General features: G+C 51.6%; 96 protein-coding genes (2 of these 96 cut by a window edge). 34 read left to right on the top strand and 62 right to left on the bottom strand.

The window, feature by feature from the left end; all coding sequences use genetic code 11:
* The 14 genes from ACYVI1_RS15130 to ACYVI1_RS15065 all read right to left on the bottom strand — a co-directional run.
* Positions 1–2,003 carry the 5' portion of a hypothetical protein gene (locus ACYVI1_RS15130; protein WP_460911448.1) on the bottom strand. Its footprint begins 1,297 nt before the window's first position, so the window shows 2,003 of its 3,300 coding nt (coding positions 1–2,003); its start codon is at positions 2,001–2,003; its stop codon lies off the left edge, out of view.
* The gene (locus ACYVI1_RS15125) at positions 2,003–6,061 is read right to left on the bottom strand and encodes a hypothetical protein (RefSeq protein ID WP_460911447.1); all 4,059 of its coding nucleotides are present in this window, start codon (positions 6,059–6,061) and stop codon (positions 2,003–2,005) included. Before ACYVI1_RS15125 ends, ACYVI1_RS15130 begins: the two co-directional genes overlap by 1 nt.
* Complete coding sequence (locus ACYVI1_RS15120) at positions 6,061–6,498, bottom strand: GPW/gp25 family protein (RefSeq protein ID WP_460911446.1); 438 nt, start codon at positions 6,496–6,498, stop codon at positions 6,061–6,063. The genes ACYVI1_RS15125 and ACYVI1_RS15120 overlap by 1 nt, the downstream gene beginning before the upstream one ends.
* A 44-nt stretch (positions 6,499–6,542) precedes the next feature.
* On the bottom strand, positions 6,543–6,848 hold the full coding sequence (locus ACYVI1_RS15115; protein WP_460911444.1) for a PAAR domain-containing protein: 306 nt from the start codon (positions 6,846–6,848) through the stop codon (positions 6,543–6,545).
* Positions 6,849–6,855: 7 nt separating this feature from the next.
* The gene (gene vgrG, locus ACYVI1_RS15110; RefSeq protein ID WP_460911443.1) at positions 6,856–8,550 is read right to left on the bottom strand and encodes a type VI secretion system tip protein VgrG; all 1,695 of its coding nucleotides are present in this window, start codon (positions 8,548–8,550) and stop codon (positions 6,856–6,858) included.
* The gene (locus tag ACYVI1_RS15105) at positions 8,547–9,338 is read right to left on the bottom strand and encodes a CIS tube protein (RefSeq protein WP_460911442.1); all 792 of its coding nucleotides are present in this window, start codon (positions 9,336–9,338) and stop codon (positions 8,547–8,549) included. The genes vgrG and ACYVI1_RS15105 overlap by 4 nt, the downstream gene beginning before the upstream one ends.
* A 1-nt stretch (position 9,339) precedes the next feature.
* Positions 9,340–9,522 (bottom strand): DUF5908 family protein, encoded by a 183-nt coding sequence (locus ACYVI1_RS15100; protein ID WP_460911441.1) that lies wholly within the window; start codon positions 9,520–9,522, stop codon positions 9,340–9,342.
* A 78-nt stretch (positions 9,523–9,600) separates the two neighbouring features.
* Positions 9,601–10,062 (bottom strand): phage tail protein, encoded by a 462-nt coding sequence (locus ACYVI1_RS15095; RefSeq protein ID WP_460911440.1) that lies wholly within the window; start codon positions 10,060–10,062, stop codon positions 9,601–9,603.
* 2 nt (positions 10,063–10,064) lie between these two features.
* Positions 10,065–10,538, bottom strand: coding sequence for a phage tail protein (locus tag ACYVI1_RS15090; RefSeq protein WP_460911439.1), 474 nt, complete (start codon positions 10,536–10,538; stop codon positions 10,065–10,067).
* 33 nt (positions 10,539–10,571) lie between these two features.
* Complete coding sequence (locus tag ACYVI1_RS15085; protein ID WP_460911438.1) at positions 10,572–12,206, bottom strand: phage tail sheath family protein; 1,635 nt, start codon at positions 12,204–12,206, stop codon at positions 10,572–10,574.
* A gap of 13 nt (positions 12,207–12,219) precedes the next feature.
* Positions 12,220–13,305, bottom strand: coding sequence for a hypothetical protein (locus ACYVI1_RS15080; protein WP_460911437.1), 1,086 nt, complete (start codon positions 13,303–13,305; stop codon positions 12,220–12,222).
* A 1-nt stretch (position 13,306) separates the two neighbouring features.
* Positions 13,307–13,876, bottom strand: a complete 570-nt coding sequence (locus ACYVI1_RS15075; protein ID WP_460911436.1) for a Pvc16 family protein — start codon at positions 13,874–13,876, stop codon at positions 13,307–13,309.
* A 227-nt stretch (positions 13,877–14,103) separates the two neighbouring features.
* Positions 14,104–16,914, bottom strand: coding sequence for a hybrid sensor histidine kinase/response regulator transcription factor (locus tag ACYVI1_RS15070; RefSeq protein ID WP_460911435.1), 2,811 nt, complete (start codon positions 16,912–16,914; stop codon positions 14,104–14,106).
* Positions 16,915–17,025: 111 nt separating this feature from the next.
* Positions 17,026–20,142 carry a PAS domain-containing protein gene (locus ACYVI1_RS15065; RefSeq protein ID WP_460911434.1) on the bottom strand — a complete coding sequence of 1,039 codons (3,117 nt, stop codon included), beginning with the start codon at positions 20,140–20,142 and terminating at the stop codon, positions 17,026–17,028.
* A 231-nt stretch (positions 20,143–20,373) separates the two neighbouring features.
* On the opposite strand from ACYVI1_RS15065, the gene ACYVI1_RS15060 reads away from it, so the two are divergent.
* The 4 genes from ACYVI1_RS15060 to ACYVI1_RS15045 all read left to right on the top strand — a co-directional run bounded on the left by ACYVI1_RS15060 (position 20,374) and on the right by ACYVI1_RS15045 (position 24,172).
* Complete coding sequence (locus ACYVI1_RS15060) at positions 20,374–22,659, top strand: NADP-dependent malic enzyme (RefSeq protein ID WP_460911433.1); 2,286 nt, start codon at positions 20,374–20,376, stop codon at positions 22,657–22,659.
* 236 nt (positions 22,660–22,895) lie between these two features.
* Positions 22,896–23,066: a DUF1059 domain-containing protein gene (locus ACYVI1_RS15055; RefSeq protein ID WP_460911432.1), complete on the top strand. Its 171-nt coding sequence runs from the start codon at positions 22,896–22,898 to the stop codon at positions 23,064–23,066.
* Positions 23,067–23,080: 14 nt separating this feature from the next.
* Positions 23,081–23,548, top strand: a complete 468-nt coding sequence (locus tag ACYVI1_RS15050) for a DsrE family protein (RefSeq protein WP_460911431.1) — start codon at positions 23,081–23,083, stop codon at positions 23,546–23,548.
* Between the two features lie 33 nt (positions 23,549–23,581).
* Positions 23,582–24,172: a DinB family protein gene (locus ACYVI1_RS15045; RefSeq protein WP_460911430.1), complete on the top strand. Its 591-nt coding sequence runs from the start codon at positions 23,582–23,584 to the stop codon at positions 24,170–24,172.
* 8 nt (positions 24,173–24,180) lie between these two features.
* Here ACYVI1_RS15045 and ACYVI1_RS15040 read toward each other — a convergent pair whose 3' ends face one another.
* Entirely contained in the window at positions 24,181–24,384 is a 204-nt protein-coding gene (locus ACYVI1_RS15040) for a hypothetical protein (protein WP_460911429.1), read from the bottom strand.
* A gap of 111 nt (positions 24,385–24,495) precedes the next feature.
* Between ACYVI1_RS15040 and ACYVI1_RS15035 the strand changes: the two genes are divergently transcribed.
* Positions 24,496–25,362 carry a DUF2911 domain-containing protein gene (locus ACYVI1_RS15035; protein ID WP_460911428.1) on the top strand — a complete coding sequence of 289 codons (867 nt, stop codon included), beginning with the start codon at positions 24,496–24,498 and terminating at the stop codon, positions 25,360–25,362.
* A 76-nt stretch (positions 25,363–25,438) separates the two neighbouring features.
* A complete protein-coding gene (locus ACYVI1_RS15030; protein WP_460911427.1) occupies positions 25,439–25,900 on the top strand; it encodes a lipocalin family protein in 462 nt (153 codons plus the stop codon).
* A 52-nt stretch (positions 25,901–25,952) separates the two neighbouring features.
* On the opposite strand, the gene ACYVI1_RS15025 is transcribed toward ACYVI1_RS15030, so the two are convergent.
* The 6 genes from ACYVI1_RS15025 to ACYVI1_RS15000 form a co-directional block, all read right to left on the bottom strand.
* Positions 25,953–28,661, bottom strand: a complete 2,709-nt coding sequence (locus tag ACYVI1_RS15025) for an ABC transporter permease (RefSeq protein ID WP_460911426.1) — start codon at positions 28,659–28,661, stop codon at positions 25,953–25,955.
* Between the two features lie 26 nt (positions 28,662–28,687).
* Positions 28,688–31,288 carry an ABC transporter permease gene (locus ACYVI1_RS15020; RefSeq protein ID WP_460911425.1) on the bottom strand — a complete coding sequence of 867 codons (2,601 nt, stop codon included), beginning with the start codon at positions 31,286–31,288 and terminating at the stop codon, positions 28,688–28,690.
* A 38-nt stretch (positions 31,289–31,326) separates the two neighbouring features.
* Positions 31,327–31,662: a PadR family transcriptional regulator gene (locus ACYVI1_RS15015; protein ID WP_460911424.1), complete on the bottom strand. Its 336-nt coding sequence runs from the start codon at positions 31,660–31,662 to the stop codon at positions 31,327–31,329.
* A gap of 254 nt (positions 31,663–31,916) precedes the next feature.
* Positions 31,917–32,768, bottom strand: coding sequence for an NHL repeat-containing protein (locus tag ACYVI1_RS15010; RefSeq protein ID WP_460911423.1), 852 nt, complete (start codon positions 32,766–32,768; stop codon positions 31,917–31,919).
* A gap of 13 nt (positions 32,769–32,781) precedes the next feature.
* Complete coding sequence (locus ACYVI1_RS15005; protein WP_460911422.1) at positions 32,782–33,474, bottom strand: intradiol ring-cleavage dioxygenase; 693 nt, start codon at positions 33,472–33,474, stop codon at positions 32,782–32,784.
* A 50-nt stretch (positions 33,475–33,524) separates the two neighbouring features.
* Positions 33,525–33,659, bottom strand: coding sequence for a hypothetical protein (locus ACYVI1_RS15000; protein ID WP_460911421.1), 135 nt, complete (start codon positions 33,657–33,659; stop codon positions 33,525–33,527).
* Between the two features lie 53 nt (positions 33,660–33,712).
* On the opposite strand from ACYVI1_RS15000, the gene ACYVI1_RS14995 reads away from it, so the two are divergent.
* Positions 33,713–34,048: a PadR family transcriptional regulator gene (locus ACYVI1_RS14995; RefSeq protein WP_460911420.1), complete on the top strand. Its 336-nt coding sequence runs from the start codon at positions 33,713–33,715 to the stop codon at positions 34,046–34,048.
* A complete protein-coding gene (locus ACYVI1_RS14990; protein WP_460911419.1) occupies positions 34,045–36,702 on the top strand; it encodes an ABC transporter permease in 2,658 nt (885 codons plus the stop codon). Before ACYVI1_RS14995 ends, ACYVI1_RS14990 begins: the two co-directional genes overlap by 4 nt.
* Before the next feature lie 39 nt (positions 36,703–36,741).
* Here the strand turns inward: ACYVI1_RS14990 and ACYVI1_RS14985 are convergent, their stop codons facing one another.
* From ACYVI1_RS14985 to ACYVI1_RS14950, 8 genes are all read right to left on the bottom strand, one after another.
* Entirely contained in the window at positions 36,742–36,954 is a 213-nt protein-coding gene (locus tag ACYVI1_RS14985) for a hypothetical protein (RefSeq protein WP_460911418.1), read from the bottom strand.
* Positions 36,955–37,296: 342 nt separating this feature from the next.
* A complete protein-coding gene (locus ACYVI1_RS14980; RefSeq protein WP_460911417.1) occupies positions 37,297–37,512 on the bottom strand; it encodes a hypothetical protein in 216 nt (71 codons plus the stop codon).
* Positions 37,513–37,713: 201 nt separating this feature from the next.
* Positions 37,714–38,478 carry a LytR/AlgR family response regulator transcription factor gene (locus ACYVI1_RS14975; RefSeq protein WP_460911416.1) on the bottom strand — a complete coding sequence of 255 codons (765 nt, stop codon included), beginning with the start codon at positions 38,476–38,478 and terminating at the stop codon, positions 37,714–37,716.
* Positions 38,471–39,544 (bottom strand): sensor histidine kinase, encoded by a 1,074-nt coding sequence (locus ACYVI1_RS14970; RefSeq protein WP_460911415.1) that lies wholly within the window; start codon positions 39,542–39,544, stop codon positions 38,471–38,473. Before ACYVI1_RS14970 ends, ACYVI1_RS14975 begins: the two co-directional genes overlap by 8 nt.
* A gap of 63 nt (positions 39,545–39,607) precedes the next feature.
* Positions 39,608–41,977, bottom strand: a complete 2,370-nt coding sequence (locus ACYVI1_RS14965; protein ID WP_460911414.1) for an ABC transporter permease — start codon at positions 41,975–41,977, stop codon at positions 39,608–39,610.
* A 106-nt stretch (positions 41,978–42,083) separates the two neighbouring features.
* Positions 42,084–44,468, bottom strand: a complete 2,385-nt coding sequence (locus tag ACYVI1_RS14960) for an ABC transporter permease (protein WP_460911413.1) — start codon at positions 44,466–44,468, stop codon at positions 42,084–42,086.
* Positions 44,469–44,827: 359 nt separating this feature from the next.
* Positions 44,828–46,849, bottom strand: coding sequence for an ATP-binding protein (locus ACYVI1_RS14955; protein ID WP_460911412.1), 2,022 nt, complete (start codon positions 46,847–46,849; stop codon positions 44,828–44,830).
* A 130-nt stretch (positions 46,850–46,979) separates the two neighbouring features.
* Positions 46,980–47,714 (bottom strand): LytR/AlgR family response regulator transcription factor, encoded by a 735-nt coding sequence (locus ACYVI1_RS14950; RefSeq protein ID WP_460911411.1) that lies wholly within the window; start codon positions 47,712–47,714, stop codon positions 46,980–46,982.
* A 162-nt stretch (positions 47,715–47,876) separates the two neighbouring features.
* On the opposite strand from ACYVI1_RS14950, the gene ACYVI1_RS14945 reads away from it, so the two are divergent.
* From ACYVI1_RS14945 to ACYVI1_RS14910, 8 genes are all read left to right on the top strand, one after another.
* A complete protein-coding gene (locus ACYVI1_RS14945) occupies positions 47,877–48,734 on the top strand; it encodes a hypothetical protein (RefSeq protein ID WP_460911410.1) in 858 nt (285 codons plus the stop codon).
* A gap of 200 nt (positions 48,735–48,934) precedes the next feature.
* Positions 48,935–49,555 (top strand): cupin domain-containing protein, encoded by a 621-nt coding sequence (locus ACYVI1_RS14940; protein WP_460911409.1) that lies wholly within the window; start codon positions 48,935–48,937, stop codon positions 49,553–49,555.
* 14 nt (positions 49,556–49,569) lie between these two features.
* Entirely contained in the window at positions 49,570–50,181 is a 612-nt protein-coding gene (locus ACYVI1_RS14935; protein WP_460911408.1) for a hypothetical protein, read from the top strand.
* Complete coding sequence (locus tag ACYVI1_RS14930) at positions 50,178–50,705, top strand: hypothetical protein (RefSeq protein WP_460911407.1); 528 nt, start codon at positions 50,178–50,180, stop codon at positions 50,703–50,705. The genes ACYVI1_RS14935 and ACYVI1_RS14930 overlap by 4 nt, the downstream gene beginning before the upstream one ends.
* 6 nt (positions 50,706–50,711) lie before the next feature.
* Entirely contained in the window at positions 50,712–51,167 is a 456-nt protein-coding gene (locus ACYVI1_RS14925; RefSeq protein WP_460911406.1) for a lipocalin-like domain-containing protein, read from the top strand.
* A gap of 154 nt (positions 51,168–51,321) precedes the next feature.
* Positions 51,322–52,530, top strand: coding sequence for a right-handed parallel beta-helix repeat-containing protein (locus ACYVI1_RS14920; protein WP_460911405.1), 1,209 nt, complete (start codon positions 51,322–51,324; stop codon positions 52,528–52,530).
* A 150-nt stretch (positions 52,531–52,680) separates the two neighbouring features.
* Entirely contained in the window at positions 52,681–52,851 is a 171-nt protein-coding gene (locus ACYVI1_RS14915) for a choice-of-anchor Q domain-containing protein (protein ID WP_460911404.1), read from the top strand.
* 234 nt (positions 52,852–53,085) lie between these two features.
* Positions 53,086–54,591: an IPT/TIG domain-containing protein gene (locus ACYVI1_RS14910; protein WP_460911403.1), complete on the top strand. Its 1,506-nt coding sequence runs from the start codon at positions 53,086–53,088 to the stop codon at positions 54,589–54,591.
* 48 nt (positions 54,592–54,639) lie between these two features.
* On the opposite strand, the gene ACYVI1_RS14905 is transcribed toward ACYVI1_RS14910, so the two are convergent.
* From ACYVI1_RS14905 to ACYVI1_RS14890, 4 genes are all read right to left on the bottom strand, one after another.
* Positions 54,640–55,980 carry a DUF418 domain-containing protein gene (locus ACYVI1_RS14905; protein ID WP_460911402.1) on the bottom strand — a complete coding sequence of 447 codons (1,341 nt, stop codon included), beginning with the start codon at positions 55,978–55,980 and terminating at the stop codon, positions 54,640–54,642.
* A 169-nt stretch (positions 55,981–56,149) separates the two neighbouring features.
* A complete protein-coding gene (gene rodA, locus ACYVI1_RS14900) occupies positions 56,150–57,430 on the bottom strand; it encodes a rod shape-determining protein RodA (protein ID WP_460911401.1) in 1,281 nt (426 codons plus the stop codon).
* A 1-nt stretch (position 57,431) separates the two neighbouring features.
* Positions 57,432–59,384 (bottom strand): penicillin-binding transpeptidase domain-containing protein, encoded by a 1,953-nt coding sequence (locus tag ACYVI1_RS14895; protein WP_460911400.1) that lies wholly within the window; start codon positions 59,382–59,384, stop codon positions 57,432–57,434.
* A 121-nt stretch (positions 59,385–59,505) separates the two neighbouring features.
* On the bottom strand, positions 59,506–60,534 hold the full coding sequence (locus ACYVI1_RS14890; protein ID WP_460911399.1) for an SMP-30/gluconolactonase/LRE family protein: 1,029 nt from the start codon (positions 60,532–60,534) through the stop codon (positions 59,506–59,508).
* A gap of 183 nt (positions 60,535–60,717) precedes the next feature.
* Between ACYVI1_RS14890 and ACYVI1_RS14885 the strand changes: the two genes are divergently transcribed.
* The 3 genes from ACYVI1_RS14885 to ACYVI1_RS14875 all read left to right on the top strand — a co-directional run bounded on the left by ACYVI1_RS14885 (position 60,718) and on the right by ACYVI1_RS14875 (position 62,878).
* Positions 60,718–61,071, top strand: a complete 354-nt coding sequence (locus ACYVI1_RS14885; RefSeq protein ID WP_460911398.1) for a type II toxin-antitoxin system RelE/ParE family toxin — start codon at positions 60,718–60,720, stop codon at positions 61,069–61,071.
* Positions 61,043–61,345 carry a helix-turn-helix domain-containing protein gene (locus ACYVI1_RS14880; RefSeq protein WP_460911397.1) on the top strand — a complete coding sequence of 101 codons (303 nt, stop codon included), beginning with the start codon at positions 61,043–61,045 and terminating at the stop codon, positions 61,343–61,345. The genes ACYVI1_RS14885 and ACYVI1_RS14880 overlap by 29 nt, the downstream gene beginning before the upstream one ends.
* Positions 61,346–61,456: 111 nt before the next feature.
* Positions 61,457–62,878, top strand: coding sequence for a Gfo/Idh/MocA family protein (locus ACYVI1_RS14875; RefSeq protein WP_460911396.1), 1,422 nt, complete (start codon positions 61,457–61,459; stop codon positions 62,876–62,878).
* A gap of 71 nt (positions 62,879–62,949) precedes the next feature.
* Here ACYVI1_RS14875 and ACYVI1_RS14870 read toward each other — a convergent pair whose 3' ends face one another.
* Positions 62,950–65,439 (bottom strand): TonB-dependent receptor plug domain-containing protein, encoded by a 2,490-nt coding sequence (locus tag ACYVI1_RS14870; RefSeq protein ID WP_460911395.1) that lies wholly within the window; start codon positions 65,437–65,439, stop codon positions 62,950–62,952.
* Between the two features lie 72 nt (positions 65,440–65,511).
* Here ACYVI1_RS14870 and ACYVI1_RS14865 point away from each other — a divergent pair, with 72 nt between their 5' ends.
* Complete coding sequence (locus tag ACYVI1_RS14865) at positions 65,512–66,162, top strand: oxidoreductase (RefSeq protein WP_460911394.1); 651 nt, start codon at positions 65,512–65,514, stop codon at positions 66,160–66,162.
* Here ACYVI1_RS14865 and ACYVI1_RS14860 read toward each other — a convergent pair.
* Positions 66,159–67,391, bottom strand: coding sequence for a DUF6786 family protein (locus tag ACYVI1_RS14860; protein ID WP_460911393.1), 1,233 nt, complete (start codon positions 67,389–67,391; stop codon positions 66,159–66,161). The genes ACYVI1_RS14865 and ACYVI1_RS14860 overlap by 4 nt on opposite strands.
* Before the next feature lie 81 nt (positions 67,392–67,472).
* Between ACYVI1_RS14860 and ACYVI1_RS14855 the strand changes: the two genes are divergently transcribed.
* Positions 67,473–67,934: a GNAT family N-acetyltransferase gene (locus ACYVI1_RS14855; RefSeq protein WP_460911392.1), complete on the top strand. Its 462-nt coding sequence runs from the start codon at positions 67,473–67,475 to the stop codon at positions 67,932–67,934.
* Positions 67,934–68,848: a serine hydrolase gene (locus ACYVI1_RS14850; protein WP_460911391.1), complete on the top strand. Its 915-nt coding sequence runs from the start codon at positions 67,934–67,936 to the stop codon at positions 68,846–68,848. The genes ACYVI1_RS14855 and ACYVI1_RS14850 overlap by 1 nt, the downstream gene beginning before the upstream one ends.
* A 102-nt stretch (positions 68,849–68,950) precedes the next feature.
* Here the strand turns inward: ACYVI1_RS14850 and atpH are convergent, their stop codons facing one another.
* The 9 genes from atpH to ACYVI1_RS14805 all read right to left on the bottom strand — a co-directional run bounded on the left by atpH (position 68,951) and on the right by ACYVI1_RS14805 (position 75,864).
* Complete coding sequence (atpH, locus tag ACYVI1_RS14845) at positions 68,951–69,490, bottom strand: ATP synthase F1 subunit delta (protein WP_460911390.1); 540 nt, start codon at positions 69,488–69,490, stop codon at positions 68,951–68,953.
* Between the two features lie 6 nt (positions 69,491–69,496).
* Complete coding sequence (atpF, locus tag ACYVI1_RS14840; RefSeq protein WP_460911389.1) at positions 69,497–69,991, bottom strand: F0F1 ATP synthase subunit B; 495 nt, start codon at positions 69,989–69,991, stop codon at positions 69,497–69,499.
* Between the two features lie 203 nt (positions 69,992–70,194).
* Positions 70,195–70,464: an ATP synthase F0 subunit C gene (gene atpE / locus ACYVI1_RS14835; protein WP_460911388.1), complete on the bottom strand. Its 270-nt coding sequence runs from the start codon at positions 70,462–70,464 to the stop codon at positions 70,195–70,197.
* Positions 70,465–70,586: 122 nt separating this feature from the next.
* The gene (gene atpB, locus ACYVI1_RS14830; RefSeq protein WP_460911387.1) at positions 70,587–71,696 is read right to left on the bottom strand and encodes a F0F1 ATP synthase subunit A; all 1,110 of its coding nucleotides are present in this window, start codon (positions 71,694–71,696) and stop codon (positions 70,587–70,589) included.
* Between the two features lie 19 nt (positions 71,697–71,715).
* Positions 71,716–72,078, bottom strand: a complete 363-nt coding sequence (locus ACYVI1_RS14825; protein WP_460911386.1) for a hypothetical protein — start codon at positions 72,076–72,078, stop codon at positions 71,716–71,718.
* A 54-nt stretch (positions 72,079–72,132) separates the two neighbouring features.
* The gene (locus tag ACYVI1_RS14820) at positions 72,133–72,333 is read right to left on the bottom strand and encodes a hypothetical protein (RefSeq protein ID WP_460911385.1); all 201 of its coding nucleotides are present in this window, start codon (positions 72,331–72,333) and stop codon (positions 72,133–72,135) included.
* A 194-nt stretch (positions 72,334–72,527) separates the two neighbouring features.
* Complete coding sequence (locus ACYVI1_RS14815; protein WP_460911384.1) at positions 72,528–73,280, bottom strand: hypothetical protein; 753 nt, start codon at positions 73,278–73,280, stop codon at positions 72,528–72,530.
* Between the two features lie 7 nt (positions 73,281–73,287).
* Positions 73,288–74,337, bottom strand: a complete 1,050-nt coding sequence (locus tag ACYVI1_RS14810) for a reverse transcriptase domain-containing protein (RefSeq protein ID WP_460911383.1) — start codon at positions 74,335–74,337, stop codon at positions 73,288–73,290.
* Positions 74,338–74,508: 171 nt separating this feature from the next.
* A complete protein-coding gene (locus tag ACYVI1_RS14805; RefSeq protein WP_460911382.1) occupies positions 74,509–75,864 on the bottom strand; it encodes an ATP-dependent DNA helicase in 1,356 nt (451 codons plus the stop codon).
* A 105-nt stretch (positions 75,865–75,969) separates the two neighbouring features.
* Here ACYVI1_RS14805 and ACYVI1_RS14800 point away from each other — a divergent pair, with 105 nt between their 5' ends.
* Positions 75,970–76,947: a helix-turn-helix transcriptional regulator gene (locus ACYVI1_RS14800; protein WP_460911381.1), complete on the top strand. Its 978-nt coding sequence runs from the start codon at positions 75,970–75,972 to the stop codon at positions 76,945–76,947.
* 3 nt (positions 76,948–76,950) lie between these two features.
* Here ACYVI1_RS14800 and ACYVI1_RS14795 read toward each other — a convergent pair whose 3' ends face one another.
* A complete protein-coding gene (locus ACYVI1_RS14795) occupies positions 76,951–77,226 on the bottom strand; it encodes an AtpZ/AtpI family protein (RefSeq protein ID WP_460911380.1) in 276 nt (91 codons plus the stop codon).
* 116 nt (positions 77,227–77,342) lie between these two features.
* Between ACYVI1_RS14795 and porW the strand changes: the two genes are divergently transcribed.
* From porW to uvrC, 3 genes are all read left to right on the top strand, one after another.
* Positions 77,343–79,595, top strand: a complete 2,253-nt coding sequence (gene porW, locus ACYVI1_RS14790) for a type IX secretion system periplasmic lipoprotein PorW/SprE (protein ID WP_460911379.1) — start codon at positions 77,343–77,345, stop codon at positions 79,593–79,595.
* A 135-nt stretch (positions 79,596–79,730) separates the two neighbouring features.
* The gene (locus ACYVI1_RS14785) at positions 79,731–82,088 is read left to right on the top strand and encodes a penicillin-binding protein 1A (RefSeq protein ID WP_460911378.1); all 2,358 of its coding nucleotides are present in this window, start codon (positions 79,731–79,733) and stop codon (positions 82,086–82,088) included.
* A 105-nt stretch (positions 82,089–82,193) separates the two neighbouring features.
* Positions 82,194–84,002, top strand: a complete 1,809-nt coding sequence (uvrC, locus tag ACYVI1_RS14780; protein WP_460911377.1) for an excinuclease ABC subunit UvrC — start codon at positions 82,194–82,196, stop codon at positions 84,000–84,002.
* A 100-nt stretch (positions 84,003–84,102) separates the two neighbouring features.
* Here the strand turns inward: uvrC and porN are convergent, their stop codons facing one another.
* The 8 genes from porN to sucD all read right to left on the bottom strand — a co-directional run bounded on the left by porN (position 84,103) and on the right by sucD (position 93,377).
* Positions 84,103–85,167: a type IX secretion system ring subunit PorN/GldN gene (gene porN / locus ACYVI1_RS14775; protein WP_460911376.1), complete on the bottom strand. Its 1,065-nt coding sequence runs from the start codon at positions 85,165–85,167 to the stop codon at positions 84,103–84,105.
* A 56-nt stretch (positions 85,168–85,223) separates the two neighbouring features.
* Positions 85,224–86,816 (bottom strand): type IX secretion system motor protein PorM/GldM, encoded by a 1,593-nt coding sequence (gene porM, locus ACYVI1_RS14770; protein ID WP_460911375.1) that lies wholly within the window; start codon positions 86,814–86,816, stop codon positions 85,224–85,226.
* Positions 86,817–86,927: 111 nt separating this feature from the next.
* Positions 86,928–87,740 carry a type IX secretion system motor protein PorL/GldL gene (gene porL, locus ACYVI1_RS14765; protein WP_460911374.1) on the bottom strand — a complete coding sequence of 271 codons (813 nt, stop codon included), beginning with the start codon at positions 87,738–87,740 and terminating at the stop codon, positions 86,928–86,930.
* 39 nt (positions 87,741–87,779) lie between these two features.
* Positions 87,780–88,913 carry a T9SS ring complex lipoprotein PorK/GldK gene (gene porK / locus ACYVI1_RS14760; protein ID WP_460911373.1) on the bottom strand — a complete coding sequence of 378 codons (1,134 nt, stop codon included), beginning with the start codon at positions 88,911–88,913 and terminating at the stop codon, positions 87,780–87,782.
* A gap of 266 nt (positions 88,914–89,179) precedes the next feature.
* Positions 89,180–90,154 (bottom strand): PorP/SprF family type IX secretion system membrane protein, encoded by a 975-nt coding sequence (locus ACYVI1_RS14755; protein WP_460911372.1) that lies wholly within the window; start codon positions 90,152–90,154, stop codon positions 89,180–89,182.
* Positions 90,155–90,336: 182 nt separating this feature from the next.
* Positions 90,337–91,122 (bottom strand): uroporphyrinogen-III synthase, encoded by a 786-nt coding sequence (locus tag ACYVI1_RS14750; protein WP_460911371.1) that lies wholly within the window; start codon positions 91,120–91,122, stop codon positions 90,337–90,339.
* A gap of 125 nt (positions 91,123–91,247) precedes the next feature.
* Complete coding sequence (locus ACYVI1_RS14745; protein WP_460911370.1) at positions 91,248–92,429, bottom strand: DUF4271 domain-containing protein; 1,182 nt, start codon at positions 92,427–92,429, stop codon at positions 91,248–91,250.
* A 72-nt stretch (positions 92,430–92,501) separates the two neighbouring features.
* Complete coding sequence (sucD, locus tag ACYVI1_RS14740; RefSeq protein WP_460911369.1) at positions 92,502–93,377, bottom strand: succinate--CoA ligase subunit alpha; 876 nt, start codon at positions 93,375–93,377, stop codon at positions 92,502–92,504.
* 164 nt (positions 93,378–93,541) lie between these two features.
* Here sucD and ACYVI1_RS14735 point away from each other — a divergent pair, with 164 nt between their 5' ends.
* Positions 93,542–94,132, top strand: a complete 591-nt coding sequence (locus ACYVI1_RS14735; RefSeq protein ID WP_460911368.1) for a DUF6962 family protein — start codon at positions 93,542–93,544, stop codon at positions 94,130–94,132.
* A gap of 136 nt (positions 94,133–94,268) precedes the next feature.
* Positions 94,269–95,336 carry a DNA topoisomerase IB gene (locus tag ACYVI1_RS14730; protein WP_460911367.1) on the top strand — a complete coding sequence of 356 codons (1,068 nt, stop codon included), beginning with the start codon at positions 94,269–94,271 and terminating at the stop codon, positions 95,334–95,336.
* Here ACYVI1_RS14730 and ACYVI1_RS14725 read toward each other — a convergent pair.
* From ACYVI1_RS14725 to ACYVI1_RS14715, 3 genes are all read right to left on the bottom strand, one after another.
* A complete protein-coding gene (locus ACYVI1_RS14725; protein WP_460911366.1) occupies positions 95,329–96,021 on the bottom strand; it encodes a DUF421 domain-containing protein in 693 nt (230 codons plus the stop codon). The genes ACYVI1_RS14730 and ACYVI1_RS14725 overlap by 8 nt on opposite strands.
* Before the next feature lie 97 nt (positions 96,022–96,118).
* On the bottom strand, positions 96,119–96,328 hold the full coding sequence (locus ACYVI1_RS14720; protein ID WP_460911365.1) for a DUF2188 domain-containing protein: 210 nt from the start codon (positions 96,326–96,328) through the stop codon (positions 96,119–96,121).
* 82 nt (positions 96,329–96,410) lie between these two features.
* A complete protein-coding gene (locus ACYVI1_RS14715; RefSeq protein WP_460911364.1) occupies positions 96,411–97,799 on the bottom strand; it encodes a TolC family protein in 1,389 nt (462 codons plus the stop codon).
* A gap of 108 nt (positions 97,800–97,907) precedes the next feature.
* Between ACYVI1_RS14715 and ACYVI1_RS14710 the strand changes: the two genes are divergently transcribed.
* From ACYVI1_RS14710 to ACYVI1_RS14695, 4 genes are all read left to right on the top strand, one after another.
* On the top strand, positions 97,908–99,566 hold the full coding sequence (locus tag ACYVI1_RS14710) for an amidohydrolase (RefSeq protein WP_460911363.1): 1,659 nt from the start codon (positions 97,908–97,910) through the stop codon (positions 99,564–99,566).
* A gap of 95 nt (positions 99,567–99,661) precedes the next feature.
* On the top strand, positions 99,662–100,066 hold the full coding sequence (locus tag ACYVI1_RS14705) for a hypothetical protein (RefSeq protein ID WP_460911362.1): 405 nt from the start codon (positions 99,662–99,664) through the stop codon (positions 100,064–100,066).
* Positions 100,067–100,207: 141 nt separating this feature from the next.
* Positions 100,208–101,575: a glycoside hydrolase family 88/105 protein gene (locus ACYVI1_RS14700; protein ID WP_460911361.1), complete on the top strand. Its 1,368-nt coding sequence runs from the start codon at positions 100,208–100,210 to the stop codon at positions 101,573–101,575.
* A 372-nt stretch (positions 101,576–101,947) separates the two neighbouring features.
* Positions 101,948–103,843, top strand: a complete 1,896-nt coding sequence (locus ACYVI1_RS14695; protein ID WP_460911360.1) for a YgiQ family radical SAM protein — start codon at positions 101,948–101,950, stop codon at positions 103,841–103,843.
* A gap of 151 nt (positions 103,844–103,994) precedes the next feature.
* On the opposite strand, the gene ACYVI1_RS14690 is transcribed toward ACYVI1_RS14695, so the two are convergent.
* Entirely contained in the window at positions 103,995–104,429 is a 435-nt protein-coding gene (locus tag ACYVI1_RS14690) for a nuclear transport factor 2 family protein (protein WP_460911359.1), read from the bottom strand.
* Positions 104,430–104,836: 407 nt separating this feature from the next.
* On the opposite strand from ACYVI1_RS14690, the gene ACYVI1_RS14685 reads away from it, so the two are divergent.
* Positions 104,837–108,037: a TonB-dependent receptor gene (locus ACYVI1_RS14685; protein WP_460911358.1), complete on the top strand. Its 3,201-nt coding sequence runs from the start codon at positions 104,837–104,839 to the stop codon at positions 108,035–108,037.
* A 155-nt stretch (positions 108,038–108,192) separates the two neighbouring features.
* A complete protein-coding gene (locus ACYVI1_RS14680) occupies positions 108,193–109,056 on the top strand; it encodes a glycerophosphodiester phosphodiesterase family protein (RefSeq protein WP_460911357.1) in 864 nt (287 codons plus the stop codon).
* Between the two features lie 43 nt (positions 109,057–109,099).
* Here the strand turns inward: ACYVI1_RS14680 and ACYVI1_RS14675 are convergent, their stop codons facing one another.
* From ACYVI1_RS14675 to kduI, 5 genes are all read right to left on the bottom strand, one after another.
* Positions 109,100–111,523, bottom strand: coding sequence for a TonB-dependent receptor (locus ACYVI1_RS14675; RefSeq protein ID WP_460911356.1), 2,424 nt, complete (start codon positions 111,521–111,523; stop codon positions 109,100–109,102).
* 244 nt (positions 111,524–111,767) lie between these two features.
* Positions 111,768–112,352: a LutC/YkgG family protein gene (locus ACYVI1_RS14670; RefSeq protein ID WP_460911355.1), complete on the bottom strand. Its 585-nt coding sequence runs from the start codon at positions 112,350–112,352 to the stop codon at positions 111,768–111,770.
* Positions 112,349–113,725 (bottom strand): lactate utilization protein B, encoded by a 1,377-nt coding sequence (locus tag ACYVI1_RS14665; RefSeq protein ID WP_460911354.1) that lies wholly within the window; start codon positions 113,723–113,725, stop codon positions 112,349–112,351. Before ACYVI1_RS14665 ends, ACYVI1_RS14670 begins: the two co-directional genes overlap by 4 nt.
* 122 nt (positions 113,726–113,847) lie before the next feature.
* A complete protein-coding gene (locus ACYVI1_RS14660) occupies positions 113,848–114,582 on the bottom strand; it encodes a (Fe-S)-binding protein (RefSeq protein ID WP_460911353.1) in 735 nt (244 codons plus the stop codon).
* A 224-nt stretch (positions 114,583–114,806) separates the two neighbouring features.
* Positions 114,807–115,343: the 3' portion of a 5-dehydro-4-deoxy-D-glucuronate isomerase gene (kduI, locus tag ACYVI1_RS14655; protein WP_460911352.1), read on the bottom strand. It continues 309 nt past the right edge of the window; the window shows 537 of its 846 coding nt (coding positions 310–846); its start codon lies beyond the right edge, outside the window; its stop codon occupies positions 114,807–114,809.

Below are 115,343 nucleotides of genomic sequence, written 5' to 3'. Positions count from 1 at the left end.
GGCACGTTGGGCAGTTGATGGAGCCGGTTGGGCGTTTTGCCGGGGTCGTTGTCTATCGCCAGCAGGTTACGAACCTCGGCCAGATGGGCGAGGTAATTGGCCAGCAACTGGTCGTAGAACAGCAGATACGCTTTGAGTTGCTTCGCCTGGGCCTGCCGCTGGGGCGATTCCGTGCGGGCAATACCCTCCCGTCCAACGTGGTAGGTAACCGGAAAATCTTCCTGAACACTGGTAAAATCGGTCAGGTCGGGGCGAAAGTGTCCCGTGGGCGGGGTCAAATCCAGACTACCCTGCCGGTCGACAGCGGTGTGCTTCATCCGCAGGAGTTCATACCGTTCGCGGGCCATCTGCACGTCGGGCTGCACGTAGCCGATGCCTTTGGTAAAGGAAAACGTGGAGCAGTCGACATCGAGCTGAGGCAGGCAGTTGCAGCCACACGACAAACACCAATTGTCATGCTGCATCCCCCGTCGCCCATCAACGCCTTCCTCGTGGTAGCATTTATCCAGCACTAAGTTCTCAATCGAAACCACCCCCGGCACGGTCAGGATTAGCTGGTACAGGTCTGATTTGTAAATTGTTTGCCGCAGTTGAGCTGCCTCGAGTTCGGCATCGTCCAGAAAGCCGTGTGTGAGCAGCGGCCCCTGATACACCGGGTGGGAGTCGTACCGTTTTTCGGCGTGGTAAAACAACAGGGCTTCGTAGTCGGCGAAACTATCAGTGCCAACGGCCAGCCGCAGGGCATTCATAAACGCCGAACGACCGGCGAATTCGGTACCCAGCAACGGCGTCAGAGCTAATTGGTCGGCTACGGGCAGTTGAGCATCGGTCAGCCGCTCCAGCGACGAGTCGCTGAGATAAAAAACGCCGTTTTTATCCATCATCTCCTGCAGCGTGTAAAACCGCAGGGTTGGCGACAGGTATTCGCCAATGGTTTCGTAGATCAAAGGCAGCACTTCATCGGCGTGGGCGTCGGTAGCGATTTCGATGTTGGCACAGATCGCAATCGGCTGACGCTCCACGATGCTGAACTCCGGGTAGAAATCCTCGCCGAGGTTGCGGTGAGCATGGAGTTGGGCTAAAGCGGCCTGCGTGATTTCGCTTTCATCGCAGTCGTCGTCGAGCAGCAGATAAATCTGGTAAATTCCCTGCGGTATGTAGAGGGAGTAGTTTGGCGTGGCAGGGTTTCCATCTTCGTCTTTAGGCGGCTTAAAAGTCTCCAGACTACCCAGCAGCAACCGGCCAATCAGGTCGCGGATGGCCGGTTGCTCACCAACGGTCGCCAGTGCTTTTTTAAACGCTTTCTCCTGCTCTTTTGTGGGCGTTATTAGCGGCTTGAACAGTTGCCGGATTAATCCCTCAAAAAACGCATTGCCGTATAATTTGACCAGGGTTGGCTTACAATCCCGCTGATTTTTATACCAGCGAAGCAGCACTTCAGTTAGGGGAATAAGTTCATCGGGAGAATCGGTTGTCTCCCTGACAGTTATTGTGAGTGTATCAAGTTTGAATGCGGGCAGATCAGCGACCAACAGCGCCTGTAGGGTAGCGTCCGCCTGGCTGACAAACGTTTTATAAAGCGTTTTCTCCTCGTCTCCAACTGTCAGGGTGGTTGTCAGCCTGACCAACACCTCAGGCTCCTGCCAGGACGCTACCCAGGCATTATGAATGCCGGGCAGGTCGATCAGGATTTTCCGCAGGTCGCGGGCCGTAACGGGTTCGTTGGGCAGTATCTCGGCGGCTGTGAAATACGGCTTCCGGTTCGGCTCGTCGGGGTCAGCGGCAAAGAGGTCGCTGGGGGGCAGGTTGGCCCGGTAACCCAAATCGGTGAGGGCATAGCACAATACTTCCAGGATGGTGATGCCGGGGTCGTGGGTGTTGTAGTCGGTCCAGATGGCCGAACCCATCCGCTCGATGTGCCGGATGCCTTCGCGCCGGAGCCGCGAAAAATCCATGCTCGGCGGATATACCGGATTTTTAGGAATAGTCAGCGTGGTTTCCATCAGGGCAGAATGGGTGGTTTGATGACATCGCGTTTCACAAAGGGCGCATGTGGGTGAGTGGCCAGGGCCAACGAGATCGTGGTCGGATTTGTCTCAGCATCCAGTTTAAACCAGTAGGCCGCCCCATTGAATTCTTTAGCCAGCTCATCGGCCACTTTAGTGGCAAGGGTAGCTGGGTCAAAATCAACTTTCTGGCCCACCAACTCACCACTATCCACCAGTTTGTCGAGGAAGGCTTTAAGTGGGGTGGCTGAACTATCCACCGGGCCTTTTATCCAGGCAATCAGGGCTTCTTCCACGCAGGCGGAGCAATGGCAGGGATCGCCGATGTCCAGCACGTTGATTTCGTGGTCGAGGGCATTGGGGTTGGCTTCGTCGAGGATATTTACGTAGGTTGTCAGCACCGAGCGGGCCGTAAACGGCTGGAGCGAATCGGCCACGGCCCAGGGCTTTCCGGGTTCGTCGGTCAGCATTTCTTCTTTGCTGGCAAAGTGCTTCACCTTGATGCTCATGACCACGTCCACATAGTCGAGGTTTTCCAGAAACCGCAGCAGTTGGGTGGTTTTGATGGTGACCCCAAAGGCAACGGGTGGCCCGCCAGTGCGCGTCCAGGGAGCCAGAAACAGCTTCAGCGCGTCGTTGAGGAGTTTTTTATGCAGGGGAATGTCTTTCCCCTTGTAAAACCGGACACACACCTGCAGCCGCACCGGCTCGAAGCGGGCGTTTACGACCTGCAGGCGGCTTTTGGGCGGGCAACCGCAGGGTTTCTCTTCCGTTGCCGGTGTTTCGTCGTCATCGTGGCAGCAACAGGGCACAAACCCCCCAACGCCACTCACAAAAAAGCTATTGTGCCGGTTCAGGTACGCGGCAATGGCTTTCCGGTCGCCCGTGCCCACGCTGGGATAGAACCGCCCTTCGCCGGTGAGCACATCGGGGTTCGGAATCACAGCCAGTGTGACGTAGCCGGGGGCGGTCAGGTCGTCTTTTTCGGTATGGGGCAGGCACTTGACGACGGCTATTTTCGGGAACTCTTCGAGCACTAACCGCTCATAATCCCAGACCGTGATGGCGCGTTGTTTGTGACGCAGCCGCTCGCTGATGCGCCGGTAATAGGCCAACGCATCCGTGCTTTCGGGCAACCGCCCCTCCGCCGAGGCATAGGGCTGAATCACCTTCCGAACGTTCACGTCGCGCGTCCGCAACTGGCTGATGGTGTTGGCCGGTAAGCCATTGACTAAGTGTTCGAGGGTATTTTTATGGTTCTGAAACACGACCGTTGCGGCCTGGGCATGGATGTGGTCGATGAGCGGCAGGGCTTCGATGGCAATATCTTCGGCGGGGGCTTCGGTAGCCGAGGCCATCAGCCAGCACAAATCGAGCCGGTTTTTCTCACCCGGAACGGCCATAATGCCGGTGGTGATGTCGGTCGGGATCTGAAAGCGAATGATACCCGTCCGGCTCAGTCCGTCGGTTTCGTCGATCAGGATATAGTGCTGGGGCAAACGCACAGGCAGGTTCTCCCGGTAGTAGGACCAGACGATTTCGGGCGCAATTTTGTCGGGGTTGCCCGTTCCTTCCTGCATTCTGAACAGCACCGACAGGGTTTGGTTGGGTACGAGGTTCTCGAAGCCCAGCAGCAGGTTTCCATCGGCATCCTCCCCACCGGCAGCCGGGACCGATGTCGTTGCCAGCAGCACATCAAACGACGGAATCAGGTAGTTCGGCGCCATCGACACCGGTCCTTTTTTTACCGTCACCAGCCCGCCAAAGGGGAGATAATAATAAAATCGGTGAATGACGTCGTTGTCATCGGCTGAAAATGCGGCTACGTTTACCGGCACCCCGGTTGATACATACGAGAATAAAATGCTTTCGGGCGCAATTTTAACCGTGTTGACTGGGTCCTTATTGGTAGCTGGCTTCGGAATGACGACCTTAACCCTCAAAAACGTTTGTTCGCTGTTGGGCGAATAATGAAGCGGACCGCCGGTATAGTCATAATTCGGGATGGATTCGGGCGTACCGGTCAGCGGCACCCACGCACCGTTTTTCCACATTTCCGGGCTTTGGAGCACATCCGCTGTGCCAACCTTCAGCGTCGGGAGGGTAAGGTCGGCCGGTTTAACCGGAATGGTCTTCAGCGAAATCTCTGGCGTTGAGAGGTATAAATAGCTGGTGACGACATCTGCCGTTGCGCCCACCAGCGGAATATCGGCGTTGGCCGGGTACTCCGTATCGCCGAGTTGAAGGGTGAGTTTTTTGATGCCCCGCGACGCCGTTTGGAGCCTGACCGAGTTGAATGAGAAATCTTTCAGGTCGCCATAGTCCTGGGGATTTCGGGGCTGGAGGAGCATAAACGGGTGCTGAATCCGGGTCAGCAATGAATCCGGGTTATCCCGATAGGGTTTAAGCGCGGGGAACGAGGCAGGCAGGTAAATAAATACACTTTTTCCGCTTTTCAAGAAGGCCGGTTCCTGGCCGGCTAATGTATTGGGCGCTTCATGCGAATCGTCATTATCGATGACTTGTTTTTCGATGAACTGATCAAATCCCTGCGCCGTAGCCTCATCTACCTCATTGTCAATCGTATGGAGTGAATCTGCCGTGCTCAGTTGAATTGACAGTGGCAGGGCGCTGATATCTTCATCAAAAGTCAGCGTAATCCGACGCCCCTCACTTTGCTCCATCCACAATTCCGGCGACGCGATTAGCAGGCCGGGCCGGGCTTCGTAGGTTTCTTTTTCTGTTTCCCAGCGGGCTAACTGCTCCGTTGCCGGACTCAACTTGCTGTTGGTATCAGACACAGCACCAGCTACAATGGGTTGCGCTGTCGTCAGGTCTGTCTGTGCGTTCTCAAGCCGCTTCATCTTTCCTGTCAGCTTCTCATACACCCCTCTGGCGCTCAGGCCAGTGGCGTTCTTCGCCTGCACAATGGGCGTGACGGGGCTGTTTTTGAGGAAGTAGATGCTCTTTTGCTCCACCAGTTTGGCTTTGCTGATGACCGTCTCCGTTTCGAGGGCGTAGAGCCGTTCCTGACTTAGCCGGTCGGTGCCGCCCCGAAACAGGGTACCGGCCAGCAGGCGGTAGCGTTCGAGGTTCTGGGCCATCTCGAACACCACATGGGTTCGGTCGGGAATGGCGCCCCGTTGCTGAAGCCGCAGCACATCCTGATAGTAAAACAGCAGGTGTTTTTCGGGCAGCGCGTTGAGGTCGCTTTGCACATACCGAAACAGGTGCAAAAACGACAGCAGGAGGGTAACGTGGGGCGGGTGATCGCTGCGGGACTGGAGCGCATACTGAAAGGATTTGCCTGTTTTGGCAACCATCACCGACAACACCCCGTAAAACGTCAGAAATAACCGCCAGAGGGGTTCGCGGTCAGTATTGTTGGGCCGCTGTAGCTGAATCCCGTTCCTGAATTCATTGGCGCTGGCCAGTCCCCAGGGTTGTTTATTTTTATCGTCATCAATGAACTTCTCATTCGTATATTGCTTTAGCAAATCGGCGGTGGCAACGCCTTTGTGGTAGGCAATAAGCTGGCGAAGCGGTTCGCGCAGTTTTTCGCCAATCAGCCGGCCAAATTCAGCCTTGAGCGGATGAGTAGCCGGTAGTTTTTTGTAGACATCGGAGGTCAGCCGGGCAGCATCGTAAATCTGCTGAACCAGCCGGGCCAGCAAGTCGTCGGGTTTAACGGCATCGGGCTTGGCGGTGTTGGTGGCGGTGTCTTCTTCGGCACGGAGGTAGGCCAGTTCCTGACTGCGGTAGCGGCTGCGGAGGTCAACCAGATCGGTGGCGGCCAGCACGGCCAGCAGCGGGGTGGCGTCGGTCTGCCAGAATTTTTCCCAGGTCGGCTCGGGGTTCTCCGGGTCATTTGGAGGGGGCAGGGTGTTGCTGTCGGGCCAATAGCGGATGTGGGTGGCTAACTGACCCACCAGTGCAATCAGGTCGGCCAGGGTACGGTCGTCGAGCTTGAGGTTGGCCGGAATGAGCGCCTGCAGCAACCGTTCGCGCTGGTGGGTACCCTGCCGGACGAGGGGGTGGATCGGAGTCGGGTTCATCAGAGCGAAAGGTTAGTGCCTTCCTGAATGTAGAAGGGGTAGACACGGTTGAAACGGGTGTTGGTGCTGCGAATCAGATACGACACTGTGATGTCTAAGCGACCCTCCAGTTCGGCAGGGATAATGGTCAGGTTCAGGAGCTTGATGCGCGGTTCATGCTGGATGATGGCCTGCCGGATAAGGTCTTCCAGATACGACAGGAGGGTAACGTTGAGGGGGGCGAACAGGTAATCGCGGAGGTTGCAGCCATAGTCGGGCAGCATGACCCGCTCGCCCAGGCTGGTATTGAACAGAATCTGTAAACTCTGCCAGATGTCTTCCTCGTCGGAAACCATCACGGCTTCGTAGCGCACCGTCGAAAAAGCGGGCGGAAAAGCCCAGCCCGTACCGAGAAAGGATTTGCGTTCGGGTGTATCGAAAAAGCCAGATGGTTCCATGAGTATTGCCGGGAGAAAGGGTCGGAAAAATTGATTTTTAGAAGCTAATCGCCGATGCTGACGTTGGGCGACCCGGAACTAACCTGCCCGCCAGGGTGAGCGGTGAGGTCTCCGCTGCGGGCCGCCGGAAGTCCGTTGATATGCACCCGCACCGACCCGCCCGCAATAAAGTTCGGACTATCGGGGCAAACGCAGGTGTCGTTCTGGGCTGCGGCCTGCATGTTGTTGATAAATACGGTTCGCACACCGGCAACGCTGATGAGGCCACCTACGTGCGTGCCGGTTCCACTGGAGAGCGGGGCAGTGCAGGTGTGCATATCGCCGTTGCGGGCGGCTGGTCCTTTGGGCATGGCCGGTTTAGTTTAAGTCGATTTTAGTACCTTCAATTTTGACAAAGCCGGAGGACGCTTTGAGGCTGATATTTTTGGCACTGTCCAACGTGATGCCGTCGCTATTGAGCAGGATGGAATGACCCGCCTTGTGCCTGATTTCAATTTTTTCGCCCTGTTGGCTCAGCAGAATGGAAAACCCGCTGTCATCTTCTTTGGTGTTGATGAGCAGGCTTTTCTCCTGCTCGTTAAACACCACCCGCATCCCTTCTTTGGTTACGATTCCTTTCTGGAAATTATCATTCGAGGGGTCGAATGGGGCAGCCCGCTGGTTGCTGTGAACCGCGCCGAGGATGATGGCATCGTTGGGGTCATCATTGATGAAGCCCAGAATCACCTCGTCGCCCACTTCGGGCCGGAACACAAACCCCCGGCTGGCACCGGCGTAGAGCGTGCTGAGCCGCGCCCAGATTCCCTCGGCCTGCTGCCCGGACTGGCCTGATTGCCCCGATTCCTGAACGGCGAGGTACGGAATCCGGACCTGAATCCGGTGGTTTCCTTCGCGGGTGTCGCCCTCAATATTCGAGACCACCCCCACATGCAGCCCCCGAACGCCCGGAAAAAGTCCTGCCGCTGCCGGCGTTTGAACAGATCGGGATGTATCGGCATATTCCTGCGTCGACATGCCCAACTGAATATCGGTTTGCCAGGTCCCGCCAAATACCTGGTGCATCACCCCCGACACCCAGTAGCGGCCATCATATCGATCCCCCGTGTGGGCCAGTTCGAGCGTATCGCCGGGAACCACTGGCAATCCCCGCATCCTGACCCGCCCCCGCCGACGCGACAAATCGCTCTTCGTTTGTTGGGCGGTGGCCCAGGCCCGGAGCTGCTCGCTAGCCATGTCGCCCCCGTGAAAAAGTGCGACTTTATCGGACCCGTAGAGTACCGACGAAAAATCGGCGTTGCTGCCGCCAGCGGCCTGGGCGTCCTCCTGGCTCAGTTGCTGCTGGGTATAGTCCCAGGTATTAGCCTCCACCGCTGGCCAGTGCGTGCGGGCATCCATCTCGGTTTCCAACTCGATGACGTTGCTCCCGTTGGTGGCGGTGTGGGTGGCGCGGCTGGCCACCTGGGGCCGTACCAGCTTCACCTGCCCGTTTTGCACAGCGACCAGCAACCCGTTGGCGTCGGCCCGCATCACCAGAAAATCCCAGTCGGTGCAATGGTGTTGAACCAGTTCCGGGTGCTGCGGTTGCGTGGTGGGCAGGTCGCCAACGGTCAGATTGGTGTAGTTACCGATTAACTGCCGGACGATTTCGGCATCGGTTTTGTCGTAGAAGTAGCGGCTGTGGCGAATCAGGGTGGTTTTTACGGCCACATCTTTGCACTCGATATCGAGCACCGAGGGCTTGCCGGGCCGGATTTTTACGCCGTGCCGGACAATGATGCCCTGAAAGATGGATTCCTCCTGACTTCGGTACCCCACCTGAATGTCGATCCGTTTTCCGGGCACAAACTGCGGGGAATTGCTTTTGGGAAACGGGTTCGTTCCCTGGGCAGCATCTTCAAACAGCAGCCGGGCCGTCGGAATTTTATTGAATTCCCGATAAACGGATAACGACAAAACGCCCCCGACCTGCTGCGACACGTTGGTGCCATCGATCAGGATACTGACCGTTACGTTGTCGGTGGCGGGGGGGGCGGTTGAGGACGTTGGATTCATGGTTTGGTGCGCTTGTCGATGGGCGGCAGCAGCAGGTCGGACAGCGCTGTTCCGGCCGTGATGGAGCCACTCAGAGGTTTCCGGCGAAAGTTGGTCAGGTTGTTGGCTTTGGCTATTTCTAAGTAGTAGACCGGGCTTTCATACACCTCCTGGCAAACCGTGAGCAGGGTATCGCTCTGCCGCAATTGCCGCCGACGGGTTAGGTCGGGCGAGAGCAGCGACAGGGCCGCAGCTGCCGATGCCGAGGGTTTATGCTCTTTTACTTTCAGCGTCACTTCAGCCCGCAGCGGCACTCCCGACGGATGGAACAGGTTGTAGGTGTAACTCAACTCCTCCATCACCCCATGAAAAACCAGCGTTCCCCAGTTGACGATGATGAACGGAGGACGGTGCGTTTCATCCAGAAAATTATAGACCACAGCCTGTAATTCCTTGATGCGGGCCGGTACGTAGGCCGCGTCGGGCAGCAAGCTTGTCAGGCTGGTGGTCAGCGTGCCGGTGGGGGGCACCGTGCCTGTCCCATCGAGCATAAACTTGATTTCCAGCGTTTCCGGCTCTGTTTTTTCAAACTGAAGTTCAGACCCCTCCCGGCCCGGTTCGCCGGGGTCGTGGTTTTTGATTTTCAGGCTCCGGGCAATCTGCTCCGGGTTGATCTGCACTTCAAAAACCCGCCCCAGCAGCGTTTCGGCGGCCGATGCGGCTGCCTGACCCAGACTCATACCCCCACCCGACTGGCTCTGTGGTTCTTTGAGCGAAATGATCCTGAGTTTATTGAGTTGATTTTGCATGTCAGGGTTGGGTTTGTCGTTCCAGAATGGCCAGCACCTGCCGCACACAGTCTTCGATGAGCGCGGCCCGGTCTTCGTCGGTCAACGGGGTGGTCACGGTCGGCCCGCCCCCCATCGTGGCGCCCCGGCGGGTGGTATCGTTGGCTTCCACCACCCGCACCACCAAATTTTTGATCTCGATCATGCGTGTTTGCGTTTCCCTCACCCCCGGCCCCTCTCCCACTGGGCGGTCCGCCGTTGCGAGAGGGGCCGGGGGCGAGGGTTAAACTGGGAACGACTTGGTAAAATAATTGTACTGGATTTCGATGCTTTCAACGGCTAAGCTGTTTTCTTCGGCATTGAAGGCCGACACCGACCACTTCACCGGGTAAGCATTGACGAGGTGCCAGGCCGCCAGCGGAGTGCCGGGGGCGGTGGCATTCGACGGGTCGAGCAGAAACACGTGAATGGTGCGCGGACTGAACGAGAACTCTTCCACCGCCCGGCGGCACCACGTCAGCAGCGACGAACTCACGGTAAGGCCCCGCTTGAGCACCAGCCGCTCGGCTTTTGCCCGCAGCGGCAACTGATGCACGAACCGGTTTTCGCCCCCCTCGGCCACCGACTGCGTTTCCACCGAGACCGACAGGCCCGTTACTTCCTGAAAAGCCGAGTCGTCGGGCATTCCGTCGATGCTCACGGAAAAATAGAACCCGACCGGCGGATAAAACGAACCCGTTGCCATGCTTAGATGTAGTTGACGACGAGGCCTTCGTGGGCCAGTTCGATGGTATCCACCGCCACCTCGTTGGCATCTGCTTTCATGTCGCTGAACTGAACCTTCACGGGGAAGGCGTTGGTGAGCGTCCAACTAACAATGGCGGTGTTGGTCTCGTCCATGAGTGTGATGATGACCGTTCGGCGGTAGTCGTTGCGGCTGCGGATGGAGTTGGGGGCGGTGCCGCCGTCTACCCAGCCGTAAAAATCTTTGATGCCTTTGAACACACCCCGTTTCAGGGTTACGTTGCTAAACTTACGCATACCGGGCATTTTGCGTTTGGAGAGCGTTGGGTCGATGCCGTCGCGGTATTCGACCACGTCGATCTGATAATCGAGGCCGGTCACTTCGGTGAAGCCGATGTTTTCCTCCTGGTCGATTTTTTGTTTGTCCCACGAAACCTTAAACCGGAATTTGGGGATGGGATAAAATAAGTCTGCCATCTTCGTAACTGATTAAGAGCTGGTTAAGGGTGGTTAGTTGCTGTTGGTCTGGAACTTGTGTTCGTAGCGCAGAATGATGAATTCGGCGGGCCGCGCTACGCGCAGTTTGATGTCGACAATCATTCGTCCTTCCAGAATGTCGATGTCGTTCATGGTTTCGGGTTGGCCCACAACCACCTGAAAGGCTTCGTCGGGGGTGTTGCCGAAGAGGCCACCCGCTTTCCAGATTTGAATCAGGAAATTGCTGATCATGGCTTTCACCTTAATCCAGGTGTCGCGGGTGTTGGGCACAAAGACGAAATCCTGCATAGCCTGCCCTACGGCATCTTCGATGAAGCAGAACGTCCGCCGAACTGAGATGTAGCGCCATTCGAGGTCGTTACCGGCCAGCGTCCGGGCGCCAAAAATCAGAATTCCCTTACCGGTGTAAGGCCGAATGGCGTTCACCGATTTGCCCGTTGCGGCATGAACGTTGAGGTCGGCATGGAAATCATCGTCGATCTCGATGGTGGTGCCCACGACGCCCGCCAGGCTGACGTTAGCAGGGGCTTTCCAGACGCCCTGCGAAAAATCAGTAGCGACGTATACCCCCGCTACGGCTGCGCTCGGCGGCATAATGACCGGATTTTGGCGAATAGCTTCTTTAATTTTGGAATAGATAAGGTTATTGTCGGTTTCCAGTTTGTCGAGTTTTGGGGTTGATTCAACAAACTCCAGCGTAGGATCATTCGGGTCAGGTTTAGCTGCCCCTGCGGCTGCGGCCGCTCCTGCACCGCCACCGGCTGCTGCTGCTCCTGCACCGCCAGCGGCTGCACCGGCACCGGCACCGGCTGCTGCACCACCAGCCGCAGCGGCTGCACCGCCTGCCCCCCCGTCACCAGCAGCAGCCGCTTTCTTTTGGTAGGTATTTAGGCCCACTACGATGGCGCTGTCATCATACGCATAACTCATCGTCGTTTTCAAAAACGGGAAGTAGGCCGCACCGTATTTTTTCTGGTTAATATCTGATGGCATTTTATCCCGGAAATTAGCCGTAACCTTCTCATTATCATCAATCAGGTTGTCGGGTTTTCCGGCAACGGCCTCTGCGTCTTTTACGTCAATAATTGTGACCCGATTGATGTACTTCTGGCAGTGAGCAAGAGCCGCTTTAATCACGACACCATATTTGTCAGCCGGTAGGGCTACAGCGTCGGGAAACACCAGAATTGTAATTTCCTTTGCCTTTCTGGCAACCGCCAGCCCACCGCTTAAACCATCATTACCCACAAAATCAACCTCACTTACCGCCTTTGCATAGTCGCCAATGGAGATGATGTAGCAAGGCCCGCCCCCATTGATGAAATAGAGTTGCAGCGCATAATAGAGCCGATATTTGACTTCGCCAACCGAGGTGATTTTTACGTCGACCCCTCCCCCAACGCCACTTCGGTCATTGGCCGTGGCCGTAATTACTTGTGGAGCCGCCCCACCAAACCAGTCTTCGTAGTCGCGCATGGATTTGATTCGCACGGGCTTATTGAGAACGACCTCGCCATCTTTGAGCGCAGTTTGGGTGTAGCCGATGAACACCGGCACAGCCGAGGGCACCAGCGCTACCGAAGGGGGCAGGGTTGGCACTTCTATCGTAAGTACACCCGGCATTCGGGTATCAGGTAATGCTGCCATTGGAACAAAGGGTTTAGATGGTGAAAAATAAGGTTGCGTTTTGCGTTTGGGGCGTTGGCACAGGCAGGGCATTGGAGCCACCTGTATAGGTAAGGCGCATTTTAGGAGCCAGATGCTCGACAATGGGCAGGGCAGCCGCCGACTGAAAGAGGTACACCGCCTTCACCCGATCATCTTTTTTGATGGTTTCGATCAGTTCGGTATCGGCGGCATCGGGTAGGGCAATGGGCGCAAACGCCATCGCGCCCGGAAAAGGAGCGCCGGGACCGGGCGTCGAATACGTTACGGTCAGATCGGGGGTGCCATCGTCGTCGGGTGGGCCGAGTTTACTTTTTACGTCAATCAGCACATACCGCCACACCCGTTCGCGGAGTTGCGAGGCTATGCCATACTGGAGAGGAGCAGCCGGGGTCTGGTCAAGGAATAAGTCGATAAGGCCGAAAAACACCGGACTGGCAGCCACTTCGTCGCTCAGGTACGCAGTTTCGATAACGGGTGCACTCCCATCGGTTTTTGCCCAGATCAGGCTATAGGAGCCGGGGACGGGCTGGCTTATTTTCAGCGTTTCGAGGTCGGTCGTAATGGGTTCTGTATGCACGGGTTTCTGGCCGGAACCGGGCACCATCCGGCTTAGGGTGAGCGACTTATACACGCCCTTCTCGAGCGGGAGGCTGAGTTGCTGCTTCCGCACAGGGGGCAGTTTGTCGGCGGGGGCAACAAACGCACCAGCTGTCAGGGCGATTTCTCCGGTAGCGGCATCGGCGGCTTTGGGTTTCCCATCGGCGGGGTTCAGGTTCGTGAAATAGAATGGCCCATTAGCGCCCCAGTTGCTCACGTTGGGCAGCAACGGATTTTTCAGCGATACCAGAAACGTGAGCACTATCGGCTCGTCGAGGGGCATTGTCGGCACGGCAGGCTCGTCTTCCCGGCCCATCAGCATAAACTGCCGGTCGTCCTGCCGCGCTACCCAATTGTAGGTATCGAGCAGGGCCTGGGTTGCCCGCGTGGGCGTCAGCACAAAGTCGGGGCTGAGGCTGTCCTGATAAAACGGGTGCCTGAACTGCACCGATGCGAGGGGAGCGTAGCGAAGTCGGAGCATATCAGTTGACGCGTTCGGTCGTTTGAATATCCACGATGACCCTGCCGCCAGCGGGTGGCGTTTCCTGTACCGCCACCAGCCGGGCTTTATACAGCACCGATGGCATGTATTTGCCGCCCAGCACGGTCCAGAGGTTATTGAGGTTCTCAAAACCAATGTTGTGCATGGTGAAGTAGACATCGTAGGGCAGGCCCGCTGCGGGGTCGTTCATGGCGATTCGCTTGTTTACCTGAAAAAACTGAATCACGTAACCGATGCGCTTCAGGGCTTCTTTGTACTGAACGAAGTTGGCCGAAAACAGCAGGTACAGATTCAGGAACAGCGTTGGCGACTGCGTAACGAACGACGACCCGATTTGCTGCACCGGGTAGTTGTTTCGGAGGGTGTTCTCCTCTTCGACGTTGATGAGGGTCAGAATGATATGGTCTTCCAGTGAATCGACACCGGGGGCATCGGCCTGTCGCTCATGCCTGGCAACATCGGCGGGCAGCACCAGGCCGAAATTGTCGCCGAAAGACGCCAGATAGTCATTCATCTGAGCGGTTATCTGATCAATTGCAACATCTATCATACCGGCAGGGAGTGAATTACAGAGCCAGCCACCACGGGCTGCGTGGGGGCACGGTTAATCAACAAACTGATTCAGGAATGACGAGCGGGGATAGCAGACAACAATTTGTTGCTCAGCTTGATGGATGAAAGGTATTCGTTGACTTAGCCCAGGCAATGAACTATTGAGTAAACGGCAAATAGCTTGAGGGAACGTGAGCGGAGGAGTGGTCGCCGGCACCTACATACTCAGACGTTTACCGGCGACTTTCGATACTCGGACGGGGTTTTCCTGGTATGCTGCTTGAAGAAGGTAGTGAAATAAGCAGGTGAGTTGAAACCGGTTTCATCGGCAATTTCGGCCATTGATTTATTGGTTTCCCGGAGCAGATACTTTGCTTTTTTCACCCGAATTTCGGCAACATAATCGCTGACGTTCATATCCAGCAACGCCTGCACTTTGCGGTAGAGCTGCACCCGCGAGAGGCCCATATCCCGGCTTAGTTTCTCAACGCCAAAGTCGGTATCGGTCAGGTTTTGTTCGATCAGCGCGGTGAGTTCGTTCAGGAATTTTTTATCCTGCCGATTGCCCGAACCCGACTGCGACAGGAAATCCGACGCGTAGCGCCGTTGCCATTTTTCGCGGTTGGCCAGCGTGGTGCGGAGGGTTTCGAGCAGATACAGCGTATTGAACGGCTTGGTGATGTAGGCATCGGCTCCGGCGCGGGTGCCTTCGATGCGCTGCTCCATCTGGCCTTTGGCGGTTAGCAAAACCACCGGAATGTGTGATGTTCGCAGGTCAGCTTTCACCCGCTGAGTCAGTTGCAGCCCGTCCATCGGTCCGTCGCCACGGCCGGGCGAATCCACGCGGGGCGAATCCACGCCGGGCGAATCCACGCCGGGCAGCATGATGTCGCTGATGATCAGGTCGGGAATTAGTTCTAATATCCGCTCCCACCCCTGCTCAGCGGTGCTTTCGGCCACAATATCGAATTCCTGGCCTAAGCGGGCAGTTAGAAACATTCGGAGTTCGTCGTTGTCTTCGATAACGAGCAGTGTGCCAGCCCGTTTTGCCGGCAGGCTACCTATGTCATTCGCCGATTCTTCGTCATTATCCAGCAAATGCTGTCGATTTACCGGGGTGCCCAAATCCGCCCCCCCAGGCGTAGGCCCGTCCATTTCTTCGGGGGTTAGGTGTTGGTTTCCTAATGGCAGCCGAATGGTGAATGTGGTACCTTTGTTTGGTTCGGACTGTACGGAAATGTCACCCTGGTGCAGTTGAATAAACTCCATGGATAGGGCCAGGCCCAATCCTTTCGACAGGTTGAAGGGCCTGGCTCCGCTGTAGAACAAATCAAAGGCGTGGGCCTGCTCGTCGGCGGTCATGCCTGCGCCATTATCCTGCATCTGAATGCGTACCTGCTGGTCAGCTACGTCCAGCCGAACGTGAATCAGCCCACCTTTTGGTGTGTATTTGAAGGCATTCGCGAGCAGGTTCACGATAACCTTGTCTAACTTCTCCCCGTCGAACCAAACCGGCAAGGCAGGTAAGGCCGACATAAACTGCAGATCGATGCGTTGCTTTTCGGCCTTGCGTTTGAAGTCCTGAACGATGTCCTGAATAAAGGCAATCAGGTCTTGTTCGGACGTGCGTAATCGTTGTTTGCCCGCATCCGTTTTGCGGAGGTCGAGCATCTGATCAATCAGGCGCAGCAGCCGATACGCATTCTTCTGCACCAGGGACAGATTACTTTTGAGGTCGTGGGGGCTAACCGTTTTTTTGCTCAGCAAATCTTCGGTTGGGGTCAGAATCAGGCTCAGGGGCGTGTTGAACTCGTGGGAGATGTAGGAGTAAAACCGGAGTTTTTCCTCGGTGGCGAGTCGGGCCTGAGCAGATACGGCTTCAATTTTATCCTTCTGCTCGCGGATTTCCTCATTCTGTTTTTCGAGCGTCTGGTAGGCGGCCTGTTTCGACCGAAACAGGTACAACGCCCAGGCACCCAGCAGAATAACGATGATCAGACTGGCCAGCATCAGGTAAAGCGTATTCTTTTGCGAGGCATAGGTTCGGGTGAGCTGGTCGATGCGCTGGATTTGTCGCTCAATATCCTGTTGCTGCTCAATCACCTTCTCGTTCTGGAATTTCATAATCCGCACGTTTGTCGAGTCGATGAGGGTAATCGGCAGGCGATTTTCGCGTTTGAAGGGTTGCTTTTGCAGGATGGCCACCGCCGTGCGAATGGCTTCTTTGCCGCCAGTCGGGTAAAGCACCGTAGCGCTTAAAATTCCCCGCTCCACCAGGTCGATGCCTTCGTTTTTACCCGGCAACCCATCCACCCCGATGATTTTTACCCGCTTTGCGAGGCCCAATTTTTGGCATACAGCATACGCTTTAAGGGCGGTGCGGTCGTTTTGGGCAAAAATAAGATCGACGGCGGGCTGGGCAGCCAACAACTGGGTCAGTTTTCCGGCAAACGACCGCTTGTCCCAGTCGCCTTCCAGTTTGCTAACGACCCGGATGCCGGGATGCGGGTTGATGGCTTCCATAAACCCCCGATGCCGGTCGATGTCGGCCGACGACCCCGGCGACTCGCCAATCTCCACCACATTACCCGTGCCATGCAGCAGCGCGCTGGCATAGGTACCGGCGGTTCGGCCCACCTCCACGTTGTCGGCTCCAACATAGGCCGTGTACTGGTCGGAGGCTGTTCGCCGGTCCACCACAATCACCGGAATGCCCTGTTGATAGACTTTTTCGGCGATGGGCGTAATGGGCAGGGCCGCATTGGGCGACACGATCAGCAAATCGACGCGCTGATTGATAAGCTCCTGAATTTGCCCGGCCTGCTTCTCGCTTTGCCCGCCAGCCTCTTTCACAATGAACTCAATTTCGGGATTGAACGACAACTCCCGGTTCATGTTCTCCCGCATGGTTTTGCGCCATGTATCCGCTTCAGTACGCTGCGAAAAACCAACCCGAAACGTTTTATCGCTGGTGGATGAGGAGGTACACGCCACCAGTAAGAGCCAGAGGCTTAGCAGCGAATAACCCGTTTTCATTCTCATAAACCGGTTGACTGAAGCACGCATAAGAGAAAATCAGTTTTTTCGGTAGTGTCCAGCGTTGACACCCCTCTGGCTAAAGCGCGGGGAATGCTTCCGCTACCCGGCTCAAAGGGGCAGATAAACGGTAAAGGCAGCGCCTTCGCCCTCCCGGCTCTGAACCCGGATGCCCCCGCTATGATTCTCAACTACCCGTCTGGCAATGGCCAGCCCAATGCCTGTGCCGGCATAGTTGCCCGTGCGCCCGTGCAGCCGCTGAAAGGCACCGAATATGGTTTCACCATGTTTCTGGGCGTCGAACCCGATGCCATCATCGCTGACCGTCAGTGCATAATAAGACCGGCTGGCAGACGCCGGCCCGACGCTGGCTTTGTCCGCCTGCGTTGTTGTGGCCGGAGCCAACAAACCCGGTGGTAATTCCTGCGCCGACAGGCGCTGGCAGCTCACCCGCACACGGGGCGACTGCTTAGGGTGGGTAAATTTAAGCGCATTGGCGAGCAGGTTCTGGAACAGTTGCCGTAACTGCAGCGCATCGCCAGGTACCGTGGGCAGATCAGCTATCTCCACGATGGCCCCTTTTTCGGCCACCATCGTTTCCAGGTCGGTCAGCACCTCGGTTATCAACCGGCTAAGGTCCACGCTGGCAAAGGCCTGTTTCTGCGTGGTTAGCCTCGACAGGGCCAGAATGTCCCGGATCAGTATGCTCATGCGCTCAGCAGCCAGTTGCATCCTGCGTAACATATCCTGGCCGTTCTCCGGCAGTTGAGGGCCAAATTCGGCCATCACCATGTCGCCAAACGACCTGATTTTTCGCAGGGGCTCCTGCAGGTCATGGCTGGCTACGTAGGCGAACGATTGCAGGTTATTGTTTGATCGCTGAAGTTCTGCATTGGCCTGCTCCACCAACTGCCGGGCGCGTCGCTCGGCGGTTTTGTCATGAACCGTCATCACGATACCATCCCCCCGTTTCACAACGGAATAATCGAACCAGCCGGGTATATCCTGGTACGTATATTCCAGTTCAAAACGCAGCATCTCTCCCGTCTCGACTACCTGAGCGTATTGGTCCAGCAGCCCGTTGGTTGCCACGTCGGGGAAGAACTCCAGCATCGTGCGGCCCAGCAGTACCGCGTCGGAGCGGCCAACCCGCTGCCGGTTCGCTTCGTTTTGCAAGACGTACCGGAAATCGGTGATCCGGCCGGGCTGGTCATCGGCTGGCCCGGCACGCACGGCCTCAAACGCAATAATGGCATTTTGGGAGCCATCCAGAACGCTATGCAGCAGTTCCTGTTGTTGCTGCATGGCGATATTGGTCTGTTCGAGTTGATCGCGGTACAGCCGATTCTGCGTAATATCGACAGACGACGTTAGAATACCATCGCCAAATTTGACGACTGACACGTAGTAATACCGGCCCCGTACCTCGCGTTCCACAACAACGGGCTGGCCCGTTTCACATACCGCTACATACTGATCGAAGGCCTGACTGTTTCGCAGCGGTGGGTTTAGCTGAGTGAGGGTTTTTCCATATAGTTCATCGGCAGTCATGCCAAAAATCGTGAGCGTCGTCTGATTCGCCAGGGTAAAGCAAAAATCGGTGATGACGCCCGCATCAGAACGTACCGCTTTGTACAGCGCAACGGCCGTCAGGGATGCGTTCAGCACACTTTTCGCCAGGTCGGCCTGCTGTTCGGCGGTGGCTTTCAACTCGGCGATCCGCCGTTCGTTTTGGCGCTGCCCGGTCACGTCGATGAACGTGCTGACGGTACCCTCGCCGGAGGGGGAGATGATGTTGTAGAAGATACGGCCGTCGGGTAAGGTGGCGTCGAAGCTATCGTATTGACCCGTTTCGACCACCCGCGCCATTCGGGCAATGGTGTGGTCCACGTTAGCCGCAAACTGCATCGTCCGCACCGTCTGACCAACAACGCTTTGCCAGTCGACGGGCAGCCATTCTTTTGCTTTTTCGTTGAAATAGGTATAGCGAAAATCCACAATCCGGCCATCGTCATCGCGAACGGGCAGATGAGCCGAAACAGCCATCTGCATGGACTGGCTGATTTGGGTCAACAAATCGGCCTGCTGCTGGGCTGCCTGCTGGGCCTGCCGGATGGGGGTAACATCCAGGAACGTCCCCACGACGCCATCGCCCTGGGGGTAGGCGGCTACAGCAAACCAGTTCTCTAAGCCATCGCCCTGGTAATACACCTCAAATCGGGCGGGCTGGCCGGTTTCCAGCACAGTCCGGTAGTGATCATATACGCCTAAGGGCCGGTAACTCGGAAAGGTTTCGGTTACGGATTTACCCTGGATATCGGCTACTGTACGGCCCGTCATGCGGGCGGTGGCCTGGTTGGTCAGCATTAGCCGAAAATCAATGAGCTGCCCCCGTTCGTCGCGCTGGGCGTTCATGAACGAAATCCCGGCCGGCGACGCGTCCATCACGTTGCGGAGTAAATCGGCCTGCTGCTGATAGGCCAGTTCCGTTTGTTTGCGGGCCGTGATGTCGTCATAAGTCACCAGCAAACTATCGCCCGATTTCTGAACCGACACGTCCATCCACCGATTCAGGGCGGGATAATAATGCTCCTGCCGAACGGGCTGCCCGGTTTGGTACACCTGCTGATAGCGATACCACATGCCTTCCTCACGGGTTCGGGGGTATAGCTCCGTCAGGGTTCGGCCCACGATCTGGTCGCGCGTGGTCACAACGCCCCTGGCCTGCTGGAGCGATCCCTGATTGACAAACGTTAACCGGAAATCGATCAACTCGCCAGCCTCATCCTTAACGGCTTCATAGGCCGTCAGGCCGCTCATGAAGGTGTCCAGCATACCACTGAGCAAAGAATTCTGCCGGAGAAGCCCCTCTTCGTGGCGTTTGCGGTCGGTTATGTCGTGCAGGACAACAAAGAAGCCCGCATCTGACCAGCAAACCTGTGACTCGATCCAGCAGCCGGTTTTCTCAACGAACGCGTCATGACAACCAGGCTGCCGCTGTTCGACCTGGTGCAGAAATGGCTCAAGCTGGGCCTTCCCGATGCGTTCGTCGTCGGAAAAGCCCAGCAACTGACCTGCTCTGGCATTGTGAAAGATAATGTGGTAGTCAACCACGGCTCCCTGTCCATCGTGTACTACGGACTGGCAGGCGACAATGCCGTTCGGGTTGCCCTCGACGATGCGTTGAAAAAGCGTCAGTATGTCAGATGAAGGGAAAGGTTGATTCATAGAAAACGGTATGCCATCGGGATCGAAAACGTTAATCGGTCGGTTAAAAGTAAGCAAATCAATGCGGTTTCGGCAAAATCTGAGTATATAGCCCGGTACCCATTCGCTTAGGCAGCCCTGTCGACGGGCGAGTGGAATCGTCAGACTACCTTCACCGCAAAAAAAGTAAGGGCGTAGGTACTATTTATTGTACTTTTGAGACCAGGGTTTCTCCCAACCCAACCCTATTCTATGCAACAAAAGATTCGCCGTGAGGATGCGCTGGAATACCATGCCAAAGGACGTCCCGGCAAACTCGAAGTCATTCCGACTAAAGATTACAGTACGCAGGCCGACTTATCGCTGGCCTACTCACCGGGCGTTGCCGAGCCGTGCTTAGCCATCGCCGAAAACCGGGAAGACGTTTACAAATACACCGCCAAAGGCAATTTAGTGGCCGTTATCAGCAACGGAACGGCCGTTCTGGGCTTAGGCGATATTGGTCCCGAAGCCAGCAAGCCGGTGATGGAAGGGAAAGGGCTGCTTTTTAAAATTTACGCCGACATCGACGTGTTCGACATTGAACTCGACACCAAAAACGTGGATGAGTTCGTGCGGATGGTGAAAATTCTGGAGCCGACGTTTGGCGGGGTAAATCTGGAAGACATCAAAGCCCCGGAATGTTTCGAGATTGAGGAACGGCTCAAAGCCGACCTGAACATTCCCATCATGCACGACGACCAGCACGGCACGGCCATCATTTCGGCGGCCGCCCTGCTGAACGCGCTGGAAATCGTTGGCAAAACGATTCAGGAGGTAAAGATTCTGGTCAACGGCGCAGGGGCCTCGGCAATCTCGTGCACCAAACTTTATGTGGCGCTGGGGGCCAGCCTCGACAACATCGTCATGTGCGACAGCAAGGGCGTTATCCGGGTTGACCGCACCGACCTCGACGAGCGCAAACGTCTGTTTGCCACCTCGCGCAAGTTGACCACGCTGGACGAAGCCTTTGTGGATGCCGATGTGTTTGTGGGCCTGTCGAAGGGCAATACAGTGAGCCAGGACATGGTGCGCTCAATGGCCAACAATCCGATTGTGTTCGCCATGGCCAACCCCACGCCCGAAATCAGCTACGAAGACGCCATTGCTGCCCGGCCCGACATTATTATGGCTACGGGCCGCTCCGATTACCCCAATCAGGTGAATAACGTGCTGGGGTTTCCGTACATTTTTCGGGGTGCGCTCGACGTTCGGGCGACGGAAATCAACGAAGCCATGAAATTAGCCGCCGTTCATGCGCTGGCCGATATGGCAAAAAAGCCCGTACCCGACCTCGTGAACATGGCCTACGGCACGGACAATCTGATGTTTGGCCGGGGCTACATCATTCCCAAACCCGTTGACCCGCGTCTGCTGATAACGGTTGCTCCGGCGGTAGCCAAAGCGGCTATGGAGTCGGGAGTGGCCAAGCATCCCATTACCGACTGGGATGCCTACGAAACGCAACTGGCCCGGCGGCTGGGTCAGGATACCCGGATTTCACGGGTGATTAACAACAAAGCCCGCACCAATCCGAAACGGGTCGTGTTTGCCGATGCCGAAAACCTGAAGGTACTCAAATCGGCTCAACAGGTTAAGGATGAGGGTATTGCCTACCCCATTTTGCTGGGCGAAATTGCGATGATTCAAGGCATGATTGCCCAGAACAACCTGGATTTGGCCGACGTCGCCATCATCGACCCGCGTTCGCCGGAGCAGCATGACCTCATCGATCAGTTCGGCGATTTATTCTACCAGAAGCGGCACCGCAAAGGCGTGAGTGCCGCCGAAGCCCGGAAACGGATGCTTCAGCGCAATTATTTCGGGGCGATGATGGTCGAAACAGGTCAGGCTGATGCCCTGATTTCGGGGCTGACACAGAACTACCCCGACACCATCCGGCCCGCCCTGCAGGTTATCGGCAAAGAAGCGGGCGTGCAGAAAGTGGCGGGTATGTATATTCTGCTCACCAACCGGGGACCACTGTTTTTCTCCGATACAACGGTCAACGTAGACCCGACCACCGACGATATTGTTGAGATTACTGAACTGACAGCGCGGGCCGTGGAGCGGTTCAACATCAAGCCCCGCATTGCGCTGGTGACCTATTCCAACTTTGGGAGCGCCAAGGGCGAGGATGCCGATAAAATGCAGCAGGCCACCGATATTCTTCAGCAAAAACATCCCGACATGGTGGTCGATGGCTCCATGCAGGCGCACTTAGCGTTCAATACGGACCTGCTGCGGCAGAATTATCCACTCAGCAAATTGGCCGATGAAGGGGCGAACACACTAATTTTTCCCAACCTGTCGGCGGCTAACATTGCGTATAACCTCATGCGTGAGGCCGCCGGGCCGCGTTCGGTGGGTTTCGACGCCATCGGCCCGATTCTGCTGGGAATGCGAAAGCCGGTGTATGTGCTGCAACTCGGTTCGTCGGAGCGCGAAATTGTGAATATGGTCGCCATTGCCGTGGTCGAAGCGCAGGGCGTGAGTTAAGCGAATTTTCAGTGGCGTAACGCCACACTACTGCCTAAAACCCGACGGAAAAGCATATCTACGCTTTTCCGTCGGGTTTTATATTTCCTTAAAAGTAGTTTTTTCCTTGTGACTATGAAGTAGTTAGGCCAGAAAATGACCACTTGATAAATCCGGGAGAATACACCTGTACAGGTCTTGGTCTGCATTAGATAATTCCTCACATTTACCATCCGTTCACTAAACCTCACAGAATCATGAAAGTACTCCACTGCAAAGATGTTGGTTTCGATTGCCCCGGCATCGTCAAAGCTGAAAGCGAAGCCGAGGTGCTCCAGTTAGCGGCTCAGCACGCACAGCAAGCCCATCAGGTAACCATCACATCGGAAATGGCTGAACAAATCAAGCCGCTGATTCACGACGAGTAATCTCAGCAGAAATCATGAACAACAACCGGTATTTACTTACCCTGGTTTGGCTATTGTTGACAGGGGCAGCCATCTATGCCCAGTCACCAACAGGCACCGCATCTAAACCAACTGACAAAAAGATGAAATTCCTGATTCATATCACCTGTGGCCCGGAGAATCCGACGAAGGCTGCCCTGGGTTTTCTGGTAGCAAAGACGGCATCAGACGAAGGCCATACCGTCTCGCTTTTTCTGGCGGGCGATGCCGTTACCCTCCTTAAAGACGCCGAGATGGATAAGGTAGTTGGGCTGGGCACGGGTAAACTCCGCGACCATTATGAGGCTATCGTGAAAGCCGGTGGCCGGTTCTACCTGTCGGGTATGTCGTCGAAAGCGCGGAACGTGACCGATGCCGACATTGCCGGAAAACCCGCTGAATTTGCCATGCCTGCGGTGCTCGTCCGGCTCGCTGCCGACAGCGACCGGATGTTTACCTACTGATTGCCAATCAACCTTCCTTTACTTTCAATCTTCATGAAAACCCACTCACGACGTGCGTTTCTTCAACAGGGATCCACCATCTGTGCGCTTTCTCCATTTTTGGTCACTGAGCCAGCATTGCCGATTCAGGACGATGACTTTTCACTCAGGGAGGTCCGCCTGTTACAGGATATGACGGCGAATCAGTACAAATCGCTATGGGGTAATCTGAAGGGAATTACCGAGACAGAAGCCGACTGGAAACCGAACCCCGAATCGAATCCGGTCCGCTGGGTGGTTGGTCATCTTTGCTGGTTTGAGGAATGGATGGCTGATGCTATTGAAAACAAAGGCCGTTACCTGACCGATAAAAAGCCAATGTCGATCCAGGAGCCTACGATGGAAGCGCTCCGAGTGCGTTTCGATGCGGCCCGTGCCCGCTCAACAACGGTGGTTAAGGCCCTGACGCCCGACATGCTGGCGAAGAAAGTCATCTTCGTTGGCCGGGTGGACGTATCTATTTTTAATTTATTCCAGACGCAGGTTACGCATTTGTCTGGTCATCGGTTTCAGGTTCGTTACATTCGGGGGACCTACAGCCGGGTTTTTCATATCACCAACAAAGCTGACTTCGACCCGTGGTAAACACATTTCTACGATACATAGGTATTTTGTCGGTTGTCCTGTTCGCTACGGACTACAGCGTTGGCCAGGTCAAACCGTATACGGCTTCCTTCGTTGGCAAACTGGGGCCTGACACCGTATTCGTTGAGACGTACAGTGTGATCAATAATCATCTCTACGGTAAAGTCCTGTTTCGGATGTTTGAGAATCACATTGGTGAATTTAATGTCCATTTTTATCCGAACGGAACAATACGGGAATTTACTATGGCCGCTATGGAGCCTTTGAATAGTTCCCTTCCTTATCAGGCTAAAACAGCATGGAGGTTCCCGTACTATCGCACGATGAGTTGTACAAATGATACCTGTACGTTCTTTATTTCTCAGAAAGACAGTCCGACTGAAATTATCAGAAAGCAGGCTGCCGCCAGTATGGATTTTTTTGGCGGTACCAATCCATTATTTTCACTTATCGAATGGAATTGCGTCCGCTTAGCCAAATCAGGCAAACAAGCACTCGGCCCGCTTAGAATGACCAATTCGGGTACGTTAAGTGAAATCAGCGTTCGTTATGCTGGTGCAGACACCATGATTTTTGGCGGGCCATTTATCGAATACACCAAAATTAACGTCGACCCGGAAGGGAAAATCATCCGGTCAGATGGCACAGGCACCGTGTACAATTTTCTGGTGACGAAGCACCCCCCAATCGATGTTGATCAAGCAGCCAAACGGATGTCGAAAACGTCAGGCATTGGCGATCCGTCACCCAGAGACACGTTGACTGTAACTATTCAGAAAAGCCCGGTTCGCATTGACTACAGCAGGCCGTTCCGGCGGGGGCGAAAAATCTTTGGAGGTGTCGTTCCGTATGATTCCGTATGGCGAACAGGAGCCAGTGCGGCTACTGTTTTAACCCTTCAGAACCCTATTCAACTTGGGAAAACAGTGATTCCAGAGGGAAAATATAGCCTGTATACAATTCCTGGCCAGCAGGGCTGGCGGCTGATCATCAATACAAACACAACAAGATGGCCTACCGACCCCGACAGAAGCAAAGATATTGCAGACGTTGCTCTTCAGGTAAAAACGCTTAGCACGCCCAGCGATCAGTTTACCATTAAGCTTGAGGAAGCAAAAGCAGGTGGCGTACTAAAATTCCAGTGGGATGATGTAGAGGCTTATACTGACTTTAAACTACTCCCAAAGTAGCCCTGTACCAACTGCACTACGTTTTGTTGACCGGCGATTTAGTTTTCGGTTACCAAATCCGTAAACCCATCACTTTATGACACGCACGCTCCTTTTGGCAATAAGTATTAGCCTGTTCGCAACCGGCTTTCGCACACTCAGTGCCGACGATGTGTCGGGCACCTGGAAGCGGGTCTCCATGACGCTGGTCGATGCCAGCGGCAAGGCAACCGATATGAATCAGATGATGGCCCGGACAATCCCCTGCACCAAAGACATTACCTACACCTTCACCAGCGATGGGCAGATGAAAACCACGGTACCCGATGCCTGTGGAGCCATGAAAAAAAGAATAGAAGCCAATAATATCAATGGCCGATGGGTGCAGACTGGTCGACGAGTTACCGTGACCACTACGCTGAAAGACATTCCACCAGCCACCTATGACCTTGCTGTTCAGGGAAATACCATGACATGGGTGTTCCTTTACGCCGACAACCCCAAAACGCCCAATCCAACGAAAACCCAACGGATAACCATCGTTTATCAGCGAGTGTGATTGAGCATGTTTGACGGCTATCAATGACGAATAGAAATGAAAAAGCCGTTTTCTATTCACTCCGCAGGCTCTTTACCGGGTTCATCAAAGCCGCTTTTATAGCCTGATAACTGACCGTTGCTAAGGCGATTGTTACGGCTAAAGCCCCCGAAACGACGAACATCCACCACTCAACCTCGATGTGGTAAGCAAATTCGTTCAGCCATTGATTGGTAGCCCACCAGGCCAGTGGGAAGGCAAGGCCATTGGCGATCAGAACCAATTTCAGAAAATCTTTTGACAGCAAAGCCGTGAGATTGAACAGGCTTGCGCCCAGCACCTTACGCACCCCGATTTCCTTGATGCGTTGTTCGGCGGCATAGGTTGCCAGGCCAAAAAGCCCCAGACAGGCAATGAAAATCGTGGCCAGAGCCACCCAAATCAGCAGGGTTTCACGGCGTTGGTCTTCGGCGTAGAACCGAGCCAGTTGCTCATCCAGAAAGTGATATTCGAGCAGATGCGTGGGGTCAATTTTGGTCAAAACGGCATTCATTTTTGCCAGCGTTGCCGGAATAGCCTTGCCTTCGATTCGTAAGGTGAAATAATCAATATTATGCACCGGATTTTTCTGATAGGCCAGCACCATCGGGGCAATTTTCTCGCGTAACGACTGAAAATGAAAATCCTTCACAATACCAATTACTCGTGCTCTAAACGGTTGATTAGCCGCATTGAGTGGCCTATAGCTTCCTAAATTCGCTCGGGATGGTATGTCAACCAATTGCTCCGATGCCGCCGTGATGTTGAGCAATTTTGCCGCCGTTTCATTAAGCAGAACACAGGAAGAATCGCTCATCCCCCCAAAATTTCGACCATTCAAAAGCTGCACCTCAAACGTATTGGCAAAATTTTCATCCACGCCCAGCAGGTATGAAATCTGGTGCTCCTGCGTATTACCTTCCTGTCTGATTTTGATGGTTGGAATTGTTTTCCATTCGCCCGGCACCCGTGAGGTAACCGATACATGTTTAACCGTTGCGATTTTACTAAATTCCGTTTTAATGGTTTCGGCGCCGGTTCTCACTTTTCCGCTATTTATATCCACGACTAACAATAGCTCTTTATTGAAACCCAAATTCTTATTGTTCGCAAACCGGACCTGTTGAAAAAGGACGATGGTAGCGATCATCATGACCACTGAAATCGTGAATTGAAAAATGACCAGCATCTTCCGCAAAGACAAATCACCTTTGTTCTGGATTTTGAGATTTTTCAATAATAAAAGCGGGCTGAATCGTGACAACAAGAAGGCGGGATAACTACCTGACAATAAGCCCGTGATGACAAGAACAAGCAGGGCATAAAGCCAGATTCGATAATCGCTGTAAATGCCAAATGAAAGTTCTTTATGGGTAAATTTATTGAAGGAAGGCAGCACTACATTAACCATCGCTACGGCCAGTAGAAACGAAATGGTAGTGACAACTAATGATTCGGTCAGAAACTGCCCAATAAGATGACTCCGAAAAGCCCCGTTAGCTTTGCGAACGCCAATTTCTTTCGACCGATTGGATGCCCGCGCCGTCGCCAGATTCATGTAATTAATGCAGGCAATGAGCAGCACAAAAAGAGCGACAATGGCAAAGATTTTGATGTAAAGCAAAACGCCCTGACTCACCGCTTCGACGTTCGAATTTCGGGCACCATCCACAATAGTTTCAGAATATAAATGGATATCAGCTAAGGGTTGAAGGCTGTAGTTTATCGAAGTACCCTTCTCTACTTTAGCATGGGTGTTGAGTAAATTCGTAATTTTTCGGGCAGCGATTTCTGGATTTACTTTCTCTTTCAACAGAAAAAACGTCATGAAATTTTGAGAATCCCAGTCAGCTATCCATTGGGCAAAGTCATCACTGCTGCTGATAGTTGCTTCCGAAACCACAGAATTGAAGTCGAAACTCGAATTGCGGGGATGATTTTTCAGGACCGCCGTAATTGTCAACGGCTTACCTGAGTCAAACTCAAACATGACGGTTTTGCCGACAACCTGCGTAGTGTTGAAAAGTCGCTGCGCTAACTCTTCGACAATGATGATGGAATTAGGTTCGTTCAAAGCCGACTTACTGTTGCCGTCAACCGCTTCGAAATCGAAGATTTCCAACAATCCGGGGTTACCAAAGGTGACTGTTTCCTGAAATGTATTCTTGTTTTCCGGGTTTGACAGATTAGCTCTCCCGGTTCTGGTAATCCGGGCCGAGTTTTCGATTTCGCCAATACTCTTCTTCGATTCTTCGGCCACTTTGTAACTTGAGGCCGCAATGGTGAGGTCTTCGGTTGGCGTCTTTTTATGCTGAATTGCCCGGTAAATCCGGTTCGTTTTGCTGTGTTGCTGGTCGAACGTCAGTTCGTCGAACAGGTATAATCCAATCAGCAAAAAGCAGGTAATGCCGAATGTCAGACCGGCCACATTGAGGGCCGTATACAGTTTGTGCCGACTCAGGGTTCGAAAAGCGATTTTCAGGTGATTGCGTAACATAGCAGTAGTTGCTGGGTTAGGGTATTGAGTAGAGTTTCGTTCCATCATCGAGGGCCGCAGATAGGCCAGCACCTCCCGCCAGTAACGCTGGTGGGCTTTGGCCGCGCCCAGCCGCTGCACCCGCCGTTCGTATCGTTCGTGGAGGTCGCCCAGAACCTCCTCCCGCAGGTGCGGAGCCACGAACCAACTCAGCAGTTTGTCGAGCCACTTGGGTGGGGCGGGTGTTTTTGACGGGTTGGGGTCCATACGGCTGACGGGAATGTGTACATAAGTTACTCGCTTCGTAAACTCTTGACGGGATTCATCAGGGCCGCTTTGATGGATTGATAACTCACCGTCAGCAACGTAATGAGCAACGCACCTAAGCCTGTCACGGCAAAAATCCACCAGGAAATTTCGGTGCGGTACTCGTAATTCTGAAGCCAGCCTGAGAGAAAATAATACGCCAGGGGCGTGGCAAGGCCGAAGGCAATAAGGACTAAAAACACGAAGTCTTTTGAGAGCAAACCCCATACATTCAGTACCGATGCGCCCAGTACTTTGCGAACACCTATTTCTTTGGTGCGCTGCTCTGCGGTGAACGAAGCCAAACCGAACAAGCCCAGACAGGAAATGAGAATGGCGAGAATGGAAAAGACCGAAGCCAATTTGCCGATGCGTTCCTCGTGCCCAAATTTTTTGGCATACTCGTCGTCCACAAACTTGTAGTCGAATGGAGCCGCTGGGTTATACTTTCTAAAAACCGCTGCTACCTTGTCAAGTGCCTCACTGGTAGCTATTTGCGGAACCAGTTTGATGTTAATTACGTTGACCGATTTATAATCTAAGACAAAAAATGAGGGCTTCACCGGCACGAAAGGAGTCTCCTTAATCATGTCTTTGATGATGCCAATGACCCGATAGTCTTTGTTGTTCCAGTTTACCAGTTCGCCGATGAGTTGCTTCAGACCCATCAGTTTCAGGGCTGATTCGTTCAGGACCATCGCCGACGAATCGGTGGTAAAATTGGTCGAAAAATCGCGGCCCGTAACTAACTGCCAGCCTACCGTTTTGCCGTAATCGTGGGTGATGCGGTTAGCCATCACCAGCGGGTGCATATCGGGCGTTTTGCCCGCCCATGAAACATTCGTTACGCCACCATAGTCAACGGTTACAGAACCCGCCGACTCCGACATTTGGGCAACTGCCCCAGTGCTAAGCAAGTCGGCCCGCAGCACGTCGTAATGTCCATACAGCGCGGGCGTAGTCATGTTGATTTCGATCAATCCGGTACGGCTGTATCCGACCGGACGATCTTTAGCGAACTCAATTTGGCGCAGCACGATGATCGTGCCGATAATCAGCGCGACCGACACTGTAAACTGCGTTACCACCAGTACTTTACGCGGGATTGCCGCAAACCGCCCAACGCGAAAGCCAGCCCCTTTCAATACCTTCACCGGCTGAAAACCGGACAGATACAAAGCCGGGTAACTCCCCGCCAGCAGGCCCGTCAGCAGAATAAACCCCAGACTCGTCAGCCAGAAATACCCGTTCAGCCAGGGCATAGTTATCTGCTTGTTAGCCACCTGGCTGAACCAGCCCAGCGAAACCACCACCAGCATAACCGCCACCCCAAACGCCAGCCCCACTACCAAAAAGGATTCACTGAAAAATTGACTGATCAACTGGCTGCGTACTGAACCAACGGCCTTCCGAATGCCAACTTCCTTCGCCCGCTTTTCGCTGCGGGCCGTTGACAGATTCATAAAGTTGATACAGGCCAGCAACAGCACAAACCCGCCGATGATGCCGAACAGCCACACAAATTGAATGAGTCCGCCCGTGTTAACGCCATTTCTGAAGTCAGCATACAGATGCCATTTCGACATGGGGTGCAGAAAAAATTCGGGTTTGTAGGGTGGTGGGTCCTCCCGCTTCATCCGAATGTCTTTGATTTTGGCCGAAACCTGCTCGAACGAGGCCCCGTCTTTGAGTTGGACAAAAATCTGGTAGGAGTTTTCGTCCCACTCGTCTTTGGCATTTCTGGCATTCTCATTGGTAGCCAGAAACAAGCTCCAGGGGGCCAGAAAAAGCGCGTTGTTGAAACTGCTGTTGGCCGGAAAGTCTTCATAAACGCCCGTTACTCTGACATTTGCTTTGTCGTTGAATTTAATAAGCCTGTTGAGCGGATTTTCGGAACCAAACAGGGTTTTAGCCACTGATTCCGAGAGTAGAATGCTGTTGATATCGGTCAGGCTCTTATGAGTTCCGGCCAGCATCTTCAGCGACATCATGCCCAAAAAATCTGGCTCTACATAGCGACCGACTTTAGTAAACCGCTCATTGCCTGAAGCCAGAATCACGTCGCCGGTCGGCTTTGACAAACTAACCGACTCAAAATCGGGGTATTTAGTACGGAGTTCGGCGGCCAATGGTATCGGCAGAACATCGTAAGATGCTTTCTCCACGTCGAACTTTACAAACTGCCAGAGCTGAGCAATGCGGTTGTAGTTTTTATGCTGTTTATCAAACGATAACTCATCATAAATCCACAACCCTATCAGCATCGCTACGGCCATGCCCATTGCCAGCCCGCCAATGTTGATAAGCGAATAAACCTTTTGCCTGCCAAGGTTTCGTAACGCGATTTTTAAATAATTCCGTAGCATGTCCGTAGGGTTTGGGGTTGGATACTGACTCGGTTTACGTTTGATGAAGCGGGGCCGCAGATACGCCAGCACCTCCGGCCAGTAGGATCGATGTGCTTCGGCTGCACCTAACCGCTGCACCCGCCGGACGTAGCGTTCGTGCAGGTCACCCAGCACCTCCTCCCGCAGGTGCGGAGCTACTAACCAGTTGAGCAGCTTGTCGGGCCATTTGGGAGGGGACATAATGGAAAATGATTAATGGAAAATGATTAATGGACGGGCTAACTCCATTTCAGTATGGTTTCCGGCACGATGCGCTTCCAAAGCCGATTCCGCACGGCATGAACCTCCTGAATGATTCGCCCGCCCAGCGCAGTCAGCGTGAACAGGCGTTTGCGTCGGCCCCCGCGCTCAGCCGTGGCTTCACCCAGACTGGAACTCACGTAGCCTTTCTGCTCCAGCCGTTGCAGCGCGGCATGAACAGCCCCCGTGCTGACAGTACGCCCCGTTTCTACTTCGAGAATTTCGGCCACCGAAACCGAATACGCGTTGGGTAACAGTCCGGCTACGGCCAGCAGGACCACTTCCTCAAACTCGCCTAAATCACTGCGTCGCATACGCGTAAATTACCTACTAATGAAGACACGATTTATTTCCTCTATTTCGGTATATCAAATGCCTTGCCAACTTGAAAAAGCAGTCAACAACAGCCATAAACGCCGATTTCATGAACGAGTGACGTTCTACATTGTCCATAAACGGACAATTATGTACGGGTTTGGACAAAGAGCCTGCCCGGAGGATCAAGTTAAAAGGTCATCGAATACTGGATACGGCCCTGCTGCTGGTAGAATCTGCTTTCCCCGACTTATCAAAAAACCTGCACACGGCCCTGTTTGTCAATTCGCCGGACCCGCACCTGATTTGTGGGCGAGAATTCGAGTAACCACATCGACCCATCGGGCGCAAGCAGGCCGCCCGATGGCGCCCAGGGCGAAGGCACTCGGACTACCGTCGTTACGCGCCCGTTGGGGCTGATGCACTGCACCTTTCGCTGATTGGAAACGGCTACGTATACATTCCCCGGCGGGTCAGACCAGAGGCCCATCAGATTATGATTAACCACCGACGCAGACGCTGGCGCTTCGTCGAGGTCGCTGTTAATGAGCTTTATAGTGCCATTGGGCAACAGCCGGTGCAGGCCGTCATCGTTGACAAAATAGACCACTCCATCGGGCGTGACGTGCTGCCAGCGAACATCCCTGAACGTGCCGGTGGCCAATAGCGTCATCCTACCCTTCGGCGATTTTTTCATGAACCGGGTGGGCACTCCACGCTCGACCCAGTACATAGCCCCCGCCCGGTCGCGCACAAAACTATAGTTCGTCAGAAACCCCTCCGTAGTTGGAATCACTTTGGTGAGTTGCCCACTCGAACTCAGTCGCCAGACGTAATGACCCCATTTATTTGTAGCTTCACCCTCATACCACAGGTGTTCGCCAAAAAGATTGTCCTGAGTATCGAGGGCCAGTTCGTGGGTATGCACATTGCGAACGGCAAGCTGCCTGCGGCCTGATCCGGGGATTATCTTCCAGACGTGGACCAAATCGGTATAAAAGATGGTGCCCCGCGAGTCGCGAACAATACCAACCCCCGGATGAGCGCAGGCAACGGAAGCGATAAACCAGACAGCTACACAACTGGCGACCAGCAATCGGGACATGAGGAGTATGGATTTACCGGCCATGATTCGGGTAATTTGGGACGTTCAATCCCAGAATAATGGTTCGGCGGCAGAGCAGCAGCCCGTTCTGTGTCGTTAACTGACTAAGGCCCGACCCGCCCCGCTTATTGGGTCGATTCCGCTCGGTGGTCGACAAAACCGGGTCATCGTCGAAGACGAAATCGTCAATATAATAATCCGGTTTATCGGGTTCTTTGACATGAACATGAATGTGTTCGGGAATCGTCCGGCCCGGATAATGGGCGGGGCGGCAGGTATAAAAAAAGTATTCGCCCCGCGCATTGGTCCGCACCCAGCCCCGCAGGTAGCCATGCCAGCGACCAACTGGCAGCAGACCCGGTCGTTTGGGGTAAATGCCCGCCTGATTGGTGTGGTACATGTACAGCACCACGTTCGGAGCGGGCGTTCGACCGTCGGGCTTCACCACAGTTCCGGTAACCAGCATTTTGCGCGGGTCGGCACTAAAATCGGGCAGCGTGTCTACGGCATTTAACTGAGATAGTGACACCGGGCTTTCGGCATAAATGGCATCGCAGCCTTGTTCGCCATCGCAGGGCGGGCTGGTGTAGGAGATGCCGGGCGTTGGATCGGCAGCGTTTGTCGGCTGGGTAGTGTTCTGAGCGCAGGCCGAAAAGGATACTGTCAGCGACAGCAGGCAGGTCGATAGCGTTAGCAGCGTCGTCATCGTCGTGGAGATTTGCCCGAAAGATGATAAAGCGGTGGGAAATGCCACCATTAAGTCGGCAGGCGGATGAGTTGGGCCGACGAGCCGATGGGTAGAGCCACTAAGCTAATGGCAGTGTCATGACAGTGGCTGGAGTAAATCGGCAATAAAAATTTTACATACAAATAAGGATTTAATAAATTCATTTTACATACATTTACAGAATTAACTGGCCTGAAGCGTTTAGGGTAGCAACTCGATGAAGGGAACAAACCTGGGGGAATTTGAAGAATTAGTACTGCTAACGATTGCCGCACTGGTGAACGACGCCTATAGTGTGGCCGTTTGCGATGAACTGGAAAAACACACAGGCCGGGTTGCAAAACTGGGCGTCGTTCATGCCGTGCTGAATCGGCTGCAGGAAAAGGGCCTGGTGAAAAGTAAGCTGGGTGATGCCACCAGCGCGCGGGGAGGAAAACGCAAACGCTATTACGAAGTGACGCACGCCGGAAAAGTAGCGTTAACCAAAGCCAAAGATGTCCGCGAATCGCTCTGGCGTATTATTCCCGGATTTAATCTGGAAGGCTCGATATGAAACGATTTACCCCCCAAAACACCCGATTACAGCCCCAACGGGCTAAACCGCCCCGGTGGGCGCAGCGTTTGCTCCGCTGGTATTGCCGGCCCGACTTGCTCGAAGATCTGCAGGGTGACCTGAATGAATATTTTGAACGCAACCTGACAACCAAAGGGGCCAGACAAGCCCGACTGATTTACTGCCTCGATGCGCTGAAGTTTTTCCGGTTCTATACGGTTCGCAAACCCGATTTCATTAACCTGTTTATCCATTGGATCATGATTGGCAGCTACCTCAAAACCTCCCGGCGCAGTTTGGTACGCAACAAATTATTTTCGTTTATCAACATCTTTGGGCTGGCCGTTAGCATGTCGGTGGGCCTGCTGGTTATTGCCTTCATCACTGATTTACGGTCGTATGATGATTTTCAGGCGAAGAAGGACCGTATTTACCGTGTTATCACGACGTATCAAAACCTCGAACAGCCCGCTATGGATTTGGCTTCTACGTCGGTTAAGGCCGGAAAGAAGATTCGGGAATCGGTAGCCGGTGTAGAAGACGTAACGATACTGCGAAATGGGTTTTCGGGCGATGCCCACGTTGGCGAGACGACAGTACCGCTCGAAGCCCTGTGGGCGGATGATTCATTTTTCAGGGTATTTACATTTCCCTTGCTGAAAGGCGACCCGGCCACCGCCCTAAAAGAACCTTATTCGCTGGTATTGACCGAAAAGACGGCAAAAAAACTGTTCGGAGAGGCCGATCCACTGGGCAAAGTGGTTCGATTTGATACCCTGAATTATACAGTCACTGGCCTCGCAAAAGAGGTTCCCAAACTGTCGCACCTCCGCTTCGAAGCGCTGATTTCCTTCGCGACCGCTGATAGACAACAACCGCAGAAAGATCCCAATTTTTATAGCTGGGAAAACATCTGGCAGAATTATGTGTACATCGTTCTGCCCTCGGCCAGTGATCCTGAATCACTACAAGCTACACTGGCTAAAATCAATTCGCAGGAAAATGCGGCCATAACGAACAAAACGATAACGATAGCCCTTCAACCGCTTAAGCAAGCGGCATTAGGCCCGCACCTTTCCAACTCAATTGGCCCCAACATGACGCCCCTGCTGGTGTGGATCCTGGGTGGTCTGGCCTTCGTCATTATTCTATCGGCCTGCTTTAATTACACCAATCTTTCCATTGCCCGTTCGCTGAGACGTTCGCGCGAGGTGGGCATTCGCAAAATCATTGGCGCCCTGAAAAGCCATGTGCTGGGCCAGTTTATGGCCGAATCGGTGATCATCGCCCTGCTGGCCCTGGTGTTTTCCTTTGGCCTGTTTTTGTTTCTGCGAACGCAATTTCTCGCCCTCAATCCATTCATAGAAAATCTGGTCTCACTCGACCTTTCACCCCGAATCATCCTTTACTTTATCGCCCTCGCCATAGTGGTTGGCGTTGCTGCCGGCTTTTTGCCCGCGTTGTTTTTCTCACGCATCAACGCCCTTCAGGTGATAAAAGACGCATCAGCGATAAAAGTATTCCGGCATGTCAGTATGCGTAAAGCGTTGATTGTCATTCAATACACGATCTCGCTGATGTTTATTGCCACAACCCTGATTGGCTATAATCAATACCGGGGGTTTCTGACGTTCGATTTAGGGTTCACGACCGAAAATATTCTGAATATCCGGTTGCAGGGCAATAAAGGAAATCTACTGATAAACGAACTCTCGAAAATTCCGGCAGTCCGTAAAATTTCCCAATCGATGATGATTACAAGCCTGGGGAGCATTCATGGGACTACCATGAAATACACGGCTCCGCAGGACTCGGCGATGGTTTGGCTAAATCTGGTTGACGAGCATTATTTGCCCGTGCATAATCATAAGCTGATTGCCGGTAAGAATTTCAGTTTGCGACCGAAGACGGGAGAGGAAAGCGAAATCATTGTGAATGAACAGGTACTGAAACGGTTTAACATTGCGAAAAAAGACCCACAAAAAGCCCTCGGTGAACAAGTAACCGTAGATGGACAGAAGCTCGCCATTGTGGGTGTACTCAAAGACTTTCATTATGGAACGATGGAGAATAAAATCGAACCCGTCATGTTCCGCTATTCTGACGACCAACCTGGCGGCTACCTGAATGTGAAGATTATGTCCACCGATTTGCCTGCTACATTAGCCAGCATTGATGATGCCTGGCGAAAAATTGACAAGGTTCATCCCTTAGAGGCCAAATTCTATGAAGATCAGATTGAGGAGGCCTACAGCCAGTTCTCGGTCATGCTCCGGGTGATTGGCTTCATTGCTTTCCTGGCCATCTGCATTGCCTCGCTGGGTTTGTTTGGCATGGTGGTGTTCACAACTGAAACCCGATTAAAAGAAATCAGCATCCGCAAAGTGCTGGGCGCCAGCGAAAGCGGCCTGATCTATTTGTTGAGCAAAGGATTTTTAGGTCTGCTTAGTGTTGCCGCTTTAGTAGCGCTTCCGGCTACCTACTTTTTCTTCGACAAAGTGGTGCTCAACAACTTCGCGTATCACCAACCCATTGGTCTGTATGAGTTATTGGCCAGTGTATTGGTGGTCCTGCTCCTGGCCTTTTTGCTGATTGGTTCCCAAACCCTGAAAGCCGCCCGCAGCAACCCGGTGAAAAATCTGAAGGTCGATTAAGGGTGGTGCCACCTTATATTTAGTTGGGCGGTTAGGTAATCAGCGAGTTGGTTTCTGTTTTACACTAGTACTTGTTGTTTTTTTTGCCGCAGGTTTCGCTGCCTTTGATGTATTCTTTTTTACCGGCGTTTTTTTCGCTTCAACATAAGCATCCGGGCCAGCCTTGTCGAATCCTAAAGCAACCAACAGGGCTTCTAACGCCTGACGTTTAACAGCCGAACTTACTTCAACCTTATATGTTTTTTTAGCCATTGTAGAAAATTGAGTCGATGATTTTGGTCTTAACCAAGTCAAAGTACGCTGGTTTGAGAAACGTATTACTACGCTTTGACACGTCCCTCATGCTACACATCATAACCATATGGGTCACGAAATAGCCTTTAGCTTGTTGGGGTTTATTTAGCCATTCTGGTTTTAAGACCATCGTGTACTGGGGCAACAAGTTCTTACTGCTTAACAGAACTCCGTAAAACATTGCTTCTTCCTCAAACAACTCGGCTGACGAAATGACCAAAGCAGGATGAGGTAGATATTTGCCTTGCGTAGGAAAGAAAAAATCTACTTCCACAATTTCGAGCGGCTTAACCTCATCCCTCATAGTGCTGCCGGGCCGCCGTCGCGGAACGATTTTGATTTTATAGTTGGTCTATGCGCCTGAATCATGGCACGATAATTTTCTAGCGTCAAATCTTCCCAAGTCTTTTCTTCCACTGTATCAACCGAATACGAAAAATGCCCACCTTTCAGCAGCTTACGAATAAGTCGCTCAATCTGGCTATCATAAACGGTTATGCTTAGTTCGCTGGTCATGGTCTTGATTTGGTTTCCAATATAACCAAAAAATGTAAATTGAGATTCAAAGTAACCTTTCCACTGACAAGATGCACGTTCCCCCAGGAAGCCTGGCAACCCAACCGCCTGGGAGTGTAAAGGCTCAAGTGGCTTGTGTTTAGATAGTTAATTAACTACCAGACTATTTACTGCGTTATACGCAACGGAACAACCCTTTGTTTAGAGCAAAATGCCCCGCAGCGATAAGCGGTAGTGGCGGCTTAACCGCAGGCGCTGACCACTATGCAGCACCACGTCATAATCGCCATTGTAGCGCGAACGAGTCTCTTTCACACAAGCCAGCCGGACCACAACCGACCGGTGGATGCGGACAAACTGAGCGGGGTCGAGTTGCTGCTGAAGATGTGTCAGGGTTTCTGAGTGCAGGTAGGTACGGGCAGGGGTATGGAGTTTGACGTAATCACCGTCGGCTTCAATCCAGTCGATTTCATCAACCGATACGGGCACGGTGCGGCTGCCCGTTCGGACGGTGATAATTGTGGAACACAGGTGCGCCTGAGCAGCCGCAATCTGCGCTGTTAACCGGCGCAGGTGCTGGCTGTATTCCTGGGTCTGCCGCAGCAGGCGTATCTGGTCCAGAGCGCGCTGAAAGGCTTTGTCGAAGCGCTCGGCGGAGAAGGGTTTCAGCAGGTAGTCCAGCGCCTGCCGGTCGAAGGCATCTAAGGTATAGGCATCGTAGGCCGTAACGAAGATGAGCTGAGGAACATAGCCTTCGGGCAATTGCTGCGCCACCTCTAAGCCCGAAAATACCGGCATTTTAATATCCAGAAACAAGACATCAGGCCGGTGTTGATGGACGTCGCGCAGCACCTCTCCCCCATCGGAACAAGCCGCCACTAAGGTCACCTGCGGGAACCGGGCCAACTGAAGTTGAAGGGCCTGACGAGCCAGTTTTTCGTCGTCGGCGATGAGCACATTAATCATGTTGCTGTAACGGAAAGCGAAGTTCGACAATCGTTCCTGCCGTATCGTTCGGGCACATCGTCAGCGAATAGTGCGACCCGTACTGACTTTGCAGCCGCTCTTCGGTTAAGCGCAGGCCATTACCCCACCGAACGGATGTGGTCAGTTTAGCCGTTCCTTCGTCGCGCACCGACAGCCGAATCTGCCCATTTTCTCCCTGAGCCGCAATGGTTATCCGGCAAGGCCCGGTAGCCGTTTCAACGGCGTATTTGATGGCGTTCTCCACCAGCGGCTGCAAAATCATGTACGGCACACGGGCATTGAGCAGGTGGTCGTCGGCCTGCACCGAAACCAGCAGTTTATCGGCGAAACGCACGGCCTGAATGGCTAAATACTGTTCCAGAATGTTCAGTTCTTTATGGAGCGGAATGAGTTGTAGCTGATTCTCTTTCAGGGCATTGCGAAGCAATTCGCTCAGCCGGTTGAGCATGTCCACGGCCCGGTCGTGGTCGTGCAGTTGCACCAGTGTAGTGATGGAATGCAAGGTATTGAACAGAAAATGCGGCTGTAACTGACTTTTGAGAAAACTCAGGCGGGCCTCACTTAACTGACGTTCCATGTCGACGGTACGAAGCTGACTGAGCCGCCATTCCCGATAAATAGTTAAGGCTTTGTGGCCAGCCAGAATGAGCCAGTACATCAGCACGAGGTAGATCAGGTTGGTGGCCAGCATCTTTTGCCAGACGCCACTAAAGGTATAGGGCGGCCCCATATTAAACAATCGGCTTAGCCCCATCATGGTGGCGGCAAACGCGGTAATATGCAGTACACTGACCATCACTGAACTCAGCAAATGAATCAGGCCGTGCCGAAATTCATCCGGTGCTTTCAGCGGAAAGCGATCACCCAGCCAGAAGACCAGCACCGACACGGGCGCCATCAGGAGCCAGTACGTTTTAAAGATCAGTACCTCGCCCCAGTCAAGTTCGGTTTCCCGCAAAGCCGCAAATAACAAATCCTGACCGGTTGCCAGAAGTGCCAGCAACGTCCAGAACAAAACAAGGTAGATGCCGGGCAGACGGTTCACGTTGAAAACCCGTTATAGTTGGGTATGCAAAGCTAACGGGTTTCCATACGATATGGCCCCCACTTACTCACTCCGCAAACTCTTCACCGGATTCATCAGGGCGGCCTTGATGCTCTGGAAACTGACCGTCAGCAGCGCAATGCCCACGGCTGCCAGGATGGCCACTAAGAAGTACCACCACTCCAATTCAATGCGGTAGGCGTATTTTTCGAGCCAGCCGCTCAGGAAATACCAGCCCAGCGGAAAGGCGATGAAGGCCGCCAGCAAAACCAGTAAAATGAACTCTTTGGATAACATACCCACGAGGTTCGTTACGCTGGCCCCCAGCACTTTCCTGATGCCGATTTCTTTGGTGCGCTGCTCAGCGGTGAACGCGGCTAAGCCGAACAGGCCCAGACAGGAAATAAAAATCGCCAGGAACGCAAAATAGCTGGATAGCTGGCTGACCGTGTTTTCGGCCTTATACAAATTGCCAAATTCCTGATCGGTGAAGGAATACTTAACCGGAAAACGGGGATTAAACTTTTTAAAGGCCGCTTCTATGCTCGCCACGGCCTGTTTGGTTTCTCCCGCGTGGGTGCGAACCAGCACATTTCCCCAGTTATTTGTCGTGTCACTGACTCCGCGCTGCAGCCGTAAAATCAGCGGTTCAATGGCTGTGTGGAGTGAGTTATAGTGGAAGTCTTTCATCAGACCAATGATTTTTCCTTTCCGATCCCACATCGTCATCTCTTTGCCGACGGGCGATTTGTACCCCATTTTTCGGGCCGATGCTTCGTTGATCAGGTAATTGCTGGTGTCGGTGCTAAAGGCGGGAGAAAAATCGCGGCCGTCGAGGAGTTTGATGCCCATCGTTTTGACGTAGTCATACGAAATCGCGTTCTGACTAAAGAGTATCAGTTGAGTGGTATCTTTCCCCGGCCATTTTACACCCTGTGTCGAACTGCCCACTTCGAGCGGGTCAGATTGGGAGCATGTTACCGATTTGATGCCCGGCTGCTTTTCCAGTTCCTGCCGGAACGTCTGAAAGTTTTTCTGCAAATCGCCTTCTAAAGGTAAATAAAGCAGATTTTCGCGGTTGTAGCCAAGATTTTTGGACTGGATGAACTGAAGTTGCCGGTACACCACCAGCGTGCCCAGAATCAGCATGATGGACAGGCCAAACTGGAGCACGACGAGGCCTTTTCGGAAATACGTTGCACTCGACCTGAACTTCAGCGCCCCCTTCAGAATGACCACCGGATTCAGCGACGACATGAACAGGGCCGGATAACTCCCCGAAACTAAGCCCGTGAGCAGGGCTAAACTAACCAATAGCAGGAGAAAGGTGGGATTGGAAAAATCGAGCGCCAGGTGTTTACCGGTCAATTCGTTGAAGACGGGCAGAATAAGCAGCACAATCACGACCGAAAACACCAGCGACAGTAAGGTAATCAGCATGGATTCGCCCAGAAATTGGCCCATGAGGCTGTTCCGATACGCGCCCACCACTTTCCGGACGCCCACTTCTTTGGCCCGTTTGACCGAGCGGGCGGTGGCTAAATTCATGAAGTTGATGCAGGCAATGGCCAGAATGAAAATGGCGACAATAGAAAAAATCCGCACATACTCGATGCGCCCCCCGTTTTGCTGACCTGCCTCCCAGTTTGAATAGAGATAGGACTCACCAAAGTTTTGCAGGAATAACTCAACGTTGCTGTCTTTATTCTTGGTCTTGACGTAGTTCCTGATCTTGGCATTCACCTTATCAATCGACACATTCGGCGCCAGCAGTACGTAACAGCGGGGGCCATTGTTTCCCCATTCTTTCGACCAGGGGTTTGTTTTCTGCCACCGGTCGTAGCTCATCAGGAAGTCGAATTTCAGCGAAGAGGCTTCGGGCATGTCGGCCAGAATACCCGTCACCATCACATCATCTTTGTTGTCAATCCGTACAAGTTTCCCCATCGGGTTCTGCCCTTTAAAGTATTTGTCGGCTAACTTCTGCGAGATCACCAGCCCGTCGGGGCGTTTGAGCGCCGTTTTGGGGTTGCCCTGTTTGAGCGGAAACGAAAACATCGTCAGAAAGTCGCCCTGAACGGCGCGGCCCTTTTCTTTCTCGAAGGTGTTGCCGACCGTGAACAATGGAGACTCCTCCCAGAGTGACTGACTGGCTAACTGGATTTCGGGAATGTCTTTCACGATGTTTTCGGCCAGAATACCGGGCGTCGACGGATAGGTATTGATTACACCCGTATAGTGCTGATTTTCCATGACCCGGTAGAGTCGGCTGTCGTTCAGATGAAACCGGTCCATGTGCCGTTCATCCTGCACCCAGATCATAATCAGCAGGCTGCAGGCCATGCCCAGGGCCAGCCCCAGAATGTTGATAAAGGAGAACGTCTTGTTTTTCCAGAGGTTTCTCCAGGCGATTTTAACGTAGTTTCGGAACATAGTTGTCGATTTATGTAGAGCCGCAACACCTTGCGTCTCCGGCACCGGATGGTTCTTAGTGGCATAAACTATTGCTGAGGCCTGTGAGCCCCAACGTATTGCGGCTCTACTCGGTTCGCAAACTCTTCACCGGGTTCATCAGGGCGGCCTTGATGCTCTGGAAACTGACCGTCAGCAGGGCGATGCCAATGGCCAGTCCACCCGCCCCGGCGAACATCCACCAGGCCATGTCGATGCGGTAAGCAAAATCGGCCAGCCATTGGCTCATGCCCCACCACGCAATGGGTAAGGCGATGACAATCGCCAGGATGACCAGTTTGAGAAAATCTTTGGAAAGCAGCGCGATGATGCCCGTTACCGACGCGCCCAGCACTTTGCGAATGCCGATTTCTTTCGTGCGCTGTTTCGCCGTGAACGCCACCAAGCCATAAAGCCCCAGACAGGCAATGCAGATGGCTAAAACCGAAAAATAGGTGATTACCCGCCCGTTACGCTCCTCAGTCTGGTACAGTTTGGCGTAATTCTCGTCGACAAAAAAGTACGGGAACGGCCGGCCAGGGTCCAGTTCGCGCCATTTCTTTTCCAGTTGCCCCAACAGCACACTGGGCTGGCCAGTGGCAAATTTTACGGAAACAAAGGTACTGGCCTGCTTCTCGGTGGGCCGGTAGAGAAACATAATGGGTTCAATCTTCTGCGTCAGACTGGCGTAGTGATGGTCGTTCACCACGCCCACGACCTGCCGGTTCCGGTCGAGGCTTTTGCCGTCGATGGTTTGCCAGCCGAATGCTTTCAGAGCGGCTTCATTCAGAATTACCTGATCCTGAGCCAGCGAATCCTTCTCCGACAGACTGGGGGTAAAATTTGTGCCTTGTACCAGCTTGATACCATACACACTGAAATACGATTCATCGACCACCACGCGCCGGATTCGGAAGGGCTGCCCGGCCGTCCAGCCCACCGGTTTGACCAGTGTATAGGAATTGCCGATGTTGTCGCCCGGCACATTGGCCGACGTTGTCACGCCTTTTATACCCGAATAGCCCAGAAGTTCTTTTTTAATCCCGGCTATTTTCAGCCGGGCGGCTTCACTCTCCGGGTACTCGTCGGCATTGGTGGGTATAACTACGATGTTTTCCTGACTGAACCCCAGCGCGTGGGTTTTCATAAAGGAAATCTGCCGATACACCACCAGCGTGGCACAGATGAGCATTACCGCCAGGGCGAACTGACTAACCACCAGCAGCTTACGCAACTGAGTGCCCGAACCAAGCTGTTTGAGCTGACCCTTGATGGCTTCGATGGGCCGGAACCCCGATATGTACAATGCCGGAACGCCACCCGCAAACAGGGCAACCCCCACCAACACGGCCAGTACAGAGAGGGTCAGTTGAACCGTGCTGAAGATGGTTTCGGGCAATTGAGTATCCAGCGTCTGGTTGATAAGGGGCAGGGCCAGCTTAACCGCCAGCAGCGCAACCCCGAACGAGAAGCCGGTCAGCAGAAACGACTCACCCAGGAATTGAGCCACTATATGACCTTTGCGGGCGCCCAGCACTTTCCGAACGCCGATTTCGCGGGTCCGCTCGATGGAGCGAACCGTGGCTAAGTTGACGTAGTTGATGGTGGCAATCAGAATAATGATGAATGCAATGCAGAGCAGGATGTAGGCAAATTTTTCGCTCTGGTTAAACTGGTTGTGCAAGTCGCTGAAAGGCAACAGTTTCAGCCACATCCGGGACGCTATTTCCTTGTCGAAAACTTTGTTAACAAAGGCGGGGAACTGCACTTCCAGATCGTTAGGCCGACTGTTCGGGCTTAGTAAAACATACGTGTAAAGAAAGGAATCGTCCCACCCGGCTGCTTTTACGTCCACCATTTCCATCGCATTGGCAAAGGGCAGAATGATGGCCGGCCGAATGGACGAATTCCCCGGCATCGGCTGTAACACGCCCGCTACATAAACCGAATAACGATTGTTACCGGTCTGTAGCTGAAGCAACTGCCCAACGGGGTTGGCCTCGCCGAAGTATTTTTGGGCAATTTCGGGGGCAATCAGCACGCTGGATTTGCGGGTAAGCTGCTGATAGCCGTCGCCCTGCATCAGTGGCAGGTGAAACACGCGGAACAACGACGGGTCGGCAAAGACAACCGTCTCCCGGAACTTCTGCCCGTCTTTTTCCAGCCACATGGGCGACTCCCAGTAGCGGGTTCCGGTTTGAACCGCCGGAAGCTCGCTTTTTAGGGCGTCGAGCGTGGGCACCCAGGTTTCATACACCGGCTTGATGCCGTCGGGCGTTTTTCGCTCTTTATACACCAGAAAAATGCGGTCTTTCTGCTCATGAATCTGGTCGAAGGTGAGTTCATAATAGGCGAACATACCCAGCACCAGCGCCGAGGATAAGCCAACGATAAGGCCAAACAGGTTGATCGTGGAAAAACTCTTGTGCTTGACTACGTTGCGCCAGGTCACTTTCAGGTAATTGCGTAACATGAGTTTGTTGTTCGTTAGCTACCGCTAACGGGGTCAACTACTGTGCCACGCCTGAAAACAGCCTTTGGAAGTAAACAGAAGCCCATCAATAAAGAACCGACTGTCCGAAACCGTACAAAATCTGTCCGTTTTTGAACGGGATCAGGCCGTTATGGCTCATCAGCATCGTTACCTATTCACGTACACATAACCTTGAGCTATAACTACCGGAGTGCAGGCGAATTTCTTCCGGATGGATCGCCATCAACTCATTCGCCCGACCGGCTAAACAGGGTCCGGCGGGTTCGGCGCGACATGGCGAGGGTGGTGCCGTCGCTCAGGTTAACCGTGCCATCCCGAACTGCTCGTTCGTTTATTGCTTACGCAATCGTTAGCCTAAATTCCGTGCCAGCTCCCGGCTCCGACCGGACGCTGATCTGGCAGGCAATGGCCTGGGCTAAATCGCGGATCAGGTGCAGCCCCAGCCCGCTTTTACCCAGAATAGCCGCGTCGTTGGTGTAAAGGACTTTCAGTTGACTCTCCGACATACCAGGGCCATTGTCGCTGATGGTCAGAATTACCCGCCCATTTTCGGGCCGGGCCTGCCACTGAATGTGGGCATCGGGCCTGTTTTTCAGAGCATTGATGGCGTTGCTGGTCAGGTTCTGCATGATCGTGCGGAGGTAGTCTTCATCGGTGGCTACCTGTAACTCCTGGGGCGCATCGAAGCTGAATCGCACATGGGGTACCCCCGCGAAGAACCGTTGCAGGTAATCATACAAGGTGTCCACGGGAATTACTTTTATATCGGGTTTAAATTGTTGCATCTGCCCCTTGCTCCAGAGCAACATAGACTCCATCGTATCGAGCAGGCCCTCGGCGGCTTCGGTGACGGTTTGCTGATGGCGGGCTACCTGACCGGGGGGTAGCAGGTCGGGGCTTTCGCGCTGGAGGTGCAGAAAATTAATCAGGTTGGCAACGGGGCCGCGCAGGTCGTGGCTCAGAATGGCGAAAAACCGGGCTTTTACCTGATTGGCTTCGTCGAGTTCCTGATTCAGGTGGAGCAGGGTCGTATTGATTCGTTTGCGGGTTCGGCTCTGCCAGTAAAGCAGTCCGCCGATCACCAGCAGCAACCCGACTCCCACGAGCAGTGCCAGTTGCTGGCGTTTCTGCCCCGCAATGATCAATCGATTGATTTCGAGTTGTTTGTCGCGGAGTTCGATTTCGCGTTGGCCTTCCAGTCCGGCAATCTTGTTTTTGGCTTCCTGAGAGTACAGCGAATCCTGCGCGGCCTGGTAGGCTCGAAAGTTCTCGTAGGCTTCTTTGTAATTGCCCGTCAGGGCCTGCAATTCCGCCAGACTTCCCCGAAAATACGCCTGATCGCCCACTTCCCCCTTGTCGGTACTGAGCCGGATAGCTTCGGTCAGGTATCGCTCAGCCAATCGCAGTCGGGCAGTCCTGCCGGTGGGCTGGCTTGTAGCCGTAGACGGGCTGGGCGGTCGGCCGCTGCCGTGGCGCACCAGATCGAAATAGGCCACGCCGAGATTAGCCAGGTTGCTGACCGCGTCGAGACTTCGGGGGTTAAAGCTGTCCCAGAGTTGCTTGGCTTTCAGCGCATACTGGATTTTTTTGTCATAATCCTGCTGCATCGCAACGGACAGGTTGCCATAGGTGCGGGCTAAGCCTTCTTTATTATCCACCTGCTGATGCCCTGTTAACGCCCGCAAACCAAATTGCCTTGCTCTGGGCCAATCCTCCATCAGCGTGTAGAGAGCCGCCATACTGGTCAGTGACGAGGCCAGCTCACGCCGGGCATTGATGTCGGGGTTACGTTGTTGTTGCCGGAGTGCTAAAGCCCGCCGACCAAATTGCAGGGCTTTCGGGAAGTTTTTCTGAATCCGATAAATTTCTGATACGTTATCGAGGCTGATGCCAATGAGGTAGTTGTCGCCGGTGGCCTCGGCATATGTTAATCCTTCGAAATAGTAGCGCGTAGCGGCCGGGTAATTAGAGCGAATATTATGTTCGGCCACACCGAGGTTATTGGTCGTGCTGGACAGATTCCAGGTGTCGCCCAGTGTTTTGTAGATGGCAATCGCTTTCAGGAAATAATGTCGGCAGGAATCGTAGTTGCCTTTATCGCTGTAGGCCCGGCCCATGTAACTGTTAAACACCCCAATGCCCCGCTGCCAGTTCATGCGGGTGGTATGCTGCAGTCCCAGTCGGCTGTAATGCAGGGCCTGGTCGATGTTGGTAAAAAACCATTCGTCGGCAATAATCCGGTATAGCCGACCCTTCGCAGTGTCGTTGGCGGCTTTGGGTAGTTCAGCGATTAACGAGTCGATGAGCACACGCCCCTGCTTTTGTGCCAAAGCAGGAACCACAAAAAGAAGTGAAAGCAACAGTAGAAGTAACTGCCATAAAACCCCCAAACCCCCTGAAGGGGGCTTTACTCGTGTTCGGACAAAGCCCCCTTCAGGGGGTTTGGGGGTTTTATGGAATCCGGGCATAGAACAAGTTAACTGAAAAGAGTTAGGTCAACCGGCTGGCCTGTCGGCCCGGATCTATCCCCTCCAGCCCCGCCCGGTAACTCCGCCCAACGGGCAATGTAAACTGGTGAACATAAATCTGTTGACTGGTGATCTTGTCGATGTAGTGCCGTTGAACGGCATAACTACGGTGAATACGCAGAAATGACTGGAAGGGTATCTCCTGCAACAGATTTCCGATGGACGACAGCACCGTATATTGCCGGGTGGCCGTCACGATACGGGTATAGTCTTTCAGCCCCTCCAGGTACACTACCTCGTGCAGGTTTAGTTTAATCTGCTGGTGGCCGTCCCGGATGAATACGGTATCGGCTCCCAAACTCAGATCGAACAACTGCGCCTTGCGGGTCAGGTCAAAAAACGTCTGAACGCGGGCCATCGTGTGGCTGAACCGCTCGGCCCGGATGGGTTTCACCAAATAATCGAACGCATCGACCGCAAAACTCTCAGCCGCATAGTCGGGGTAGGCCGTAATAAAGACGCAGACTGGCACCTGCATCAGACTGGCCCGCAGGTCCAGACCATTCAACCCCGGCATATCGACATCCAGTAACAGCACATCAATCGGCTGGTTTTGCACAACGGACAAGGCTTCCGCAGCCGACGCAAACACCCCCACCACGTTGAGCAGCGGGTACTGCCGGGCGTGAGCCAGAGCGGTGAGCCGGTCAATTTCGTTGTCGTCGACAATAATGCAGGAATAGGTATTGTGGGGCATTGCCAGCTAGTCTGTTACTCAAATGTATGCGCTTTTTGGCTTAGAAATCAACCGCTTGCTCAAATTGACCTGCTGTTAGTCGATTCAAACAGTCGTTAGTCGAGCGACTATTGTGAGCGTGGGCTAACGTAAGCAGTTTCGACCCATCAACGCCGATTAGTCATGAGACCGCTATTGTTTTTATTACTGCTAACAGGTTGTACCAGCCCGGCCAACGACCCAACCCCAACCAACCCGACGAATCCAACCAATCCAAACACGGGTTCCCCGGCACTCGGTAACGGACAGCCGGGCGTGGTGGGCATCAGCGGCATCAGCGCGTGGGATAACCTTTCCGCCACCGAGAAAGGCCGGGTGAACGGCTGGAACAGCTTGTTTGTCCACGCATCGGTGGGGGGTGATCTGGAGGACGGGAGCCAGAATAACGGGGTCAAGTTTGAGTTCTACGACGGCACTACCCTCAACGATGGCCCGAACGGCGCCGACTGGAATTCCATCAACAACGGCAACAACATCTCGAACGGAGAACCCGACAAAAAGATGGCGGCTTTCAAACGCGAAGCCATCGAGCAGAAGGCAAAACTTCAGATTGCCATCTTCAAATTTGGTTATGCCGACATCACCGACGCCAACGTAGAACAGGCCAAAACCGCCTACAAACAGATGATTGACGACCTGCGGGCGGCTGGCATCAAACGCTTCGTACACATCACTCCACCCCTGATTTACATCGTGACCAAAGACGACGGCAACGCGGCCAAGATGAAAATGGGTGCCTGGATGAAGGATACGTTTAAAGCACAGGACGTGGTTTTCGATTTGCAGGAAATTGAATCGGAAAATGGCGCGTGCAAACTCGGCAGTGTCTGGACCATCTGCGATAAATACCGGTCTACGGCCAACTGTCCCAGCAAAGGGCAGGGCATCGATTCCCCTGAGGGACAGGGGCATATCTGCGAAAAAGAGGCCAACCGAATCAGTAAGGCGTTTTTGCTGGCGATTTATAACGCGGGAAAATAACCCGTAGCTGCCCATAGAATTGGTTCTCTAACAATTTTTGTGATTATCCGCAAGCATCCTCGGTCTGTATCCTCACAGACCGCTATACCTACCTGATTGCCAGCGGTCTGTGAGGACACAGACCGAGGAGACACCGTCGAATGCATCCCTCTCCACAGAAATTGTCAGAGAACCACAGAATTCAACTCAATACCTACCAAATGACTATGCAACGCCGTGATTTTCTGTCTACCTCCGCCGTCATCGGCCTGCTTTCCGGTATCAGTTCAACTAATGGGTCGGCGCATCCAACGACTGGCGACCCGCTGAAACCGTTTTACCTGCCGCCGATCGAGCCGCTGCAACCCGGTCCGTCGGGGCTGAACACTCGTACCCATGTTCGGCAGAGCCAGACCAACGGGCAATTTTCGTGTGTCGAGTTTGCCGTAGCGGCCCGGAAAATGGGACCGTCCCCGCACCTGCACAAGGAACTCGATGAACTGATGTATGTGCTGGAAGGAACCATCAGCGTCATTGTGGGCGAGGAAGTTTATCAGGTGCAGGCGGGCGGCTGGCACCTGCGCCCGCGTGGCATTATGCATACGTTCTGGAATGCTACCGACAAACCCGCCGTTGGCATCGACTGCTATTTTCAGCAACCGTTTGAGGACTATCTGGAAGCGTCGATTCATACGATTCCCGAGGCCGCCAAAACCCGTGGTTTAGCCATGAATTCGCCGGAAATACAGGCCATGTACCGCGACCTCCGCCAGAAATTCGGCATGGTTAGTTTCCCCGAAAAACGGCAACCCCTCATCGACAAATACGGCCTTGTGGCGTAAAAGACACCTATTCCATGACAAAAGGCGCGAAGATATTGCTGTTTGTGCTGGTGCTGGCGGGTCTTAGCTGGGGGGTGTATGAGTGTAAATACTACTACAGCTACTACGCCGACCTGAAAGACCGCCCCTGGGCCTACAGCCAGGACGAAAACGCAAAACTACTCGTCGGTACGTGGGAGGGTGAATTTAAGGACCCCGATGGCGTACAGAAAACCATCCGGCTCGACATCCTGATTCCGATGACCGATGAGGGGCGGGCCAAAAAAGCAGGCAAACGCACCCGTCGGCGGAGCGGGCTGGGTTCCCGAACCGATAAGCAGGGTTTTGACGGGTTGGCAACCGTGACCAGCCAACGCGGAACAGAAGAGTACGACGTGTGGGGTTCGGTCGGAAAAGACGACTGGCATCAACTCAACACGGTTCACTTTCGCACAGTAGACGAGAAGAAGCAGGTACGTAAAAATTTCAACATCAATGAAGCCAACGGCGGGCAATGGCAGAACGACCAATTGACACTCACGCTGGCGTTCACGTATACCACAGCCACCGGATCAGGCTATTCCGACAGTGCCGACCCGCGCTACGAGAAGAAAGCAACTATCAACTTTTCACGCACAAAATCATGAAAAAATACCTCGCCTACAGCCTGTTAGTGGCTGTTCTGTTCGGCAACTCGGGAGCGGGTTGCGGTAGCAAAAACGCCGACGACCCACAGCCGGATAAGTTCCAGTCGCTGATTGGAAAGTGGCAATTGGAACGCGTTGTTTCTGAAGGTATAAAACACAGTGGAAAAGTCATTAACAACACGTCGGACGTTAAGAAAAACGGCGGAGTTTACGTTTATGAGTTTTTCAGCGACGGACGGCTGCGAGCCACGGGGGACGGGAAAAGCCGGGACGTGCGCTGGGAATTGAGCGTTGTTCAGGCCGATGTTAACGGCGATATAAATAATGGAACACTGAAAATCATCGGCGATGAAGAGCGGCAACTGGCCAAACTCCTGGGGCAAAGCGGGGATTTGACATACGACATCGGCATCATTGGCCACAAAAACGACCCTACCGCGATGTATTTGAGCGTAGACGCGACCAAACTGGAAGCGGATGAATACAAAAAGCTAGTCCTCACCTATATCTACCATAAACTGTAAGCGCTCTTGAAACGTACCCTGCTTTCTATCCTCGTCAGCCTATACCTGTCGACATCTCCGCTACTGGCGCAGAGCGTGGCAGGCACCTGGAAACGCACGGCCATGCTGATGACCGATGCCAGCGGCAAAACGACTGATGAACTACCCGAACTTACCAAGACAATGCCCTGCACGGCGGGCATAACCTACACCTTTCTGGCCGACGGAACCATGCGAACCGATGTACCAGAGAGTTGTGGACCGATAAAAAAAACCATTGAGCAGATGAACAAAGCAGGTCGGTGGTCGGCAACGAGCAACAAACTCAGGATTGTGGTGCCCGACAAAAGCCTGCCCGATTCCGATTATTCTCTCACTGTGAGCGGCAACACCATGACCTGGGATTTCGATTATGCCGCCAATCCGCAGATGCCGAATCCAGGCAACGCAAAACGAATCGTGATAAAATACACACGCTTGTAAGCCTTTTTTCGGCAGGATTAAAGACTATCGAAATTTCTACAAACCAATGCCTGGTTCCCTGTCGCTGTGGGGATACAGCGACAGGGAGGGGACAATATCCTTTGTGTCTATATCTAAATAAAATCTTGTTAATTCTCAAAAAAAAGCCATTAATATGCAAAAATCCCTATGTCTATTCATTTTTGTGGGGATTGCTCTATTCGGGTTGACACGGTGCAGAAAGACGGACGAGGTTGACCCCGGAACGACGACCACGCCCGGCAACAGCACCTCCACACCGTCTACCAGTTCGGGGTTTGCCTGCAACGAACCCAATCCCGCGCCCCGAACGTGGGTTGTGGCCACAAACGGCAACGACAGTAACGATGGAAGCGTGGGGAAACCACTGAAAACCATCCAGAAAGCGGTCGATTCGGCCCGGCCGAGCGATGCTGTCGAGCTACGCGCCGGTACGCACGAGAGCCGCGAAATCAGAATTCGTACCTGTAACCTCACGCTTCGGTCGTATCCGGGTGAGTGGGCCGTTATCAAAGCCGTCACGAATGTGGAGGATATCACGTCGGTGCTGTGGTATCGCGAACCGACCATTGTAGGTGGACTCATCGAGAATCTGGAAATCGTGGGTGGCTATCTCTACGGCATCAAACTCGAAAACAATTGGGAAAATAACGAACCCGTTCGGCGGGCCGTCAGCGACCTCACCATCCGCAACTGCCGCATTCACGACACGGGCCGCGACTGCATTAAAATCGTGCCGGGCTGCGCCAACATTAAGATTTTGAACTGCGAGATTCACCATTCGGGCGTTGGGCCAGCCAATGTATCGGCGGATAATGCGGAGGGCATCGACAACGTGAACGGGCCGAATATGCTGGTGCGAAACTGCTACTTCCACGACATTGCCACCACGGGCCTGTATGCCAAAGGCGGGGCCAAAAACTGCATCATCGAAAACAACCTCATTGTCAACTGTGGCGAAATGGGCGTGACGGCGGGCAACACCGACACCGACGAAGAATGGTTCGACAAAGACAATACCGACTATACCGAAAGTTTCGACATTATTATTCGTAACAACATCATTGTCAACGCGAAATGGGGTGGCGTAGGGCTGTTTGCCGCTGTTCGTCCGCAGGTGGTCAACAATACTTTCGTGAATGTGGCGAGCGATACATACGGCGCGTTGTACATCAGCCGGGGCGAAACCTACGTGAGTCCGAACGGGGCATTACGTACTCCACCCTGCCGTGACGTAAAAGTTCTGAACAACATTTTCGTGCAGGCGCAGACCGGCGACCGGGCCATGATTCGGATTCGCTACAACGACGACGATAAAGCCGAATCGCTGACGGGCAATAGCTAGATTGATTACAACCGCTATTTCCGAACCGGCTCAGCGGCTATCTACGAAAATCGGCAAACCAGCGATCTGACGTTTACCCAGTGGAAAGCCGCCACCAAATTCGACGCCCACAGCACCGAGGGTGACCCTAAACTCAACGCGCAACACCATTTGCAGGCCGGAAGCCCCTGCCTGAAAGCAGGGTTGCCCCAATCCATTATTACAACGGACTATGATGGTAATTCTCGCTCCGGCAATCCCGACCTTGGTGCCGACGAAGCGGGCGGCACGGCGTTGGCGGTGCCGCCCCCGGCGAGTGTGACTGGCACCGGGCTTAAGTAAGCTTTGGTCAGAAAATTTCGCCCCTTTCCTAAGTATAACTGCCGTTTAATCAAAGGTTTTCACCTTTCGTTAGATGGTAATTTAGCTTTAGTATCGTAACCATTACCTGCCCACTATAACACCTCCTCTACGGGCAACTAACGAAGCACGGCCATTGTCGTTCAGACACGTAGCCTGTTCTCGATTGACTGCGAAATCCAAGTAAATTTTCTCTTTTTTAAGCCACAGGAAACCATGAAAAACGTCCTTGTTATCCTCCTTCTGGGTGTCGTTCTATCCTGCAAAAAATCCGACCCGGAGCCAACACCCTTTTCCATCGAGAGTTTTGACCCGGCGCAGGGCATAGCGGGTACCGTTGTTACAATTAAAGGCACAGGGTTTTCCAGCGACCCCACTCAGAATGTAGTAAAGTTCGGGAGCAGTTTGTCGGCCGTTGTGACCAGCGCATCGACGTCGCAACTGATCGTGACCGTTCCAACTACCGCCCAGAGTGGAAAAATAACCGTCGAAACAGCCGGACGAACGGCTCCGTCGGCAACCGACTTTACGTTTATCGATGGCCCCGTCGTCACCACGTTTAGTCCCGAACAAAGCGAAGAAGGCGATGAGATTTCGATTAAGGGTTATAATTACACCAACAATACCGGCGTAAAATTCAATGGTATGGCGGCCAAAACCGTCACCCGTGTGAGTACGACCGAACTACGGGCCATTGTCCCCGATGGCGCGACAACCGGAAAAATCACCCTCGAAGACGCGGGTAAGCAGACCACCTCTCCGAAAGACTTCACCGTTATCACCCCGCTTTCGGCAAAGGCTACCGTCACGAAATTAGTGGGACTTCCGGCCTTTGCAACAGCGGGGGCCGATGGCGTCCGGATGGCCTACACGAATAACCTTCTGTATATCACCGGACCTGGCCAGAAAACTGTTTACCGCATGGACCTGACCACGCTGGGCGTGGCATCATTTCAAACAATTACCGATAATCCAGTGGGCATTGCCGTCTCGGGCGACCAGATTTACTTTGGTGACACCGGTTCCGGTTATTATTATACCTATCGCTTCGACAAGCTTTCCAAGTCAACGGCGGCTGACTCAAAAGCGCAGTCATTTTCGCTGAAACCGGGCGGTGCTACTGGAAAATACAGTTACATCTGCGCCAATTTCAACAACGAACTGGTTGGTATCGTCAGTGGAACGGCAGGCGGCAATTCATCATCGAGTTTCTCCACAACGGTTGTCAACACACAGCTCAAAGGAACGCCCGACCAGGCCAACGCCCAGTTGGCGACCAACAGCAAAAGTGTCTTCGTATTCTGCAATCAGGCCCTCTGGAAATTGCAGGCCGACAACACGCTCAAACTCATTGCGGGGACTGCCGGTCAGAAAGGGTATGTCGATGGCGCGGGTGGGGCGGCCCGGTTTCAGGATGGCGGCTATGCGCGGGGCAACACCATTGCTGTCGATGAGAGCGATAATGTGTATGTCAATGATTATGGGTCAGGCTGCATCCGCAAAGTCGATGCATCGGGAAACGTAACGACCGTTGTGGGCAATAAGAAATTTTTCGGCCAGACCGGGGCGACTAAATCAGGGAGGGGTCATCGGATGGCGTTCCGCTTCGACCAGTTCGATATCGCCCTGGGGGCGGATGGCACCTTGTATGTCATCGCCAATAACGACGTACAAAATGCGGCCCTTCGCTTCGCCGTCTATAAGGTCGTGTTCGACAGGTAGATTCGGGTGATCCTACCGGCAACAAAAACCCTGGCGCTACGTCACCCGTCATTTACGCATGGGTTGACGTTGCCAGTAGGTCAGGCTTCGCCACCCCCATTCCAACGGGCCAAAGCGAAAAAATTGCAGCCAGATAGCGCTGAATAGTAGATTGATAACCCAGACAACGCCCACAACGTAATACAACTGGTGATAGGGCAATTTACCAAAGTAACCCAGCCCATATCCGTTGAAAAACAGAGTGCAGCAAAGCGTTTGGAGTATATAATTGCTAAAGGCCATCTGCCCCACATTCGACAGGGCCTGCATCAGCCACGACAAGACCCCGGAGCGATAAATCAATAGCAACAAACTGGCATGACCAATGCCGATGAGTGCCCGCTGCGTGTCGTATCCCAGTCCGGGCGAAATCCATTGGGTATCAGCAAACAGCGCCGGGTTCGTCACTAATTGCTGAAACAGCGACAAATCGACCATACTTAACGGAAACCCAACACCATAACCAACCAGAAGCGTCAGCCAGTAGGTTCGGGTGGGCAGTTTATTGGAGAAGAAACCCCATTTGAACAACGCCATGCCCAACAACATCATGGACAGGACATCCCAGATGCCCAAGTACAGAAATGTAGAATGAAACCGGATATTTTCCGGCTCCAGGGTTTTATAGACCGTTCCATATCCGGAACGCATATTCTGAGTAAACTCAGCCACTTCCTTCGGGTCGGGCCGGAAGTTTTTAATTACTTTTTCCCAGGCTTCTTTGTCTTTCTTCTGGGCATCGGTCAGTTTTTTGTGGGCTTTTTCAAGCGAAACCGTTTGCAGGTAGTTCGCTCGTTTATCACGCAGTTCCAGTTGACGACGTTCATTTTTTATGCCCCCAATGGCGATACATACCAGCCCAAAAATCAGCAACTGACGCGGTTTCAGGTTTCGGAAAGGGAACAGAAATAGCCCGGCAATGGCATAATCGAACAGAATATCGCCTACCCACATCAGCACATACTCATGAATAACCCCAAACAGCACCATCCAGAGGAGCCGACGATAATAAAAATCAGCCGGATTGCTCGTGCCTTCTGTTTCCTTACGCCCGATGAAAATAAGGATTCCCGCGCCAAAAAGCATCGAAAACAACGCCCGCATCTTGCCTTCAAAGGCGATGGTTATGAAGGTAAACACGGTGTGGTCAGTACTGCCGGGACGAAGTAGCGGCTCGGTTTCGAGTTGAAACGCCTGTCCAAAATAGGGAATATTCATCAACAGAATACCCAGCAGGGCCATGCCCCGCACCATGTCAATCGTTTTAATTCGGTCAACAAAGGCGACCGGCTGGGGCGTTTCTACGGGTATACTGGCAGGAGCAGCGGGTAGGGGTATAGTTGATTCCATCAGGCAACGAGGATAGAGGTGCAAAAGACAACGTCGCCTTTGCAAGCAACTGTAAATCAAGCTCCTAAAAATAAGTTTTTTTATCTGACCTGAAAAGAGGTTTTTCGTAAACGGTCAGTGGAGAGGAAAAGGGCTAGTATAATGGGGGCGATCCGCCTTACAATAACCCCTACCGCCACATGGCCCCCGCCCGGCGCGAATCGAGTTTGAGAAAGATGAACAGCAGGATAGAAAACGACCAGAGCGACGAGCCCCCATAACTGAAAAACGGCAGCGGAATCCCGATAACGGGCATCAGGCCAATGGTCATGCCGATGTTGACCATGACGTGGAAAAAGATAATTCCGGCCACGCAGTAGCCATACACCCGCGCAAATTTGGTACGCTGTTTTTCGGCCAGAATGACAAGGCGGGTGAGCAACCCAATAAACAGAGCGATAACGACCAGACTGCCCAGAAAGCCGTGTTCTTCGCCGATGGTGCAGAAAATAAAGTCGGTACTTTGTTCGGGGACAAAGTCAAATTTGGTCTGCGTTCCTTCCAGAAACCCTTTCCCCTGCAGCCGCCCGGAGCCAATGGCAATTTTGGCCTGCGTGACGTTCCAGCCAACGCCCAGCGGGTCGATGGTTGGGTCGACCAGCACTTTAATGCGGTTGCGCTGGTGTTTTTGCAGAACGTTGTTAACAAAAAAGTCAACCCCCGTCACGAAAATCATCATCCCCGCGCCAATCAGCCCTATCGAAATCAGGTTACTCACATTACGACTGTAGCGGGGCATCAGAAAAATGACAAGCCCCAACAGGGCAACAACGCCAGCAAAAATATACAGCTTGGGCAGCACCAGCGCCAGAATGAACAGGGCGGCCGCGCTGATGCCAACGGCCGGAATCCAGCCAGGTAATCCCTCCCGATACAGCATGATCACAAACGAGGCAAACACCAGGGTTGACCCGGTTTCGTTGGAGGCCAGAATCAGAATACAGGGCAGTACAATAATACCGCCGATGTACATCAGGTCTTTGGGTTTCAACAAATTGATGCCGGGAACGTCTAAATACTTCGCCAGGGCCAGCGCCGTAGCCACTTTGGCAAATTCAGCAGGCTGAATCGAGATCGCCCCGAACTTGAACCATGACCGCGACCCGTTGATGTTGGTCCCGGCAAAAAGCACCAGTATCAGCGTGAGAATCATGAAGCCATAAAAGACAAAAGCAAAGGTGTCGAAAAAGGTATGATTGAGTACCAGAATACAGATAACCAGCAGGATGGTGGTACCAATCCACATCATTTGTTTCCCGGCATTGGTCGACAAATCGAACAGGCTCGTGTTGACTTCCGGGCTATAAACGGCGGCATACACATTGAGCCAGCCCATCGTTACGCAACCCAGGTAGAACAGCAGCGTCAGCCAGTCAATGTTTTGTGAAAAGGGATCGTTTTTGCGAGACATTTTAGTTTCCGCTCACCTCGGCCACCGTTACAGACTTAGGCTTCGTGACCGTCATCATGGGTTTGGTGGCAGGCGGTTTCTGCGTGGTATCTTTTTTGGGAGCAACGGACTTTTTCGCGCCGGGAATCCCCGTCGCGGGGGGCAGGTAATTTGATGCTTTGACCTGAGCATCTAATTTCAGGGCTTCGGTTTTGTGCTTCAGATATCGTTCGGCAACCAGGGCAGCCACCGAAGCGGCTGCTTTACCGCCCCAGCCCGCATTTTCAACAAACACGGCCACCGCAATTTTAGGGTTGTTCATGGGGGCGAACCCGATGAAAATGGAGTGGTCGAACTTATGGCCGTATTTAGCATTCTGCGAGGTGCCGGTCTTGCCGCACAGGTCAATACCGGCAATGTCGGCTAAGGGTGTCACCGTACCGTGGGCAACGGCATTCCGCATTCCGTCGATAACGGGCAGGTAATACTTGTACTCGATGCCGGTTTCGTGCCGCTCGCGGTATGCCGCCGGGACGCCCACACCCGCCTTGCCGAAGCCCTTGATGTAGTGAGGGGTGATATACCAGCCCCGGTTGGCAACCGTTGCCGCCAGGTTTACCAGTTTGAGCGGGTTAATAAGCAGTTCTCCCTCACCAATGCTCAACGAATAGATGTAGGAGAACTTCCAGCGATTTGGCCCGCCATACACCTTGTCGTAGAATTCGACGGTCGGCAGGTTGCCTTTCAGTTCGCTGGGCAGGTCAACGCCAAGCCGGGTGGCCATACCAAACTTCTCGACCATATCGTGCCACTGGTTCAGCCCAATGGCGGATGCCTTAAACGTGTTGGGTTCGCCATTATGGTAAATAAACTTGCGAAACACGTTGTAGAAATACGGATTGCAGGAATATTGCACGGCTCCCCGCAGGTTATTCCCGCCACGGCAGTGGCAGCGCATCGGCGAACCGCCATGTCCATAAACCGTATTCGTGAACAAAGACCCCTGCTGCTGGGCAATCAGCGCCTGAATGAGTTTAAACGTTGAGCCGGGCCGGTAGCTGGCCATAACGGGCCGGTTAATGAGCGGCTTATATGGATTTTTAATTAACGCCCGGTAATTCTTCGAGAAAAATCGGCTCGACAGCAGGTTGGGGTCATAGGTCGGGGCCGACACCGACACTAAGATTTCGCCCGTCGAGGGTTCTACCGCCACCACCGAGCCAACTTTGTTCTGCATCAGGCTATCGGCATACTTCTGCACCTCCACATCAATGCCCGTAATCAGGTTTTGCCCGGCCACGGCCAGCGTATCGAATTCGCCATTTTTCCAGGAGCCTTTGTTCACCCCCCGAACGTTCTGCATCATGAATTTGACGCCCCGTTTGCCGCGTAATTGCTCTTCATATTGCTCTTCCAGCCCGTTATGACCAATGTAATCGCCCTGGCGGTAGTAGAGAATATCCTGACTTTCCAGTTTCTTCCTGCTGATTTCACTCACGTAGCCCAATGCATTCGCCATCGTATGCGCCGGATAAGTTCGCATGGAGTTAATGATTGGCTCAAAGCCCCGGTAATCGACCAGGGCATCCTGAATACGGGCGAAGTCCTCTTTAGAAAGCTGCCGTAAAAACAGCGACGGCTTAACGGGGGAATAGTTTTTGGCAAGCCCCATGATGCTGTCAAACTCCGACAGGCTAATGTTCATCATCCGGCAGAAAGCCGTTGTATCGGGAATACGGACCTGCCTGGGCGTGACATACAGGTCATAGACCGGCGTGTTATACACGATGAGTTGATTGTTGCGGTCGTAAATCTGCCCCCGATACGGGATTTCGACCACCCGCTTGATGGAATTTTTGGAGGCTCCCAGCGAGTAGGTATCATCCAGCACCTGTAAATAAAATAACCGGGCCAGGTACGTCAATCCGACTAAGCAGAAGACTCCAATAATAACCCACTTCCGATTCTCCAACATGAGAAAATACTCCTTCTAATCAAGCTACGTACTCTCTACAAAGTTAGGTTAATAATGGACAATGAAGAATGTATAATGAAAAATGAAAATTAGACAGTCCACCTTCATTATTCATTTCCCCTCACCATCCCTTAGCAAACGTTCTGATTCGGCAGAGGTACATATCGGCAGTGATATATAATGTTGACCCATCGTCGCCCCAGGCGCAGTTAGCTGTAGCGACCCCGGTTTTGATATGGCCCAGCAACTCGCCTGCTGCCGACAGCACCAGAACGCCCCCACCGCCCGTTACCCACAGATTGCCGTCGCGGTCGACTTTCATGCCGTCGAAGCCGCCCTCAAGCCCTTGTTTCTTCATGCCCTCGGCCCCGAACACAACCTTACCCTTCCCCACCGACCCATCGGCCTGCAACGGATAGGCCATCACCACCGGACGAAGCGGGTCGGATTGGGCCACATAAAGCGTTTTCTCGTCGGGCGAGAGCGCAATGCCGTTGGGCCGGGTCAGGTCGCCCACCACAATCGACACTGTGCCCGGAACGCCCGTCCGCTCCGGCGCAATGCGATATACACCGTAGCCATCGGTTTCCTTACCGGGGTCTTTTTCTTTCTTAGGCATTCCATAAGGAGGGTCAGTAAAATAGTAACTGCCGTTGGAATGGGCCACCACATCGTTGGGGCTGTTAAAGCGTTTCCCATTAAAGTTATCGGCCAGCGTGCGCTTGCCCCCGCTGCCGTTGAGGGGCATGGCCGTTACACGCCGGTCGCCGTGTTCGCAGGAAATGAGCCGACCCTGCCGGTCGATGGTCAGGCCGTTGGAACCGGGTTCGTCGCTGTACACGCCGACGCCGGTATAGCCCGATGGTTTCAGAAAGGGCGTAACGCCTTCTTTATCCGTCCACTTGAAAACCGTGTTCTGCGGCACATCGGAGAAAATCAGAAAGGCGTCATTCTTCACCCAGATGGGCCCCTCGGTCCAAGCGAAACCACCGGCCAGCACTTCAATTTTGGCCTCAGCGGGAATGAGTTTGTCTAAACGCGGGTCGACACGCACAACCTGACCAATGGTGGGATAAGCAGGGGTTTGGGCAACGGCGGGAAGCATGGCAGCGGTGAGCCAGCCAGTCAGTAGTAGAAATTTAGGGTTCATGGTTCGTGTCAGGAATTTAGGTCAATGGTACACTGAAGTTCGGGACGCAATAAACGAGAAAAAGAACAGTGATGGCTACTTTTAATGTAGATTGGGGTGAGAGGGAGTGGATTAAAGGGAACGCTACACACACATCCTAAAATTGCAAGTAGTCTATTCGGGCTACTTCATTATCTTTGCTTCGTGAATAATAAACGTGAACTTTTCTTTTATAAGGACTACTTCAGGGAATTCTATAAGACGCAGTCAATAAAGGTTCAAAAGAAAATCCTCTGGACGCTTAAACTTATTGAAAGCCTTGATCGGATACCTGAAAACTACTTTAAACATCTTGAGGGTACAGATGCGCTTTACGAAATAAGAGTTCAGGTGGGAAGCGACATTTTTCGTATCTTCTGTTTCTTTGACAGCAATAATTTAGTAGTAGTCGGGAACGGCTTTCAAAAGAAAACTCAGAAAACGCCAGTAGCAGAAATTGCAAAAGCCGGGAAAATCAAACAAGAATACTATGAAGAAAAGCAATCTAACCAGCCTTAGTGACTTCATTGACCAGGAGGTTGGTCCTAAAGGAACAAAAAAAAGGCAAAAATTTGACGAAGGCTATGAAGCCTTTAAACTTGGTGTGCTTATTCAACAGGCCCGCCAGGCCAAGGGGTTGACACAAGAGCAGGTTGCTGACCTTTCAGGAACCAATAAATCGTATATTTCTAAACTTGAAAAAGATTTGAAGGACGTTCGCTTTTCCACCCTGCAACGTATCATTACCGAAGGCTTGGGCGGTCATCTTGAAATATCGATAAAATTTTCATAACCCTGAAATAACACGTCAGGCAACATAGATTTTTTGGTAAGTTCTCAGCTTCTATAGTGTCATTTTACTTTTTTTCAAATGCTTTCCCTCGTTCCTCAATCCGAATCCTGCATGAAAAACCACAAACGAAAAACTACTGCCGACAGCAATTCCCGGCGGACATTTCTGAAGACCCTCGGCCTCGCCGGAACAGCCGCAGCTACTGCCCCGGCGGCCCTGGCCGAAAGCACGGCGAACATTCCCCAATACCTGAATCTGGTTCGCAGCCATAGCAGCACGGCGGCCAATGACAAAGTCCGAATTGCCCTGATTGGCACGGGCGGCATGGGCATTGGCGATACCCAAACAGCTCTGATGGTCGACGGTATTGAAATGGTGGCGGCCTGTGACCTCTACGATGGCCGACTCCGCCGGGCCAAAGAACTGTGGGGCGAACAGACCGCCGTGACTAAAGACTACCGGGAGTTATTGGAGCGCAAAGACATCGACGCCATCATTAACGGCACCACCGACCACTGGCATGAGAAAATATCCTCCGATGCCATGCGGAAAGGCAAGCACGTCTACTGCGAGAAGCCGATGGTGCAGAAGTTCGAGGATGGCCATACACTGATCAACGTTGCGAAAGAAACCGGCAAGATTTTTCAGGTGGGCAGTCAGTTTGCCTCTTCGATCATCACGAACAAAGCCCGCGAACTGCTGAAAGCCGGTGAGATTGGCGAAATCGTGTTTGCCGAAGCGCAGTATGACCGTCATAGCGCGTTGGGCGCCTGGCAATATTCGATTCCACCTGATGCCTCGCCCCAAACCGTTGACTGGGACACGTATCTGGGCAGCGCGCCCAAACGCCCCTGGGACCCGCTTCGCTTTTTCCGGTGGCGCAACTACCAGGATTACGGGACCGGAATTGCCGGGGATTTGTACGTTCACCTGCTCACCACCCTGCACACGATTACTGGCTCGAAAGGACCAAACCGGGTCTATTCGAGCGGTGGGATTCGGTACTGGAAAGACGGGCGCGATGTGCCTGATATTCAACTGAGTATCTATGACTATCCGAAAACAGCCGAACACCCCGAATTTAACCTGACCACCCGTGCCAACTTTGTCGATGGCGGGGGCGGTGGCTACTTAGTCCGAATCGTAGGGACCGAAGGCGACCTGTCCATCGGCTGGGACAGCCTGACCGTTCGCCGAAACAAATTCCCGAAAGCGCCGGGTATGTCGGTCGATAATTTCCCGAAAGACCAGAAGGATTTATACGTAGCCGAATACAACAAACTGTATCCGAAACTGGCGGAGATGGAAGGCCCAAAAGAATTCAAGTACATGGTTCCGAAGGATTACAAAGGCGACCGCTACGAGCATTTTGCCAATTTCTTTAGTTCAATCCGCCAGAATACCCCCAACGTTGAAGATGCGACCTTCGGGCTGCGGGCCTGTGGGCCAACCCAGTGCGGCAACCTGAGTTTTGCCCAGAAACGAGCCGTTGGCTGGGACCCCGTGAGCATGAAAATTTTAAAGCCCGTGTAGAGACGCAATACCTTGCGTCTCCTATGCGTCAGCAAAAACCATCCGGTCAGGAGACGCAAGGTATTGCGTCTCTACTCTACCCGAATAACCTCCCGGCCCACACCCGGCATACCACTCATGGTGGCTCCTTCCGCCCACAGCCGCAGGCTCGTTTTGGCATCGGAGGTGAAAAATGAAACCACTGCTTTTCCCTCGGCATTGGTTTGAATCATGGGTGCCCAGAACAGCGTTGTGCGGTAGTCAGGCTTCACATGCTCCGGCTTCTGAACATCATAGCGTGGGGCGTAAAACTCCCGCAGAGGGGCATAGCCCGGCAGTTTGGCCACTAATGTACCGGGGGCCGCTTCTTTCGCAAAATCGTAGTTGGATGAGCCGCGTTTTGTCAGCACGGAAATAACCCCTCCACTTGCCCGCGAGCCGTAAATAGCGGCTGCTGCGCCTTTGAGCACGTCCACCCGGTCAACATCCATTGGCGAAATGCCCATGATACCCTGTAAATCCATTGGCATGCCATCCAGCACAAACAGTGGCTCAACAGCCCCGCTGAAATTAACGGCTCCGCGAATTTGCACCCGGGCATTAAAGCCCGAACCCGTTACCTGCACACCGGCCACCCGCCCCTGAATCACGTCTAATATCGTCATTCGCCCAGCAGCCATGTTATTGTCAAATTTGACAGTAGCGCTGGGCGTGCCATAAATAACCCGTGAGTCAATTTCCGGCTGTTTTTTGGCCTTCACCGTAACCGCCTGCAAGAGTACCTCACCATTCCGGCGAAGCTGTCGTTCTATTTCCTGGTACTCTTTGGTTCGTTTGATAAACTCCGCCAGTTCATCGCGCCCGAATTCCAGCGGATTATACGGTATGCGCGTGACGGTCACCGTTGGGGTCAGCAACTGGTCGAGAGAAATGGTCAGGTTACGGTTCTCCTTTCCCTTGATTCCCTGAATAAATACCGTTGTGGTATCCGTAAAATCGAGATCATAGGCACCAAAGTTACCCGACTCGTCGCTTTCGCCCATTAAGAAATCCCGCGTACTATCCCGTTTCGACACAATAAATGTCAGTTGAACTTTACTGCCAATGTCTTTCTGATTGGGGCGAACGACCCGGCCCGTGAGTGATAAGCCACGCTCAACCGGGTATTTAGTCGGTGGAATGGTGCCCGCCAGCACATCGGCCCAGGCAAACCGTCGCCAGCCCTGTGTCATGAGCAACAGGTCCAATTGCGTCCAACGGTCTTTATGGGCTGCGTCGAAATAGTACCCCGGCTGCTCAATGGTACCGGTCAGGTCGGAAGCAAGCAGCAGATGCGAAACAATTGTGGCCCGGTTGGAGTCAGGTTCGGGAGCCAGCCGGGCATCGACAGCCGCCAGCGACAGGTTTGCCGAAACGGGTTTTCCCCCGGCGTTGGTGGTCGTGATGGTCAGGTCGACTTTCCCACGGTGTTTATATGCCTTTTTATCAGGCGTCAGCGCTATGGTAACCTGCTGGTTTTTATTGACAAAAAGCAATCGTTCACTGGCGGGCCTGCCTGTTTCATCAAACACGGTTAACTGAGCAATGCCTTCGGGAAAATCGGCCTTCAGTAGTTGTATTAATGACGATTTTTTGGCCAAAGGTACCCGAACGACCTGCACAATCTGCCCGCGTGTTTGAGCAAACAGCGTCAGTTTAGCCGTTGTGTCGGCGCTGGTTTTGTTGTGGCGTACATAGACTTTAATCTTATCTTTTTGACTGAGATTATCGACCAGCAGAACGACGCCCTGTGCCTGAACGGCGGGCATAGGATACGACGCAATTGTGCCATCGGCAAGCCGGACAAAAGCCGTGTAAGCCTGGCCCGCTTCGGGTTTGAACGTGAAATAACCCATGCCGAAGTGCGTACTGGCGAACCCAATAACGGTATCTTTTTTCGCGTCGAGCACAAACCCCTCAATGGGCAGGCTCCGCCCCGACGCGCCAACGGCTTTAACCGCTACCCGACTTTCGATGCCATCAACCAATTGCCCGCCTTCGGGTAAGAACTGGACATCGGGCCGGTTCATTCCTGCAGAGCTATTCGTTTTAAGCGAGCCGCCGACGGCAGCTCCGGTCTCGTCGGAGTGTAGAATAGTCAGTGTTTTCGTGAAGAAATACGCTTCGGATTCGTTTCGCATAAAACTCGTATACGCCCGGAGTTGATACGTCCCAGCCCGAAGTGAATCGGGCACAACCAGTTGACCGGGTGCATAACTGTTGGTTGCCCGCAGTTGGGTCCGCAGCCGGACACGCTTAGCGAGGGGGTCTACCACGTCGACGTACACGACCCGGCTGACAGTATCGGCCTCATGATTGGCACCATCGAAGAGATACCCTTTTAACCAGATTGTTTCACCAGTCAGGTAAGCCTCTCGGTCGGTCTGGAGATACACTTTCTCGGTAGGCCGTTCCTGGTTGTAAGCTCGAAATCGGGTAATTAGTTGGGTAATAAACTCGTTATTGTCGCTTCGAAAACTGGTAAACAACGCAATGGCAAGAAGGACAACCAGGCTGGTTGAGCGTGAAAAAAGGAAATTCATAAAATAGATTTCGGACTTTTTAGCCTTATTAACGTCTTGAAGTCACTAAATTAGTGAAAACCGTTCTTCCCCATGACTGTACCCACTCAAAAAACTGCCTTAGTGCTTGGCGCGACAGGCCTGATTGGCGATTTACTCACGCACCGGCTACTTGATTCTCCTGCCTACGAAAAAGTTAAAGTATTAGTACGCAAATCATTAACGTGGCAGCACCCACGTTTACAGGAAATTCTGTTTGATTTCAACCATCCGAACGGATTGGTGACTCAAGCCGACGATATTTTCTGTTGCCTCGGTACAACGATAAAAAAAGCGGGGTCCAAAGAAGCGTTCGTAAAAGTAGACTATCAATACCCAATCGATATTGCCCGGCTGAGTTTGGCCAGCGGTGCCCAACAGTTTGCCATTGTGACAGCCATGGGGGCCAATGCTGACTCCTCTATTTTCTATAATCGGGTCAAAGGCGAGGTTGAGCGCGACCTAACCGCGCTGGATTTCCCCGCCCTGCTCATTTTCAGGCCCTCGCTCCTATTCGGTAACCGTTCCGAAACTCGGTTGGGTGAACGGATCGCAGCCGGTGCCATGCGGCTGCTGGGTCCGCTTATTCCGGCAAAATATAAAGGCATCAACGCAGCTAAAGTGGCCAATGCCCTGCTTCAAACTACTCAGCAGGGCCTGACGGGTAAGCACGTTTTCGAATCGGATGCACTACAGGCGTTTTAATAGTAATTTATTGAGGTCAAATCAGTAAGCAAGAGTCGCTTCGCCAGGTCATTGAGTTGCGTCTCAGTACCTTGTACATGAAAGGTGGTGTGGCGATGTCGCTGTTTTGCGCCAGTAGCCAGATTCGCGGCTGGTGATGATGATTCCAATTCATAGAATTTGCCCATTTGCGGTTGGCCGGGAGCCATTGGGCCATCGTTGTAGGCATTGACAACATCGCCTGCGAACGGCTCTTTTTGCTCTGCCCAGGCCGAATTGACGTACTGTCGGTTCGTTGGATCGAAATCGTAGGTTACCAGCGTTAACGTCTTCGTGGTAGGGTCATAGCTGCCAATCCAGGCCGTAGCCCGGTCGGGCGAGACACCAATTTTGCTGCGGTAGCGGGCATCAGCGGTAAACAAAGCGGCCGTTTCGCCAATACGCAAACGTTCAGCGGGGACCTTACCAAAATAGGCATCGCTGATGGGTTGCCCTGCCCCCGCCCGATACGGCACAATAACGGTTGTGGCAGGCGAGGCATTCATCATGCCCAGTATCCAGATGGATGGCATACCTGTTTTGGCCGTCCAGGTGTTCGCTCCCCGGTTCGTGATTACGTTATCCGACTGAATACCAACCACGTTTACTGAATCTGTGTTAATGACCAAACGTTCATTTATTTCAGCGTTCGTTAACAACCTAATCGTCCGTTCGATGCCGATGTCGAACCGGGTTCGGGCATAATTGGTCAATGAGATTTTACGGTTAAATGTTACCGAAGTTTTGGTTGTGTCGGTCAGGATAAACGGCTCGGAGTCGATGGCGGCTGGTGTTTGCCAGTGATCGGCATTGAACGGGTCGCCTTTTTTGAAGAATAGCGCAAATTGACCACCCTCCGGCCCCAGCCAGAACCGATCTTCGCCCCCAAAGGCATTCATGTGCGGGAGCAACTTCCCCGACCGAATCAGGTCGTAGTTGAGCCACCCATAACTCGCCTGCCCATCGGCGGTACTGGTCATTACGCGCCCCTGATACGCCGGGCAAATCAGGACGCGTGCATCATCTGCCTGCAATTCAACTAAATCGGGATGATGTTGACGCAAAAACTGCCGATCTTCGTCGTAGCTTTTTCTCGTGCTGGCTTGATTCACTGAATCGTTCAACTTGGTTTGCGTGTCGGCGGTTGCCGATTTACGCCCCGAACAGGCCGTAAGTAAACCAGCAAACATCAGCAGGATGATTTTGTCCATAACAAAGTTGACTGGCAAGCTGAAAAATAACGAACTTGACGCTTCATTTCGACCGAATAACCGTCTTTTTTATAAATCATAGTGCCCACTCAATCTACTTTCATAAACGATCTGCCTATCCGGACCGCGACCGTTACCGACGCGCCAGTTGTTTATACCTTTCTCTGTGAATTAGAAGAAACAGGCATAGACCGGGCCGCTTTTGATACTATATTCCAGCAGAATCTGGCCAATCCATCCGTTCATTATTTAGTGGCTGAACAAGCAGGGGAGGTCATCGGGTTTGTCAGTTGCCATGTTCAGTCACTGTTGCATCATGGTGGCAGGGTGGGCGAAATTCAGGAGTTATTTGTTCGCTCCGATGTTCGCAGTCAGCAAATTGGCCATCAACTTATAGTTGCTCTCACAGCGGTAGCCATCCGGGAGGGCTTCGTCAATCTGGAAGTAACAACCAATCAAAAACGCTTAGACACCCTCCGTTTTTATGAACGTGAATCGTTCAAACAGACTCATTTTAAGTTAGTTAAACCCATCCAATGCTGATGCGCTCCGTTTTTCTCTGCCTGCTGTTCACTACTTTTTCCTTAGCCACCAGTGCTCAATCATCCACAACACAGGATGCTCCTTTAGAACGAAAACTTCGGGCAGCCCTTATGGGCTTTCGGGGCGATGTGGGTGTATTCGTTCATCATCTTCCGACAGGTAAAACCGTTGCTATTAACGCTGATACACTCTTTCCAACAGCCAGCACCGTTAAAATTCCGATTCAATGCGGCCTGTTCGATAAAATTCATAAAGGCGACCTGAAATACGGACAGGAGCTGGTTTATAAAGATTCCCTACATTACGACGATGGCATTGTTGGTTCACTAAAAGACGGGGCTAAAATTCCGCTCAGCGAGGTCGTCATGCTCATGGAAACCGTTAGTGATAACACAGGCAGTTTATGGTGTCAGGCGCTGGCGGGTGGTGGGGCAACCATCAACGCGTGGCTCGAAACAAACGGGTTTCACCAAACGCGCGTCAACTCCCGAACAGCAGGGCGCGAAACCGACCGAACCCGCTACGGCTGGGGCCAAAGCACCCCCCGCGAACTCGCCAATTTGCTGACCTACATCCGGCAGGGACGCGCCGTTAGTCCCGACGCCAGCGACGAAATGTACCGGAATCTGGGGAGGCAATATTGGGATAACGATGGGTTGTCGCAGGTGCCACCGACAGTTAAAACGGCCTGTAAGAACGGGGCTGTTGATCAGTCCCGGTCGGAGGTTGTATTCGTTCATGCGCCCCACGGGGAGTACGTGTATTGCGTCATGACGAAGAACCAGCGGGATCAAAGCTGGGAGCGCACCAACGAAGGGTTTACGCTCTTACGCACTGTCGGGGCCATTCTATGGCGTCATTTTGAACCAAAATCGACCTGGAAACCTGCCGAGGGCTATGAGAAATGGTGGTAACTAAAAAAGCCGCTTTCCACGAGGAAAGCGGCTTTTTTAGTTAAACCTAAAAGGTTTTTGAAACCGCTCCGGCGGCCCGGCTTTTAGGTTTTAAGCGTATGCTCAGTTCAAAAACTTCAGTCGCAGGTCGTTCAATTGGCTACGAATTGACCCGTCAATTTGCTGGTCGCCAACGCGCAGCACGTATCCCCCTATCAGTTTTGAATCTATTTTCTCTTCCAGTTCTACTAATTTGGTACCGGTTGTTTTCATGACCATTGCCTTAAATTTCTCACGCAGGGCGGGCGTTAGCGGCACTGTTGTAACAACAGATGCCCGTTCAATGCCTTTTAGCCGGTCGTATTGATTGATAAACTCCTCAGCGATGGCATCCATAATCCCTTCTCGATTTTTTCGGGCAATAATGTCAAAGAAGGCCATCGTCATCGGATTCACTCGCTTAGAAAAAGCAGCTTTGATAACGGCGCTTTTCTTTTCAGCCCGAACAATGGGGTTCTTCAGCATCAACATCAGTGGCCGACTTTGATCCACGGTGTTTTTAAAGAACTGCATGTCCTTATACATCGTTTCAGTCAGGCCCTTTTCCTGCGCTAAATCCAACAGCGATTTGGCGTAGCGGGCCGCAACAGTAGCAATAGCCATTTCTGATTAGTTTAAGCGTGAATTCGACACTAAGTCAGTTATCAATTTCTCCTGCGACGATTTATCGCTAAGTTCCTTGCGAAGCACTTTCTCCGCAATGTCGAGCGAGAGCGTAACAACCTCTTTCTTCATTTGCGCCACTAATGCCTGCCGTTCGTTCTGCATCGACTCGCGGGCTTGCTCCAGCATCCGTTGCCCTACAGCTTCGGCTTTGTCACGCGAATCGGCTACGATTTTATCGGCGGTTTCTTTCGCACCACGCAGGATAACTTCGCGTTCAGAGCGAGCCTGTGCCAGCAATTTTTCGTTGTCGGCTTTCAGGGCTGTCATTTCCAGCCGTGTTTTTTCGGCCAGGTCAAGCGCACTTTGAATGTTGTTTTCGCGCTCGTTCAGGCTTTCCGTTATGGGTTTCCAGGCAAACGCACGAAGAATGAGAAACAGGCCGAGGAACACCACCACCTGCCAGAATAACAGACCAAGATCGGGAGTAAGTAAGTCCATGAATTTACGATTTACGAAGGACGATGTATGATTTATTCGCACAGATGTACGTTTACAAATCGTACATCCTGATTTTATTCAATCTTTTGTTGGAGAACGTTTGCCCGTCGGCAACCCCAAACGGGCAAACGTTTTCCGGAGAAACAGGTGAGTAGTGGAGCCGGTGCCTATTGCAACCAGCCTACCCGAACTTGAGTGGCTGCTTAAGCTGCGGTAGCGACCAGCAGACAAATAACGGCTGCAAACAGAGCTACGGCCTCAATCAGGGCTGCGATGATCAGCATGGCGGTTTGGATACGACCAGCCGCTTCTGGCTGACGGGCAATGCCTTCCATAGCGCTACCCCCAATACGACCGATACCCAGACCAGCACCAATAGCCGCCAGACCAGCACCGATAGCAGCACCCATAACCGAAACACTGCCACCTGTGGTGGTAGCCTGCAACAATACAGCAAACAACATTGCGAACATAAGCGTCAAACAGATTTATTAGTGAAACAAAAGATTGCTATTCATTAAATGGAAACTGTAAAATGAATACTAGCTAATGAGTTGTTAGACGTCACTATTCATTTTACGGTACCCATTTCTCATTAATGCGCTTCCGCGCCTTCGTAACCGATACCGTGATCAGCTTCGTGATTATCTTCCACCGCGCTACCGATATACATGGCCGTTAGCAGGGTAAAAATGAATGCCTGCAGAAACGCCACCAGCAGTTCGATTAGATTTAGAAACAGGGTAAAGAACAGCACAACCGGACTGATGGACACACTCGTCATCATACCCCCCATGTTGTTGGCCATGAAAATAAGGCCCAGCAAACTCAGAATAATGATGTGCCCGGCGGTGATGTTGGCAAATAACCGGATCATAAGCGACAGAGGCTTCATGAACACGCCCACAATCTCAACCGGAACCATAATGGGCAGCAACGCTACCGGAACACCCGACGGCTTGAAAATGTGCATCCAGTAGTGTTTGTTGCCACTGAAGGTAACGATCAGGAACGTGATAACGGCCAGCACCAGGGTAACGGCAATGTTGCCCGTCAGATTAGCCGCGCCCGGCAGCAAGCCCAGCAGGTTGTTTATCAGAATAAAGAAGAACAGCGTCAGCAGGTAAGGCAAAAACTTCGTGTATTTCGGGCCGATACTTGGTTTGGCAATCTCGTCGCGAACGAACAGAATAATGGGTTCCAGAAGCGACTGAAGGCCTTTCGGTGCCCTGCCTTTGTTTTTGGCATATCCCCGGCTAACCGCCGTGAACACGAGAAGCATGATCACCGCGCTTAAAAACAGCGACGCAACATTCTTAGTGATCGAGAAGTCGTAGACTTTAGCTTCGTGATCGGTTTTCCCGGCTTCATCGACGCGGTGAATTTTGCCGTGTTCGTTTTTATACCCGTTGTAAACCTGCTCATGAGCCAGTCGTGACGAAGAGAAGACTTCTACTCCCCGGTCCTGCGAGTACAGAATAACAGGCAGCGGAATGGTAAGCCCATGCGCCAGCTCCCAACCGTGATCATCTTTAATATGGTGCATAATCATGTCGCCCACATTAAATTTTTCTGTTTTGGCGTGTGCCCCGCCTTCGTGATCCGCGGGTGCATCACCTGTGTGTTCCTGTGCCTGAACACCTGCTAACGAACTCAAAATCAGAGCCGTTGCTACCAATAGTTTATTAATTACCGAACGCATCATATGATGTGACAGATCGTTTTTACGAATCGCGTCGCAAGTTACGCGTAAGCGTCCAAATCTCAAAGCCTGTATAACATAAATATAGTACAAGAAAGTCCAGAACAAAGGCCCCGCGCTGTTCGATGTGGTGGAACAGAAAAAACCCAATGAAGGCTAATCCAAGAATAAGTCGGGCAACGGTAGCGGCTAAATAAAGCGGAATAAAACGCGCCTGATTGCCTTGTAAACCAGTCTCTACCAGTCGATGCGTTAGGAAAGAGACGCTCAGAAAAAACACCAGCAGGCGTTTCCAGCCGGGGTGCAGCCAGGGCGACACAAAATATTGTTCGGCTACGAAAAATACAATTGCTAATAGGATAGTGAACAGGAAAGTACGGAGCATGAAAAGGAGTTTGAGCGGTTGAGTACAGCCTTAAATGACTCTGCGAGGACGCCCTTATTGCTCATTCAGTAGGCCTCTCATATTTCTCCGGGGCAACTTCCCCTCCCGAATCAGCTTGAATTCTTTTAGTCCTTGCTCAATTTGAGCCAGTAAAGGCTGGCTTTCCTCCTCGCTGATAATAAGAGCCTTGAGTTCTTGCCGAACGCGTTTTGGCAGAACTTTATATTGTTCGTAGATGATTTGGGCGGTGCTCATATATAAAATGCGCTATGATTAAAGAGTTGTTCAATTACCTATACTATGTGATGAGTAATAATTGTTGGTTTGCAAATCCTCTTTAATAAGTTCTACTAAATTAACAAGTGAAGCTCGACAATCATTCCAATCTTGTTGTTTGAAAAACTGGAGCCACAAGAAACTACTTAAAATGTTCTTATCATCATCTTTTTTTACATAATCATTTTGTTTTTTCTAAATTCTAAATCATTATACTTTAACATAATTTCTTCCTCTATAGATTGTATAATAGTCATTCTATGCAAATATTCATTACGCGTTTTAATTATATTCCCTCTAATGCCTGCTAAGCGATCATTTTCATTATTTCTTGCAGCTAAATTTATTGCTTTGTATGCTAAAAATATTGTGTTTTTTTGCGAAAAAGTACATTCTTCAAATTTATTATATGAAGTCTTTTTTATATAAACAGAATTAATAGCGTTAATGAAGTTATTAAAGAGTACTACATCATTATGAAATCTTGTGACAAAATAGTACACTAATAGGTCCTCAAACTGATGATGCTCATATTTACAGAATTCAGCAAAATTCGGGCTACCATCAATTAGACCCAACCTATGCTTTTCCATCATAATATTATCAATCACTAATTGCCGTTTAGTGCGATCAGAATGTATGAAATTGTAATCGACTAAATTATCAAAGTCACCATAATCTAAAAAATCTCTAATTAATTTTTCAATATTATCTACTTTTGGCCCTTGTTCAATCAAGTTTTTGAGCGCCACATTACGGTTGTCAGTTGCTTTAGCAAATTCTTCTATTAATTTAGAAAACTGCAAATTAAGTTGATGAATTATATCTTCATGATTTGTTTCTATTATTTCTCTAATTGCAGAAATTTTTTCATTAGACAATCCTACATTATTACTTTCTGTAGATTCTCCTATTTCATTCTCCATTTTATAATTAGTTAAGCTGTTCAAGCTGTTTTAGAAACGCTTTAAAAACATCATCCTCTCCTCCCCGTACCATTCCCAAAAATTGAATCTTCCCGAAAAGTACATTTCTTAATTCAGGAGTTTTCTTGTGCCGCTTAAAGCCTTTCTCTTGTGGGTAAAGGCTCTCGAACCGGGCTTTAGTATGTTCTAAACCATGCTTTTTCCAGTTGTGCAATATGGCTCTCAGGTTGCGAATATAAGCACGATTTACATTCGTTTTTTGATTTACAACCACGCCCGTTACCTCCTGTCGTTGGTTAGGCCGCAAAAGTCTGGTCTTCTTGTCATTCATTGTAAAACCCTCTTCTTCCAAAATCTTTTCTAATCCATAACCCATTTTGTTTAGGGTTTCAGGAGTCGGCTGGTTGAAGCTGAGTGTAATATCGTCCGCATAGCGCGTATAGGTGAAGCCATGTTTAACGGCTAACCCGCTAATGCGATAGTCCATTCGGCGGCAGACAAGGTTTGTGAGGATTGGAGAAGCTGGAGAACCTTGCGGCAAGCGACCCTTAAAACAACAGAAGTTAGCCACGATATGAGCTAACTCAGGCGTAAATCCGTAGTCAGGCAATTGCAGAACAGCTTTGATACGCCCGAAATGAATGGTTGGAAAGAAGTCCTGTAAATCTAGGTTGAAAACGTGCTTTTTACCAACGTGTGGTAGGGCATTTGTTACGATGCTCCGGTTCAGTACAAAGCCATGCGCGGCTTCTGTGGGTTCGTATAGTCGGCTCAAAATCACATTTAATCGTCGCTGGATTTGCTTCAGGGTTTCTTCGGGCGCGTGAATTATTCGTTCTCCCCCCGATTTTTTAGGCATTCGGTGTTCTTTATACTTGCTTTCCAAGTTGTAGTAATAGTGATAAACCTGCCGCACTGAAAATGGCTTATGAGTCAGTTCTAACTTTTCGGCAATCAAACTACCGACAATGTTAAGTAGATTAGTCAAATCTGCTAAGTTTTTGCCAGACTGTAAGGTCTCTTTTATGGTTTGCAGTTCATCGGGTGTGAATTCCATTTATAAGCAGAAAAAAGAAGCACCTGCGGGTATCATCAAAAAAATAAAAATATCAATCATCAGCAACGTCATAACCTCAAAAGTGGGCTATAACGCAAATAAGCATGGCGTAACGCCATACACATCAAGATTTTGCCGCAGGTGCTCCGGCACAAAACTACGCAAAAGACACTACGCTGCCCAGGTATATAGTTCGTGCCGGGCGCGGGTCATAGCTGTGTAACGCCAGCGCAGGCTGGTATTTTGGCGGTCACCATAAAAGGCATTACGGTGGATAATCACGTTATCCCATTCACTGCCTTGTGCTTTGTGGCAGGTAAGCGCATAGCCAAACCGAAACTGAATCGGGTTGTAGAACGGACTGGTTTCCATTTTACCATGCGTGTGCTTGTGCATTTCAGCATGGTAATTTTTCGCAGCGTCCTCATCAAGCATTCCTCTGAAGTAGAGTTCTGTACTGAGCGTATTAAGCAGCGTTTTCGTTTCTACAATAAGCGGCTTGCCATCAATACCTTGAAACTCTACCTGTACATCAGCAAACATTAAGCTCGCGTATTGTTCAGTTTTGCCGACAGCCCGCACATAACCCGTTTCGCTGTTATATATCGTTTGTCCGTTACTCTGCCAGGTTTGATTTACAACCACCTGATCGCCAATGTGCAACCTATCCTGTTCATAGCCAAATTGCTTCCGAATATTACGATTCCAATAGTTCACATCTTTATTGGAGTTCGCTATCAGAATAGCTTTTTCGGAGTTGCCGGGATCGTACAACTGCTCAAAATAACGAGCGGTCTCCCAAGAGCTGCCGGTGGAGTTAACTTTTAGCTTCTGACTATCAGGCGTTTTACTCTGCAAAATACAGTCGCGCATATAGGTGGCGTTGTCCAGTATGTACGAACCTTCTTTAGCCCGCATTGGCTCACTCAAAAAACACTCTTGTCCCACCAGGCTAAATTTCCGGCTAAGATAATCCAGCGTTAAGGCCGGTGATTCGCCTTCTGGTTCGCCGACTTCAACCGGAGGAAGTTGGCAAGGGTCGCCAACGAACAGAAACTTATTCCGGTCATTTCCTCGCTTAGCAAAATCAACCAAATCAGACAATAATGCTCCCGACTGCTGAAAACGCTCACTTCGCGACACTTTATCGCTAATCATTGAGGACTCATCAACGAGATAAATTGTAAACTGCCTGTTATCGTTTGGCTTGGGCAGAAATCGAACACCCAGGCCTTGTGGTAACTGTTCCAATTTATAGATAGTCGAATGGATTGTCCGGGCGTTAAGTTCACCGCCCAAAGCCATGTTTTTGGCTGCTTTGCCCGTAGGAGCAACCTGAACTACATTTACACCGTTCTCCAATAGAAAGCTGACAATGCGCCGGGTAAGAAAGGTCTTACCAGTTCCCGCTGAGCCTTTTAGAATGTGCATCATCAGTTTAGAATCCACATCAGCAATTGACTCAGTGATTCGATTGAAGCAGTCCGCTTGCTGTTTGTTAAACGAAAAAGAAGAGTTACTGATCATTCGCTGCAATAGCTTTTGGTTAGAAGCCGATGCAAAGATATCTGTCAAGTATGCAATACTGATTCATACTTGATATTATTTTTCTATATTTACGAAAAAAATCCTATGTCTGCTACCAAAGAACAATTGCGCCGATTAATGGAGTTAGACAAATTTCTTCAGAAAGCGCAACAATGGAAAGTATCTGAACTACTGCAAAAACTTGCTAATGAAGCTGATATTCAGGTTAGCGAACGTACATTGAAGGATGACTTAGCTTTTCTGATCACCGAAAGTAAAGGCTTACTAATTAATCGAAAAATAGGCCGGGAATGGTTTTGGTTTTACACTGATTCAACGTACTCTCACTTTAAGAAATCATTGCTTCCAACTGAATTCAGCAATCTAAAGAAGATGATTAGCACGTTTAAAGAGTGGGGTGATCTGCCATTTTGGGAGGAAATCGAATTAATGCTGAGTCAGTTTGAAACTCGATTTGCCTTCGATAATCAACCCAACCGTAAGCTGATTGAATTTCAAAAACCTATGTCAAGGAGTGGTAATCAATGGCTTGGCATTTTGTATAAATTCATTGATGAACAGAAAGTCACAAAAATATTATACCGCTCTCTTCGTACTGGAAAATATGTCACCAGTGACATTCACCCATATCTTTTGAAACAGTTTAACAACCGTTGGTGGCTAATTGGTTGGGCTGGCAAGTCTATGACTAATGTGGCTCTGGAAAGTATCTATGAAATAGAGAAGTCTGATACTATATACGACAACCAGCCCGTTTTTGACCCAAATACTTATTTTGAAAATGTTATAGGTGTTACCGTTAATGCAGGCTCTGCCGAACTCATCCGTCTGAGAATTGCTAATGAAAGTGTGGAGTATTTGAGAACTAAGCCGATACATCACACACAGCATGAAGAGAATGAGGAGGGAACAGAAATCACTCTTAAACTCATTCCTAATTTTGAGTTGGTTCAGGCAATTCTTCAGTATGGAAACAAAATAGAAGTATTAGAGCCTGAAAGTCTACGAACAACAATTGGCGATATATTAAAAGACGCTGTTAAAATATACATAAACGCCTAACTACTATTTTTCCGTCAACTGACGAATGAATAAATACAGTGACGCCCCGATGGCCGTCAACGACAGCACAATCGTCCAGATGGGGCGGGCATTCTGTTGCCAGGCATCTAACTTCATGCCCGCCCACACGCCCAGCCCGATGGTGCCGAGCATCTGAAACGCGATGCCGCTAAACTGAACAAACGACGTTGTCTTTTCGGTTACCTTCTTCAGTGGCTCATCGCCCCGAATCGGCTTATTTAGGTCATGCGGGGCGGGTTGGTCGGGGTCGTTTTCCATAGAATTAAGGAGTTAACTGCAATATGCCATGCAAAATTCGTTAATTTGGCCTAACGTTCCATATTGCCAGACCGGCCTGCAACGTTTTACTACGAGTGACCACGCGTTATTTCCGAATGTCCCGCTATTTCCGTTACCTCCCAATTCTGTTTCTTACGGTCCTTGCTCCACTGACCGGCGGGCTGGTTTCGTGTTCGCAACACAGCACAAAGGCGGTTAGCAAAGGGTATCATAACCTGACCGCGCATTACAACGCCTATGTTATTGCGCGGGATGAGATTAAGGAAGCCGAGCAGATTCTGTTCAAAAACAGGCAGGAAAATTATAACCAGTTGCTGCCCATTCTGTTGCCGGTCGATTCAAATGCGACAGCTTTAGTAAGACCGCAGTTGGATGATGCCATCAAAAAAGCGTCGCTGATTCCCGAACGGCACCAAAACAGCAAGTGGCTCGACAATGGCTATATTCTCATTGGCAAGGCACGGTTGCTCAAACAGGATTTGCCCAACGCCATAGACGTGTTCAAGTATGTGAATACGAAAGGCACAAACGAAAACGACAAGCATACAGCGCTGGTGGGTTTGATGCGGGCGTATGTGGAAGCGAGCGATTATACCAATGCGCTGAACGTGGCGGAATACCTCAGAAACCAACCCCTCAATAAAGTCAATACCCGCGACTTTTACTTAACAAAAGCGTATCTGCACGAACGTCAGGGCGAATATGCCGTTGCCGTTGGTATTTTAGAAGCGGCATTTGCTTTGCTGAAAAAAGGCGAAGCCACAGCCCGACTGCATCTGATTGCCGGGCAACTCTACGATTTGCTTGGCCAACCCGCCAAAGCTGTTGACCACTACCAGCAGGTACTCAGCTCAGGTCCAACCTACGATCAGTCGTTCTATGCCAATCTATACGCGATTCAAAGCAATGGCCTGACGGGCGACCAGAAACGCATGGCTCAGTCGACAGAAACGTTTGAGCAATTATTGAGCGACCGCAAAAACGCGGACCTGAAAGATAAGATTTATTTCACGATGGGCCTGCTCGAGTCCCGCAGCGGTCGGATTGATAACGCAATAAACTTGTATAGTAAGTCGATTCAGGCGGCAGGGGCTAACACAACGCAGGTACCTTATACGTATCTGGAAATTGGTAAATTGTACTTTGAGAAAAAAACCGACTACGCCCACGCGAAGGTGTACTACGACAGTGCACTGGCGCTGCTTCCCAAACAATCGCCCGATTATGCCGCCCTCTCGACTCGAAAAAAAACCCTCGATGACTTTGTTCAATACAAAAATACCATCCGAACCGACGACAGCCTGCTGACTTTAGCCAACATGGAACCAGCCGCCCTTGATAAGCTACTGGACCGGGCAATTGACCAGCGCGAGAAAGAGGATAAGGCTCAGGCAGCACTGGCCCAGCAAATTGTGGATAAGGCAACGGGGGGTAATGTCAGTACAATGCCAGGCGCTACCAATTCCAGTTTGCCGCCCGCCGAACGCTGGGCGTTGTACAATCCAATTGCCCTAAGCCAGGGACGGCAGGAATTTGGCGTGCGCTGGGGAAACCGCCCCCTTGAAGACAACTGGCGACGCACCAATAAAGAAGCGTCGACATCGGTGGCTGGTGTGAATAGCCCGCTCAACGGGACATCGCCCGCCAATGCGGTAAATCCAAATGCCCCGCTGCAACCGTCCGATGCATCAGGAGCAGGACCTGCTCTTTCTGGCCCGGCTACGGGTCGAAAAGCGCAGAAAGATGCAATGATGACCAAAATTCCGTTTACCAAAGAAGCGCAGGCAGGAGCAAATCAACGAATTGAAACGGCGCTGTATAAACTGGGGAAACTCTACAAATTTGAGCTTAACCAGCCTGCTGATGCTATTCCAGCGTTTGAGCAACTGCTGAGCCGGTATCCGAACACCCTTCAGAAACCAGAAGTTTATTATTTACTGCATCTCTCCAATGAGCAGTTGAGCAAACCCTCTTCCTGGAAGGATAAATTGCTGGCCGAGTACCCAAATACATCCTACGCCCGCCTGACCGGGCGTATTGCCGCCCAAACGACGGACTCTGAAGCACAGGTACTTAAAACATACACCAGCATTTATGAACTTTATAAAGTCAATAACAACACGGAGGCACTGGCCCGCGCCGAAGCGGCTATGGGTAGCTTTGCTGGCAGTCAGTTAGAGGACAAACTGGCCCTGTTGCGGGTTATTTTGGTTGGTAAAGTCCAGACCGTCGATGCGTATCGTCAGGCATTAGCCGAATTTGTACGTGATTATCCGGCCAGTCCGCTGGTATCCCGCGTTAAAGAAATGCAGGTGGCTGCTGAACAACCAACCGCGAATAGAAAGTAAGTTGTGGTGTTCAACGTTTGAGCCGGGCCGCCGGTGCGGTTCCAGGTTGAAGATAATGCCAAACTTGGAACCGCACCGGCGGCCCGGCTCAAACCTGAAACTTGAAACATTAATCCTGCAACCTAAAACACAAAAATGATTGACTTTTCATCGGGTCCTTACCGAAAGATAATTAAAAATCTATGGCGATACTCCCTGGCCGGTATCGTTCTGCTGATTCTCTATGTGGTCGCCGTCAGCTTTAATTTTCTGTGGCTTTTTGGCGGTATGCCTAGTTTAAAAGCGCTTGAGAATCCTAAAAGTGAAGAAGCCTCAGAGGTTTACACGGCGGATAACCAGTTGTTAGGAAAATATTATGTTGAGAACCGCACACCCATCGAGATTTCGCAGGTATCGCCCAATGTGACGTCGGCGTTGCTGGCTACCGAAGATGCCCGTTTCATTAAACACTCCGGCATCGACCCGCGCTCGCTGTTCCGGGCCGTGAGTGGTTTCCTGACGTTCAAGGACGCGTCGAGTTCCGGGGGCGGCAGCACGCTTACCCAGCAAACGGCCAAGAACCTGTTTGATACCCGGCAGGAGGAATTACGGGGTGTGCTGGGGCATATTCCCGTTATCGGGCTGGTGATTGCCAAAACTAAAGAATGGATTCTGGCCGTTCGTCTGGAGCGTAACTACACCAAACAGGAGGTCATGATGATGTACCTCAACACGGTGTCGTTTGGAAACAATACCTACGGTATCAAAACAGCCGCTAAAACCTACTTCGCCAAGGAACCCTGGAACCTGAATGTAGAAGAAGCGGCTCTGCTGGTCGGTCTGCTAAAAAACCCGACGTTTTATAACCCGCGCCTGTTTGAAGAACGCGCCAGAGAGCGCCGGAACGTGGTATTGAGCCAGATGAAGAAGTACAAATTTCTGACGCAGGAGCAGTTTTTCACGTACAAAAACAAACCGCTGAAATTAGACTTTAGCGTCGAGAATCAGAATACCGGCATGGCTGCCTACTTCCGGTCGGTTATCCGGGACGATATTAAACGGTGGCTAAAACAATACAACGAGGAAAACCCGGGTGCGGAGTTAGACCTCTACACCAGTGGCCTGAAAATTTACACGACCATTGATTCGCGTATGCAGGCATATGCCGAAGAGGCTGTGATGGCCAATATGCGCGATCAGCAAAAGAAATTTTACGAACACTGGCGCGGTCGAAATCCCTGGGTAAAAAAGGACCCTCGAACGAAAAAATACGTCGAGATACCCGGCTTTATCGAAACGGTTGCCCGACGAACCATTCGCTATAAACAGCTAAAAAATGAGTTTGGGGCTGATGAGAAGTCTATCTGGCAGGCCATGCGGAAACCCGTTAAAATGAAGGTATTCGTATATGGCGGCAGGCGGAATGAGAAAGATACGACCCTGAGTCCGCTGGATTCAATTAAGTATTACAAGCGGCTGTTGAATACCGGTTTTATGTCGATGGACCCGCGCTCCGGTTTCGTGAAAGCCTGGGTAGGTGGCATTAATTTCAAGCACATGAAGTTCGACCACGTTCGTCAGAGTCGTCGCCAGCCAGGGTCAACCTTTAAGCCGTTTGTTTATCTGACCGCTATGGATCAGGGCTTTGTGACGCCCTGTAGTCACGTAACCGACCAACCGACCACCTTTGCCCATGGCGAAGACAACAACAATGGACCTGCCTGGACACCTAAAAACTCAACGGGGCGATATAGCTACCAGAGCCTTTCGTTACGGGAAGCCTTAGGGCAATCCATCAACACAGTCAGCGCTCAATTAATCAAGAAAACCCGTGCGGCAGAAGTTATCAAATACGCGCACGAAATGGGCATCGAAAGTAAGGATTTACGGGAAGACCCAACGCTTTGTCTGGGTACCAGCGACGTTGCTGTTTACGAAATGGTAGCGGCTTATTGTGCCTTCGCGAATGGAGGTATGCGGGTTCGGCCTATGGTTCTGTGGCAAATCAGGGATAAAAATGGTAACGTCTTAAAGGAGTTTCACCCAGATGCTAAAAATGTCATTAGTCCTAACCGCGCTTATGAAATGCTGCATCTGATGCGGGGCGCTGTTGAAGAACCCAACGGAACAGCCCAGCGTTTACGGACCCAGTATAAATTGCTGGAAGGCGGCAACGAGATTGCGGCTAAAACGGGAACTACCTCAAATTATTCGGATGCGTGGTTTATGGGCTTAACCCAGCACCTCGTTTCGGGCTTGTGGGTTGGTGGCGACGACCGGTCGATTCACTTCAGAACCATCGAATTAGGCCAGGGTGGCCGAATGGCGATGCCCGCCTGGGCCATGTACATGCAGAAAGTTTATAAGGACCCGACCCTGACAAACTATCGTCCGGAACCCTTCCGCAAACCCAACAAGTTCAAGATTGATTGTGGCGGCTACCATATCGACTCATCGCAACGGTACATACCGCCAAAGGTTGTGCCGGAAGATGAAGAGGAGATTTTGCAATAAGAACTTAGGCCAGCTTGCTACTGGCCTTTTTCGTTGAGAAAGCAGTAGCAACCTTTCGCGGCTATCACTTGTTAATACTAAGCCCAACCCTCTAAATGGGCATTTATGGCTGAATTCGACTATAAAAAAGAATTGACTAAAGTACCTCATGAGCCGGGCGTTTATCGGTATTTTGACCTGTCGGGCGAGGTGATTTACGTTGGGAAAGCAAAAGACCTGAAAAACCGGGTTAGCAGCTATTTTACCAATTCAAAAGGCCATGATCGCAAAACGCTGCGGTTGGTTAGTCAGATTCGGAAGATTGAGTTCATGATCGTTCATACCGAATTTGATGCGTTGCTGCTTGAAAATCAGCTTATTAAACGCTACCAGCCTAAGTTTAACATCCTGCTGCGGGATGACAAAACGTATCCGTTCGTCTGCGTTACGAATGAGCATTTTCCGCGCGTTATTACAACCCGGCGCATTGATCGAAAAGCAGGCACATTTTATGGGCCGTTCGCCAACCTGAAGCCGATGTACACCGTGCTGGATATGTTCAGTCAATTGTACACGATTCGTACCTGCAATTATAACCTTGCCCCCGAAAATATTGCCGCTGCTAAATACAAAGTCTGTCTGGAATACCACATCGGTAACTGCAAAGGTCCCTGCGAGGGCAAGCAGGCTGAAACCGACTACAATTCTGATATTGAGCAGATTCATCACATTTTGAAAGGCAACCTCAAACCAGCGCAGGATTATTTTAAGACCCGGATGGTCGAAGCCGCCAATGAACTGGCTTTTGAGCAGGCTCAGAAGTACAAGGATAAAATGGATGTGTTGCAGCGATTTCAGAGCAAATCAACGGTGGTTAACCCGAAAATTTCCGATGCCGATGTTTTCTCCATTGCCTCCGATGAAACAGCCGCTTACATTAATTTTATGAAGGTCGTGAACGGGACCATTGTCCAGACGCATACGGTCGAAATCAGGAAAAAACTTGATGAAACTGATCCCGACCTGCTCACGATGATTATTGTTGAGTTTCGGGAACAATACGGCAGTCAGGCAAAGGAAATCATTTCGAACATACCACTCGACGTCGATCTGAAAGCTGAGGTGACCGTACCGCAAATTGGCGACAAAAAGAAACTACTCGACATGTCGCTGAAGAATGTGCTGTATTTCCGGCGCGAACGGCAGGAACGGGCAGCCGCCGAAGCGACGGCCAATGCCAGCAAAAAAGATCGAGTACTGATCCGGCTTAAGCAGGATTTACAACTCAAAGCCATACCCAATCGGATTGAATGTTTCGACAACTCGAACATTCAGGGTACAAATCCCGTCTCGGCGATGGTCTGTTTCATTGGCGGCAAACCAGCCAACAAAGAGTACCGGCATTTTTCGATCAAAACCGTTATCGGACCGAATGATTTCGCCAGTATGTATGAGGTGGTCACGCGCCGATACTCCCGCGTGCTAACCGAAGGAACCGACATGCCCGACCTGATTGTGATTGACGGCGGCAAAGGCCAGCTTAGCGCGGCCTGCGACGCCCTGAAAGCCCTCGACCTGTACGGAACGGTTCCCATTATTGGCATTGCCAAACGATTGGAAGAGATTTATTTCCCCGAAGACAACCTGCCGCTGTATATCGACAAAAAATCGGAGTCGCTTAAACTCATTCAGCGCATCCGCGACGAAGCTCACCGATTTGCTATCACCTACCACCGCGATAAACGAAGCCGAAACAGCCTTATCAGCGAGTTGGAGAATGTAGAAGGTATTGGCAAAAAAACAGCCTCTAAATTATTGAAGCATTTTAAGGGAGTAACCAAAATTCGGGAAGCAAATTTCGATGACATTGCGGAGGTGGTTGGCAAAGACCGGGCGACTAAACTAAAACAGTATTTCGAGGCAATTGAACAGTAAAAAGTATACGGCTTTCCAGCCGTTTGTACCTGAGAAAGCCAGCCTGAACGCAAAACAAAAAAGGAGCCTCGCAGCTCCTTTTTTGTTACCAGTCTAAAAATTAGTACTCCCAGAGGCCATGCTCGGTTTCCATCAACTCATATTCGGTTTGATAGGACTTCAACAGCCCTTCCCGGTCTCCATACATACCAACCAGATCCGTATCGCCGGGGTTGGCTACTTTCGTGATGCGGCCATAGAACAGGCGCAGGTCGAAGGCATCGGCTAAATTTTTATGCTGGGCCTGGTTTTGAGGATTGTACCAGATAAACTTTTTAGGGTCGCTACGGAACAGTTTATCTAAGTCTTTGTACTTGAATGAGGCAATTGGTTTTTCGTAACCAGCCTGATTTTTGTCAGCCGGGAGCAACAGCGTAACCGTTTGCATATCGTAGTACAACCGCGAACGCTTCCGGTCAAAAATCCAATCCTCTTTTACTTCCAGAATGTTCAGTTCTTTTGGAAAATACTCATCTCCTGAGAATACAGCCGCTTTAGCAACGGCGACGGTATCTTTTTTCTCTTCTACGAGTGGTTGAGCTACAACTTTACCTTTTTTAGCCTTTGTGTTCTTAGCGGTAGCTTTCTTTTTGGGCGTTCCCCAGCCATCATCAGCCGGCTCAGTGGCAGCGACGGATTTTTTGGGTGTTCCCCAGCCGTCATCAGCCGGTTTTGCGGCTTTCTTATCGTCCTTTTTAGGCGTTCCCCAGCCATCATCCTTGGTTCCGTTTTTACCATCCTCAGTAAAACCGGCAGCCTTTTCCTCCTCCGACAAACCTCCACCTGTGTTAGGAATCAGCATGTTCTCATGAAACTTCTCCGGGGTTATTTTTGTCGTACATGAATCATTCGTGTAGGCATCAATCAGACCGGCTTTCACGGCATCGATCAGGTACTTCGAAATCTCATTATTCTTCGAGAACATCGACTGATTTTGTTTCTCCTTCAGGTCGATCCGACGCCAAAGGGTCTTCTTCATCATAATGTCGTTCTCATTGATTCCCCGAACCGACATCGAGTTCGTGCTATTGGTCTCTTTCTCCTGAGCCAATGCTTTTCCTCCTGCCAGAGCCAGCACAGCTACCGCCAGCACACCTGCATATCGTATCGTTTTAATTTGTGTCATGGCTCCTATTTGTTGTCAAGTCAGTATGTTAACGGTCAGCAAACCGCTTTAGTACATCAATAAAGCGAAATCTGCTGTAGGGGGCTACCCATTGGTATGTCACTAATTTCTCCCCGGAAATTCTGGCGCTGTACACCCTCAACCTGAATAACTAACCGGTCGCCAGACTGCGCTTCGGCTGCTAACCCGGCAATAGAACCCCCACCAGGGCCCACATTAACAGAGGTTACCCTTTTTACGCCACGTACCAGCGAAATAGTTGCTCCTGTGGTACGAAACTTAGCATCATCCGGCGAAAAAGCCGCAAAACTCGGATCAGAAACGGCCTGAATTTTCACACTACGCGCCGATGATACGGGTACACCGCGAGGATCATTAGCGAGTACGCCACCAACCGAAATTTGTAATGTCGGACGCGGCACTTTGTTAACGCGAAACTTTTCTACACCCAGCAAACTACCAGCATTACTGATATTGAGCGATATAGCGGCTGAGTTGGGGACAACCGTTACTTTACCTTTCTCACCAGACTGGATAACCGCAGCGCCGTTGCCCGTAATGTTTGGGCTCCACAAAGCACCTAACTGAGGACTCTGAATACTCAGTTTGTTTGCACAGCCCAGATACAAAGGCGGCAACGTTCCTGTCTCGATTTGGTAGGTTGGCTTAGCGACAAAATATTCCTGATTGAAGGAAACCGTTTTGTTTTCACCATTTGGCTGCATGTACGAAATCGACCCATTCAGCGTCCGACGGGCCAGACCGTTTTTATCATAAGCACCGCCCTGTGCCGTGAATTCAATAAGTCCCTGACCGTCCTGAATTCGCACCGGACCACCATTAAGGCTCATGCGTGGCTGAATTCCCGACGACGACGCTGCCAGAAACATCTGGCCTTTAAACTTCGTGCCAGCGACCACCACCTTTGATTCCATGCTCAGCATGGCCAGAATCTTATCGAACTTAACATCCTGAGCACCCACTTTGCTGGCCAGCACATCAAGCACTTCACCTTCAATCCGGCGAACATCGGTCTGCCGCTGGCTTAACACCGCTAATGCAGCCGGAACCGGCGTTTGGGCAAAGTTCAATTCACCGAAATCCTTTCTTCGCTGGTCGGGTGAGCGACTCGTAATTGGATCATCTTTACCGTCATTTGCCAGCGAAGTGTATTTAGTCGGCGTATATTTCGATAAACCGGCAATATAATCGTCCAATTTTTTCTTGAGGGTGTAGGCTTCCCCGTTGTGGTTGCCGCCAACCATAATCTGCGCTACTTTTTCTTCTTCGCTAAGGTTTTTGATTTGCCCTGCTTCGTCAAGACCACCACCCCCTTCGGTAATAATTCGCTGCTTAAGGGCATCAATGTCAGCAACGACAGTGGCTGTGTTCTTGCGTAATTCGTCGGCCTGACGAACAATGACGAGGTCGTTTGCCCGATTCCCGGATTTTTCGACTGTTGCCCGAATATTATCGACAGTAGATTGGTTAACTTTATTAGCTGCTCCGGTCGATTGTTCCAGACTATTGTTTAACAAGACAAATTTCTCCAGAATGGCCGAAGTAACCTGAAGTGCCAGCAATGCGGTCAATACCAGATACATCATCCCGATCATCTTCTGACGGGGTGTCTCTTTTGTGCCTGCCATGAAATTATGGTAAGTTGTAAAGTTATAGTGTTGTGCAGTTGTAGAGTTATAGAATTATAACCAATATATCCTAACGGTATAATGCTATAACTTTATAACTTTATAACTTAATTAATTGCCGCGCATAGCGGTTAACATGCTGCCATAGACCGTATTAAGCGAAGCCAGGTTGCCTGTCAGTTTGGCCATTTCGCTTTTGAATTGCTGCGTATCCCGGCTGGCATCGGCCATGTTTTCCATAGCCGAGGTAAGGCTGCCATAAAAGGCGTTCATGGCTTTCAGGTGCTTGTTGGTATCCTGCAATTCCAGTTCGTATACCGCATTGAGGGCACCCATGTTCTTGGTCACCTTTTGAAATTGATCGCGGTAATCTTTAGCCTCGGTCGTGGCGTCAGCCATAGAATTCATCGCTGATATGGCCGTGCCATACGACTTATTCATCTCGCCAATCGAACTCGACGCCGACTTTACATTACGGGCATAATCGTTGGTAGCAACGGTAGCATCGGTTAAGTCGGTCAGTTTGGATACAGTATCGTTCAAATTACGAAAGCCTGAACCTAAACGCTCAAATACATCGGGCGTTACTTTGGCCTGTGCCAGCATCTGATCCATATTTCCGGTCAGGCCATTGGCCTGTGGAGCCGGTTTGCGGGCCTCACCTTTGAAATCAGCGGCCAGTTCTGGATAAACGCGCTCCCACTCATAATCCGTCCCACCGGGAACCGGCAGGGTAAAACTTTGCACAGCATACAAAGCGAAGATGACTACTTCGGTGAGCAAACCGAGGGTAAGCATCCAGCCGAATTGTTCATTGTGAGTAATTTTGGCCCAGGCTCCGAAGATAACGACGGCGGCACCGGCACTATAAATGGTTGGTACTAAACGATCCCAAAAGAAATTTGTGGACTTTGCTGTTGCCATGATAAGCGATTGTTGATTGGAATAGGTAATTAACGGTTGTTATACTTTTTTAGCCGACGCTTTTTTGCTGCTTTTGCTCTTGCTGCTACCACCCACCCGGCCACTACGCCCCGATGCGGTCCGGCCTTCGAGATTGTCCATTACGCAGCGGAAGCCGATGTATGAACGTTTCTCTGTTTCATATTCGTAATAACGAGTACCGGTTTCGAGGTAGTATGCAATGTCTTTCCACGAGCCGCCCCGCACTACTTTCCGGGGTTCATCGGCATTCTGATTGTCGGGATTCATGTCCCAAACAATGGCATTGGTGTTATCAGCGTAGGCATCCCGGCACCATTCGGCCACGTTGCCCGCCATGTTATAGAGGCCATATTCGTTTGGGCTATAAGCAGTTGCCGGAGCTGTGTATGGGTAGCCATCCGCGTCGAAGTTGCCCCGCTGTGGCTTAAAGTTGGCTAAGTAGCAACCTTTACCATTAGCAACATACGGATTACCCCAGGGGTATTTGGCACCAGCCTTACCGCCACGGGCTGCCCATTCCCACTCGGCCTCTGATGGCAGGCGGAAGCCAAATGAGCGATAGTTTCCCTCTTTGTTGCGGAAATCATCCAGCGTGTTGGTACGCCATTTACAGAAGTGCTTGGCAGCGATCCAGCTTACGCCCACAACCGGGTAAGTATCAAAGGCAGGGTGCCCGTAATAGTGCTCCAGCATGGGGTCGCCGTTGTGATAGGTAAAATCGTTTTTCCAGACAGCCGTGTCCGGATAAAACTTTGACATAATTTCTTCTTCGCCCAGCGTAGATACCGAGTCGGCCAACAGGGCGTTAACATACTGCCGGTACTCGTGGTTCGAGATTTCGGCATCATCCATGTAGAATGAACTGATGGTTACCTGCCGGTTCATATTAATCTGAGTGGCCGCCACATCCTCGTCGGCCTGACCCATAATAAATGACCCGGATGGCACCAGCACCATTCCGAAGGGCGTGGGTTGTTTCCAGCCTTTACGTCCGGTGGCAGTAATTTCCCCGTTCGTAATGCCTACTTCGCCCCCTTTGCCACTTTTACCGAATTTAGATTTCACGAATCCGCAACCTTGCGTTAGCAGTACCACTGCTGCGACCATCACCATCCGGGTTGCGTTGACTGTTAACCAGTTAGACTTCATCATTGTAAAACTTTTCTCTTTTCTTCGTGTGCAAGACCAGACTAAAAACGAAAATCTATTTAGTTATTGTATGTGTTACCTCAGGTTCAAATTTATTTTCTTGGGGTAGCCAGCTACCGATTATTTTTAAGCGTTCAATTTGACCCATATCGATCAGATAGACCTGTTTTCACTAAATATACGACCAACTGCAAATTGCTCAACAAGAATACTGCCAAAAAAGCACAGGCCCCCGAACATATCAGCGAACTATTCAACTTTATCCTGTATTAATACCGAAATCGTGGAGTTCGAATAATTGGCTTCTTGCGGGCGTCGGGTGCGGGCAAGGCATACCCGACTAAAATTTCATGCGAGGTTGGACTTTTACCGCTAACCCCTGATGTAGTAATATCCAATCCGTAGCCGACACGTAACGCATTATTACGCATAAGGTTAATCCCTGCCGTAATCATAACAGCTTCTTTGGTGCGGTAGCCCAGTCCGGCCCAAATCCGATTATCGTAGGTAGCCAGCACGTTTGCAGCAATATCCGATCCTTTGATTCCCTCCACAGTACTATACTGCACTAATAGCGATGGCTGCACATCAATATTATAACCGATACCGAGTCGATAACCTGCGGTTAAATACATTTTGCTGTTGGCCTGTTCGGTGGAGCGATCAGGAACGTAACTGTATTTGGCCTTGTTTAAGTGATTCATGCTCAAACCCACCCAGTAATCTGTTGTGTTGTAATAAACGCCAACCCCTATATCAGGTTTTACCTGACTGATGCGCCCGGTTGGCGTCAATAAAGGGTCAGGCACTTCGGGGCGAAACTGGTCATAATCATACCCCCGGCTAAACAGACCCGCCTGTACGCCTAAAGACAGTGTTCCGTTCTTTAGGGTTAGCCGATAGGCATAGGCCAACTGCACTGCCTGATTGATGGATGGGCCGTATTTGTCGTTCAGGGCATAAATGCCTATCCCGCTTTTGATTTTAGCCAGCGGCATGTTAAACGAGATGAGCTGGGTTCCCTGGGCAGCACTGCCATCACCGTTGCCAATGGTCTGGTAGCCCAGGTACTGCGTCCGGTGGGTAATCTGCAGGCGTGATACTCCCTCCGACCCGGCAGCCGCCGGATTGTAGTAGAAGGGAGTATACATATACAGGCTAAATTGTGGGTCTTGCTGCGCCAAAGCAGTCGGGCCTCCAACCACAAGCAGCAAGAAAGCATAAGCGTAGAATGTGCGAATCATACGACCAAACAGAAATTCGATACTGCTGCTACTCAATACAGGTAATGGTTCAGTAAACAACAGCACAGTTTACAACTAAACGCCTGTAAAGCCAAATTATTGGCACCAATTAAAAGCCCAAATGCCGGAAGTAAGGGTAAAGACCCGGTTCCGGCATTTGGTGTTTAGGTAACGGTTTTCGTTTATGGATTGTTGGCCTTTTTGATGTATAAATCCAGTGCACCGGTCATCGACGGGGCGTTGGGAAGCGGGGCCTCAATATCGAGTGTCAGACCGGCATCCCGGATGGCTTTGGCCGTTGTCGGACCAAACGCAGCCAGTCGCGTACCATTCTGCCGGAAGTCGGGGAAATTACTGAGCAGCGAGCTTACCCCCGATGGGCTGAAAAAGGCAATGATATCGTATGTCTCGATGGGCAGGTCCGACAAATCTGTGGGTACCGTGTCATACATGACGGCCTCCGTAAAATGCAGACTACTGGTATCCATAAATTCAGGGATATCGTTTCGCCGGATGTTGGAGCAGGGGAACAGAAATTTTTCGTTCTTGTGCTTCTTAATCAGGTCGAAAAGCTCGGTGGCGGTTTTGGTACCGTTGAAGATTTTACGCTTTCGAATAACAATGTACTTCTGTAGATAATTGGCGGTTTGCTCCGAAATGCAAAAATACTTCATGTCGGCAGGCACTTCGACGCGGCCTTCCTGACATATCCGAAAAAAGTGATCGATTGCGTTTCGACTGGTAAAAATTATAGCCGTATGGGCCAGAATATTGATTTTCTGACGCCGAAAATCTTTGAAAGACTCTCCCTGAATCGTAATGAAGGGTCGAAAGTCTATCTGAAGATTGTATTTGCTAACCAAATCGAAGTAAGGAGATTTTTCGTCGGCGGGTCTGGATTGAGTTACTAACAGCCGGTTTACTTTCGTAAGCCGATCTTCAGTGGGGTGCATGCTGGTCTCGTTCATTGAATCTCTACTCGGTACAATACTCAGTTGGCCCTTACTAGTACTAGTATGAAGTCGGCAGTATCAGGCCTATTATGCCCGCTTACAGACTACTTGCTGTATACTACTGATTGGAAATCCATTCATCAAAGAGCGAAACGCAAACCGATGATGAGCGGAATCAATTCAACGATACAAAGGTAGGAAAATAAATAGAGATTCTTGATAGATTCCATGCTTCTGATTACGAAGTACAGCAGGGTTAATCGGGCCACATAAAACACGATTAGGGGCAGTATCAGCGTGTTTGGCGACCAGGCTACGGTGGGTGCGTTGTAGGCAATGCCCGCCAGAAACAGCGTCAGAACCGTAAAGAATAACAGGGATGATTGAAGTATTTTGAAAAAATGAACATTAACAATACTCTGCAATTTATACAGACCACCCATTACCTCCAGCGCTACGTACTTGCCAACCAGGCTTAGAAACGCTACCCCGCTTACGGCTAAAAATTCACTGGCTACCCACCCAAACCGCTGTTCACTGAGCAACAGCGTTCGCGATGCAAATACCTCAAGATTACGGCTTTGCACAAACACGATAAGGTAAGCAATTACGAAACTCAGGTTGAGAATAAACAGCAGAGTCACGCTGCTCAGCGGCCGATTAATAAGGAAAGAATCCTCTTCAGCCCGCAGAGACACTAAATCGCGCAGGCTGTAGAAACGCTGAAAGGCCCGGCGATAAAACGTAAACAGGAAGGCATGAGTTGCCAGCAGAAACAAGAGTCCCAGCCCCAGAAAATTCGTATAAGGCAGTTGGGGGCGGGGCCGAACACTCAGGTTATCGTCGCGCAGGATAACGAGTTTCTGCGTTGCTGATTTGGGATAACCAATAAAGACCTGCTTATCGTCGAGGCCCGGAGCGCCGTAGAGGGTCAGAAATAGTTCGGGTTGTCGATAAACCCGGTACAAGCTGTCAATGCTCAATACCTGCCAGCGGTTGGCGCGGAGTTTACGTTTTAGAGCCGCATTAATGAACAGATAGCCGTCCTGCCGGGTGGACACCAGTAACTTATAGTGCCGGTTGCTTTCGAGGTCGACATACGCACTAAGAGACGTTTGGTCGGCATGCTGCTCAATAATGTAAGGAATGTAGGCTTTAGCCCCCTCGTCATACACCTGAAAGTCATCCCGAAAGTCATGAACGGGGTAATAACGGCCTTCCGGCCCGATGCCCGTTGTGGCAGGGGTCTGGGCGAGGGCAAGTGTGCTGAATAAAAAAATGAGTGAATGAGCGAATGAGCGAATGAGTGAATAGTAAGGCACATTATACAACTTTATGCACCTACCGAGACTCATTCGTTTATTCACTAATTCACTCATTCGCTCATTCAAAATTTATTTTCCTAACGCTTTCAGCATTGTGTCGCCGATGAGGGCAGGCGATTCAACAACGTGAATGCCACACTCACGCATGATGGCCATTTTGGCGGCTGCGGTGTCGTCGGCCCCACCCACGATGGCACCCGCGTGGCCCATTCTTCTGCCTTTAGGGGCGGTTTGGCCGGCAATGAAGCCAACAACGGGTTTGCGGTTACCGTCGGCTTTGATCCAGCGGGCGGCTTCGGCTTCCATACCTCCACCGATTTCGCCAATCATGACGATAGCCTCCGTATCCGGATCATTCATAAGCAGTTCGACTGCCTGCTTAGTGGTTGTCCCGATGATTGGGTCTCCGCCAATACCAATGGCCGTCGACTGGCCGAGGCCCGCTTTGGTAAGCTGATCGACAGCTTCATAGGTCAACGTACCCGATTTGGAGACGATACCAATGTTGCCTTTCATAAAGATAAAGTCAGGCATAATACCCACTTTACATTCGCCCGCTGTCATTACCCCAGGGCAGTTTGGGCCAATTAGCCGCACATCTTTGTCGGCTAAATAGTTTTTCACCGCAACCATGTCTTCCGTCGGGATACCTTCGGTGATGCAAATGATGACCTTAATGCCGGCTTCGGCAGCTTCCATAATGGCATCGGCGGCAAAAGCGGGCGGTACAAAGATGATGGACACATTGGCGCCAGCCTGCTCAACAGCCTGCTCAACGGTGTTGAACACAGGCCGGTCGAGGTGGGTTTGTCCCCCTTTTCCAGGCGTTACGCCCCCCACGACATTGGTGCCGTATTCGATCATTTGCTGGGCATGAAAACTGCCCTCCGAGCCAGTGAAACCCTGGACGATAACCTTAGATTCTTTGTTGACTAAAACAGACATGACAGGCTTTAGAAATCGTTGGCGATACGGTTTTCAAGAGGAAAGAGTAGCAGCCAAAAGAAGAAGGACATTTCTGAACAGACTCCATCTTTCTTCTTTTGTCCAATGGTCTAACATCTTTTAAAAAGTTGGGCAAAAGTAGCCGAAACTTCGTAAATTACGTGATGATTTTTTCGCACATCCTTTCTGGCTCTATTCTGGCCGGGATGGGCGTCGGAGTGTTCTGGCACTTTTTCGGACGCATTTCCCTCTTCAACCGGCTGCTGTGGGGATTCTTTTTGCTGACTACCTCCCTGGCTGCCCTGTTTGGTGTTCTGAATTTTGCCGGGAATGAATCGCTCACCCCGCTGCACCGCTCTATAATCTTACTATCTGATAGTTTAGGGGTTGTGTGTGTAGTGACAGCGGTGTATGCCCTGCTCAATCAACAGACGCTTTCGCTGATGGCATTTATTTCCACACTGCTTTTTGGCTTGTTCCTGTTTATCAGCCTGCTCCTGCCCTATGCGCGGGTATTCACCCCAATAGTGCCTTCACTGGGTATTCTGGTGCTGATGTTGCTGGCGGTCTTCGCTTTGCTTCAACGCAACAAGCGCGGACTTTGGGTGGTGTTGGCGGCTATGATGATGGGACTGGCAACCAAAGCCGAATCGTTTAACAGCCTGATTCATCCGACCGATTTCTTTCATTACGCTACCACGCTGGCCCTGTGGTTTTTCGGAAAAGCGGCCGAACAACGCGCGGGTATCCGGTAAAAGATTAGTAAAAAATTTCCGGGTTACACCTGGTTCTAACCCGGCGCAACCTAAATCACGCCCAACCATTTGCCCGCTCAACTCGTTAAGCCCTATCCAATACCTTACATCACCAGATTTGCAACACTCAACAAACATGAATTTACTGGAATTGGCCCACGATCCGGTCGAAACGGCCAGAGTTGCCCGGCTTGTTTACATGCAGGACACCATGCCCGGCATTCGTCGCCAGCAGCAGGGCGACCAGTTTACGTATCTCGACCCGAAGGGAAATACGATTGCTGACAGCGAAACGCTGACCCGGATTCGGAGTATGGCACTGCCCCCGGCCTGGGAAAACGTATGGATCAGCCCTAAAGTCAATAGTCACCTTCAGGCGACGGGCGTCGATACCAAACAACGCAAGCAATACCGCTATCATGCAAAATGGAACGCGATTCGGAGCGAAACCAAATTTTTTCGGATGGTCGCCTTCGGTGAGGCCCTTCCGTTGCTTCGGCAACGGCTGGCGAACGATTTAAGAGTCACTACGCTATCGCGTGAGAAAGTCATTGCAATTGCCCTGAGCGTGATGGAACAAACGTTGATCCGGGTGGGAAACGCGGCTTATGAGAAAGAATACGGTTCCTATGGCCTCACAACCCTCAAAGACCGGCATGTGAAAACCGAAGGCAGCGAGGTGCGATTCAGCTTTAAAGGAAAAAAAGGAATTTACCACGACATCACTCTTCATGACCGGCGGCTTTCCCGATTGGTAAAAGCCTGCCGCGACATTCCCGGCAAAGAGTTATTTCAGTATTTCGACCAGAACGGCGACCGGCACGCCATCGACTCGGGCATGGTGAACGACTATATGCGCGAAACAATGGGCGACGATTTCTCGGCGAAGGACTTCCGCACCTGGGCCGGAACCGTAAACGCTCTGCGGCTGCTGGCCGAACTGGAGCCATGTGAGACCGAAAAAGAATTGAAAAAGAACGTAAACACTGTGCTGGACGAAGTATCGCATCAGTTAGGCAACACCCGCACTGTTTGCCGAAAACATTATGTTCATCCGCAAATTCTGGAAGCCTATGAATGTCAGGATTTAAATCCGTATTTCAAACAGAAAGCGCGGTTCCGGCAAACCAGCCCACACGGTCTGGATGGCCTTGAGAAGCTGCTGTTGAAATTCCTGCAGGATCAGCTTAAATCGGCTACTTAACCGCTTTCACCCAGCTTGTTTTTGCACACTGATGGCAACTGATAAGTTCGGCCGGAGCCTCAACGGTTTTCACGCTACCACACGTGCAGCAGGCATAATCGCCGGGCTGCCCGATGTGTTCTGTATGCTGTTTGAGTTCGTTGGGCAGAATGGGCAACCCCGGTCGAACATCGGCCGGGTTGCGCTGAAACACGCTGAGTTGCCCGCTCGGCTCCAGAATGGCCACCCGCACCTGCCCCAGTTGCTCCACGCCTTCTACCCGTAAAGCCGCAAATAATTCTTCCAGCCCCAAATCCTCCCGGTCGAAATTCTGGGTTAGAATACAGCCGTTTTCAATTACATAAACCGGAACGCCTTCGAGTGCCTGCCGAATGGGTTTGTTCCGATCACTGATGTAGGTGATCAGTTTATAGCACCCCATCATTACCCCAAACACAACCACCGCCGATGCCAGCGGCACATCGTGATAAAACATAGGATCGCCCGCAGCCGAACCCAGCCCGATGAGCAAAACCAACTCATAGACAGACAGTTGCCGTACTTCGCGCTTTCCCGATACGGTTAAGGCCGCAAGCAGAACCAGAAACATAAACGCCGTTCGGAAGGCTACCTCAGCGAGGTACGTCCATGGGAACTGGTCGATAACTATTCGTTCCCAGTCGAAGGGCTGAACAGGGTCGGGCATGGTGACGTAAATAGAATCGGGTGCGTTAGTGAGGTGAGTGTGTTAAATGAAGCGAGTAGAACTTAATCGACCCATTCCACCCACTCCACCAGCTTCACTATTTTTTATTCTCAGGTGAGTTATCTTTTCGTACTTTAATGCTTCGTTTCAAGGCCCACTCCTCAGCTTTAGCCGTTGCAATGGTGATGGCTTTCTGCTCGTCGTTCCCGTTGTTGAGCAACGCATTGGCGATGTCGATGGCTTTGTTCCGAACCGGAGCCATAAAGTTTTTCAGCGAGTCGGGATACTGTTTTTTTGTCCAGGGCATGTCAGTAAATAACTATCCGTTAGTGAGCTATAAGCAGTAACCTCGTGAATTAAGAACTGTTTCATCAATCCCTGATAACCACCTACTGCCCAAGGTCCTGGGTGATGGTGCTGCTCAGACGCAACAACTCGATTTCGGCGGCTTTAGCAGTGTATTCGGCTTCGATAAGGCGTGTCTGAGCATTGATGGCGTTGCGTTGTACATCGCGAAATTCAACGAAGGTGGAGTTGCCAATTCGATACCGGTCGTAGGCGATATCCACGTTCTGATTCGCCAGCAGGTTGTTCTGCACCTCCAGATTCAACAGACTCAGGCTATTGGAATACGTCTGATAGGTTTGCGCCATCGCCGACTGGAGTTGCAGCCGCTGGTCGTTTTCCTGATTCTGGGCGACAATTGTATTCACGCGGGCGTTCTGAATCTGTCGTTTCAGGTTATACCCGTTGAAGATCGGAATAGATGCTGTTACATTATAGGTGAGCGCACTGGTTCGGCCTGTTGCCACCCCAAAGCCGCCCTGATTGTTGACGAACTGAAAATTATATCCTGTCTGGGCCGTAATTAAGGGATATTGCAGCGCATTGGTCAACTGTATATTCAGATCAGCCACAGTGCGGTTCAGTACAGCCGCAGCCAGTTGGGGGTTATTAGTCGTTAACGATTGCTGCAAGGAAGCCAGTTGCAGTGTTGGCCGGGCAATAATCGTATCGCGAACGGCAAACTCCGTCAACGGGTCACGAATCAGCAGCGTATTCAGAAAAATTTTAGCGTTTTGCAAGGACAGTCGCTGCGACAGAAGGGCCGCACTGTCGGTGTTGTAATCGACCTGCGCGCTCAAAAAGTCCACCTTCGAGCGGGCGCCAACCTCGTAGTTCGTGCGGGCCAGTTCGAGCCGTTCGCGCGAAATGTCGAGCGCCTGGCTAAAGGCAATCAGCCGTTGCAATTGCCGAACCACGTCATAATAACTGGTCGCCACGCTCGCCATGGTGGCTTCGATATTAGCGCGGGTGTTTACCGTGCTTATCAGCAGCAATTGCTGCAACTGAGCGTATAAAGACCGACGGGCGTAGCCATTGAAAACGGTGTAATTCAGGTTAACGCCAACAGTCGATGTGCGGTTGAAGATGCCGCGCGCTTCCTGTGCAGGCCGAATGTTGTCGATAAACGTTTGCCGGAAATTTTGCAGCCCCCCATTGGAAACGGCATTGCCCGTTAGCACAGGCAAATACCCGGCATTACCTTTTGTGTAGTTATTGCGGGCAATTTCTTCCTGCGACTTGTTAATCTGAACCTGATAGTTCTTCTCGATAGATTGTGAAACAGCCTGTTGAAGCGTCAGCAACTCACCCGCTTGCGGAAGCGTGGCAACGGTAAATGTGCGCTGCTGAGCGCGTTGAATGGCATTGGGCGTGTGTTGTGCAATGGCCGAAAAAGGCAGGCAGGCAAAAAAGATCCAACAGTTGAGTTTCATTGAGTCAGTAGTATCAATAATAGGTAAAACAAAAGTAATAGAATCTGCAATTGGCCCGTCAGCCTGTTAACTTTCACTTATCTTGCAGACTTTCCTCGTTCACTCCTTATGAAACGCTTACTACTGCTATTGTCTACTCTGATACTGCTTTTATCAGGCTGTACTGCAAAGAAAAAAGCGGATTTATTCGTCATCAATGCCCGTGTGTATACTGCCGATTCCAGTTTTTCTACGGCCGACGCATTTGTCATCAGTGAAGGTAAATTTCTGGCGGTTGGTCAGGCCAATCTACTGGCCAGCCAATACGATGCCGACAGCACCCTCGATTTGGCTGGGCAAGCCGTTTATCCAGGTTTTTATGACCCACACGCCCATTTTCTGGGCCTGGGCCAGGTGCTTGATCAGGCTGATCTGGTCGGGTCTGAGTCGTTTGACGACGTGATCGAACGGCTGAAAGCATTTCGTCAAAAACACCCGGACCGCGACGGCAAACCGGCCTTGTGGCTTCTGGGACGCGGCTGGGACCAGAACGACTGGGCAGACAAAGCCTTTCCAACAAAAGAAAAATTAGATGCGGCCTTCCCCAACATTCCGGTTGCATTAAAACGTGTGGATGGTCATGCACTGCTCGTGAATTCAAAAGTGCTTCGATTAGCTAAAATAACCGCCGGATCGAAACTGCCGGGTGGCGAGGTTCTGCTAAAAGATGGTCAGCCAACGGGCGTACTGGTCGATAACGCTCAGCAACTCATTAAGCACCTGCTTCCGCAAGCCGACAACACCGACAAAACCCGGATGCTGCTGGCTGCCGAAAAAGTCTGCCTCTCACTGGGCCTCACCACCGTGTCGGATGCCGGTATCAGTCCTGCCGAAATTAACCTCATCGACAGTCTGCAAAAAGCCGGTAAGTTAAAAATCCGCGACTACGCCATGGTCAGCCTCGGCGAACCCACGCTGAATTACTTCCTCAAACGCGGCCCGTTCCAGACCGACCGGCTCACCGTGAAAGCCTTTAAGCTGTATGCCGATGGGGCCTTAGGCTCACGCGGAGCCTGTTTGCGAAAACCCTACAGTGATCGACCCGAAACCGGCGGCTTTCTGCTGCTTAGCCCGACTGAACTGGAACGGGTAACAAAGTTACTGTATGCCTCTAACTTTCAGGCCAATACGCATTGCATCGGCGATTCGGCCAATCACCTCATGCTCGATTTGTACGGCCAGTTGCTGAAAGGCAAAAACGACCGCCGGTGGCGCATTGAACACGCACAGGTTGTGTCGCCGGACGATATCTGGAAGTTTAACCGCTATTCAATCATTCCGTCGGTGCAGCCCACTCATGCCACCTCAGACATGTACTGGGCGGGTGATCGGATCGGCCCAATTCGGGTGAAGGGTGCTTATGCCTTTAAGGATTTGATGAAGCAAAACGGCCTGATTGCTTTCGGCAGTGATTTTCCGGTCGAGGCCGCTAATCCGCTCTTTGGTTTCCACTCAGCCGTGGCGCGGCAGGATGCCAGAAACTTTCCGGCGGGTGGCTATCAGATGGAGAATGCCGTTGACCGTAAATCAGCCTTGCTGGCCATGACCCGCTGGGCCGCTTATGGGAACTTCGAGGAGCAGTTACGCGGCAGTATTGCGCCAGGTAAACAGGCCGACTTTGTGGTGCTCGACCGCGACTTAATGCGGGTGCCAAACGCGCAATTACGCCAGATTAAGGTGAAACAAACCTGGATTGGCGGGGAGCAGGTGTATAGTAAGATTGAGTAAAATCCGTATCCTGGACGGCCACGTCCGGGTGAAATGAAATCCACTTACGCCCGGACGTGGCCGTCCAGGATACAACTACAAACCCGTTAGTCACCATGAAAATCAGTTTCATTGCCCTCGCTCTGCTGCTTGGAACGTCCGGTCTTGCTTTATCCCAACCCCAGAACCAATCGGTGGAAAATGAAAAGTTTGTATTCCTCAACAATGGAACTACCATTGGCATGATCGTAAAGTCGGTTCTGAAGGCCGACAAGCAGCGGCTTAAATTAACCGATCAGCAACTACCTAAGGCGAAAGAAATCATTACAAAGGCTGTGGTGAACTACAATGAGGGTGTAAAAAAGCTGAAAAAGTCCGGCATGAATCAGAAAAAATTAAGAGTACTGGCCGTTGCCGTCGAGACGGAGAAAGTCCATGAATACAAAACCATTTTAACGCCTGAGCAATATGCGCTGCTGGTTGCTTTTCACAAGAAAACCTACCCGGAAGCCACTGTATAAAAACACACCGGGTCAGGCAGCAATCGGGGTGATGTGGCTTATCTCAACGGGAGGGAACCACTAAATTTTTTTCGCAGGCAGGAGAGTGCATGATGCTCTCCCGACGGAGTTTTGTGATATTTGATAAATTCCTGCTTTTTCATGCTTACTTCTTACCTGCGTATCAGTTTGGTGCTGGCAAGTCTCGTTTTTAACCTGACGCTCCACGCACAGCCCGTTACCCCTAAAGCAAACGATTCGACAACACCCCTGCACTTACTACAGCCCGATTACCCGGTGCCTTACGGCCAGCCCAAAGTAGAGGAAGTAGCAGGCGTGCTGCGCCGAATCCATACCTACTTAGAGGCCAGCACACCTACGCAACTCATTGACAAAGAGACGAAAAGAGATCTGATGCCCACTGGCGCATTCAACCCAAATGCTATTTTCAAACCAGGAAATTTTCGGCTCGTTAGCTACGAATGGGGCGTAACGTATGCCGGGATGCTACTGGCCAGCGAAGCCACCGGCGATGCCCGCTACGCCGATTACACCAACAAACGGCTTCAGTTTATTGCCAGTCTGGTTCCGTATTTTCGCAACCAGGTGACGGCCAATCCACAGGCCAACACGCCCCTGCGGTCGGTGCTGGCTCCCCACGCCCTCGACGATGCCGGGGCCATGTGTGCCGCCATGATTAAGGCCAGCCGGGCTGGTGGCGTCAAAGCCGATCTACGCCCTATGATCGACAGCTACATCAGCTATATCCAAACCAAAGAATTTCGGCTGGCCGACGGCACGCTGGCCCGCAACCGTCCGCAGCCCAACACGCTCTGGCTCGATGACCTGTTTATGAGCGTACCGGCGCTGGCGCAGATGGGCAAACTCACCGGCGACCGGACCTATTATGACGAAGCGGTAAAGCAAGTTACGCTCTTCTCGAAGCGCATGTTCAATCCCCAAAAAGGACTCTACATGCACGGCTGGGTGGAAGGCATGAGCGTTCACCCGGAGTTTCACTGGGCGCGGGCGAACGGCTGGGGCATCCTGACGGCCGTCGAATTACTTGATGTGTTACCGGACGACCATCCGGGGCGGCCGGCGATTCTGGACTTGCTAAAAGCTCATGCCAAAGGGCTGGCCGCTCAACAATCGGGGTCGGGGTTCTGGCACCAATTGCTCGACCGGCACGACTCGTACTTAGAAACGTCGGCCACCGCGATTTACGTTTATTCGCTGGCCAGAGCCATCAACCGGGGGTGGCTCGACCCATTGGCCTACGCCCCGGCCACGCTGCTTGGCTGGAATGCGGTCGCCACCAACGTGAATGCAACGGGGCAGGTCGAGGGCGTTTGCGTGGGTACGGGCATGGGTTTCGACCCGGCGTTTTATTATCACCGGCCCATTAATCCGTATGCGGCTCACGGCTACGGACCCGCCCTGCTGGCTGGTGCCGAAGTGATCAATCTGCTGAAGAAACACCAATTTGAAATCAACGACAGTTCACTGCAACTGACGACGAAAAAATAACCCTCTCCGTTTATGCATGCGCTCCACTCTGTTTAGGGAGGTTCAGCCAGTTACGACGAGGCCAACCTCAAAGCCGGCTTCTTCCCCGGCGACCATACACATACGAATTATGCTGGTGCTAAGGTCAATGCCGCTGCGGTCATCGAGGGATTGCAGCAGCTCAGGTTGTGTCCACTGAACCAGTACGTGAAGGCCGTTGGGAAGCTATAATGGTATAACCAGACAAAAAGCGGGGGCTGTTCGTCGGCAAGTTCATTGTGAACGAACAGCGGCAGACCCGGTTGCCGACAAGCGGAGGACAAATAATTCGGTATCGCTCAGTGAATTATTTCCTAAATTCGCTGTTTTTCAAGTACATAATTAAACGTGCTCATGATTGAAAGACCTCTTACCGACTGGTTGCCGTTGACGATGAAAGAAGTCGAAAAAAGAGGCTGGGATGACGTTGATGTTGTGCTGGTGTCGGGAGATGCCTACGTTGACCACCCCGCCTTTGGCACCGCTGTGATTGGCCGCATCATGGAGAGCGAAGGGTTGCGCGTGGCCATTATTGCCCAGCCCAACTGGCAGGACGACCTGCGGGATTTTAAGAAGTTTGGTAAACCCAACTACTTCTTTGGGGTCACGGCGGGCTGCATGGACTCGATGGTTAACCACTATACGGCCAACAAACGCCGACGCTCCAACGACTCCTACACCCCCGGCGACGAAGCAGGGTTCCGCCCCGATTATGCCAGCATTGTCTATACCAAAATCCTGAAAGAACTGTACCCCGACGTACCGGTACTGCTCGGCGGCATCGAGGCTTCGTTGCGCCGGGTAACGCATTACGACTATTGGCAGGACAGATTGATGCCCTCCATTCTGGTCGATGCCGGGGCCGACATGCTGGTGTATGGCATGGGCGAGCAACCCCTGCGCGAAATTCTGAAATTGGTGCAGCAGGGCGTGCCGTTTTCGTCGATGCAAAACATCAATCAGGTGGCTTTTCTGCACGACGCGAGCGTGCCCCTGCGCGACTATAACAATTGGAGTACGGTTGAACTGGCGAGCCATGAGGTATGCTTAGCCGATAAAATCAGATACGCGGCCAACTTCAAGATTGTTGAAGTTGAGTCGAATAAGTGGCAGGCTAACCGGATTACCCAACAGGTGGGCGACCAGCTATTGGTAATTAACCCGCCGTTCAAGACCATGGACGAGGCCGAAATCGACAAGTCGTTCGATTTGCCATACACTCGCATGCCCCACCCGAAATACAAAAAGCGGGGACCCATTCCGGCCTACGAAATGATTAAGTTCTCGGTCAATATGCACCGGGGCTGCTTTGGCGGCTGTAGCTTCTGCACCATTTCGGCGCATCAGGGCAAGTTTGTGGCGTCGCGGAGTGAACAGTCGGTGCTGAAAGAAGTAGATGAAATCACGAAACACCCGGAGTTCAAAGGGTACATTTCGGATTTGGGCGGGCCGTCGGCAAATATGTACAAGATGAAGGGCAAAGACGAGTCGATTTGCGCCCGTTGCCAAAGCCCAAGCTGTATTCACCCGGTTATTTGCTCAAACCTCGATACCTCCCACAAGCCCATGACGGAGTTGTACCGCAAGGTCGACGCCAACCCGGCCATCAAAAAGGCGTTTGTTGGCTCAGGGGTTCGGTACGATTTACTGGTCGATGATTTCAACAAAAACAACGCTGACGGCAACCACGACGAATACATGGAGCAGCTTGTGACGCGCCACGTGTCGGGCCGGTTGAAGGTCGCTCCCGAACACACGTCCGACGATACGCTGCGGATTATGCGGAAGCCGTCGTTCAAGTATTTTAAGTTATTCAAGAAGAAATACGACCAGATTCAGGAGAAATATGGTCTCAAACAGCCGCTGATTCCGTACTTCATCTCGTCGCATCCCGGCTGCGAGGAGCAGGACATGGCCAACTTAGCCGCCGAAACCAAAGACCTGGGCTTCCAGCTCGAACAGGTGCAGGACTTTACCCCTACGCCCATGACGGTGGCCGAAGTTATTTACTACTCCGGTGTTCATCCCTACACGCTGAAGCCGGTCAAAACGGCGAAGACGCGGGATGAGAAGCAAGCCCAGAATAACTATTTTTTCTGGTACAAGCCCGAATACAAAGACTGGATTCGGAAACGGCTGAACAAACTCAACCGTCCGGATTTAGTGGAGCGGCTGCTGGGCAGCCCAACGAAAGAAAATACCGGCAAGCCTGCGTTTTCCAGAAACTACTCAGGTAAGAAAAAACGATAACCTCTTTATTGCCAGTCAGGCAGGTGAGTTCAGGAGAGTTAACCCGAAAAAACTCATCTCCTTTGTGCAAAAGGTTTTTTTTATCATAGGTTTATTAACGGATAAGCCCACCAGAACTCTGGTGGGCTTATTTATGTGGACAGGCTTTGGCTTAGATTTTCACGGCCTGCCGGGCCAGCAGTTTCCAGTTGCCCTTTTGCTTCACCCAGACCAGCAACACCGATAATTTCACTTGCCCCGGCTCTTTGCCTTTGTCCTGCGTTTCGGCCATGAGCTTATGCCGAACCAGCGCAGTGTTGTCCACAATCGTGATGGTCTGCTCGGTCAGGTTTATGACGTTGAAGTCGGATGAACCACTAACAAACGCATCGACAAACGCCTTTTTATCTTCAATCTTTCCGGCCGAATGCCCATAGCTGAGTTCATCGGCGGCAAGCGCTTCCAACTTGCCCTTGTCGGGGTCAATCATGAGCATTTTGAGTTGCTCAACCGCCTGGCTAACAGCCGTCTGGTCTTTGGTCTGGGCCAAACTATTCGTGGCGATTATACTGCAAAAAGCGACGAGCGCGAAGGTGAGAGTTTTCATGTAGCTATTGGTAAGGGGTGCTTGACTGGGAAAGATTGACACTGGAGCAATCACTTTAGTAAAAGAAAAAACGGCTGCATTATACCGTAATCAGGACCGTATCTACGAATCAGACTCAGGTTTATGCCCCAGGCAACGAGAGGAAGCAGTAATTAATCAGGAAAAACAAGCTTACATCAAGTTATTTGACCCCTGCCGGGGTCAGATGTTTATAGAAAGACCCTGTTTACTATAAATATCTGACCCCGCAGGGGTCAAACTTTGATGAGTACATTTAATTCTGCTTGATTGCAGTACATAAAAACGCAACTACCCACAACAAAGGTTATAATTTGGTAACACTCAGATAACAGCTTATTAATGTAGTTGCAGTCTCTTTGCAGCGAGAAATCTTATCATCCAACTGCATGAAAAAACAACTACTTTCTCTCCTTTTACTGGTTCTGTTTGCCTGTTTTGCTATTGACAAAACAAGGGCACAAACCACCCAGGCCTCCATTTCCGGGGTCATTTCCGAAAATCAGAAATCCACACTCCCCGGCGCTACCGTTGTGGTTCGGAACGAATCAACCGGTTTTACGACCGGAACGGTAACCAACGCAAAGGGCGAATACTCCTTTAAAGAGTTACCGCTGGGCGGGCCGTATACCATCCGCGCTACGTTTGTTGGCTTTGGCGAACAAAAAAGAACAGGCTATGCGCTGAATCAGGGCGATGCCGTTCGGGTAAACATGGCGATGCAGGAGGATGGCCAAACGCTTGAGGTCGTGCAGGTTGTGGCGTCGGGCCTGAAAAACAAAATCGAGAATCTGGGAGCCGCAACGGCCGTATCGGCGAAGTCGATTGCGTCGCTTCCGGTCAATGGCCGCAATTTTACGTCATTACTGGACCTCTCACCGCTGAGCCGGGGCGGGAACATTTCAGGGCAGCTTGGCTCATCGACCAACTACACCATCGACGGCATGACAGCCAAAAACCCAACGTCGGCGGGGTCAACCACCAGCCGAAGTGGGGCGCCTTACTCAATTTCTATTGAAGCCGTTCGGGAATTTAAGGTCGTTACCAACCAGTATGATGTTGTTTACGGACGGAGTGGCGGGGGAACTGTTAGCGCGGTAACGAAGGCAGGCACCAACAAACTGAGCGGGAGCGCCTTTGCCTACACGCGGGCCAACTGGCTATCAAGCCCGTATGATATTCGGGGAAATGACCGCAACATTAACTTTTCAACGAATCAGTACGGCTTTTCATTAGGCGGGCCACTCATCAAAAACAAATTGCACTTCTTCGTCGTCTGGGATCATCAGCAGGATTCGCGCCCGTTGATTATTGCCGACGTGCAGTCGCCCGTTGATGAAAGCCGGTTTAACGTGACCCGAGCTACGCTGGATCGATTTGTCGATATAGCCCGCAGCAAATATGGGGTTGCCAACACACTCCAATATGGTTCATTTGATAAACCCCGGAGTTCTAATGCCGCCTTTGCCCGGATCGACTGGCAGATTAACAACAAAAACCTGCTTACGGTACGCAACAACTTCACAAACGACATCAACAAGCTTGGGTTAACGGACAATACCTCCATTAACATTTACGAATCAACAGGGAATGATTTTAACTGGGATAACAGCTTTTTAGCCACGCTGCGGACATCGCTGAATCCCCGGATAACGAACGAATTAAAGCTTCAGCATTTATACACCTATCAGAAAAGCAGCCCTGGCGATCAGTTGCCGGAAGCCAACATTCCCCGGTCAATTGTTGAAAACGTCACGTCAACCGTCGCGGGCGGTACGCGTTCCACCAATATTCAGATGGGCGGGCATCGCTTCGCGCAGGAGGGTTTTGATAATAATGTGCTTCAGTTGGTTGACAATCTGTACTATAATACCGATAAGATTCAGTACACGTTCGGTCTCGACCTGATGTACACCCGCGCACACTCAACGTATGGCAGCGAAGTGAACGGTCGCTTCCATTATACCGTCGATGCAGCGGCTGGCCTGACGGCTTTGGATAAATTTGACCGGGTGCAACCCTACCGCTATTACCGGGAAGTGCCCTTATTACCCGACTGGAGCGTAATCGGCAATACGGTTAATGCCGGTGTTTATGGCCAGATGAGCACCAAACTGGCGCTCGGCTTAGAAATGACCGCCGGTTTGCGGCTCGATTATGCCCATTATCCGTCCTCGCCACTAAACCAGTTGGTGTTAGACGAGGTTGGCGTTCGCACCGACAATAAGCTCAAATCCTTTGTGGTGCAGCCACGGTTGCAGTTGACCTGGGATGTCAATGAACAGCATACGGATTTTATTCGCTTTGGGGCGGGCGTTTTTGCATCGGATATTAATAACTATGCCGTCATTAATAACCTGACGTTCGATGGCAAGCACTTAGCTACGGTGGATGTCCGGGCACCAAATCTGCCAACGGCTGACTTCGCGGCCTATCGAACGAATTACGCCAGCATTCCTTCATTAGCGAACTTTCAACTGCCCACGATCAATACGAACGGTCCCGATGCCCGCGTGCCGGTGATGTACAAAGCCAACCTGTCCTACAACCGCTACCTCACCGATAAGCTGAAAGTGGGGATTGCCGGGTTTATGACCCTGGGCCGTCATAACTACATGTACGTTGACCGCAATATGGTGGCGCAGCCTTTCTTCCGCTTAGCCAACGAAGATAATCGGGGCGTGTTTGTGCCCCTTGACAAGATGCCTGCCAATGGTGCCGGCGACTGGCTGCTGGGTCGTATCAGTCAGAAATTAGGGCGGGTACTGGAGTTAAACAGTCAGGGCAAGGTCAATCAGTTTGCCTTCGTTGCCGATGCGACCTATCAATATTTAAAGGATGGAGAAATTTCCCTCAGTTACACCTGGAATGACACGAAAGACAATACGTCGTATAACGGAAATGTGGCCAACACGGCTACGCTGGTCTTACCGGTAAAAGATGACCCGCGTGATTTAAGCAAAATGACGTACTCGGATAATCATTTCCGCCATAAGGTCGTCTTCTACGGAACACTGCCAAGCTTCCTGGGCATTACGGTAGGGCTTCGTTATTCGGGTATTGGCGGAACCCGGTATACGTTGTTGTCTGGTGCAAACACCAATGCCGACTTTGTGGGTACGAATGACCTGGCCTTTATATTTGATAAAAATGCCGAGGGTATCCCTGCCAACGTGAAAACAGGTTTGCAGGCCATTCTGGACAATCCCGACGCAAGCCAGAGTATCAAAGATTACATTAATACCTATTCGGGCAAAATAGCCGAACGGAATGGCGGCATCAATGGATTTTATGGCGTGTTTGACATCAGAGCCAGTAAACGATTCAGACTGTTCAGAACCCATACCCTTGAACTATCGGCCGATGTATTCAACTTCGCCAACCTGCTGAACAAAACCTCAGGAGCGAATCAGTCGCTGGGTAGCCAGGCGTTATATGCGCTCGGTATTCCCGCAACAGGTACGTCGCCTGCCGTTGCTGGCTTCGACAGGACAAATCAGAAGTTTGTGTATCGGGTAAACACGGCGGGTGTGGTTAACCCATCGGGCGATCCGTACCAACTTCAGCTCGGAGCACGCTATAGCTTTTAAGTAAAACAATAGATTAACGTCAAGTCTTGACGTAGTTTTTTGTCATGCTGACGAAGGAAGCATCTTAAAACATCATCACCAATCAATAAGGGTGCTTTAAGATGCTTCCTTCGTCAGTATGACAAAAAACTAATGAATTTTACAGACTATTTGCGATGAAACTGACTCTCCTGTTCGCGTTGCTGTTGTGTTCACACAGCCTGCTTGCCCAGCCTAAATTTGATCGGCAGGGCCACCGGGGCTGCCGGGGGCTGATGCCGGAGAACACAATTCCGGCGATGAAAAAAGCGATGGATCTGGGCGTTCAGACGCTGGAACTGGACGTTGTGATCTCAAAAGACAACCAGGTTGTGGTTTCCCACGATACCTACATGTCGTCGCACATAGCGCAGAAACCGGATGGAACACCGGTGTTAGCCAGCGAAGAGAAGTCCATTAAGTTGTATCAGTTGCCCTATGCGGAAATAAAGAAGTTTGACGTGGGCAGCAAGCCGCACCCTGACTTTGGCCAACAGCAGAAATTGCGGGCCTATAAACCACTGCTTGCTGACCTGATCGACTCGGTAAACACATACGCAAGCGTTAAGGGATTGCCCCTGCCGAAGTTCAATATCGAGATTAAATCGATGCCCGCAACCGATGGCGTGTATCATCCCGAACCCAAGGATTTTGTCAGGCTGGTGCTTGCTGTTTGCCAAAGTAAAAACCTCGGCAAGCGGTTGATTATCCAATCGTTCGATGCCCGACCCCTACAGTTAATTCACCAGCAATTTCCCGCCATTTCACTCGCTTACCTGACAGCAAATCCAAAATCGCTAAGCGAAAACCTGACTACCCTGGGTTTCACGCCCTATGCCTACAGCCCGTATTATAAAACGGTAACCAGCGAGGTCGTGAAGGCTTGTCATGAGCAGGGTATGGTCATTATTCCCTGGACCGTCAATACCAAAACCGAAATTGAAAGTCTGCTTCAGTTGGGCGTCGACGGCATCATTTCCGATTATCCCAACCTGTTCTGATTTTAGCATCACGGGTATTTTGAGTTACTGCCATGCGGTGCTCCTAATACTCCCCTTCACCCGGTTCTTTGGTTTTCTTTTTGGCCTGATGTAGCCGGTAATTGAACGTCAGGTTAATTTGTCGCAGGCGGCCCTGTCCATTGGTTTCGGTGTAGAAATTCGCGCCCTCGGTAATGGAGCGGAACCGGCGGGAATTGAATACGTCAATGACGTTCAGCACGAGGGTGCCGTTGTTGTTCAGCACGTCTTTACTCATCGACAAATCCAGCGTAGCAATGGCCTGTCGCGTGCCCTGCGGTGTTTTTTGGGGCGCTTCGTAATTGCCTCGTCCCTGTAACTCCGTTCCTTTCCAGAAGGTAAACCGGGAGGTCAGCCGGGTGAACCAACTGTAGGTATCGCTCTGGTAACTCGCGTCGAGGTTGCCGCCGTTGGTGATGGCCCGGAAAACGTTAACGCTGCCATCGAGTTTCCACCATTTGTAAGCTGCATATGAACCGGCAAATTCAGCGCCATACGAGTTTTCAGTGGCTAAGTTTTCGGGACGGGTGTTGGAGTTGCCCCGCTCGTCGACCCGCCGAATCCGAATAATTTTGCCGGTAGTGTAGCGATAATAAACCGACGAGCTAAACGACCCTTTTTCCACGTATTTGATATGCCCGATTTCAAACGCATCGGTAAATTCGGGATTCAGATCAGGGTTGCCGCTGAAGAAGTTGCGGCTGTCGCTGAAGGTCATAAACGGGCTTAAATCGTTGTACTGAGGCCGACGCACCCGGCGGCTGTAACTAACTTGCAGGGCATGTTGGCGGGGCAGGTCATAGGTCGCATGTACGCTCGGAAACAGATTGGCATAGTGACGGGGGTTCACCTCAGCCGTTTGTTTGAGCGTCGTTGTCACGTCGGTCCACTCCGCCCGCAGGCCCATCTGGTACGAGAATTTGCGAATCTTGTTACTCGCGATGCCATACAGCGCGTTAATCTTCTCCTCATACAGAAAATCATTGGTCAGGTTGGGTAACGGAAACGAACTGCCATCCGAGTTTTGCTGCGTCACCGAATAATCGTTGGTCATGTTTCGTGAACTGCTTCGCAGGCCCCCTTCCAGTTTCCCGTCTTTTCGGAACGGCTGCACATAATCGACCTGCACCAGAATCTGCTTCTCCGTTTCGTCGTTAATGGCCCGTTGCAACAGGTTCGGAATACCCGATGGGCCGCCGTTTGCCAGAACGGTTTTCTGGGTAAATAACTGGTCTGATTTTTCCCAATTATCTAAATAGCGCACGTCGGCGGTGAGTTCATGGCCCTCCCGTGCAAACGTTTTTTTGTAGCTCAGGGTGTATTCTGCATTCGGCTCCGATTCGGTTTCATCCTGCGTTCGGAGGGTTGTGCTTTGCAGGGCGTTGGTATTGGGCTGATAATCCAGATACTGAATATCGGCGAAGCGTTTTCCCTTGCTGAGTCGCCAGGTGTACGACGCCGTCAGGATGCTTTTCGGACTGAAAAAATAGTCGATACCAGCGCGGGCATTGTTGTTTTGCCCTTTAAGCTGATTCATTGAATTTTGTCGGGACGTAAACGTTGAATCGTTGCGGTAGACTTCCTGATACAGCGAATTCCGGCCCGGCGTATTGCGAAACGACGCGGTGTAATTGACAAAGAAATTCAGATTTTTACGCCGGTAATTGACATTGGCCGAAGCTCCGAAATTGGCAGGATAACCCGTAATGACATCGAACGAGCCATTAAAGCCTTCCTTTCGTTCTTTCTTCAGCACGATGTTGATAATGCCGCCCATGCCCTCGGCTTCGTACCGGGCCGAGGGGTTCGTGATCACTTCCACCCGCTCCACCATGCTGCCCTGCAATTGCTGCAGGCCGCTTCCGCCTTTAAGACTCACCAAACCCGATGGTTTTCCATCAATCAAAATTCGCACGCTGTTGCTGCCGCGCAAACTGACATTTCCTTCGCCATCCACCGCCACCGAGGGAATGTTTTTCAGAATATCGGAGGCCGTTCCGCCCGCATTCGCCAGGTCTTTGCCTACATTGAACACCCGTTTGTCGAGCGTTAATTCCATCTGGCTTTTCTCACCGACGACAACTACTTCGTCCAGCTTTTTCACGCTGGATTTGAGCGCCAATATCCCAAGCGGCACATCCTGGTCGGCCACCTGAAAAGCGGGCATCGTTTTCTCCTGATACGATACCGCACTGATTTTTAGATAATAATGGCCGGGTTTGCTTTGCAACTCAAACTTCCCGGCTTCATCGGAGACGACGCCCGTTACCAGCGTTGCCCCTGAAACCTGATACAACGCCACCGAGGCAAAGGGTACGGGTTTATTTTCGTCATCGACAAACGTGCCGCGAATCCAGGCCTGCCGGGCAGGTGGGCTGTTTTGCCCGAAAAGGAGAGTTGAGAAAAGAAGAAAAAAGAGAAAGCTGATGCTGGTAAAAAGTTGCTTCATGGTTGAGCAGGCAGTCGGTCAAATGACGTTGAGAAAGGTTTTAATGCAAAGAAATAAAGGATTGTGATCTACCAGTTTCGGATAGTTTAAGTAGGTCGATAAGCGAGAACAGAATTTGTCCGATCAAATGTCGGGCGGGCTGATTATTTAGGGAAATCAACTTAGCTGAATGCCGCTTTTTCGCTGCTAAATCGGGAAATTTTGGTTCTCTGTTTATAGCGTGGCTGGGAAGCCACGCTACATGTCATGGCAGAATATAGACCGTTAGCGACCGGGCACCATGGGCGCCAATGACTAAACTTTGCTCGATGTCGGCGGTTTTGGATGGGCCGCAAATAAAGGTGCCGAATCCGGTAGCATCGACCTGTAGTTTCCGGTATGCATCGTGCATGTTGGCCACGATTGTCGATTGCCGGATGATGATGATTAAGTATTGCGTAATCATGGGCACTACGCGCTGCGGCAATTGACGTTCATCGACCCAAATGGCCGCATTTTCAGCAACGGCCAACGGCCCTTCGATGATGGCCAGATTCAGTCCGGCCAAGTCATGTGGGTCGGCGACGTTTAGGGTTGTATCGGCGATGGATGCCAGTTCAGGGCAGGTAGTCGCCATGTTTGTCAGGCCGGGGTATTGCGCCCGGATATGCGCTTCGATGGCTGGATAATCGGGCATCTCCACCACTACGCCACCCACAAAGGCCAGTGTATCAATGAATTGTTTTGTCAGGTCGGGGAATGACGAAATAAACGTGAACTGCTCCGGTAATGGCAGCAACGACGGTTGATTGGCGCGGATTGCGGCCAGCATATTGTCGCGGGTCGTCATGATTTTTTCTGATTGATGTACCAGTCGCGGAAACTTTCGGCGGGCGGTTCGGGCATGTCGCGTTGTGTGTACCAGGGATTGAAGCGATTTTCGACCGTCACCGGCGCGAACCGCAATACCCCCCGCCCAACTTTACCCGCCATCCGGTAGAGCCGGGGCGACTCCAGCACGGTTGCCATCGCCTTCATCGACAGCGTTTTAGCAGTGGGGCCATAGCCTTCCTGCATCAGCACCTGCCGCCATTTATAAAGCTGGTCGTGAATGTCGATTTTTACCGGACAAACGTTGGAACACGACCCGCAGAGGGTAGACGCAAAGGGCAGGTCGGCGTTGAGCTTCATGTCTAAGTTCGGGGCCAGAATCGAGCCAATCGGTCCGGCAATGGCGCTGTGATAACTATGCCCCCCCGACCGCCGGTAAACCGGGCAGGTGTTCAGGCAGGCCGCACACCGGATACACTTGAGCGAGTTCCGAAAATCAGGACGACCCAACTGACGACTGCGGCCATTATCGACAATAACGATGTGCATCTCCTGTCCCGGACGTGGTTTGTGAAAATGGCTGGAAAAGCTCGTGATGGGTTGGCCCGTTGCCGACCGGGCCAGCAAGCGCAGAAAAACGCCCAAGTGTTCAGCGCGGGGAATGATTTTTTCAAAGCCCATAGCGGCAATGTGAACGTCGGCTAAGTGCGCGCCCATGTCGGCGTTCCCTTCGTTGGTGCAAACCACGAATCCGCCCGTTTCGGCAATGGCAAAATTAACACCCGTGAGCGCCACTTTACGGGTCAGAAACGTTTCGCGCAGATGCTGCCGGGCCGCTTCGGTGAGGTATTGCGGGTCGGTCGCGCCCTTATCGGTGCCGAGGTGTTGGTGAAAAGTTTCGCCCACGTCGGCCTTCGTCAGATGAATGGCTGGCAGCACAATGTGGGACGGTGGTTCGCCCCGCATCTGCACAATTCGTTCGCCCAAATCGCTGTCAATCACCTCAATACCGTGCCGGGTCAGGTAGTCATTAAGGTGGCATTCTTCGGTCAGCATCGACTTCGATTTCACCATCCGGCTGGCCCCGGCCTGTTGAATCAGGCGGTGAATAATGGCGTTGTGCTCATCGCCATCGGCCGCCCAATGCACCGTAATGCCCTTCGCAATCGCGTTTTTTTCAAACTGCACCAGCAAATCGTGCATGTTCGACAGCACATGATTTTTTATCTGCGACGCGGCTTCGCGCAGTTGCTCCCACTCGGGCACCTGAGCCACGGCGCGGTCGCGTTTGGTGCGAACAAACCAAAGCGTTTCGTCGTGCCAGTCGACCCGGGGTTCATTTTTATTGAACTCGGTGGCAGCGTGGGCGTGGTCTAAATTGAGTTGGTTCATTTCTGCAGTTTTCTGTTTTCCGTTTTCTGTTTACAGTTTCCGTTAGCAATCATGAATAGACTGATGCGTCAGTAACTCTTGCGCCAGCCAACTGAAAACAGAAAACTGCAAACAGAAAACAGTTACACCGTTGCCGTTAAAATTTCTGCAATGTGTTTAACCTGCACGGCAGAATTGGCTCGTTTCAGGATGCCTTCGAGGTGCATCAGACACGACACATCGACACCGGTGATATAGTTGACGCCATGCCGCAGGTGATCGGCCACGCGATCTTTGCCCATCTTCACCGAGACGGCTTCTTCTGTCACGCAGAAGGTGCCGCCAAACCCACAGCATTCATCGCGCCGGTCGAGTTGAACCAGCTCGAGGCCATTCACTAAGTTGAGCAGCTGTACCGGCTTGGAAAAAGGCGGTGCCACTAATTCCGACATCTGCGACAGGCCCAGCCCGCGCTGTCCGTGGCAACTCTGGTGCAGCCCTACGCGGTAGGGAAACGCAGCGTCCAAGGTCGAAATCTTCAGCACATCGGTCAGAAACTCAGTGAGTTCGTAGATGCGCGACCGAATAGCCGTAGCGGCTTCTTCGTTGGTTGCGTGCAGGTGGTGTTTAATATGCAGCGTGCAACTACCCGATGGCGACACGATGTATTCACAGTTGGCAAAGTTCCGCACGAAATTATCGTTACAGCCGCCTGTCAGGTGCGCGTAACCGGAGTTGGCCATTGGCTGACCACAGCAGGTTTGCTGGAGTGGATAATCGACGTCACAGCCTGCTTTTTCCAGTAGCTTCAGCGTAGCGATGGCCACCTTCGGATAAAACTGGTCGACGTAACAGGGAATAAATAAGCCAACTTTCATGAGTCATTCAGGCGTAACAGTGGCATCGGTTTACAAAGATAAACCGGTAGAACGGTTGCTGTAACACTTTATTCATGGAAAACCCAGGGTTGAAACGGCTGCGACCGTCCTGGGCTGACGCGAACCAGAATCAGGTAACAAAACTAACGTTTAACGGTAACCACTCCGTCCTATACTTTCCTATCTATTACAAACTTATCCACGGCCCGATAAGCAAATAAGGCCTATCGCAACTCGTTGATGGGGCATCCGTCCATATCACCATAATCTAAATTTTCGCCAGCCATACCCCAGATGAACGTGTAATTCGACGTGCCTGAACCGGCGTGAATCGACCAGTTTGGCGAAATAACTGCCTGCTCATTCTGCATCCAGATATGGCGGGTTTCCTGCGGCTGCCCCATAAAATGGCAAACGCTCTGACCTGCGGGAATGTCGAAATAGAAATAGACCTCCATCCGCCGGTCGTGGGTGTGGGCGGGCATGGTATTCCAGACGCTGCCCGGCTTCAGTTCGGTCATGCCCATTTGCAACTGGCAGGTGGGCAGCACACTATTGACAAGTAGTTTATTGATTGTCCGATGATTAGCTGTTTCCAAACTCCCCAGTTCGACCACTTCGGCCTGCTCCCGCGATACTTTCCGGCTTGGATAGGTCGTATGAGCCGGTGCTGAATTCAGGTAAAATTTGGCTGGGTTGGCGGCTTCGTCGGAGTGAAATTCAACCTGCCGGGTTCCTTTGCCGAGGTAAAGGGCTTCTTT

The organism is Spirosoma areae (assembly GCF_054781775.1).
Note: the sequence above shows the minus strand (reverse complement) of the source record. Positions and strands in the feature narration are given on the sequence as shown.

Coding starts and splice junctions, on each gene's coding strand:
- ACYVI1_RS15125 (WP_460911447.1), bottom strand. CDS start 6,061: ATGAACCCGACTCCGATCCACCCCCTCGTCCGGCAGGGTACCCACCAG.
- ACYVI1_RS15120 (WP_460911446.1), bottom strand. CDS start 6,498: ATGGAACCATCTGGCTTTTTCGATACACCCGAACGCAAATCCTTTCTC.
- ACYVI1_RS15115 (WP_460911444.1), bottom strand. CDS start 6,848: ATGCCCAAAGGACCAGCCGCCCGCAACGGCGATATGCACACCTGCACT.
- vgrG (WP_460911443.1), bottom strand. CDS start 8,550: ATGAATCCAACGTCCTCAACCGCCCCCCCCGCCACCGACAACGTAACG.
- ACYVI1_RS15105 (WP_460911442.1), bottom strand. CDS start 9,338: ATGCAAAATCAACTCAATAAACTCAGGATCATTTCGCTCAAAGAACCA.
- ACYVI1_RS15100 (WP_460911441.1), bottom strand. CDS start 9,522: ATGATCGAGATCAAAAATTTGGTGGTGCGGGTGGTGGAAGCCAACGAT.
- ACYVI1_RS15095 (WP_460911440.1), bottom strand. CDS start 10,062: ATGGCAACGGGTTCGTTTTATCCGCCGGTCGGGTTCTATTTTTCCGTG.
- ACYVI1_RS15090 (WP_460911439.1), bottom strand. CDS start 10,538: ATGGCAGACTTATTTTATCCCATCCCCAAATTCCGGTTTAAGGTTTCG.
- ACYVI1_RS15085 (WP_460911438.1), bottom strand. CDS start 12,206: ATGGCAGCATTACCTGATACCCGAATGCCGGGTGTACTTACGATAGAA.
- ACYVI1_RS15080 (WP_460911437.1), bottom strand. CDS start 13,305: ATGCTCCGACTTCGCTACGCTCCCCTCGCATCGGTGCAGTTCAGGCAC.
- ACYVI1_RS15075 (WP_460911436.1), bottom strand. CDS start 13,876: ATGATAGATGTTGCAATTGATCAGATAACCGCTCAGATGAATGACTAT.
- ACYVI1_RS15070 (WP_460911435.1), bottom strand. CDS start 16,914: ATGAAAACGGGTTATTCGCTGCTAAGCCTCTGGCTCTTACTGGTGGCG.
- ACYVI1_RS15065 (WP_460911434.1), bottom strand. CDS start 20,142: ATGAATCAACCTTTCCCTTCATCTGACATACTGACGCTTTTTCAACGC.
- ACYVI1_RS15060 (WP_460911433.1), top strand. CDS start 20,374: ATGCAACAAAAGATTCGCCGTGAGGATGCGCTGGAATACCATGCCAAA.
- ACYVI1_RS15055 (WP_460911432.1), top strand. CDS start 22,896: ATGAAAGTACTCCACTGCAAAGATGTTGGTTTCGATTGCCCCGGCATC.
- ACYVI1_RS15050 (WP_460911431.1), top strand. CDS start 23,081: ATGAACAACAACCGGTATTTACTTACCCTGGTTTGGCTATTGTTGACA.
- ACYVI1_RS15045 (WP_460911430.1), top strand. CDS start 23,582: ATGAAAACCCACTCACGACGTGCGTTTCTTCAACAGGGATCCACCATC.
- ACYVI1_RS15040 (WP_460911429.1), bottom strand. CDS start 24,384: ATGGACATTAAATTCACCAATGTGATTCTCAAACATCCGAAACAGGAC.
- ACYVI1_RS15035 (WP_460911428.1), top strand. CDS start 24,496: ATGAGTTGTACAAATGATACCTGTACGTTCTTTATTTCTCAGAAAGAC.
- ACYVI1_RS15030 (WP_460911427.1), top strand. CDS start 25,439: ATGACACGCACGCTCCTTTTGGCAATAAGTATTAGCCTGTTCGCAACC.
- ACYVI1_RS15025 (WP_460911426.1), bottom strand. CDS start 28,661: ATGGACCCCAACCCGTCAAAAACACCCGCCCCACCCAAGTGGCTCGAC.
- ACYVI1_RS15020 (WP_460911425.1), bottom strand. CDS start 31,288: ATGTCCCCTCCCAAATGGCCCGACAAGCTGCTCAACTGGTTAGTAGCT.
- ACYVI1_RS15015 (WP_460911424.1), bottom strand. CDS start 31,662: ATGCGACGCAGTGATTTAGGCGAGTTTGAGGAAGTGGTCCTGCTGGCC.
- ACYVI1_RS15010 (WP_460911423.1), bottom strand. CDS start 32,768: ATGTCCCGATTGCTGGTCGCCAGTTGTGTAGCTGTCTGGTTTATCGCT.
- ACYVI1_RS15005 (WP_460911422.1), bottom strand. CDS start 33,474: ATGACGACGCTGCTAACGCTATCGACCTGCCTGCTGTCGCTGACAGTA.
- ACYVI1_RS15000 (WP_460911421.1), bottom strand. CDS start 33,659: ATGAATTTATTAAATCCTTATTTGTATGTAAAATTTTTATTGCCGATT.
- ACYVI1_RS14995 (WP_460911420.1), top strand. CDS start 33,713: ATGAAGGGAACAAACCTGGGGGAATTTGAAGAATTAGTACTGCTAACG.
- ACYVI1_RS14990 (WP_460911419.1), top strand. CDS start 34,045: ATGAAACGATTTACCCCCCAAAACACCCGATTACAGCCCCAACGGGCT.
- ACYVI1_RS14985 (WP_460911418.1), bottom strand. CDS start 36,954: ATGGCTAAAAAAACATATAAGGTTGAAGTAAGTTCGGCTGTTAAACGT.
- ACYVI1_RS14980 (WP_460911417.1), bottom strand. CDS start 37,512: ATGACCAGCGAACTAAGCATAACCGTTTATGATAGCCAGATTGAGCGA.
- ACYVI1_RS14975 (WP_460911416.1), bottom strand. CDS start 38,478: ATGATTAATGTGCTCATCGCCGACGACGAAAAACTGGCTCGTCAGGCC.
- ACYVI1_RS14965 (WP_460911414.1), bottom strand. CDS start 41,977: ATGTTCCGAAACTACGTTAAAATCGCCTGGAGAAACCTCTGGAAAAAC.
- ACYVI1_RS14960 (WP_460911413.1), bottom strand. CDS start 44,468: ATGTTACGCAATTACCTGAAAGTGACCTGGCGCAACGTAGTCAAGCAC.
- ACYVI1_RS14950 (WP_460911411.1), bottom strand. CDS start 47,714: ATGCCCCACAATACCTATTCCTGCATTATTGTCGACGACAACGAAATT.
- ACYVI1_RS14945 (WP_460911410.1), top strand. CDS start 47,877: ATGAGACCGCTATTGTTTTTATTACTGCTAACAGGTTGTACCAGCCCG.
- ACYVI1_RS14940 (WP_460911409.1), top strand. CDS start 48,935: ATGACTATGCAACGCCGTGATTTTCTGTCTACCTCCGCCGTCATCGGC.
- ACYVI1_RS14935 (WP_460911408.1), top strand. CDS start 49,570: ATGACAAAAGGCGCGAAGATATTGCTGTTTGTGCTGGTGCTGGCGGGT.
- ACYVI1_RS14930 (WP_460911407.1), top strand. CDS start 50,178: ATGAAAAAATACCTCGCCTACAGCCTGTTAGTGGCTGTTCTGTTCGGC.
- ACYVI1_RS14920 (WP_460911405.1), top strand. CDS start 51,322: ATGCAAAAATCCCTATGTCTATTCATTTTTGTGGGGATTGCTCTATTC.
- ACYVI1_RS14910 (WP_460911403.1), top strand. CDS start 53,086: ATGAAAAACGTCCTTGTTATCCTCCTTCTGGGTGTCGTTCTATCCTGC.
- ACYVI1_RS14905 (WP_460911402.1), bottom strand. CDS start 55,980: ATGGAATCAACTATACCCCTACCCGCTGCTCCTGCCAGTATACCCGTA.
- rodA (WP_460911401.1), bottom strand. CDS start 57,430: ATGTCTCGCAAAAACGATCCCTTTTCACAAAACATTGACTGGCTGACG.
- ACYVI1_RS14895 (WP_460911400.1), bottom strand. CDS start 59,384: ATGTTGGAGAATCGGAAGTGGGTTATTATTGGAGTCTTCTGCTTAGTC.
- ACYVI1_RS14890 (WP_460911399.1), bottom strand. CDS start 60,534: ATGAACCCTAAATTTCTACTACTGACTGGCTGGCTCACCGCTGCCATG.
- ACYVI1_RS14880 (WP_460911397.1), top strand. CDS start 61,043: ATGAAGAAAAGCAATCTAACCAGCCTTAGTGACTTCATTGACCAGGAG.
- ACYVI1_RS14875 (WP_460911396.1), top strand. CDS start 61,457: ATGAAAAACCACAAACGAAAAACTACTGCCGACAGCAATTCCCGGCGG.
- ACYVI1_RS14870 (WP_460911395.1), bottom strand. CDS start 65,439: ATGAATTTCCTTTTTTCACGCTCAACCAGCCTGGTTGTCCTTCTTGCC.
- ACYVI1_RS14865 (WP_460911394.1), top strand. CDS start 65,512: ATGACTGTACCCACTCAAAAAACTGCCTTAGTGCTTGGCGCGACAGGC.
- ACYVI1_RS14860 (WP_460911393.1), bottom strand. CDS start 67,391: ATGGACAAAATCATCCTGCTGATGTTTGCTGGTTTACTTACGGCCTGT.
- ACYVI1_RS14850 (WP_460911391.1), top strand. CDS start 67,934: ATGCGCTCCGTTTTTCTCTGCCTGCTGTTCACTACTTTTTCCTTAGCC.
- atpH (WP_460911390.1), bottom strand. CDS start 69,490: ATGGCTATTGCTACTGTTGCGGCCCGCTACGCCAAATCGCTGTTGGAT.
- atpF (WP_460911389.1), bottom strand. CDS start 69,991: ATGGACTTACTTACTCCCGATCTTGGTCTGTTATTCTGGCAGGTGGTG.
- atpE (WP_460911388.1), bottom strand. CDS start 70,464: ATGTTCGCAATGTTGTTTGCTGTATTGTTGCAGGCTACCACCACAGGT.
- atpB (WP_460911387.1), bottom strand. CDS start 71,696: ATGATGCGTTCGGTAATTAATAAACTATTGGTAGCAACGGCTCTGATT.
- ACYVI1_RS14825 (WP_460911386.1), bottom strand. CDS start 72,078: ATGCTCCGTACTTTCCTGTTCACTATCCTATTAGCAATTGTATTTTTC.
- ACYVI1_RS14820 (WP_460911385.1), bottom strand. CDS start 72,333: ATGAGCACCGCCCAAATCATCTACGAACAATATAAAGTTCTGCCAAAA.
- ACYVI1_RS14815 (WP_460911384.1), bottom strand. CDS start 73,280: ATGGAGAATGAAATAGGAGAATCTACAGAAAGTAATAATGTAGGATTG.
- ACYVI1_RS14810 (WP_460911383.1), bottom strand. CDS start 74,337: ATGGAATTCACACCCGATGAACTGCAAACCATAAAAGAGACCTTACAG.
- ACYVI1_RS14805 (WP_460911382.1), bottom strand. CDS start 75,864: ATGATCAGTAACTCTTCTTTTTCGTTTAACAAACAGCAAGCGGACTGC.
- ACYVI1_RS14800 (WP_460911381.1), top strand. CDS start 75,970: ATGTCTGCTACCAAAGAACAATTGCGCCGATTAATGGAGTTAGACAAA.
- ACYVI1_RS14795 (WP_460911380.1), bottom strand. CDS start 77,226: ATGGAAAACGACCCCGACCAACCCGCCCCGCATGACCTAAATAAGCCG.
- porW (WP_460911379.1), top strand. CDS start 77,343: ATGTCCCGCTATTTCCGTTACCTCCCAATTCTGTTTCTTACGGTCCTT.
- ACYVI1_RS14785 (WP_460911378.1), top strand. CDS start 79,731: ATGATTGACTTTTCATCGGGTCCTTACCGAAAGATAATTAAAAATCTA.
- uvrC (WP_460911377.1), top strand. CDS start 82,194: ATGGCTGAATTCGACTATAAAAAAGAATTGACTAAAGTACCTCATGAG.
- porN (WP_460911376.1), bottom strand. CDS start 85,167: ATGACACAAATTAAAACGATACGATATGCAGGTGTGCTGGCGGTAGCT.
- porM (WP_460911375.1), bottom strand. CDS start 86,816: ATGGCAGGCACAAAAGAGACACCCCGTCAGAAGATGATCGGGATGATG.
- porL (WP_460911374.1), bottom strand. CDS start 87,740: ATGGCAACAGCAAAGTCCACAAATTTCTTTTGGGATCGTTTAGTACCA.
- porK (WP_460911373.1), bottom strand. CDS start 88,913: ATGATGAAGTCTAACTGGTTAACAGTCAACGCAACCCGGATGGTGATG.
- ACYVI1_RS14755 (WP_460911372.1), bottom strand. CDS start 90,154: ATGATTCGCACATTCTACGCTTATGCTTTCTTGCTGCTTGTGGTTGGA.
- ACYVI1_RS14750 (WP_460911371.1), bottom strand. CDS start 91,122: ATGAACGAGACCAGCATGCACCCCACTGAAGATCGGCTTACGAAAGTA.
- sucD (WP_460911369.1), bottom strand. CDS start 93,377: ATGTCTGTTTTAGTCAACAAAGAATCTAAGGTTATCGTCCAGGGTTTC.
- ACYVI1_RS14735 (WP_460911368.1), top strand. CDS start 93,542: ATGATTTTTTCGCACATCCTTTCTGGCTCTATTCTGGCCGGGATGGGC.
- ACYVI1_RS14730 (WP_460911367.1), top strand. CDS start 94,269: ATGAATTTACTGGAATTGGCCCACGATCCGGTCGAAACGGCCAGAGTT.
- ACYVI1_RS14725 (WP_460911366.1), bottom strand. CDS start 96,021: ATGCCCGACCCTGTTCAGCCCTTCGACTGGGAACGAATAGTTATCGAC.
- ACYVI1_RS14720 (WP_460911365.1), bottom strand. CDS start 96,328: ATGCCCTGGACAAAAAAACAGTATCCCGACTCGCTGAAAAACTTTATG.
- ACYVI1_RS14715 (WP_460911364.1), bottom strand. CDS start 97,799: ATGAAACTCAACTGTTGGATCTTTTTTGCCTGCCTGCCTTTTTCGGCC.
- ACYVI1_RS14710 (WP_460911363.1), top strand. CDS start 97,908: ATGAAACGCTTACTACTGCTATTGTCTACTCTGATACTGCTTTTATCA.
- ACYVI1_RS14705 (WP_460911362.1), top strand. CDS start 99,662: ATGAAAATCAGTTTCATTGCCCTCGCTCTGCTGCTTGGAACGTCCGGT.
- ACYVI1_RS14700 (WP_460911361.1), top strand. CDS start 100,208: ATGCTTACTTCTTACCTGCGTATCAGTTTGGTGCTGGCAAGTCTCGTT.
- ACYVI1_RS14695 (WP_460911360.1), top strand. CDS start 101,948: ATGATTGAAAGACCTCTTACCGACTGGTTGCCGTTGACGATGAAAGAA.
- ACYVI1_RS14690 (WP_460911359.1), bottom strand. CDS start 104,429: ATGAAAACTCTCACCTTCGCGCTCGTCGCTTTTTGCAGTATAATCGCC.
- ACYVI1_RS14685 (WP_460911358.1), top strand. CDS start 104,837: ATGAAAAAACAACTACTTTCTCTCCTTTTACTGGTTCTGTTTGCCTGT.
- ACYVI1_RS14680 (WP_460911357.1), top strand. CDS start 108,193: ATGAAACTGACTCTCCTGTTCGCGTTGCTGTTGTGTTCACACAGCCTG.
- ACYVI1_RS14675 (WP_460911356.1), bottom strand. CDS start 111,523: ATGAAGCAACTTTTTACCAGCATCAGCTTTCTCTTTTTTCTTCTTTTC.
- ACYVI1_RS14670 (WP_460911355.1), bottom strand. CDS start 112,352: ATGACGACCCGCGACAATATGCTGGCCGCAATCCGCGCCAATCAACCG.
- ACYVI1_RS14665 (WP_460911354.1), bottom strand. CDS start 113,725: ATGAACCAACTCAATTTAGACCACGCCCACGCTGCCACCGAGTTCAAT.
- ACYVI1_RS14660 (WP_460911353.1), bottom strand. CDS start 114,582: ATGAAAGTTGGCTTATTTATTCCCTGTTACGTCGACCAGTTTTATCCG.